Origin of the sequence: Rhodanobacter panaciterrae (assembly GCF_014651895.1) — a bacterium.
In the GTDB taxonomy this organism is placed as follows: domain Bacteria; phylum Pseudomonadota; class Gammaproteobacteria; order Xanthomonadales; family Rhodanobacteraceae; genus Rhodanobacter; species Rhodanobacter panaciterrae.
In genome coordinates, this window is the sequence record NZ_BMXT01000001.1 from 230687 (window position 1) to 345096 (window position 114410).

The following is a 114410-nucleotide window of genomic DNA, read 5'->3' on the forward strand; positions in this document are numbered from 1 at the left end:
GCTGCCGGCGATGCCGGTGACGATGATGGCATCGAGGTTGCTCGCCGAATCCTCGGATTTCTTCTTGTTCTTGTCGGCGGTCTTGTCGCTCTTCTTGGCAGGTGCCGTCTTGCTGTCTGTCGGCGTGGGCGTCTGCGGTTGTGCTTCCTGGGCTGCAGCTGCACCGGCCAACATCAAGCCGAGCAAGGCGGCGGCCAGCGGTCGACGATGGATACGAACAGACCGCGCAAGGAACGCCTGTGGCATGCGGCAAGAATTCATGGCACCTCCCGGTTGAATGGCGAGCGCCCCCCGGCACCCTGAGGCAGGCAGCGTCAACGCTGCGAGCGTGCCCATGCTACTGCCTGCGAAAGCAATTGCGAATCCGCATGTTTCTTCTGGCTACGCGGCGAGGCGTTTGCCGCGTTTGCTGTGCGTTGCAGCATGCAAAATCTAGTGGCTCTCCTCGCCAGGCGTCGCGCACATCGTCATGGGCCCGAACGGCTTTCAGCTGCTACCGGTGTCGCGTGCGGTGTCGAGGGGAATCTGCGGGCTGGATGGCTGCGTTTTGTGCAGGTCGAGATACGCCTTGATCGCCGCGATCGACAGCGGCACCGCGCCGAAGATGATGAAGACCAGGTCGCCCGGAAGGCGCAGCCATTCGATCAGGCGAGCACTGTCGGTGCCGGTATAGGCGAGGCTGCGGGCGTGCCAGTAGCCATGCTGCACCACGTCCCACACCTGCAGCACGCCGCCGGGGAACAGGCTGAAGGCCACCATCATCAGCAGGCCGAGGTTGGTGCCCCAGAAACTGACCTTGATGTACTTCTCGATCCCCGGCCAGTGTGCATCGTCGGTGGTCTGGCGCAGCACGAACACCATCAGCGCGATCGCCAACATGCCGAACACGCCCATCATCGCGGCGTGGCCGTGGTTGGGCGTGAGGATGGTTCCGACTTCGTAGTAGCTGATGATCGGCAGGTTGATCAGGAAGCCGAACACGCCAGCACCGAGGAAATTCCAGAAACCCACCGCGATCAGGTAGTAGAACGTCCACTTGTGCGGCACCGCGATCGACTTCTCGCAGATATCGCAGTTGCCGCGGGTGGTGCGCACAAAATCCCAGGCGTCCAGCGTCAGCAGGGTCAGCGGCACCACTTCCAGTACCGAGACCAGCGCCGACATCGCCATGTTGATCTGGCTCTGCCCGGTGAAGTACCAGTGATGACCGGTGCCGATCAGGCCGCCGCCGAAGTACAGGATGGCATCGAGGTAAATCACCCGCAGCGCAGTGTTGCGCCGGGTCAGGCCGAGCTGGAAGAACGTCAGCGCGACCACCGTGGTGGCGAAGAATTCGAAGAAGCCTTCCACCCACAGATGGATGATCCAGAAGCGCCAGGTGTCGACCACGGTGAAGTTTGTCTTGGCGCCGAAGAACAGCGCCGGGATATAGAACACCGGTATCGCCAGCGCCGCGTACAGGAACATCCGCGCCAGCGGGCGCGCTTCCGGATTGGCCACCGTGCGCGGTCGCGCCAGCCACCACAGCATGGCGAACCAGCCGAGCAGGCCGATGACCAGCAGGTATTGCCAGAAGCGGCCGATCTCCAGATATTCCCAGCCCTGGTTGCCGAACCAGTACCACCAGTCGCCGAGCAGACCGGACAGGCCGGCCCATTCACCGAGCAGGCTGGCAACGATCACCAGCGCGAACGCGGCAAACAGCAGATGGATCGCCGGCGCCAGCCAGCGTGGTTCATCGGCGCGCAACGAGCGACCGAGGAACAATGCGGCCGCGACATAAGCCGTGGCGATCCAGAAAATCGCCGTCTGCAAATGCCAGATACGCAGCAGATTGCTGGGGAAGATTTTTTCCAGCTGGAAGCCGTAAAAGCTACCGGGGTCGGCGCGGAAATGAGCGACCGCGCCACCGACCAGGGTCTGCAGCAAAAACAGCAGAGCCACCACCACGAAGAACTTCACCAGCGCGCGTTGGCCGGGGCTGGCCTGTCCCGGGATCACCTGCGGATGCACATGGTGACCACGCGTGACCCAGCCCAGGTAGTCGAATTTGCCGAACGCCAGCAACACCGCGCCGATGCCGCCCAGCAGCACCACCAGACTCAGCGCGCTCCACAGCAGAGCGCCCGGTGGCGCCAGATTGCCGACCTCGGGATCGTACGGAAAGTTGTTGGTATAGGAATAATTGCTGCCCGGACGATCGGCGACCGAAGCCCACGCTGCCCAAGTGATGAAGGCGGTGAGCTGATGCAGCTCGGTCGGGTCGGTGATCAGGTCGGGCTTGAGTCCGCCGTTTTTGGCTGGGTCATGGAAATAGCTGGTCCAGCGAACTACCTGTTGACGATACGCTGCTGCTTCCGGTGCAGTCAGATGCAGGGTGTTGCTGGCGGCATCGAAGCGATTGGTCTTCAGCGTCACGGCGACTTGTGCGCGTACGGCGGCCAGTTGACCCGGATCCAGTTCGGCCACCGGCTTGCCGTATTGCTGCTGCGCCAGTGCGGCGGCGGTGTCGTCACCGATATCGTGCAGTGCGTTGGCGGAATAGTCAGGTCCCAGATAGGCGCCGTGTCCCCAGATGGTGCCGTTGTCCATCAATCCATAGCGCAGGAACAGCGCCTGGCCGTTGCCGATGTCATCGGCGGTGAAGACGGTGACACCGCTGGCGTCGGCGACCCGGCCCGGGATCGGTGGCGCATTGCGATAAGCCAGTGCGGTAATTGCCAGCAGGCCGGCAAAGCCGAGCACCATCACGATCAGCACCGAGCGCACCCACCAGGGTGACAACGGGGATTCTTCAGGTTCGTTCTTCGGTTGTGCGGCTTCGGCCATGATCATTCCCCTGAGTCGGGTTGGAAGTATCGTGGCGTGCAGGGTTACCCGCTTGGCGATGCTGCAACCCGTCGAAGCTGCACTTCGCGACGTGACGGCTGAGTGCAGGGCTACGCCTGGTGCATCAGGATCGGACTCACCCACCCGCAAGCATCGGGAGTGCTTGAGGGTGGGAGCTCACGGCCCGTGTGGATTCCCGGGCGTGCGAGAACAAGAGCCGCGCATGCCAGAACGACGACATGGCATCAGCGAAGCACTACAGAACCGCCGCCGAAAATCCGGCAAGAAACATCATGGTTGGTCGCCAGATGGCGACGGCCCTGCCGGGTGAAAATGATCGAGGCCGCTCACCACTCCCGTTTGTCGCGGGATGCGTGTGTCGCTATCGATACGGTCACGCCGTGCCAGGGGCCATGTTTCCCATCGTGTCCGGACGTGTCGCCGTGTCGGCGCGGCTGGCGCTTTGGCCTGCATGGAGCTTTCCATCGCATCTGTTGTTCGCACGGCCTGATGCGGAATCCGGCTTGCACGTACCTGACCCACTTTATGGAAAAAATGGAGCTGCTATGCGAATTGAATCGGTAAAACGGACTTTGTTGGTACTTGGCCTGAGCTCCGTGCTGGTGCTGAGCGGTTGTGCGGAGATGGCCGTGGGCGGCGGCAAGAATCCGGTTGGCGGATCGGCGGGCGGTGCCAACAGCGCCAACGCCAACAAGACACTGGAGCACTGCGACCATTCGCTCGGTACGCTGGCGGTCGAAGAGCATACGAGCGAACCCTGGTACGGCATCCTCACCAATCAATATCACTTGCCAGCGACTACGCCGCTCATTCGACTGATGATCCAGCAGAGCAATTGCTTCGTGGTGGTCGATCGCGGCAGTGCAATGGGTTCGATGATGCAGGAGCGCGATCTTGCCGCTTCCGGCGAGATGCGCAGCAACAGTCATCTTGGCAAGGGCCAGATGGTTGCGGCCGATTATGTGGTCACTCCCAACATCCAGTTCTCGCAGGACACTGGTGGCGGCGGTGCTGCGGCACTTGGCGGCCTTGGCGGGGGGTACGGTGCCTTGATCGGAGCCGTGGTGGGCTCGATGAAGACCAGCGAGGCATCCACCACGCTGATGCTTACCGATACCCGCTCGGGTGTGCAGGTAGCCATTTCGCAGGGCAGTGCGAAGAACGTCGATCTCGGTTTTGGCGCCGTCCTCGGCGGCGGCGGTGCTGCCGGCGCGGCGGGAGCCTACAGCAAGACACCACAAGGCAAGGTCATCGCCGCGGCGTTCCTGGATTCCTACAACCAGATGGTGCAGGCCGTGCGCGCCTACGCGCCGCAGCACGTGGCTGGCGGCCTGGGTACGGGTGGCACGCTTGCGGTGGATGGTGCCTCTGCATCTACCGGGAATTTCTCGGTGGCGGATGCGCAACGCAAGCTGGCTACGCTGGGGCTGTACAACAGCAAGGTTGACGGCGTTTCCGGGCCAGGCACTTCGGCGGCCATCAGCAAATTCCAGAAGATCCGCGGGCTGGACACGACGGGTCAGCTGGATGCCAGGACGGTCGATGCCTTGCGCGAGTAGCCCGGTGTAACCGGAACAGGTCAGCGGATACAGAAACGGCGCCGTAGCGATACGGCGCCGTTCTGTTTGACGAGTGCTGCAGAAGATTCTGATGCGGATGGAGTCTTATTTCGACTCCTTCTCCATCAACTTCTCGACCATGCTGGCCGGCACTTCTTCGTAATGATCGAAGATCATGGTGAAGTTGCCGCGACCGCTGGTGGCCGAACGCAGGAAGTTGATGTAGCCGAACATTTCGGCCAGCGGCACGAAGCCCTGCACGAAGGCATTCGCGCCCTTCTGGCCCTGCTCGGTGATCGAGCCGCGACGACGGTTCATGTCGCCGATCACGTCGCCGAGGTAGGTCGCTTCGGTGACCACTTCCAGCTTCATCACCGGCTCGAGCAGCTTCGGCTTGGACATCCTCTGCGCCTCGCGGAAGCAGCCGCGGGTGGCGATTTCGAAAGCCAATGCGGAAGAGTCGACGTCGTGGTACTTGCCGTCGATCAGGCGTGCCTTGAAGTCCAGCACCTGGTAGCCGGCAACCTGGCCCTCGCGGGACTCCTTCGTGATGGCCTGCTCCACCGCCGGGATGAACTCGCGCGGCACGCGACCACCGACCACTTCGTCGGAGAACACCACGCCGGTGCCCGGCTCGCCCGGCTCGAAGATGATCTTCACTTCGGCAAACTGACCCGTGCCGCCGGTCTGCTTCTTGTGCGTGTAGGTGTGCTCGACGGTCTGGCCGAACGCCTCGCGGAAGCTGACCTTGGGCTTGCCCATGTTGGCTTCCACACCGAGCTCGGTGCGCATGCGGTCGATGGTGATCTCCAGGTGCAGCTCGCCCATGCCCTTGAGCACGGTCTGGCCGGTTTCCTGGTCCACTTCCATGCGCAGCGACGGATCGGCCTTGACCATCTTGTAGAGCGCGGTCGACATCTTGTCGACGTCGCCGCGGGTCTTCGGCTCGACCGAGACGCTGATCACCGGATCGGGGAAACGCATGCGCTCGAGCAGGGCCGGGTGCGCCGGATCGGACAGCGAATCGCCTGTCTCGGTGTCCTTCATCGAGACGAAGGCGCAGATGTCACCGGCGCGAACCTCGTCGATTTCCTTGGTGGCGTTGGCCTGCACTTCCACGATGCGGCCCACGCGCTCCTTCTTGCCGCGGGTGACGTTCTGCAGCGTGTCGCCCTTCTTGATCACGCCCGAGTAGATGCGGCAGAAGGTCAGCGTGCCGAACTGGTCGTTGATGACCTTGAACGCCAGCGCGCGCGCCGGTGCGTCGTCGCGCACTTCCTGCTCGCCGATGACGTTGCCGTCCTCGTCGACGATCGAGATGCCGCCGTTCTCGCCCGGGTAGGGCATGTAGTCGACCACGGCGTCGAGCAGCTGCTGCACGCCCTTGTTCTTGTACGACGAGCCGCAGAACACCGGTACCAGCTTGCCGGTGACGCAGCCCTTGCGGATGCATTCCTTCAGCTTCGCCGGATCGTGCTCACCGGTCTCGATGAGGTGGCTGAACGCGTCGTCGTCCATCGCCAATGCGTGCTCGATCATTTCCTCGCGCAGCTTCGGCAACTGGTCGATCCAGTCGTTGTCGACGGTGGAGCCGAACTTCAGGCGCGCCCTCGCTTCCTCGAACGACACGGTTTCCCAGGTGCTGTCCTTGTCGTCCGAAGCCCAGATGTAGGCGACGTTGGCGACCAGGTCGGCCATGCCGATGAATTCGTCGCTGCTGCCCAGCGGAACCTGGCACAGCAGGGCCGGTGCGTTGAGGCGTTCGCGGATACCCTTCACGCAATGCGCGAAGCTGGCGCCGATGCGGTCCATCTTGTTGATGTAGCACACGCGCGGCACGTTGTACTGGTCGGCCAGGCGCCAGTTGGTCTCGGTCTGCGGTTCCACGCCGGCGACGCCGTCGAACACCACGACGGCGCCATCGAGCACGCGCAGCGAACGGTTCACCTCGATGGTGAAGTCCACGTGCCCCGGGGTGTCGATCACGTTGATCTGGTGACCTTTCCATTCGGCTGTCACGGCCGCCGACTGGATGGTGATGCCGCGCTTGCGCTCCTGCTCCATGTAGTCGGTGGTGGTCGAGCCCTTGCCGTCTTTCGTGTCATGCACGTCGACGATCTGGTGCTTCTTGCCGGTGTAGTACAGCACGCGCTCGGTGGTGGTGGTCTTGCCCGCATCGATGTGCGCAATGATGCCGATGTTGCGGTAGAGCGAGATGGGTTTCTGTCGGGCCACGGTCTGGATTCCGGAAAGGGTTGCGTCAGGACAAACGTGAGGCGGACAGCAGATGCCGTCCACCGGGAAGGTTTTCAAGATGCCTGCGAGCCTGGGGCCGGGTTTGCGCTGGCCTGGCAGGTCGTTTGCGGGTGCATGAGACCGCCCATCGTAACCGGCCGGCGGCCGGTCTGCCGAGATCGGTTCAATCGGCGGGCTGCGGCAGTCCTTGGACGGGTGTCGTTTCGGCCCTCTCAGGCGGCGCGCAGGGCATTCAGCGCCGCGGTCAGCTGCCGGGTGTCATACGGTTTCTGCAGGATTTTCTCGTTGCGCCAGACTTCGGGCACATCCTGGTCGTCGTAGCCGGAGGAAAACACAAACGGGATGCCGCGACGACGCAACACCAGGGCCGCGGGAAAGCTCTGTTCCCCGGCCAGATTGATATCGAGGATCGCCAGATCGATCGATGCAGACTCGGCCAGTTCCAGGCAACGGTTCAGGCGCGCGGCCTTGATCACGTTGTAGCCCGAGGCGTTGAGGCGATCTTCCAGCATCATCGCCAGCATCATCTCGTCTTCGGCGAGCAGGATGCAGGGCAGCTGGCTTTCAGTGGTCATCAGGAAACTACCTCAAGTGGTACATCGATGGTGCAGGTCACGCCGCTGGGAGGGAATTCGAGCGTCACCTCACCATCCAGTTCATACGGCACACCTTCATTGATCAGGCGTGTGCCGAAGCCGCGGCGGGTAGGCGGAACCACGGCGGGGCCACCGGTTTCCGTCCACTGCAATTGCAGTCTTGGACGTTGATCCTGCATGCGTGTCGTCCAGGTGACGGAGACCCGACCTTCGGGTACCGACAGTGAGCCGTACTTGCCGGCATTGGTGGCCAGTTCGTGCAAGGCCATGCTCAGCGCCAGCGCATGTTTCGGCGGCAGAATGAGTTCGTCGCCCTGCAGGCGTACCCGCGCGTCATTCGTGCGTACATCGTCAGGCCGATAAGGTGCCAATTCGTTGTTGACGAGGCCGCTCAGCGGCGCGCCGAGCCACGCATCCCGCGCCAGCAGGTTGTGCGTATGCGACAGCGCCAGCAGCCGCGACAGGAAGCTTTCCCTGAAGCTCGGCAGATCCTGCGCGTTGACAATGGTCTGCTGGGCAATCGCCTGCACCGTGGCCAGGGTGTTCTTCACCCGATGGTTGAGCTCGGCCATCATCATTTCCGTATGCCGTTCCGCGCGCACACGCTCGGTCACGTCGCGTGCGATCAGCTTGCCGGCGAACATCGTGCCGTCCTGGTCGCATACCGGCGAGTAGCTGATCGCCAGCGGCACCGAGGTACCGTCCGGCCGCACCCAGATCATGTCGAACTCGGCCAGCCGCGTCGGCCGCTCGTGGCTGACGAAAAACTTCCGGGTCTCCTCGGACGGCTCGGGCGGTAGCAGTATGTTCAACGGCTGGCCGACCACCTGCTCGGCCGACAACCCGAAGATACGTTCGGCGCTGGCGTTCCAGCTGCTGATCCGTTCGTCCAGCGAAAAACCGAAGATCGCGTCGCGCGAGGAGTTCACGATCGCCGCAAGGCGGGCGTGCTCGCTGTTCAGCTGCTGGCTCTCGGTGATGTCGACGAAGGTCAGCACCACCCCGTCGACGATATTGTCGAACGTCAGATAGGGACGCATGCGCAGAAGGAAGGTCGGCGCATCACCTTCGCCGCGCAGCATGCGTTCGGTCACCGCCATGTCGTGCAGCACCTGCGCCACGTCGCCCTTCAGTTCCGGATAGTTGATGCGCGGCGAGATCTCGGTGATTGGCCGGCCCTTGTCGCCGTCGCGCAGATGGAACAGCTCGGTCATCTTCGGCGTGTAGCTGCGGATGCGCAGCTCGCGGTCGAGGAAGATCGTCGCGATCTGCGTACTGTCGAGCAGGTTGCGAATGTCGTTGTTGAGCCGGTTCAGCGCCTCGTTCTTGCTGTTGAGCTCGACGTTGACGGTCTGCAGTTCCTCGTTGATCGACTGCATCTCCTCGGTCGAGGTTTCCAGCTCCTCGTTGGCGGACTGCAGTTCCTCGTTGACCGACTGGTATTCCTCGTTCGCCGACTTCAGTTCCTCGCTGGCCGTTTCGTGCAGCTCGACCGCGGCATGCAATTGCATGCGGGTGCCGCGCAATTCGTCCTCCAGTGCCTGGATGCGCGTGAGCTCGCCGCCGGGCTTGCCGTCCGTGGTTGGATCGGTCGAGTGCGGCGCGGGTTCGAGCTCGTGGAAGGCGATCACGCACATCTCGACCTTGCCGTCGTCGCGTAGCTCATCCGGGCCCAGCGGCTCCACGATCAGCCGCAACGATCGTTCCTGCCCATTGAGCGAGACGGTCAGCCCATCACGGATCACCTGCTTGCCACTGGCAAAGGCCTGCAGCGCGGCTGCGCGTACGGCGCCGCGCAACGGCTTGTCGAGCAGCTGGAACAGGTTGAGGCTGGCCGCGCCGGTCGAGGGCGCCAGGTAACGCCCGGTGTCGCCGCCGAAGCGCAGCACGTCGTGACTGGCGTTGATCACCACGTAGGCCGGCGACCACGGTTCCAGTGCCTGGCGCGCCTGTTGATCGATCGGATCTTCCACATGTCGCGGCGTGGGCTGCTCGGTGCCGCTGAAGGGGCGCGGATGCATGCTGACAAAATCCCGTGGGCGTGTATGTGCGTCGTCGCGACGCACATACAGCCGCTGCTTCTTGTCCAGTTCGGTGAACAGGCGCGCGTTCCGCGCCAGCCGCTCCGACGGACCCAGCAGCAGGAAACCGCCAGGCCGCAAGGCATAGTGGAACGACTGCACCAGCCGTTCCTGCAGATCGTTGTTGAGATAGATCAGCAGATTGCGGCAGGAGACCAGGTCCATCCGCGAAAACGGCGGATCCTTGATCACGCTGTGCGGCGAGAAGATGCACATCTCACGGATCTGCTTGGCTACGCAGTAGTCGTCACGATCCTTGCTGAACCAGCGTTCCAGACGCTCGGGCGAGATGCCGTTCAACGGTGCCCGGTATCGACCGGCGCGGGCGCGGCCGATCGCCTGGTCGTCGATGTCGGTGGCGAAGATCTTGACCTTCAGGCCGCGCTGCGAACCCATCGCCTCGCGCAGCAGGATCGCGATGGAATAGGCCTCTTCGCCGGTGGCGCAGCCGGGCACCCAGATCCGCAGCACATCCTCGCTGGTCTTGTCGGCCAGCAGCGACGGGATCGCGATGGTGCGCAGTGCTTCGAACGCGATCGGATCGCGGAAGAACTCGGTCACCCCGATCAGGAACTCGCGGAACAGCAGCTCATGCTCGTTCGGATGTTCGCGCAGGTATTCGATGTAATCCGTCACCGTCTCGGCCTGCACCACCAGCATGCGCCGTTGGATGCGCCGCATCAGGGTCTTTTCCTTGTACTGGCCGAAGTCGTGGCCGATCTCGGCATGCAGCAGTTCGCAGATGGTTTTCAGGTGCGCGGCCACGTCGCCGCGCACGCCATCGGAACCCTTTTTCTGCTGCGCGGCATGCATCTGCTTCTGATAGGCGAGCAGTCGCGCCGGCATCTCGGACACCGGCATGACAGCATCGACCAGCCCGGTGGCCACCGCATTGGCCGGCATGCCGGTCATCGCTTCGTGGTCGAAACCCGATTGCGCCAGCGCCAGTCCGCCGTGATCCTTCACCGCGCGCAGTCCCTGCGCACCATCGCTGCCGGTACCGGCCAGCACCACACAGACTGCGCAATCGCCCTGATCCTCGGCCAGCGAGGTGAAGAACGTATTGATCGGCCAGCGATGCTCGCGCGGCGGCGCCGGCTTGCACACCTGCAACACGCCGCTGGCAATCGTCAGCGTGGCATTCGGCGGAATCACATAGACATGCCGTGCTTCCACCCGCATGCCATGCGTCGCTTCCAGCACCGGCATCGTGGTGCTGCGGCCGATCAGTTCCGCCAGCAGGCTGTTGTGGTCCGGTGCCAGATGCTGCACCAGCACGAAGGCCAGCTCGCCATCGGCCGGCATGTGCGTGAAGAATGCCTTGAACGCTTCCAGTCCGCCGGCCGAAGCGCCGATGCCGACGATCATGGTACTGGTCGGTGGCAGCTTGCGGGTTTTCGTCGTCAGGCTGCCCTTGCCGGCGGTCGCGGCGGGAGTGGGTACGGGCTTCAGATACGACGGCATGCGGTGCAGCCTGAAATCCAGGCAACGCCTGGATGAGGCTGCAGCATAGCGCGCATGGCGTTTACCTCGGGTGATTGCAGCAACTTGCGTGTTGAAGCCATCCGCGAGGAGCTAGCGGCTCCCGGTGGGCGATTTGAGCCAGTAAAAACAGTTTTCGCAGAAGTCGATGTCGAGCAGGGAGCCGCGTCCTCCGGGAGGTAACGGAGAAGCGCCGCAGTGAGGACAGGTCATGTCTGACATGAGACCAGGCATGTAGGAGAGAGGCACTGAAACAAGAATCGTCGCGAGCAGCGCGAATGGCGTAGCGACGGGCTTCAGTACACACACCAGCAGTACAACAGTGAGCCAGCCAAGGATCCATGGCTGCAGGCGCCGCTTCGCTCGGCGATAGGACGTCATGCGAACCTTCCAGTCAGCGATCACCTGGGGATCCAACGTTGCACGGAGGGGTTTCATGGATGCCCGCGATCAGCTGCTGGAAGTCGTAAGAAGATCCTCGTAGAACGCGCCGAACGGTTCGCTCGGATGCGCGATCTGGATCTCCAGAATCCACAACCCGCTGGATGGTGCGGCCTCCAGGTCACCAAGGTCGCCGCCCTTGTGCACCGAGTGCGGAAAGTCGCTGACCCGATGCCCCTTGATCGCATGATTGAACCGCCAGCCCATCGCCTCGGCACGTTCGCCGGCAAATGCATACAGCGCCTGGCCACTCAGTCCCTGCGTGCGCCACGCGTCGGCCACTTCGCCGTACAGCGCCCGCGCTGCATCCGCAGCGGCCTGCCGCTCCGGCGCATGACCGACCACGAAAGTGTCGCCCACATCGCCCTCATGCCCGTCGAACACCAGTCCGAGGTCGATGAAGTAGCTGTCGTTCTCGCCCAGCCGAACGTTCGGATCGGAGCGTTGCCGATAGGTTTTGGTGGTGTTCGATCCGATGCGGATGATCACCGGATGCCATAGTCGCTCGAAACCGAGTTCGCGGAATACCTCGGTCGCTTCGACTTTCGCCTCGTCCTCGCTGATGCCAGGACGCATGCGCTCACGGATGCCACGCAACGCGGCCCAAGTGCGTTCGCGGGCGTGCTGCATCAACGCATGATCGAAGCGTTGCCCGACAGCTTCACGGGAGGGCGTCGTCATGAGTATCGGTTTAGGCTAAATGGATGAGTACCAGCCCAATCAGTGCCGGCAACGCCTGTATCCACAGAATCTTCCGGCTCGCGGTCAGGCCGCCGAAGATGCCGGCAACCAGCACACAGCCGAGGAAAAACACTTTCACGCTGAGGCCAGCGCCGCCGCCCAAACACAGGCCCCAGATCAATCCGGCGGCGAGGAAGCCGTTGTAGAGCCCCTGGTTGGCGGCGAGTGCTTTCGACTGCTCGGCGAACTCTGCGGTGGTGCCGAACGCGCGTCGACCGGAGGGCCTGGTCCACAGGAACATCTCCAGGATCAGGAACCACAGGTGCAGCAGCGCGATGACGGCGATCACGACGTTGGCGGCGATGGACATGGCATTTCCCCTTGGATGGCTGACCGTGGTGCTCCCTGGTCGGAGCGACGTGCAGGGAGTGTCGCAGTCGGGTCAGCTCATCGCAAATACGACGTACAAGGTGCTGAGGGAAGGTCGGTTATGTGTGGATTGAGCGCCGCCATGAAAAACGGACCCATGGAAACCATGGGTCCGTTTAGTAAGAGGGCGCGATGAGAGCTCGCACCCCTGATTGCTCAGTCGGTATGGTGAATGATGCGGGTGATCGCACCGGTGTTTGAATCGACCAGCAGGTAGTCACCATCATCGCCACGCACCCAATGAGATCCCTGGCTGGGTTCGTTCAGGTGCTCGGTCTGCCAGTGCTGAACCACATAACGATTGTCGCGATACTCGGTCGGCACAATGCCGCCTTCCTTGTACCAGGTGGTGTTGGCGCCGTTGACGTGCTGCACGGTGGTGGTCGTTGTTTTGGTGGTTTGAACGGTGCCGCTTTGATCGTCGGACTGCGCAGCCATCGCTGCGCTGGATACCAGAAGGGCGGCGCACATGGCCAAGACAAGTTTCGTTTTCATGATGTGTGTCCTTTGTGGAATGCCAAGCCTGTGGCGGAGCCACAGGTCAAGGACAGCGGCAAATGTCAGCGCACGCGATTGCCCGGAGGTGAAACCGTACCGAAGGCATGGCTACTGCGAATACAGCATCGCAAGGGGCAAGGTCGCTGCGCGTGAATTCCGCGGTAGTGCGGTATTCACGTCCGGGCGACGGTTACGCGTCAGTTATGCAGCAGCTCGGGCATCAGCTACGGCGGGTGCGTTGCTGATCGCGGCGACCGGCTTGCCCAACCGCCGCAGCAGGCGATAGTGCGAGGCGATGCCGGCACTGAACGTGCGGTGCTCGCGATAGGTCACGCCGTACTCGCGGCAGGCGTCTTCCACCACGCGCGCGACCAGCGGGTAGTGCACGTGCGAGATGCGTGGAAACAGGTGGTGCTCGACCTGGAAATTCAGACCGCCGACCAGCCAGCTCAACACACGGTTGCCGCGAGCGAAATCCACCGTGGTTTCCAGCTGATGGATTGCCCACGGCGTGTCGATCTGCTGAGTCGTTTCGTCAGGCACCGGAAACGCCGCTTCCTCGACCACGTGCGCCATCTGGAACACCAGCGCCAGCAGGATGCCGGCGATCCCCGAAACCAGCGCATAGAACAACAATACGGTGCCGATCGGATGGAAGATCAGCGGCAGCCCGAACGCCAGGGTGAAGAACACCAGCTTGCCGATCACGAGGCCGGCCAAGTCCCAGCCTTTCGGCCGGTTGAACGGGCGCTCGCCGACGGTGCCGGTGATCATGTCGCGGAAGTCGCCGAACAGATGCCAGCGGATCGCGGTGACGCCGTACAGCGGCCACAGATAAATGTGCTGCCAGCGATGCCACGGCCGGCGCGGCTGTTGCGGCGACAGCCGGCCCAGCACGCCGAGGTCGATGTCGCTGTCGTGCCCGGCCACGTTGACCCAGGTGTGGTGGAAGCGCGCATGTTTCCACTGCCAGATGTAAGAACTGCCGCCGACCAGGTCCAGCGCCAGCGCCATCAGCCGGTTGACCCAGCGTCGCTCCGAATACGCCTGATGCCCGCCGTCGTGCATGATGTTGAAACCGATCCCTGCCATCGCCGTACCCAGCACGAGCGCCAGCGGCAATGCTTGCCACCAGGTGACGGCGAAGAACACCAGCGCGACATAGGCCAGTGCGAAGGTGGCAAGGATCACCGCTGTCTTCAGATACATCTGCGCGCTATCGCGCTGGCGGGTACCGCTGCGCTTGAATTCGGCATCGACGCGACGCCGCAGTTCGCGATGGAACGAGTTGTCACCGCTGAACTTCAGTCGTTCACCGTGAGCATCGGCTGGCAGCGAATCGGCAGAGGAGTCCCCGCGATGTGATGAATCGAGGGACATGAGATGGCCTGGCGAATGATCAAGGGTGCATCTTACGCGAGTGGGCGTAATGCCGTTGTTTTCGTCATGTCAACGCTTTGAACGTCACTACCAGCACGTCACGGTGTGCGGGCTTGGTGGGGTCGAGCGGCGTCACTGCAGTGACGCCGTGGCAGACGCGGGCATCGTCGACCAGGGCCGCATCCAGCGCGTGGGTGAGCGTGAAGCTGCCCAGCAGGCTGCCGTCATGGGCGTGGATGGTAGTGGTGCCACTTTCGATATTGGTGCGGTCGACCAGCAGCACCAGCACGTAATCGACGCCGTCGCGATGCACGCCTTCCGGCGTCGGCTCGCCCGCTTCGTCGGCGCGTGCCTCGATGCGGAACTGGTGCACTTCGATAAGCCAGCGGCGGGTGGCGGGTGCCAGCGCGCCGAAACAGTCGCGGCAGAAGCCGAGGATGGTGCGCAGGCTGGCGCCGTCGGCAATCGCCGGCAGCACGGGTTCGAACCAGCGCTGGATATCGCCTTGCAGATGGTTGTACTGCAGGCTCTGGTAATGCGGCTGGTGCGGCTGGCGCTGTACCTCGCCGTCCGCATCGGCGGCGAACGTGGCATGACGCCGGCGCCGGTGGCGTCCGCTGGCGGCCAGATAACTGTCGGGGGCCAGATCGTTCCAGCTGGCGGCGAACGCGGGCCAGTCGGTCAACATCGGCGCCTGCAGCAGATTGCGCATGATGTCGGCAGTGACGAAGGCAAAGCCGTCGCGTTGCAGGCGGGTGTGCAACGCGGTCGTGTCGGGGTGGGGAGTCATGCGAATACGTTAGCAGGAGGCGCATGAAGCGGCGATGGCTGGTGTGTATTGCTCTCGGCTTGGAGGCCTGCACCAGTCAATTCAATCAGGTCACGGAGGTCCTGGTTGCGCGGCGGCGCCGGCTTGAACGGCCAGGCCTGGTGACGTGTGCCTGAGTTGCGCGACCGGCCGCCGGCTCATGGGGTATTCGGGCGATGCCGGGATACGTCTGGCATGTTCGCATCATGCCGTGATCGTTATGACATAAACGCATATACGTTTAGATGTTTAGACGTCTATTGACAGACTATGACGATAGCCTGCACTATCCGCTTCACTCATCGAGACCGGCGGAGGGATAGGCCCTTTGATGCCGGGGCAACCAGCGGGAAGCGTTCCCGTCACGGTGCCAAATCCTGCGGCGGCGCCACGGCGCCCCGAGAGATGGGTGTCATTCCTGCTGCAGTTTCGTTGCTGTGCATGCATGACACCCGACTCCGGCGCCCCGCAGGCGATGCGACCGGAGAACCGCATGACCTTTCAGCCGCTGCCACTCACCGACCTCGATCCGGGCCTTTCGGCGACACGTTTCCATGGGGAGTCGCGCCGCGAGGACCTGACCGCCCAGCGCAGTACGCGGCGGCTGGTCATCACTCCCAAGTACGGCAGCGGCCCGCGCGAAGTCGAGGTTCGCTACCTGTGGTGCGGCGCGCCGGATGCGCCGACGCTGATCGTGCAGGGCGGCATCTCGGCCGACCGTGATGTCACTGCACTGGACGGCGATACCGCACCGGGCTGGTGGCAGGCGCTGGTCGGCGCGGGCGCGGCGGTCGATCTGCAGCGCTGGCGCGTACTGGCGATCGATTGGCTGACTTCGGACCAGTTGGGCGCCTCCAACGTATCCAGCGAGGATCAGGCCGATGCGCTGGCCGCGCTGCTGCACGAGCTGAACATCCCGCAGGCGCATGCCTTCATCGGTTCCTCGTACGGCGCGATGGTGGCGCTGGCATTTGCCGCGCGCCATCCACGCAGCGTGGATCGGCTGGTGCTGCTGGCTGGCGCGCATCGGCCTCACCCGCTCAGCACGGCGCAGCGCAGCGTGCAGCGTGGCATCGTGCGGCTCGGTCAGGCCAGTGGTCAGGTTGACGAGGCGCTGGCGCTGGCGCGTCAGCTGGCGATCACCACCTACCGCGGCAGCGGCGAGTTCGGCCGGCGTTTTGCCGGCGGCCCGGAGTGGCGCAACGAACGCTTCCATTTCCCGGTCGAGGATTACCTTGAGCATCAGGGCAAGCGCTTCGTCGAGCGCTTCGATGCCGACCGCTTCCTCGCGTTGTCCGAGTCGATCGACCTGCATGACGTCAAGCCCGAGCAGATCCCCACGCCGGCGACGCTGATCGGGTTTCCCTCCGACCGGCTGGTGCCGCTGGCCGATCTGTGCGAGCTGCAGCGTCGCCTGCATGGCCCGGCCACGCTCGAGGTGATCGAGTCGCCGTACGGCCACGACGCCTTCCTGAAAGAACCCGAGCAGCTCGCGCCGTTGTTGCGCGAAGCGCTGGCCTGATTTTCCGTCCCCAAACATAACGAGAACTGGAGATCCCCCCATGAGCGAGTCCGCCCCCTGTACCCGCGCCGTGCGCGCCGGCATCGAATCGGATACCCAGCACGGCGCGGTGGTGCCGCCGCTGCACCTGTCGACCAACTACGCGTTTGACGGACTCGGTGGCAAGCGTCCGTACGACTACTCGCGCAGCGGCAATCCGACCCGTGACCTGCTCGGCAATGCACTGGCGGAACTGGAGCAGGGCGCCGGTGCGGTGGTGACATCGAGCGGGATGTCGGCGGTGGCGCTGGCGCTGGAACTGGTGCCGGCCGGAGCCACGGTGTTGGCCGCGCACGATTGCTACGGTGGCACCTGGCGCTTGCTGGATGCATGGGCGAAGAAGGGCCGCTTCAGCGTGGCGTTTGCCGATCTCACCGACAGTGTGGCGCTGGCTGCCGGCCTGGCGCAGAAGCCCGCGCTGGTGTGGGTGGAGACGCCGTCCAATCCGCTGCTGCGGATCACCGACATCCGTCACGTGGCGCAGGCCGCGCACGCGGTCGGCGCGCTGCTGGTGGTCGACAACACCTTCTTGTCGCCGGCATTGCAGCAGCCGCTGCTGCTGGGTGCGGACGTGGTCGTGCACTCCACTACCAAGTACATCAACGGCCACAGCGACGTGGTAGGCGGTGCCGTGGTGGCGCGCGACGCGGCAGTATTCGAACAGCTGAAGTGGTGGGCCAACTGCAACGGCCTCACCGGTGCGCCGTTCGACAGCTTTCTCACCCTGCGCGGCCTGCGTACCTTGAGCGTGCGCCTGCGCCAACATCAGGAAAACGCCACGCGCATCGCCGAGCAACTGGATGCCCATGCGGCCGTGCGCAAGGTGTATTACCCGGGCCTGGTCAGCCACGCTGGCCACGCGCTGGCCGCGCGTCAGCAGCAGGGTTTCGGCGCCATGCTCAGCTTCGAGCTGGAAGGCGACGTGACCCAGATCGAGGCCTTCGTCGATGGCCTGCAGTACTTCTCGCTGGCCGAGTCGTTGGGCGGTGTGGAGAGCCTGATCGCACATCCGGCCTCGATGACGCATGCGTCGATGGCACCGGAGGCGCGCAGCACCGCCGGCATCGCCGACAGCCTGCTGCGTCTGTCGGTGGGCATCGAGGATGGCGACGACCTGCTGCGTGATCTCGATGCGGCGCTGCTGCGCGCGGCCACCGTGGAAAAATCCAAACGCCGGGTGATCGCATGAGCGCGGTGCTGGATACTGTGCCTGTAGGAGCGGCTTCAGCCGCGACTGTCTCGCGCACCTTCGCGGCTGAAGCCGCTCCCACCATCGCAGTCGTGCTACTCGGCACCGGCGTGGTCGGTGGCGCGCTGCTGAAGCTGTTCAACACGCCGGCCGCCGCATCGTTGCGGCTGGTCGGTGCCGCCAACTCGCGCCGGCAGCAGACCGATCCCACCAACCTCGCCAGTCGCAGCCTGCGCGAGCAGCTGAACCACCAGGGCGACGCACGCGACAACGCCGGCCTGCTCGCCGCACTGGATGCCAGCGGTGCGGCGATCCGGGTGATCGTCGATGCCACCGCCAGCGCGCCGCTGGCATCGCGCCACGCCGAATGGCTGGCACGCGGCTATCACGTGGTCACCGCGAACAAGGCGCTGGCGGGTGGCGAACTGCCGGGCTGGCGTGCGTTGCAGGCGGCGCTGGCGAGCGGTGGCCGCTATGGTGATTCGGCCACCGTCGGCGCCGGTCTGCCGGTGTTGTCCACACTGCGTCGCCTGCGTACCTGCGGCGACAGCCTGCTCACGCTTGAAGGCGTGTTCTCCGGTTCGCTGTCGTGGTTGTTCAACCAGTACGACGGTAGTCGGCCGTTCTCCGTCTTGCTGCGCGAGGCACGCCAGCTCGGTTACACCGAGCCCGACCCGCGCTCCGACCTGTCCGGCGAGGATGTGGCGCGCAAGCTGCTGATCATCGCCCGCAACGCAGGCTTCTCGCTCGGCACCGACGAGGTGGATGTGCAGGGCCTGGTGCCTGAGCCGTTGCGCGCGCTGGATGCGGAGTCTTTCCTCGCGCGGCTGGAGGAACTGGACGCCCCGCTGGCAAAGCTGCATGCCGAGGCGAAATCGCGTGGCTGCGTGTTGCGCTTCCTCGCCCGGCTCAACCAGCGCGGCCGCGCGCGCGTCGGCCTGGTCGAAGTGCCGCTGACTCATCCGGCTGCGCGTCTATACGGCACCGACAACCAGTTCGCGCTCACCACCACCCGCTACAACACCCAGCCGCTGGTGATCCAGGGGCCGGGAGCGGGACCGGAAGTGACCGCACAAGCGTTGTTGGGAGACGTGCTGGCGCTGGGGTGAGAGCTCCTGCCTCCTCCTCCCCTTTGGGGAGAGGATTGTGACCGAAGGAAATCCCCTTGTGGGAAGGTGAGGGGCAGCTACTCATTCGCTGTCGCTGAATCCCATCGACGCATGCGTGCCATCGCAGAACGGCTTGTTCTGCGATTCGCCGCAGCGGCACAGGGTCACGCGATTGCGCACTTCGTACTCGAAGCCGTCGGCGCCGATCAACTGCACGCCGCCGCGCAGCCAGATCGGCCCGGAACAATTCTGGGCAGGATCTTCGATCAGAGCGATCGAGGGCTCAAACGCGGGCTCGATCGCTTTGCCGGTCTCGTTGTCCCAAGCCACCAGTCGTCCCGACGGGCAGTCGCAGGTCTGGCTGACGAAATGCTTGCTGGCGGTGGGGTTGTCCGTTTCGCTGACGAGGTTCCACACCTTGCCGCGCGGATCGCAGAAGCGCGCGAATGCACACAGGCCTTCGACATCGGTCAACGACATCGTCGGGCCGCGGATGACCTGGGCCTGCTCAAGATACGGCTGGCGACTCGCGGTTTCGCTGCCGTCGAATCCCACCTTCGCATGCGTGCCATCGCAGTACGGTTTGTTCGCGCTGTGGCCGCAGCGACAGAGTGCGTATTCCTCCTGCGCGGGATATTGCTGACCCTTCCGCCACTTCACCGATTCATCGGCTTCGTTCGTGCCGATGGTCTCCTTTTGCAGCGGGAGTCCGCCAGAGACGAGATAAGGCCCGTTCTTCGAAATCTTGACTCTTGCACCGACCGGCTTCTGCGGATTCATCTGACATCCCTCGGTTGATCAACGTGAAGACCACGAAGCAGGGAATCACTGTACATCTTGCGCCGTTGTGGGGCAGCCGGAGGGTGGCATCCAAAATGAAAAAGCGCGCGGTGATCAGCCGCGCGCTCTTGGTTTGACTGGAGGAGCGAAGCTCAGTGCCCGGTGATGCGTTCCGCTGTCGCTTCATCCGGCGGTACCAGCGGCGAGGCTGGGTTGCCCTGCGCTTCCAGCTGCGCCGCTTCCACCGACGGCGTGCGCCAGCCGGATTTCACGCCCCACACGTAGAACACCAATCCGATCACGGCGACCACGGCCAGATCCATGCCGTAGGACAGATAGCCCTGGCCGCCGAATGTGGTGCTGCCAGCCCACGAGACGAACGCCAGCGTCGGCAGGTAGAACACCAGCCACCAGGCACCCTTCATCTGCCGCGCAAAGTCGTGCCAACCGGCCTTGGCCTGGTAGTACAGGTACACCGGCAGCGCGACGACCATCAGCAGGATGATCTCGCCGGTCAGCGGCCACTTGGCCCAGTACAGCAGCTCGGTCGACATGATGAAGGCGATCGCGGCGAGTATCGGCAGGCCACGCAGGCGGAACGGGCGATGTAGTTCCGGCGCGGTGCGGCGCAAGGTCATCACGCTGACCGGGCCGGTGAGGTAGGAGATGATCGTGGCCACTGAAATCACCGCTGCCAGCGTGCCCCAGCCGCGGAATTTGAACAGGAACAGAAACGACACGGCCAGGTTCAGCCACATCGCCGGACGCGGCACGCCCCACTTTGAATTCACGCGGCCGAGGATCTTCGGCAAGGTGCCGTTGCGCTCCATGCCGTAGATCATCCGCGCGGTGGTGGCGGTATAGGTCATGCCGGTGCCGCTGGGGCTGACGAACGCGTCGATGTACAACAGCATCGCCAGCCAGTGCAGGTTGACGATGATGGCCAGTTCGGCGAACGGCGAACGGAAGTCGATGCCGTGCCAGCCGGCCTTGGCCAGCAGGTCCGGCGGCACCGCGCCGATATAGGCGACCTGCAGGATCACGTATACGACAGTGGCCAGCGCGATCGAGCCGAGCACCGCGAACGGAATGCTCCTGCCGGGGTTGCGCGCTTCGCCGGCAAGATTCACCGGGCTCTGGAAGCCGTTGAAGCTGAACACGATGCCGGCGGTGGCGACCGCCGTGAGGATCGCGGCAAAGTCGGTGGCGTGCTTGTCGCCGTGGATGCCGACCGAGAAGTTTTCGCTATGGAAGCCGCTGGCGATCAGGGCGATGCCGGTGGCGGCCGGTACTACCAGCTTGAACACGGTGATCGCGGTGTTGGAGCGGGCGAACAGCTTCACGCTCCAGAAGTTGAACAGGAAGTACACGATCACCAGCACCGCGGAGATCATCAGGCCGATCTCGCTCAGCTCGCCGTGGCCGTCGGGCATGTGCACGTACAGATCGTGCGCCCACTGCCATGGCCACGAGGCCATGTACTGCACCGAAGCCTCGGCCTCGACCGGGATCACCGAGACGATCGCGATCCAGTTCGCCCAGGCGCCGATGAAGCCGACCAGCGAGCCGTGCGAATAATGGCTGTAGCGCACCATGCCGCCGGATTCGGGAAACATCGCGCCCAGTTCGGCGTAGGTCAGTGCGATCGTCATGATGATCGCCGCGCCCAGCACCCACGCCCATACCGCGCCGGGACCGGCCAGGCCGGCCGCCTTCCATGCGCCGAACAACCAGCCGGAGCCGATGATCGAGCCCAGGCCGGTAAGCATCAGGGCGAATGGGCCGACGTCGCGGCGTAGCGGGCTGGATGAGGACATGCGAACTCCTGCGCGGGCGCCGGCAGCGCCCAAAGAAACCGATGGTTGCAGACTGGGCCGGGCGTGTCACCCGGCAAAGGTCAGGGGCGCTTTGAACTGGCTCTTAGCACTCGATCACGTTGACCGCGAGGCCGCCGCGCGACGTTTCCTTGTATTTGTCCTTCATGTCGCGGCCGGTGTCGCGCATGGTCTTGATCACCTTGTCCAGCGAGACGCGGTGTTTGCCGTCGCTCTTCAGCGCCATGCGGCTGGCGTTGATCGCCTTGACCGAACCCATCGCATTGCGCTCGATGCAGGGGATCTGCACTAGGCCGCCGATCGGATCGCAGGTGAGGCCGAGGTTGTGTTCCATGCCGATCTCGGCGGCGTTCTCGACCTGCAGCACGTTGCCGCCGAGCGCGGCGGTGAGGCCGCCGGCGGCCATCGAGCAGGCCACGCCGACTTCACCCTGACAGCCGACTTCGGCTCCAGAGATCGAGGCGTTTTCCTTGTACAGGATGCCGATTGCGGCGGCGGTGAGCAGGTACTCGACGATGCCGTCGTCGTCCGCCTTCGGGCAGAAACGCAGGTAGTAGTGGCCGACCGCCGGCACGATGCCGGCCGCGCCGTTGGTCGGCGCGGTGACCACGCGGCCGCCGGCGGCGTTCTCTTCGTTGACGGCGAGTGCGTACAGGTTCACCCAGTCGAGGATGGTCAGCGGATCGCGCAGGGCGGCTTCTGGCGCGTTGCGCAATTCTTCGGCCATCGCGGGTGCCCGACGATGCACCTTCAAGCCGCCGGGCAGCACGCCGGGCGAGCGCAGGCCACGATTGACGCAATCCTGCATCGCCTTCCAGATCGTCAGCAGGCCGGCGCGGGTTTCCGCCTCGGGGCGCCACACGGTTTCGTTCGCCATCATCAGCTGCGCGATGGTCAGGCCGTGCTGCTTGCACAGCGCCAGCATCTCGTCGCCACTGGAAAACGGGTAGGGCTGCTCGGTGGTGTCGGCGACGATGCGGTCTTCCGCCGCCTCGTCGGTATTGACCACGAAGCCGCCGCCGACCGAATAGTAGTCACGCGTGGCCAGTTCGTTGCCATCGACGTCGTACGCACTGAAACGCATGCCGTTGGTATGGAACGGCAGTTTCTGGCGCTTGTTGAAAACGAGGTCGCGTTTTTCCTCGAACTCGATCTCGTGCTTGCCCAGCACACGCAGGCGCTGGGTCTTGCGAATGCGTTCGAGCGTGGCGGGGATCTGGTCGGGATCGACGGTGTCCGGGTGCTGGCCTTCCAGTCCCAGCAGCACGGCCTTGTCGGTACCGTGGCCGCGGCCGGTCATCGCCAGCGAGCCGTACAGTTCGGCGCGCACGCGGGTCACCCGATCGAGCACGCCTTTCTCTTCCAGCCAGCGTTCGGCGAAACGTGCCGCCGCGCGCATCGGTCCGACCGTGTGCGAGGAGGATGGGCCAATGCCGATCTTGAACAGGTCGAATACGCTGACGGCCATAAGGTGCTGCTGGGTGGGGAAGAGAACCGGTTATTCTACGCGGCGTCCCCGTATTTGGCAGTCCATTCGCAAGCGCATGTCCGACCTGATCCTGTACCAGCGCGATTATTGTCACCTGTGCGACCTGGCGCTCGCCGTGATGGCCGAGGCACGTGCACCGGATTTCGATAGCGTGTGGGTCGACGACAGCGATGCGCTGGAACAGCTTTACGGCACGCGTCTTCCGGTGTTGCGCGATGGGCGGGACGGACGTGAGCTGGACTGGCCGTTCGATGCGACAGCGGTGCGCGCGTTTCTGTCGAAGTGAGCTCCCTCCCCTGCTTGCAGGGGAGGGCTGGGGAGGGGTTCGCTTTTGATCTAAAGTCAAAAGCCTTACCCCCTCCTAACCTCCCCCTGCAAAGCAGGGGGAGGAACATGGAGTTACGCGCGCTGCGACTTCAACCGCTTGAGGATTTCCTCGCGCGCCTCGCGCAGGATCGAATCGCGGTCGAGGCTGGCGACGATCTCGGCGACCGCGCGCTTGGCGCCGGCTTCGCCCCAGGACTTGCCGGCGACCAGATAGCGCTCGGCAGCGCGGCCGATCAGCACGGTGGCGTACCAGCCAAGCGCGCCTTGCGCGGCGGCGGTGACCACCACCGACAGGCCGGCACTCACACCTTTCAGCGCGGAGGCGACCAGTTGCATGCCCCAGATCGCGCCCATCAAGGCGGCGAGTTGTGCGGAGATCACCGCGACTAGCCGGCCGGATTCGGCGCGGGTCAGCGGCAAGCCGTAGACGCGCGACAGCTGCACCACCATCGCCGCATCCAGCCCGGCTGCAGCGAGCAGATCGGCGACGGGAATCGGATTCAGCGCGACGGCCACGCCCTTGGCGATGCAGTAGTTGTGGATCAGCTTCGCCGCGACCGCCTGCCGTGTCTGCGCGATGCGTGCACTGACCTGATCGGTGAGCCGACCGGCGTACAGCCCAGCGTTGATCGCCGACAGCGTCTTGCCTTCGCGCGCGGCAATTGCCAGCAATCGCTCGCGCAGCGCGGCGACATCCGGCGGGCGCGTCTGCTCGTGCGACTGTTCGTGCCCGCGCGCATCGATTTCGACCACGCGCAGCGCAGCCGGGTGCGCGGCCACGGCGAGCACGTCTTCCGCGCGTACCAGTCCAGTCACGCGCAGGCGCAGATGCGTCAGCAGATCGGCCAGTTCATCGGCGCCGTAGCGATCGGCCTTGTTCAACGCCAGCAGCAGCGGGCGCTGGGTGGCGGCGAGCGTCTTCAGCGCATCGAGTTCCTCGCGGGTGAGGTCGCCGTCGCCGACGAAGATCACCAGGTCGCTGACTTCGGCCACTTCGAACGCGAGCCGCTCGCGTGCCTCGCCATCCAATTCGTTGATGCCGGGTGTGTCGATCAGCACCAGGCCGCCGTGCTTCGCTTCATCGAGCATCGCGTGTTCGGCATCGATGGTGGTGCCGTGCAGGACGCCGACGCTGAAGGCCTCGCGCCCGAGCAGCGCATTGCCCAGTGCCGACTTGCCGGTGGAGACGCGGCCGAACACGGCGACGTGCAGCTCGCCGCGTTCGAGCTTGTGCAGCATGCTCTCGATGCGGCCGAAATCGGTGGCCAGTTCGCTGCGCACCGAGGCCGGGATGGTCGGGTCATCGAGCAGGTTGCGCAGGCTGTCGGCTACCCGCGTCGAGTCGCTGGCCTGGCGTCGCGGCGCCGGTGAGGCAACGGTGCGGGCTGGCGTGATCCAGTCGTACAGGCGTCGCCACAGCTGATCGCTCGCCATCGTGATGCAGGATTACTTCGGCGCGAGCTGCAGGTGGGCGATGACTTTGACATCCGCACCGATCACGGAGGTGTCGGCGTAATCGCCGGTGCCCACACCGAAATCGAGCCGCTTCAGTACGCCGGCCACATCCAGTGTGGCCGCGCCGCCTTGCGACTTGAACAACACGGTGAGGCTCAGCGGCCGGGTGACGCCATGCAGGGTCAGCTGGCCGTCGGCGATCACCTGCGCGCCATCCTGGTGGAAGCCGGTGGTCACGAAGTGGGCCGTGGGGAATTTCGCCACGTTGAAGAAATCCACGCCGGGCAGCGCGCTGTCCTGGTCGTGGTCGCCGGTTTTGGCACTGGCCAGCGTCACGTTCACGTCGAACTTCGAGTTGGCGAGGCTGGCCGGGTCGTAGCTTATCGCCGCCGTCCACTGGCCGAAGCTGCCATTGAACGCAGCGCCCTGGTAAGTACCGGTGAAACCGAGTCGGCTCAGTTCGGGACGCACCGTGTAATCAGCGGCCGCGGCAGCGCACGGCAGCGCGAGTGAAAACAGCAGGATGGCGAGTCGTTTCATGGGGAGTCTCCTGTGGAGGTCGAGCCGTTGCGCAAGCGGCCAAAGGGAAGCATCCGTCGCAACACGTTGTCGTTGTCGAACACGTGGTGCTTCAGCGCGGCACCCACGTGCGCCACCAGCACCAGGATCAGTAACCAGAACAGATACTCGTGCACGGCATGCGAGAAACCGCGCATGTCGTCATTTTTCGCCACCAACGCCGGCAGGTTGAACAGTTTGAACCACTGCAGTGGTTTTCCGGTGACGGAATTGAACCACCAGCCGCTGAGCGGCAGCGCCACGATCAGCACATACATTACGCCGTGTACGGCGCGCGCGCCCAGCTGTTGCCAGCGCGGCGCCGGTTCCTCGCGCGGATGGCCGTCACCCCAGCGCCACAGTACGCGCAGCAGCACTAGCGCGAGCACGGTCAGGCCGATCGACTTGTGCAGGGCCAGCCAGTTGATCTTCTGCATCGGCGAATGCGCCAGGTCCATCAGCAGGCCGAATATGCCGTTGCCCAGGATGGCCAGCGCGATGGTCCAGTGGAAGAATTTGGCGACCGATCCCCATTGGCGATCGTTGCTGCGCAGACTCATGGTTGCTCCTTCGATGTGGGAATGGCGTGCTCGTCGCGGATCGCCTCCAGCTCCAGCCAGACGCTGACCTGCTGACCGATCGAACCGGCGTTGGCGGTGATGCCGAACCCCTCGCGATCCAGCATGGCGGTAGCCGAGAATCCGGCGATGGTATGCAGCCCGTAGATGGTATTGGCGACACGGTTGAACGTGAACGGAATGCTCAGCGGCTGACTGATTCCGTGCAGGGTCAGCTGGCCATGCAGCACGCCGTGATGGTCGTCCTTGCGTTCGACACGGCTGCTGACGAAATGCGCATAGCGGTGGCCCGTGCAATCGAGTAGGGCCGGCTTGCACACGGCCTTGTTCCAGTCGGCGTCGCCCATGTCCACCCCGGCCAGATCGATATCCAGCTCGGTGGCCGCCGTGCTCCAGTCATCCGGATCGAAACGCAGCCAGCCTTGGGTGATGTGCAGCCGTCCGAACGGCCGCGAATAACCATCGTGACTGATGCTGAAGACGATCTGGCTATGCACGGTGTCATAGCGATAGCTGGCGCTGGCGGCATGCGCCGGTGCCAGCGGCAGCAGGAATGCCGCGAGGCAGCACAGCCAGACGCTTGAGCGGAAAGAAAGCATGCGCGAAGTCTGGCCGATCGGCGGCGACGGTGCCAGCGACCGTCGGGGAACGGAGGGTTTCCGTGGCCGAGCCAATCGGGGCGCGGCCGAAGCCGCTTCCCCAGCGCAGATCGGCAACAGGCTCGTCGAGCCTGCTGTCGGCGTTTACTTTCCGGCGTGATCGAACTTGCGGATGAAGTCGCGCACCTGCGGGTAGACCGTTTCGCGCCAACGGCGGCCGCTGAAGATGCCATAGTGGCCGGCGCCTGCAATCACCTTGTGCTCGCGTCGCTTGGCCGGGATGCTGCTGCACAGATCGTGTGCGGCTTGGGTCTGGCCGAGGCCGGAGATGTCGTCCAGTTCGCCTTCGACGGTGAGCAGGGCACTGCGCTTGATCGCGGCCGGATTGACCCGCTCGCCGGCGACGTCCCACAGCCCGCGCGGCAGCACGAATTGCTGGAACACTTTTTCGATCGTGTCGAGATAGAACTCGGCCGGCATGTCCAGCACGGCGTTGTACTCGTCGTAGAACTTGCGATGCGAATCGGCGTCGTCGAGGTCGCCGCGCACCAGATCCTGATAGAAATCCCAGTGCGAATTCAGGTGGCGGCCGGGATTCATCGCGATGAAGCCGGCGTGCTGCAGAAAGCCCGGATAGACCTCGCGGCCATGGCCGGGATAGTTCGGCGGCACGGTGTGGATCACATTGCCCTTGAACCAGGACAGCGGCTGCGTGGTGGCCAGGTTGTTGACGCTGGTGGGGCTGCAGCGCGGATCGATCGGGCCACCCATCATGGTCAGGCTGCGCGGCGTATCTTCCCCGCGCGCGGCCATCAGCGAGACCGCGGCCAGCACCGGTACGGTCGGCTGGCACACCGAAATCACATGCAGTGAACTGGCGCCGATATGCCGGATGAATTCCTTGACATAGGCGATGTAGTCGTCAAGGCTGAAGGTGCCGGCCGTCGTCGGCACCATGCGTGCGTCGACCCAGTCGGTGATGTACACCTTGTGGTCGCGCAACAGGGTGCGCACGGTATCGCGCAGCAGGGTGGCGTGATGGCCGGACAGCGGCGCGACCACCAGCACCACCGGGTCGCTCTTCATCTTCTCGATGGTGCCCGGGTCGTCGCTGAAGCGCTTGAAGCGCTTCAGCTGGCAGAACGGCTTGGCCAGCGCGATGCGTTCGATCACCGCGATCTCGTGATCGTGTGCGGTGGCGGTGTGCAGGTCAAATTCGGGTTTCTCGTAATCCTTGCCGAGCCGATGGATCAATTCGTAGCCGGCGGCCATCCGTTGCGCGCTGGGCAGCTGCGCAAACGGGCTGCTGTTGTCGTTGAGCATGCGCGCGCTGGCCTGCGCGAAGTAGCTCAAGGGGCCGAGCAACGAGCGTTGCCATTCGTGGATTTGGTAAAGCATCGTAAGGGGATGGCCGGAGACGAAATCGTTTCCATCTTAGCGCCGTTTCCCTTTCGCGTGTTGCGATGCCGCAAACACCAGTGTCCAGCTCAATCAGTGACTTGGCGGCGGGGTCGGACGAGGATTGGGACGATAACGGCAGCGCAGCAGCACCTCGTCGACGCCTTGCGTGTCGCCCAGGCCTTCGCGCCACTGCAACGGTTTCTGGAAGTGCAGGCCGAGCGGCATGAACACCCGGTTGTACCACCACATCGCGCGCTCGCGCCGATGAGTCAGAAACCACTGGCCGAGGTCGAGCAGACGCGAGGATTTCGGCTGCATGCCATAGACCGCGCTGTGCTCGATGGTGAAACCATGCCGGGCGAGTTTGGCGATGATCTGTGCCGGTTCGTAACGCCGGCAGTGACCGACGAAGTCGTCGAACGCGGTCCATGCTTCCGGATGCAGCGGCACCGACAGCAGCACGCTGGCACCGGGTGTCGCCACCCGCGCCAGTTCGGCCAGCGCACTGTCGTCGTCGGCGACGTGTTCGAGAATGTCGAGCGCGCAGATCAGCTCGAAACTGGCGTCGGCGCACGGCAGCGCGCCGATCATGCCGTGCACGGCTTTGGCGCCGCTTGCATGCAGCTGGGACAGGGCAGCGTGGCTGAGGTCGACGAAGCAGGTGCCGTCCAGCGGCAGTCGTGGGCGCAGCCCGGGCGCCACTTCCAGCCGACGCGGCGCGGCCGCCGCCAGTTCGCGCAGCAACGGCCAGGTGTTGAAGCGCTCCGGTCCGATCAGCTTGGCCGCGGCCCACAGCAATTCGTAGAAGCCGCGGTTGGCGCGGATCAGTTCGGCGTCGTTGCGACTTTCGGCGGGGCGCGGTGGCGGCATCGTCGGATTGAACCCGGTATGCGTTGAGAGAAGTGTGAAGTCGTCGAGCTGTTGCACACACTTCGCGACGAATCAGTCATTCCAGCAGGCGAATCTCGGTATGCGCGGCGAAATCATGCACGGCGCGACGGCGTGGATCGAACAAGGCCACCGCAAACCAGCCAGCCCAGACGATCAGCAGCGTCCACAATGTCGCGTGCAGCCCGATCATCGGCTCCAGCATCAGCAGCACCAGCGGAGCTGCCGCTACCAGCACGCGGATCAGCGCCTGTTGCAGCGACGGCGTGCCGCCATCATCGCGGGTGACCCGGATGCGCCAGGGCCGCATGCCGACGGTTTGTCCGCCGCGGCGCCACGAACTGATGAAGTACGCCATCACCACCAGCGCCTGCAGCAGCTGATACCAGATGGGGACATCGGTCTTGCCGGCGGTGTGGATCAACTGGCCGCCGGTGGCCAGCTGACACAACAAGCCCACCACCATCACGATCGCCACCACGATCAGCAGGTCATAGACCAGTGCGAACAGGCGGCGCCATAGCGGGCAGGGCAGATCGGTGGTGGCGAGGTTCGCGGGCATCGGTCGTCGGTCGCTTGCGTAGTGCGCGCGCAATGGCCAGCATCGTGCGCATGGAGAAGGAAGAAAACCGCGCCAGTATCGCCGAAGCCGACCGGCTGAGCATAAGCATGTTCGTGGAACGAGTGTGGTCAGAGGACGGTCTGGCCGATCGCACGCTGGAGGCGTACCGGCGCGATCTGGAAGCACTGGCCGGCTGGCTGGCGGGACGCGGTCGCAACCTGCATACAGCACGGCGCGAGGATATTTCCGCGTACCACGGCGCGCAGTCCGTCGCGGTACGCTCGATCGCGCGACGGCAGTCGGCGTTCCGTCGTTACTACGCCTTCCTCGCCCGCAACGAGTCGGGCTTTGCCGATCCGACCCTGCTGATCGAGCGCCCGAAGATGCCGCGCAGCCTGCCCAAGGCGCTGGCCGAACGCGAGATCGAAGGCCTGCTCGACGCGCCCGATACGACTACCACGCTGGGCCTGCGCGATCGCGCGATGCTGGAGCTGATGTACGCCTCCGGCCTGCGCGTGTCCGAGCTTGTCGAACTGCCGCTGACCGCGCTGAATACGCGCCAGGGCGTGCTGCGGGTCACCGGCAAGGGCGGCAAAGATCGCTTGGTACCGGTCGGTGAATTGGCGCTTGAGCGCATCGGTGCGTATCTGGCCGACGTGCGGCCGGAGCTGGCCAAAGGCCGCCAGCCGGCGGCGCTGTTCCTCAGCAAGCGCGGCGAAGGCATGACCCGGCAGATGTTCTGGACCCTGGTGAAACGCTACGCGCTGAAAGTCGGCATCAACCCGAAACGCATCTCGCCGCACGTGCTGCGCCATTCGTTCGCCACCCACCTGCTGAACCACGGTGCCGACCTGCGCGCGCTGCAGATGCTGCTCGGTCACAGCTCGCTCAGTACCACGCAGATCTATACGTTGGTGGCGAAGGAGGGGTTGAAGCGACTGCATGCGCAGCATCATCCGCGGGGGTGAGGGCGGTTCAGCTGCCTGTGCGAGAATGCTTGCTTGACCGCCGCCAGCCTGCGCGCGGAATGATCGAATGAGGTTGATGGTGATGTTGAAGAAACTTTTGCTGGCGCTGTGTATCGGTAGCTTTTCCCTGAGTGCCTGTGCGGCCGAAAGCGGTGCAGCGCCGGTCGTCGCCCCGACGATCACTCCGGCTGCCGTGCAGATGGTGCAGCAGGCGATCAAGGGCTTGTCGGCGAATATCCAGGTCGACTCGATCGACCCGGCGCCGATGCCGGGTTTCTATCAGGTGATCGCTGGCGGCCAGATGGTCTACGTCAGCACCGATGGCAAGTACCTGATGCATGGTGATCTGATCGACCTGGGCAAACACCAGAACCTCGGCGACGCTGCCTGGTCGCGCTTCCGCAAGGACGAACTGGCCAAGGTGCCGGCTTCCCAGCGCATCGTGTTTGCGCCGGCGCATCCGAAATACACGGTGACCGTATTCACTGACGTCAACTGCGGCTTCTGCCGTGCACTGCACGAACATGTCGCCGAGTTCAACAAGGCCGGTATCGCGGTGGAGTATCTGGCGTGGCCGCGCGAAGGCGTGACCAGCACGTCGGGACGGCCCACGCCGACCTATACCGAGATGGTTTCGGTGTGGTGTGCCAGCGATCGCAAGGCAGCGTTCACGGCGGCGAAGGAAGGGCACGCGCCGAAAGCGGCGACCTGCACCAATCCGGTCGAGGACCAGTTCAACCTCGGTCTGAAACTTGGCGTCAATGGCACCCCGACGATCATCGGCCCGGATGGCAGCACCCTGGGCGGCTTTGTCACCCCGGATCAGCTGCTGCAGGCGCTGCAAAAGGGCAGCTGAGGCTGCGACGGCTCGTTCCCTCCCCTGCAAAGCAGGGGAGGGCTGGGGTGGGGTGCTCTTTATCGGCAGGATCAAGAGCCACCCCCTCACCTGAAGGACTCCCTTCGGTCGCCAACCTCCCCCTGCGACCGAAGGAAGTCCCTTGGGGCAGGCAGGGGGAGGGAGCCAGAACGATGCCGTATTGCAGCATCGGTTAGAATAGGCGTTTCCTCCGCATAGCAGCCGTTCCCCGCATGATCGCACTCGACGGGCAGAGCGCCCTCTCGCCGTTTCGTCTCGAACGTCTGAATGCCCGCCTGGATGCCCTGCATCGTGGCGTACGCGTGCAGGCGTCGTGGTTCGTCTATTTCATCGACGTCGCTACCGCGCCGGAAGGTGCGCTACGTCAGCGATTGCTGAGCGTGCTGGAAGCGAAGGACGCGAAGCCCGAACCGGCCACGTTGTGGGTGGTGCCGCGACTGGGCACGATCTCGCCGTGGTCGAGCAAGGCCACCGACATCCTGCATGGCGCCGGTTTCGACGTGCGTCGGGTCGAGCGCGGACTGGCCTGGCAGGTCGCCGGCCTGCCGCCGGCCGAGGCGCCGGACCACGCCGCGATCATGGCGGTGCTGCACGACGCGATGACGCAGTCGGTGCTGACTCGCATCGAAGACGCGCAAGGTCTGTTCCTGGCCGGCGCGCCCGGCGATCTGGTGCATGTCGTGCTCGGTACCGATCCGCAGGCGGCACTGGCGGAGGCGAACGCACGGCTCGGCCTCGCGCTGGCCGACGACGAGATCGAATACCTGGTCGCACGCTATGCCGAACTCGGTCGCGACCCGACCGACGCCGAACTCTTCATGTTCGCTCAGGCGAACTCCGAGCATTGCCGGCACAAGGTGTTCAACGCCAGCTGGACGGTCGACGGCGCAGAGCAGGACAAGAGCCTGTTCGGCATGATCAAGCACACCCACCAGCATTCGCCGGCGCATACGCTGTCGGCGTATTCGGACAATGCGGCGGTGATCGAGGGCAGCACCGGCAAGCGCTTCTTTGCCGATCCGGCCGATGGCGTGTGGCGCGGCCACGAGGAGCGCATCGACTACGCGATCAAGGTGGAGACGCACAACCATCCCACCGCGATCGCCCCGTGGCCGGGTGCCGCCACCGGTGCCGGCGGCGAGATCCGCGACGAGGGTGCGACCGGTCGTGGCGGCAAGCCGAAGGCCGGCCTCACCGGTTTCTCGGTGTCCGACCTGCGCATTCCCGGCCATCCGCAGCCGTGGGAAGTGAATCGCCCGCTGCCACCGCGCATGGCCAGCGCGTTCGAGATCATGCGCGACGGCCCGCTCGGCGCCGCCGCGTTCAACAACGAATTCGGCCGGCCGTGTCTGGGCGGCTATTTCCGCAGCTACGAGCACGAGACCGGCGAAGCCGGCCTGCGTCGCGGCTACGACAAGCCGATCATGCTCGCCGGCGGCCTGGCCAACCTGCGTGCCGGCGATGTGCTGAAGCGTGCGGTGCAGCCGGGCAACAAGGTGATCGTGCTCGGTGGCCCTGCGATGCTGATCGGGCTTGGCGGCGGCGCGGCCTCGTCGGTCGCCGGCGGAGCATCGAGTGCCGAGCTCGACTTCGCCTCGGTGCAGCGCGACAACGCCGAGATGGAGCGGCGTTGCCAGGAAGTGATCGACGCCTGCTGCGCGCGCGGCGAAAATAATCCGATCGTCAGCGTGCATGACGTCGGTGCCGGTGGCCTGTCCAACGCGATCCCCGAGCTGCTCAACGACGCCGGTGTCGGCGGCGTGATCGACCTGTCGAAGATTCCCTGCGACGACCCGTCGCTGTCGCCGATGCAGGTGTGGAGCAACGAGTCGCAGGAACGCTACGTGCTGGCGATCGGTCCGGAAAACCTGGCCGAGTTCGAGGCGATGTGCGTGCGCGAGCGCTGCCCGTATGCGGTGGTCGGCGACGCCACGGTCGAGCGCCAGCTGGTGCTGACCGATCCGCGTCGCGACCTGACCGTGATCGACCTGCCGATGGACGTGCTGTTCGGCAAGCCGCCGCGGATGCATCGCGATGCGAAGCGAATCAAGCCGCGCGTCGACCTGCTGCCGGATCTGTCCGGCATCGGCATGGACGAGGCCTTGCTGCGCGTGCTTCGCCTGCCCACCGTGGGCAGCAAGAGTTTCTTGATCACCATCGGCGACCGCACCGTCGGCGGCCTGAATCATCGCGATCCGATGGTCGGCCCGTGGCAGGTGCCGGTGGCCGACTGCGCGGTGACCATCGCCGACTTCAACGGCTACGCCGGTGAGGCGATGGCGATGGCCGAGCGCGCGCCGGTGGCCCTGCTCAACAGTGCCGATGCGGCACGGCTGGCCGTCGGCGAGGCGATCACCAATCTGGCCGCCGCGGCGATCGACGGTCTCGGCGAGATCCGTCTGTCGGCGAACTGGATGGCGGCGGTGAACCATCCGGGCGAGGACGCTGCGTTGTTTGATGCCGTGCAGGCGATCGGCATGGAGCTGTGCCCGCAGTTGGACATCTCGATTCCGGTCGGCAAGGACTCGCTGTCGATGCAGACCGTGTGGCAGGACGGCGACACGCCACAGCGCACGGTGTCGCCGGTGTCGCTGGTGATCACCGGCTTTGCCCGCGTCAGCGACGTGCGCCGCACGCTCACCCCGCAACTCAAGCTCGATCGCGGCAATTCCGAGTTGTGGCTGATCGATCTGGGCGCCGGGCGCGATCGTCTGGGCGGCTCCGCGCTGACCCAGGTATTCAACCGCAGCGGCGGCGTGCCGCCGGATCTGGATGACGCCAAGCGCTTGAAGGCGCTGTTCGAGCTGGTGCAGGAGGCTAACATGGGCGGCCTGCTGCTGGCCTATCACGACCGCTCCGACGGCGGCGTCATCACCACCTTGCTGGAGATGGCCTTCGCCGGTCACTGCGGTCTGGAAATCCAGCTGGATGGTTGGGCCGAGGCGACGCTGCGCGCCCTGTTCAACGAGGAGCTCGGCGCGGTGATGCAGGTGGCCGAGGCGAACCGCGAAGCGTTCGAGGCGCTGCTGGTCAAGTACAACCTGGCGGGCATCAGCTATCGCATCGGTCGGCCGAAAGAGAAGCTCGGCATCAAGCTGTTTCTCGGTGACGACACCTTGTTCAAGTGGAACTGGAGCACGCTGTTCAAGGCGTGGAACGAGACCAGTTACGCGATGCAGCGCCTGCGCGACAACCCGCAGAGTGCGGATGCCGAGCACGAATGGCGACTCGACGATGCCGATCCGGGCATCACGCCGAAGCTCAGCTTCAATCCGGCCGAGAACGTGGCGGCGGCGCTGATCGACAGCGGCGCGCGCCCGCGCATCGCGATCCTGCGCGAGCAGGGCGTCAATGGTCAGGTCGAGATGGCGGCCGCGTTCACCCGCGCCGGTTTCGACGCGGTCGACGTACACATGTCCGATCTGGCCAGCGGCCGCGTTGAACTGGCCGATTTCCGCGGCTTTGCCGCCTGCGGTGGGTTCTCCTACGGTGACGTGCTCGGCGCCGGTCGCGGCTGGGCCACCTCGATCCTCTACAACGACATGTTGCGCGAACAGTTCGCCGCGTTCTTCGCCGACCAGACCAGGTTCGCGCTCGGCGTGTGCAACGGCTGCCAGATGCTGGCGCAACTGAAGGAAATCATCCCCGGCGCGCAGCACTGGCCGAAGTTCCTGCGCAATGCGTCGGAGCAGTACGAATCGCGCCTGGTTACGCTGGAAGTGCTCGATTCGCCGAGCATCTTCTTCAAGGGCATGGCTGGCTCGCGGATTCCGGTGGCGGTCGCGCACGGCGAAGGCCGGGTCAGTTTTCCGCAGGCGTGCAGTCCGTCCAAGTCGAGCGGTGCGGTGCGCTTCGTCGACAACCGCGGCAAGCCGACCGAGAACTTTCCGCTCAATACCAACGGCTCGCCCGGCGGCCTGGCCGGCTTCACCACCGCCGATGGCCGCGTGACGATCATGATGCCGCATCCCGAGCGCGTGTTCCGCAGCGTGCAACTGAGCTGGCATCCGGAACAGTGGGGCGAGGATTCGCCGTGGATGCGCATGTTCCGCAACGCGCGCGTGTGGTGCGGCTGATTGCGCATCGCGTGATACACGACTGAGCCATGGCCGCCTCGCGCTGGCCTGGTTGGAACATCGTGCTGCCCGCACTGGCATGGATGGTGGCGTTGGCACTGCTGCCGTGGTGGCTCGGTCTGCCGTTGCTGTTCGCGCTGGTGGCCGTGGTGCTCTTGCTGCAGCATCGACTGGCCGGCGAGCATGTCGCGTTGATCCGACGCGGACTGCGCTGGGGTTTGCCCGGCGTGCTGTTCGCGCTGCAACGGGTGCTCGGTGGCGATGCGTTTGCCTGGGGCGCGGCCCTGCTCGGTGCGCTGGCCGGGTACACCTTGCTGGCCGGACTGGAGGCATGGCTGGATCGGGCGCAGCGTCGCGACCCGATCGCAATGGCATCCGCCGAATGGCCCGAGCTGGCGCTGGCACCGATCGGTCCGCCTGCGGAAATCATCGAGCTGCAATTGCCGGCCTGGCAGTCGGCTGACGAGGGCTTGATCGATCCGCTCGCCCATCACGTGGAATACCGCAGCGGCAACTTCCTGTTTGCCGACGGCAGCGGAATCGACGGCGTCGGTCCGCGCGCAGCGTTCAGTCCGGCGGGACGCTGGTTCGTGGCGCGCATGCCCAACGACCGCGGCATCGTGCTGTGGGATCGCGAAGGCCAGCATCGACATCGCCTGCGCGGCTGGCAATTGTGCGGCTGGTATCGCGAGCAGCCGTGGCTGATCCGACGCGAGGGCGACATGCCGCTGGCGTTGCCGGCCGTGCTGGGGCAGGACGACGAGGATTGAATCGTCGCAGCGGTGCGGCCGTTCTGATTGTTTCGCTCTGATTATTTCGTCGCAAACGGTTCTCCCGCCGCGCATCTCCGCGCATAATTGCGCGGTGGATACTTCGACCAGACATCGCTCGCCGTTTTCGCTGGCGCTCAGCGTGATCGTGGTGTCCGCCGACAGCGGCCCGGCATTGCGCGAATGCGTGCGAAGCGTGCTGGCCAGCCCGTTGTCGCTGGAGCTGATCCTGATCGACAACGCTTCGCGCGATGGCATGCCGTCGGCGATCGAGCGCGCGCATGCGCACGATCCGCGGCTCAAGGTGATCTACAACCACAAGAACCTCGGGTTTGGTCCGGCGGTGAACCTTGCGGCGAAGCAGGCCAATGGCCACGCGCTGCTGATACTCAACCCCGATTGCCTGTTGCGCGATGACGACTTGCGCCGCTTGCTGGCGCTGCAGGCCGGCAAGCCGAAGGCAGGCCTGATCGGCGCGGTGGTGTGCGATGCCGATGGCCGCCCCGATCCCGCATCATGGCGACGTGACCCGTTGCTGCAGCGTTCGCTCAACAGCCTGCTCGGCCGTCCTGGCGAGAAGGTCAATGTGGAACAGGCGATCCCCGCCGAGGTGATCGAGGCGGAGGCGGTGTCGGGCGCGGTGATGTTGATGACGCGCGCGATGTTCCAGCGCCTCGGCGGTTTCGACGAAGATTATTTCCTGCATTGCGAAGATCTGGACCTGTGCCGTCGCGTGCGCGACATCGGCTATAAGGTGCTGCTGGCCGGCGATGTCCGCGTGCAGCACGGCAAGGGCAGTTCCAGCCGGCATCGGCCGGTGTTCGTCAGCCGCTACAAGCATCGCGGCATGTGGCGCTGGTTCCGCAAGCACGATCCGGCTTCACGCAATCCGCTGGTGGCGGCGGCGGTGTGGCTCGGTATCTGGGCGCACTTCCTGCTGCAGATTCCCGGGCAGCTGTGGCGGCGGTTGCTGCGTCGATGACGGCGTCGCGACGGATCACCGTGCTGGCGACGATCGGTCTGCTGGCGATGACCGCGGTGTGGGGCTCGACCTTCGTGCTGATCAAGGACGTGGTCGCGCGCATGCCGGTGGCGGATTTTCTGGCCGTGCGTTTTGCGATCGCCGCGCTGGTGATGCTGGCGCTGTTCGCGCGGCCGGTGTGGCAGCTTGGCCGCAAGCAGGTCATGCGTGGCCTGCTGCTCGGTGTGGTCTACGGTGCGGGTCAGCTGCTGCAGACCTGGGGGCTGTCGCTGATCGCGCCCAGCGTCAGCGGCTTCGCCACCGGCATGTATGTGGTATTCACGCCGATCCTGGCGATGCTGTTGCTGCGCCAGCGCATGGCTGGCGTGGTCTGGCTGGCGGTGCTGCTGTCCACCGCCGGGCTGGCGCTGTTGTCGCTCAATGGCGTCTCGGTCGATTTCGGTGTGTGGCTGACGCTGGCCTCGGCTGCGCTGTACGGCCTGCACATCGTCGGGCTTGGCCAGTGGTCGCGCCAAGGCGAGGCATTCGGCATGTCGGCAGTGCAGATGGTGGCGATCGCCGTGGTCTGCCTGCTCGCCACTGCGCCGCACGGACCGATGTTGCCGCCCGATCGCAACGCGTGGTTCGGCGTGCTGTACATGGCGCTGGTCGCCGGTGCCGGTGCGATGCTGATGCAGACCTGGGCACAGTCCCATCTACCGGCCGCCCGTGCCGCGATCGTGATGACCACCGAGCCGGTGTTCGCCGCCGCGTTCGCGGTGGCGCTGGGAAGCGACGTGCTGAGTTGGCGCATGCTGCTCGGTGGCGGGCTGATCCTGGCCGCGATGTACCTGGTCGAACTGATGCCGCGGCGCGGCGACCGCACCGACGCGTTGCCGGCCGAAGCGGTACATCACGAGGTATAGGCGGTTCAGTCGTTATTGCGTGGCTGCAGCGCGATGCGCACCAGGTAGATGATGATGACCACGTTGCCGATCAGGGTGGCCAACTTCAGCCAGCCGAAGTAATAGAGGGTTTCGTACAGCTCCAGCGGAATCAGCGAGCCGGTGGCGACCACCGTGAACCATTCCGCCCAATGCTTGCCCAGCCACAGGCCGATGCCTTCGATGCCGAAGATCACCGCATAACCCAGCGCCACGATGCCGATCGCGACGAACTTGCTCGGTCCCATCTCCTGCAGCAGGTTGACCAGCTTCCAGCGCAGGCCATCGGTATCGGCCAGCGAGAGGTGCTCCAGCCAGTGCACCAGGTGATCGAAGTTCTGCGTGCGGTTCAGATGGAACGCCGCGAGCGCGACCAGGATCAGGCCAAGCGTCTTGACCGCCTCGTATATCGCGATGACCCGCAGGCCGACATGCCGTGGTTCGCGCTGGGGCATGGACGTCATGGGAGGATCGCCGGGGTGGTGGACAACGCGGATGATCGAAAGCTCATGGCCTATTGTCGCTGCCGGGAAGGCATTGGTCGAGGTGGCATCCGACATGGCTTGACGCCACCTCGGGCGATCGTCACGCTGCGTCGATGAATCTTTTGCTGCTTCGAAATGCGCAGGTCCACGCGCCCGAACCGCTCGGGGTGCAGCATTTGCTGCTGGGTGGCGGCCGCATCCTCTGGATGGGTGCGAAGCTCGACGAGCTGCCCGCCACGCTGGCGGTGCAGACCATCGACCTGCAGGGGCGCCGGCTGATCCCCGGCCTGATCGATGCACATGTGCACGTAACCGGCGGTGGTGGCGAGGCGGGCTTCCGCACGCGGGTGCCGCCGCTGGGTGTGTCGCGCTTCACCCGCGCCGGCATCACCACGGTGGTCGGCCTGCTGGGTACCGACGACGTGGCGCGCGGTCCGCGCGACCTGCTGGCGACGGTGTATGCACTGCGCGAGGAGGGGCTGAGCGCGCTGGCCTTCACCGGTGGCTACCATGTGCCGCCACGCACGCTCACCGGCACGGTGCGTGGCGATCTGGTCTTCATCGAGGCGTTGATCGGCATTGGCGAAGTGGCGATCAGCGATCACCGCTCCAGCCAGCCCACCCTCGACGAACTGCTGCGGCTCGCTTCCGATGCGCACGTCGCGGGTTTGATGACGGGCAAGGCTGGCGTGTTGCACCTGCATCTGGGCGACGGCGCGCGTGGGCTGGATCTGGTGCGCCGTGCGCTGGACGAAAGCGAGTTGCCGCCGCGCGTGTTCCATCCCACCCATGTGAACCGGCGCAAGGCGCTGTTTGACGAAGCGCTGGAACTGGCCGGGCGCGGCTGCACGATCGATCTCACCGCGTTTCCGGTCGAGGAGGGCGAAGATGCCTGGAGCGCGGCGGACGGCTTGATCCGTTTCCTGGACAGCGCCGCCCCAATCGAGCGCATCACGGTCAGCTCCGACGCTGGCGGCTGTCTGCCGGTCTTCGACAACGACGGCCATGTCTGTCACATGGGTGTCGGCGAATCTGGTGCGCTGCTGGAAACCTTGAACGAGGTGCTGGCGCGGGGTGTACCGATGGAGCGCGCACTACCGGCGTTCACCAGCAATCCGGCACGGCTGCTGCGGCTGCCCGGCAAGGGCCGGATCCATGTTGGCGCCGACGCCGACCTGGTAGCGCTGGACGAAGCCGGCGCGGCGCATGATGTAATGGCAGGTGGCGTCGTGCACGTGCGCGACGGCCACATCGAACATCGCGGCACGTTCGAGAACACCATCTAGACGTTCGATGCGTCAGCATGGATCGAATGATCCGCCGGACTCAGAGAACCGCATGAAATCGAATGAAGTTGAGAACCAGATGAGTCCCAGCAGGGTGATGGAAGGGGAGCAGCGCGGCTGGATCGTACCGATCGGCGGCGCCGAGGAAAAAGAGAACGATCCACGCATTCTCGAGCGGTTCGTCCAACTGTGCGGCGGCGGCGACGCGAATATCGTGGTGATTCCGACGGCGAGCCAGCTGGCCGACACGGGTCCCCGTTACGAAAAACTGTTCACCGGCCTCGGCGCCGGCGAAGTGGGCGTGCTCGATTTCGACATGCGTCGCGACGCGGTAGAGAAGAACCGGTTGGAACGACTCGACCAGGCCACCGGCATCTTCTTCACCGGCGGCAACCAGCTGCGGTTGTCGACCATGCTTGGCGGCACGCCGGTGGCGCAACGCATCCGCGCCTTGAATGCGCGTGGCGTGCACGTCGGCGGCACCAGCGCAGGCGCCAGCATCCTCAGCGAACACATGATCGCGTTCGGCAAGGAAGGCCTCTCGCCCACGGCCGGAAGCGTGCGGCTGGCACCGGGGCTGGGCCTGACCAACCGTTTCATCATCGACCAGCATTTCAGCCAGCGCGACCGGCTCGGCCGGCTGATGGCGGCGCTTGCATACAACCCCTATGCGGTGGGGATCGGTCTGGACGAGGACACGGCGGCGTTCATCCGTCCGGACAACACGCTCGAAGTCGAGGGCAGCGGCGCGGTGACCGTGCTGGATGCCGGCAATCTGCAGTTCTCCTCGATGGCCGAGGCCGGCGAACACGACACGGTGTGCATGCTGGGCATGACCATCCATGTGCTGATCGCCGGAGCTACCTTCAACATGCAGACGCGCCACGCCTCGGCGGGTACGCTGGCGATACCGAAACAAACTGTCTGAAACGGGCCCTCGGCTCCAAACTCACTGAAGCGAGCCCTCAGCTCAAAATTTTGTAGCAGCAAGCCTCCGGCTCAAGGAAAAAGCTCATGCGCATTCTGGAACGTTCCGTTTTCGTCGGCCCGTCGTTGTATGCGCATTTCCCGGTGATCCGGCTGGAGCTAGATCTGGGTGAGCTGGAGCAGTGGCCGACGGGAAAACTCGGTGCGAAGTTCGTCGACGGCCTGGTCGCTGCCTTGCCGGGACTGGCCGAGCACGGTTGCTCGTACCGCGAACCCGGCGGTTTCATCCGCCGCATGCGCGAAGGCGAGGGCACCTGGCTCGGTCATGTGCTGGAGCACGTGGCGATCGAGCTGCAGAACGTCGCGGGTGAAGACGTCACCTTCGGCAAGACGCGCAGCGCCGACAAGCCGGGCGTGTATTCGGTGGTCTACGAATACGTGCAGAAAGAAGAAGGCATCGCTGCTGGCGAGCTCGCCCTGCGTTTGTTGTCGTCACTGCTGCCGGCGGAACTGCAGGTGCGCGGCAGCGTGCCGGAAGGCTGGGAGTGGACGAGCGAGCGCGACGAGTTCATCCGCTACGCGCAGCGTCGCGCGCTCGGGCCTTCCACCGCGTCGCTGGTGCGTGCGGCGGAGGAACGTGATATCCCGTGGCTGCGTCTCAACGAGCAGTCGCTGGTGCAGCTCGGCCACGGCAAGTACCAGCAGCGCATCCAGGCCACGGTGACCGGCCGCACGCCGCACATCGCGGTGGAGCTGGCCAGTGACAAGGAAGAAACCAACAAGATCCTCGCCTCGCTCGGTTTGCCGGTGCCGAAACAGGAGCTGGTGCAGAGCGAGGACGGTGCACTGCGCGCCGCGCGCCGGCTCGGCATGCCAGTGGTGACCAAGCCGTTCAATGGCAACCACGGCCGCGGCATCTCGATTCACCTGATGACCGATGAGGAAGTCATCGAAGGCTTCAAGGCCGCGCGCGAGCATTCGCGCTCGGTGATCGTGGAGAATTTCTTGAGCGGTGACGATCACCGGTTGCTGGTGGTCAACAACGAACTCGTCGCCGCGACACGTCGTACGCCGGGTCACGTGGTCGGCGATGGCAACCGCACGATCGCGCAGTTGGTGGACATCGTGAACCAGGACCCGCGCCGCGGCATCGGTCACGAGAAAGTACTGACCCGCCTCGTACTCGACGCGCAGGCCGAAATGATGATGGAGCGTGTCGGCTACACCGCCGCTTCGATTCCGCAGGCCGGCGAAACCGTGTTCCTGCGTTCCACCGCGAACCTGTCCACCGGTGGCACCGCCACCGACGTCACCGACATCATCCATCCGGACAACCGCGACATGGCGGTGCGCGCGATCCGCGCGATCGGGCTGGACGTGGGTGGCGTGGATTTCCTCACGACCAATATCGCCGAGAGTTACAAGAGCATCGGCGGCGGCATCTGCGAGGTCAATGCCGCGCCGGGCTTCCGCATGCACGTGAGCCCCAGCGAAGGTACGCCGCGCGATGCGGCCGGCCCGGTGATCGACATGCTGTTTCCGCCTGGCTCGCCGGCGCGGGTGCCGATCGCGGCGCTCACCGGTACCAATGGCAAGACCACCACCGCGCGCATGCTGGCGCACATCACCAAGATGGCCGGCTATACGCCAGGACTCACCACCACCGACGGCGTCTACATCGACGGCCAGCGCACGGTCGAGGGCGACATGACCGGGCCGGTGTCGGCGCGCATGGTGCTGTCCGATCCGCACATCGACATCGCCGTGCTGGAGACTGCGCGCGGCGGCCTGCTGCGCGCCGGCATGGGCGTGACCAAGGTCAACGTCGGTGCGGTGCTCAACGTGCAGTCCGATCATCTGGGACTCAAGGGCATCGACACGCTGGAGCAGCTCGCCGAGGTCAAGCGCATCGTGGTCGAGGTCGCCACCGATTGCGCGGTATTGAACGCCGACGATCCGCTGGTGCTGAAGATGTCCGGCTACACCGATGCCAAGGTGATCTGCTACGTCACCATGAATCCGTCGCATGCACTGGTGCGCGAGCACGTGCGCGCCGGCGGCCGTGCCTGCGCGCTCGAGGCTGGCGTCAACGGCGCGATGATCACGCTGTACGACAAGGGCAGTCATATCCCGCTGCTGTGGACGCACCTGATCCCGGCCACGCTGGAAGGACGTGCCCTGCACAACGTGCAGAACGCGATGGTTGCCGCCTCGATGGCGTTCTCGCTCGGCATCAAGCTTGACGCGATCCGGCAGGGCCTGCGCACGTTCGACACCACGTTCTTCCAGGCGCCGGGGCGCATGAACGTGTACAGCGAGCATCCGTTCAAGGTGCTGTTCGACTACGGCCACAATGCGCACGCGGTGGCAGTGATGGCCGATCTGGCCGGACGTCTCGATGTAACCGGCCGGCGCATCGTGGTGCTGGCTGGTCCCGGCGATCGTCGCGACGAGGATCTGGTGGCGATCGCCGATGCGGTGGCCGGTCGCTTCGATCACTACATCTGCCGCCGCGACGATGCGCTGCGTGGCCGCGATGGCGACGAGGTGCCAGGCATCCTGGCGCGCGCGCTGCGTGCGGCTGGTGTGCAGGATGCAGCGATCTCGATCATCCCGGACGAGCAGAAGGCGATCGATGCCGCCTTGGGCATGGGCCGCTCCGGCGACCTGCTGCTGGTGTTCGCCGACGCGCTGGTGCGCTCGTGGAAGCAGATCATCAAGTTCCGCCCTGAAGGCACCGCCGAGCTGCGGGCGGAATCCGCTGCGGCGCCGATCACGCCGCCGGTGACCGAGGCCTCCTTCGACGAGACCAGCTTTGCCGATCTGGGCGACGTGGTGCGCGACGAACGCGGCGTGCGTTTCTCCCGCGAGAGTGACGATTGAGCATTCTGCCTGCCGCGTTGCCGTTCGACGATTCGCGCCGCCTCACCGGTTCCAACCTGTACTTCGACGGTGCCGGCGCCGTGCTGGAGACCGTCGGTGTCGCCATCGACGACGCGCTGCTGGCTGGCTGGCACGCGCGCACGCAGCTTGCGTGTCGCGCACTCGGCTGGGTTGATTCGCTGCGCGTGGTGCGTCGGCATCCCGATGGTGCGGCGCTAGCCTTCGAAGCGCCGATCGACCAGTTGTTCAGCGCGACCGAAGTGAACGAATGGGCGTGGCTGGCGACCCTGGCCTCCACGCATGCCGTGGCGGCGGACCTGCATGCGCCGGGGCACCCCGCCGCATGGGACGAGGCTTCCGCGCTGCACACGCTGCGCGCGTTCGCCGCCGCCGAACGACAACCCGCACTGCCGGTGCTGGTGCAGGCCGCCGAGGCGCGCAGGCTTACCGTATTGATCGACGATGACGTGTTTTCGATCGGCGAAGGAACGGGTGTCCGCAGCTGGCCGCTGAAAGAACTTCCTGCCATCGACGCCGTGCCGTGGACCGCGCTGCACGATGTTCCGGTGGCGCTGGTGACCGGTTCCAACGGCAAGACCACTACCGTACGGCTGCTCGCCGCGATGGCGCAGGCGCATGGCTGGCATGCCGGGCACAGCTGCACCGATGGCGTGTTCGTCGACGGTAGCGCGATCGACTCTGGCGACTTCTCCGGCCCCGCCGGCGCGCGCGAGGTGCTGCGCCAGCCGCAGGTCGAGGCTGCGGTGCTGGAGACCGCGCGCGGCGGCATCCTGCGTCGCGGCCTCGCCGTGCAGCGCGCAAACGTGGCGGTGGTGACCAACGTCAGCGACGATCATTTCGGCGAATACGGCATCCACGACCTGGATGGACTGGCGGCGGTGAAACTCACCGTCGCGCGTGTGCTTGGTGCCGATGGCCTGCTGGTATTGAATGCGGACGATGCCGTGCTGGTCAGGCAGGCCGCTGCGTTGTCGGCGCCGCTCGGCTGGTTCGCGCTCGACGATGCGCATCCGTTGCTGCGCGCCAGCCGCGAACAGGCCGGCAGCACTTGCGCCGTGCGCGACGGCCATCTCCACCTGTTCCACCAAGGTATCGATCACGACTTGGGTGTGGTCGCGCAAATGCCATTGAGCTTCGCCGGCAGCGCCGGCTACAACATCGCGAATATCGCGGCCGCCGCGCTGGCGGCCGCGGCGCTCGGCATTCCCGCCGGAACCATCGCCGACGTGCTGGCGCGTTTCGGCAGCGCTCATGCGGACAATCCCGGCCGCCTGCAGCACTGGCGCTTCGGCACGCTGCAGGTGTTCGTCGACTACGCGCACAATCCGGAAGGTCTGCGCGGCCTGCTGGGCGTCGCGACGACATCGCTGGGCCGCGGACGTCTTGGCCTGGTGCTGGGTCAGGCCGGTAATCGCGAAGACGCGGATATCCGTGAACTCGCCGCGGTCGCGGCCAGCTTTCATCCGCAGCGCGTAGTGCTGAAGGACATCGAGGGTTTCATGCGCGGCCGCGTGGCAGGCGAGGTCGCGGGTATTTTGCGCGACGCGCTGGTGCAGAACGCGGTGCCGGTGGAGGCGGTTGTTGAATGCCTCGATGAGCTCGATGCTGTGTGCGGGTTGCTTGCGTGGGCGCGGGATGGAGATGTACTGGTGTTGCCTGTGCATGGGGTGCAGGCGCGGCAGGCGGTGGTGGAATTGCTGGATGGGTTGCAGGCGACGGGGTGGTCGGCGAGCTCTTCGCTGCCATCGAATTGATCGAACTGTGGTGGCTCGATGACGTGCGGGAGCGCACCTTGTGCGCGATGCTCTACTCACCCTGATGAGGGCTTTCAGGTCCTTCCAACGCCCCCAGTCGTCATTCCTGCGAAGGCAGGAATCGCTTTTGCAATTCTGCACTCTGGCATCAGAGCTGAAGAGCTTTCACCCTCCTGCGGAGGGCGAGGTACTTCTCTTTTTCTTGTCAAAAAGAGAAGTGCCCAGAGAAAACGACACCCCCCTTGGCGCTTGCCGAGCATCCATGCCCGGCAAGTCCGTGAGGCGGGGTCGGGCTTTTCGACAGGGCATCCTGCCCTGACGAAAAGGAGCCGACATCCCTGTCGACTCCCGCTACGCGGCCTGTCGTCCCCACCTCACCGCCGCACAGGGGCCCCGGGTAGAGCACGGGCCATCCTGGCCCGCACTCGGTGTGCTACCGCTGCACGGTAGCGAAAGCCGAGAAACGGCGAGTCGAGGCCTGAGACAACTGGCGCGACTTAATTTCCTCCGTTCCGTTATCCGGTCCCGTTATCCCGTGATTGACTCCGACCGCGAGCTCGCCCAGAACTGGGCGCCGTCGAAGTTCGCGAACTGGCCTGCCACAGCATTCGGCACGAAACTCAGAACGACTTGTTGTTTGCCCTGAGCGGTACCGCTGAGTCGTCTTACAGGTAGCCGGGCTATCAAGGATCGGCCCGCCACTGATCGGTCGTTCTTCAGCGGGCCGTCAAGGTCCGGGTCGGAACACACCAGACCTATCACGCGCATTGCGCCGGAGGTGCCATAGTGGAAGACGGGGCCGCCGCTCATTCCGGATGTCATCGGAATAGTTGTCTCGAAACAGGGGCCACGGCAGAGTCGTTGTCCCGTGGGGAACACCTCCAGCACCTTGCCCACTCGCAAAACGGCCTGACGTTCGACCTTGAACGCACCAGTGTCATCATTCCTGCACGCAAGATTGAGGTAACTCGCAACGCATACGAGTTGCCCAGTCTTCGGCATCTCATCTTCGAGAATGAACTCCCGCAGGGGAAATTCGGACTCTTGCCCATTCTGCGGTCTGAGCTGTACGACACCCACGTCACCAGCCTCGTCGAACGCTAACGCGTCAACTGCGCTGACGACCACCCTTGAGTTTGAGCGCGTCAGCATCGCAAGTCCTGCAAGTGAGACGTTGATCGGGGGTGGAAGCGGCGCAAACTCAGGAAGAGTGGTGACATGACTCAGCAGATTACCTTTCCGCTGAAGTCGCTGGACCTCTGCAAACACGTGCGCTGCCGAGACAGCGAAAGCAACGTCGCTCAAAGCCTTTATTACGAATCCCGTCCCAACGGAGTGATAGACATCAGTCGAGTCTTTGGCAACAACCGTGAATAGCCCCTCCTCAATCTCCGCCGGGGCATCCATTTGATTCCACTCGAATCCGAACAGTGGCTCCTGCATCGCATGTCTCCAAGCTTTGACCAGGGCACAGTCTGCCACGGCGTGAGTGCGTAACCCCTCGTTCAACCGGACCCGCTACAGCGCTTACCTCCGCGATCCGGTCAGCTCGAATGTTGAAGATGCGCATTCTCGAAAACGGCCCTTCGTTACCGGCCACTGCGGGTCGATCTCTATCGGTCGCAGCCTGCGTGGCAATCATTGGACCGCGGCGGTAGCCGTGGTCAGCGCATTCATCGTTTGAGCCCGATAGCCTCCCAAGAACGGGCTGAATGCAGCCCGTAGTCGCCCATCAACAACACCTTCCACCACCGCCTTTGTAACGCGCCACCTGCCGTTCGCGAAAAAACTCCTTGTAACTGGGCACTTCGCGTTCGGGATGATGCTCGCGCAGATGCTTCACGTAGGCATCGTAATCGGGCACGCCGCAGCAGAGGCGGGCGGTTTGTACCGCCCACTTCCAGCCCGATTCAAGCGCCTGTATCGACCTGTTCATCGCGATTTCCTCAGCTGGCGACGCTGCTCAGTGCCACGTACGGTTCTTCGTGTGCGGTCGGGTGGTTGGTCTGCCATGCGCGGATCAGGGCGCGCAGCGAGAAGCCGAGCATGGCCACGATCAGCAGCATGAACAGTCCGGTGAGTGCCATGTCGACGTAGTTGTTGGTGACGATCTGCTGCATCGCGGCTGGCGTCTTGGCTGGCGCCAACAGCTTGCCGTCCTGCATCGCCTGCGCGTATTTCTGCGCAGCGGCGGTGAAGCTTATCGGGCCGCTGAGCTTCTCCCAGCCAGCGGTGAGCGTGCATACGATCAGCCAGATCGCCGGGATACCCGGCACCAGCACGTAGCGCTCGCGCTTGAGCTTCACTACCACCACGGTGGCCAGCATCAAGGCGATCGCGGCGAGCATCTGGTTGGCGATACCGAACAGTGGCCACAAGGTATTGATGCCGCCCAGCGGATCGACCGCGCCCTGGTACAGGAAGTAACCCCACAGGCCCACGCAGATCGCGGTGGCGAGCAGGTTGCCGGTCCACGATTCGGTGGCCTGCAGTGGCTTGTGAATCAGCCCGGCGATTTCCTGGATCATGAAGCGGCCGACGCGGGTGCCGGCATCGACCGTGGTAAGGATGAACAGCGCCTCGAACAGGATCGCGTAGTGGTACCAGAACGCCATCATGCTGCCGCCGGGGATGATGTTGTGCAGCAACTGCGCCATGCCCACCGCCAGGGTCGGCGCGCCGCCGGCGCGGCCGAGGATGCTGGATTCGCCGATGTTCTTCGCGGTCTGCAGCAACTCGTCCGGCGTCACCACGAAGCCCCACTGGCTGATCGTGGTGGCGGCGTCCTGCACCGTGCTGCCGACGAGCGCGGCCGGCGAATTCATCGCGAAGTACACGCCCGGGTGCAGCGAAGAGGCGGCGATCAGCGCCATGATCGCCACGAACGCTTCCATCAGCATGCCGCCGTAGCCGACCAGTCGAGCCTGCCCCTCATTGGCGAGCAGCTTGGGCGTGGTGCCGGAGGCGATGATCGAATGCCAGCCCGATACCGCGCCGCAGGCGATGGTGATGAACAGGAACGGGAACAGGTTGCCCTGGAATACCGGGCCGGTGCCGTCGATGAACTTGGTCACCGCCGGCATCTGCAGGGTCGGCGCGGCGAGAAAGATCGCCAGCGCCAGCAGCGCGATGGTGCCGATCTTGAGGAAGGTGGACAGGTAGTCGCGCGGCGCCAGCAGCAGCCATACCGGCAACACCGAGGCGCAGAAACCATAGGCGATCAGCAGCCACGCCAGTGCCTTCGCATCGAAGTCGAACAGCGGCGCCAGCGCGGCCGAATCGGCCACGTTCTTGCCGAACGCGATCGAGGCCAGCAGCAGCACCAGGCCGATGATCGACACTTCCAGAATCTTGCCCGGACGGAACCAGCGCAGGTACACGCCCATCAGCAGCGCGATCGGAATCGTGGCAGCCACGGTGAAGGTGCCCCACGGGCTGTGCGTGAGTGCCTTGACCACCACCAGCGCCAGCACCGCCAGCACGATCATCATCAGCACCAGCACGCCGAACATCGCCACCACGCCGGCGACCGGCCCCAGTTCCTCGCGCAGCATGTGGCCGAGCGAACGGCCATCGCGGCGCAGCGAAAGGCCAAGAATCATGAAGTCCTGCACCGCGCCGGCGAACACCACGCCGAACAGGATCCACAGCGTACCGGGCAGGTAGCCCATCTGCGCGGCCAGCACCGGGCCGACCAGCGGACCGGCACCGGCGATTGCGGCGAAGTGGTGGCCGAACACCACCCATTTGTCGGTGGGCACGTAGTCGAGACCATCGTTGCGCAGCACCGAGGGCGGCGCGCGAGTCGGGTCCAGCTTCAGCACCGAGTGCTCGATGAACTTGCCGTAGAAGCGATAGCCGATCACGAAGATCGAAATCGAGGCGGCGACCAGCCAGATCGCATTGATCGGCTCGCCGCGGCGCAGCGCGACCACGCCCAGACAGAACGCGCCGACGATGGCGATGGCGACCCACAGGATCTTGCTGGCGGGACTCGGCTTGGGTATGGCTGCATGCATGAGTGGCTCTCCTCGGCAATGCAGCAAGAGTCGCCCCGTCGGCGGCGACGGTCAATGCCAAACCGGACCCGCCGGCATTAGCCATTGGTCGAATGCCACGGCCCAGGCGAGCGCCCCGACAGTTTGCGGCAGGGGTACACTGGCCGCTCCATCGCCTACAAGGAGTTTGTCATGCGTATTACCGTTCGCCATGGCCTGCTGGGCCTTGCTCTTGCGGTTGCCACGTTGCCGGTGATTGCCGCCGGTGCCGGTCAGTTCAAGGATCTGTTGAACAAGGTCAAGTCGTCGACGCATGGTTCGAATTCCTCGCTCGGCAGCGGCCTGCCGGACAGCGACATTGCCTCCGGCCTCAAGGAGGCGCTGGCCAAGGGCACCACCAATGCGATCAACAGTCTGGGTCGCGATGGTGGTTTCTGGAACAACAGCAAGGTACGCATTCCGCTACCCGGCAAACTCGAGCAGGCCGCCAGCCTGGCGAAAAAGCTGGGGCAGGGCGCCAAGGTCGACGCGTTCGAGCTGAGCATGAATCGCGCAGCGGAGAAGGCGGTGCCGCAGGTGGCGGAGATCTTTGGCGACGCGATCCGCAAGATGACGCTCAGCGATGCACGCGGCATTCTCACCGGTGGCGATCATGCCGCCACCGATTTCTTCCGCCGCGTTGCCGGTGATGCACTTACCGCACGCATCCATCCGATCGTGGCCAAGGCTACCGACAGCGTCGGTGTGACCGAAAAGTACAAGGCCTTCACTTCCGGCAGTGGCGGCGGTGCGCTCGGTGGTGCGTTGGGTTCGCTGGGTTCACTTAGTGGTCACAAGTCGAGCAACGGTGGCAGCCCGATGGATCTGGACAACTATGTGACGTCGAAGACGCTGGACGGCCTGTTCACCGAGATTGGCGACCAGGAGCAGTCGATCCGCCACAACCCTGGCGCGCGCACCACTGATCTGCTGAAGAAAGTGTTCGGCGGTTGAACCCGCTTGCGGGTTCAACAAATAAGGAGAGGGTTTTGCTCTGCGCAATTAAGGCGCCGAGCAAAGCCGCTTGCATCGGAACGCATTAACCACCATTTATCCGGTAACTGCGTTCGATCGCGAGGCATCCCATGATCCGCGACATCCTCAAAATGGGCGATCCGCGCCTGCTGCGCATCGCCCCGCTGGTACCCGACGCGATGCTGGGCAGTGCGGAATTGGACGCGCTGATCGCCGACATGTTCGACACCATGCACGCCGCCGATGGCGTCGGCCTCGCCGCGCCGCAGATCGGCGTCGACCTGCAACTGGTGATCTTCGGCTTCGACAGCAACGAGCGTTATCCCGATGCGCCGGCGGTGCCGCGCACGATCCTGCTCAACCCTGTGATCACACCGCTGTCGCAGGATATGGAAGAAGGCTGGGAGGGTTGCCTGTCCGTGCCCGGCCTGCGTGGTGCAGTGAGTCGTTACTCGCTGATCCGCTACGAAGGTGTCGATCCGCAAGGCCAGCGTATCGAGCGCACCGCCGAGGGTTTCCATGCCCGCGTGGTACAGCACGAATGCGATCACCTGATCGGCCGGCTGTATCCTTCGCGCATCACCGACTTCAGCAAGTTCGGCTACACCGACGTGCTGTTTCCGGGGCAGGACATCGGAGACGACTGATGCGCGCGATATGGCATGACGCTGTGCTGGCGGAAAGCGACGACACCGTCGTGGTCGAAGGCAATCATTATTTTCCCGCCGGGTCGATGCGGCGCGAGTACTTCCGGGCCAGCGATCACCAGAGCGTCTGTCCGTGGAAAGGCACGGCCAGCTATTACGACGTGGTCGTGGATGGTGACGTGAATGCCAACGGCGCGTGGTATTACCCGACACCGAAAGAGGCCGCCAGCGAGATCAAGGGTCGCGTGGCCTTCTGGCATGGAGTGGTGGTCACCGCATGAGTTCCGTACGCCGGTATTGATGCGTCGAGGCCTGTGCATGGATGATGCTGCTCTTTGACGACAGGGCGGCTGATGTCACCGATGGAATCCATGCAGCCATCGATGACTGACGGAACAGATGCGCGGCCCGTGCAGACACGCCGCAATCTTGGCATCGACCTGTTGCGCGGTCTGTCCATCCTGTTCGTCATCCTCAATCACCTCGGCCTGCGCATTCCGCTGAAGAAGACCGCGCTGGCCGATGTGCTGCCGCCGTGGTTTCTGAGCCGGCTGAACTACAACGGCTACGAGGCCGTGTTCGTGTTCTTCGTGATTTCCGGTTTCCTGATTGCCGGCAACGCGCTGCAGCGCTGGGGCGGTCTGGAGCGGATCGACTTGCGTGCGTTCTACGCACGTCGCTTCGCCCGCATCGTGCCCTGCCTGCTGGTGCTGGTTGCCGTGCTCGCCGTGTTGCATCTGATGGCGGTGCCGGATTACACGATCAGTCGCCCGGGTCAGTCGCTGCCGGGTGCGATCTGGGCCGTCATCGGCCTGCATCTGAACTGGTACGAGGGGCGCACCGGCTATCTGCCGGGCAACTGGGACGTGCTGTGGTCGCTGTCGATCGAGGAAGTGTTCTATATCGGCTTTCCGCTGATCTGTCTGCTGACGCGTAGGCGCTGGTTGCTGGTGCCGCTGCTGGTCATCCTCGCGCTGTCGATGCCGTGGACGCACGCCGCCTTGCGCGGCAACGAGATTTGGCAGGAGAAGGCCTACCTGCCGGGCATGTCGGCGATTGCGCTCGGCGTGCTCGGTGCCTTGCTGGCAGCGCGTTCCCGCACGCTTCCAGCACGCACGACCGCCTTGCTGGGATGGCTGGGTACGATCGGTCTGATGGCGACCACGATCGACGGGGCGGTGATGTGGCATCTGTTGCGCGACGGCTACATGCTGTTGCTGGCGCTCTCTGCGCTGTGTCTGTTGCTGGCCTGCGAGCAACGCCAGCGCCGTGGCGACTGGCATGCCTGGCGCGGCCTGGATTGGCTGCGTTCGTGGGGGCGGCTCAGTTACGAGATCTATCTCACCCACATGTTCGTGGTCTTCGCGATGGTGCGTCTGTTCAAACTCGCTGGTGGCGACCTGCGGCTCGGCTTCCTGTGGTATCTGCTGGCGTTGCCGTTGTGCTGGCTGCTCGGTGCAGCGGTGGAGCGCTGGCTCTCGACGCCATGCGAGCGTTGGCTGCGTGCCGCACTATTGCGTGCGCCGGCTGCCGCTGACCCACGCCAGCCGGCGAGCGTCGCGGCCGATTGAGTCGCCTGTGCAGTCGATGCCTACACAGGCGACTCGCTGTCGTCAGTGCTTCTGGTCCTGCGCGGCCTTCGCCGCTGATTCCCTGTCGTCGAACTGCCATGCCGGCCTGTTCGTCCCATCGACGTTCAACTTTGCGCGCGGGAGACCATCCTTGCCTTTGAGCTGGAGGTGGACGCTGTTGGCATCGGTGCCCAACTCAATGGCAGAGTCCTTCGCCTTGGGATCGCCGTAGTTGATGTACATCCCGGCGAAATTCTCCATGTCATCGATCATCAGGCCAATGGCCTCATACGGCGGCGTGGCGCGATCGAGCGCAAGCCCGACGCGTCCCGTGCCCATGTAAGCCATGCCGCCGCGCTCACTGCCCTTCGTGTCGTAGAGCGTCATGCCGTAGTTGTCGTCATCACCTCTTCTCTTATAGGTCTTGCCATCGATATGCAATGTGGGGAGTTGTCCGAGCGCGAGGCGGTCCGCGCCGGTCTTGCCGAGGAAGATGATGCCGTCCGAGGCATCGTCCTTGCGCGTACGGTCCTTGCTGGCCGGTACCGGTGCGCCGAGCAGGATGCGGTCGTGTCCCTGTGCATCGGTGATCACCAGGCCCCGTGCCCGGAGAATCGTGTCAGGTCTGGTCGATGTGTCTGGCTTGCGCAGCAACGACACGGCAGCCAGTGCAATCACCGCCAACAGAGCGATGATCACCAGGAGGCGCAAACGCGCTACTTCCCGTTGCAAGCGATTCCAGTCTTCCACGCGGACGTCAGTCTGTTCGGACATGCGTTGTCTTCCTTTCGGGGTTGGGGATGCGGCGCCGAGCAATCGCGATGTGACATGTCGCGGACAGGTGCCGCTCTCGAAGGTTACAACTGCCGTGCAAGTACCGACAAACACGGAAACACCGCCTGAACTCCCGGTAGCGTAAGCTGCACGAGGGCGGCTATCCGTCCGGGAGAAGTTCGGTGAAGAAAGAAGATGAAACGCACATGCAGATTGTCTCTGCGGATATCAGTTCGGAATCACTCACCGGCATGGTGATTTTCCGGCCGCATTGCGTATCGCGTGCGGGTCGCAACGTGGCTGAGAGCAAGACCGGAAACTGGTATGCGTTGCGCCCGGCCGAAGTGCGCAGCTTTGCACGCGCACTGCTGGATGCGGCCGATGCGCTGGATCTGAAGGCGAAGATGTTGCAGGCAGCGAAGATGGCTGCGGGCTGACCGGCAAGGTCAGCCGCTGGCCATGCTGAAGTTCCATACCGCCTGCAGGCCGACCATCACCATGCCCATCGCCACCAATCCCGCACGAGCGGGGCGGCGCAGATCGGGCGAGCGCGCATAGAGCGCAAGGCCGACGCCGATGGTGGTGGTTTCCAACATGAAATCAGCCCAGGGAATGGCGTACAGGTGCAGTCCGGCATGTGGGCCGCCATGCCATAGCGGCAGCCAACTGGTGAGATAGTCCACAATGACGTGCGACAACACCAGCAGGCTGGCACCGAGCGCCAATCCGATCCGGCGAAAGAGCAGCGCAGTTAGCAGCGCAACGGCAGCTGCGGCGTAGAGGATGCCCGGAAAACTGTGGGTCGCCTCGCCGATACCGAGGGCCGGCAGCCAGCTGCCGAGTGCATCGTGCAGATCCGGTTCGATGCTGGCGAACAATAACCAGGCCAGCGGCAACGATCGCAGCCAGCGGCGGGCACCCAGCGCGATCGCGAAATGCCCCATGTACATCAGCGCGGCTTCCGCGTGAGATAGCGGTCGATCAGGCAGAGCACGGTACCCGGCAGCAGGAAACCGACCAGCATCAGCACGTCGAATGGCAGTTTCATGGAACCTCCGAAGTAGCCGGATTGCCGTTGCAGAAAACTATCTGCAAATAGCCGGAGACACGACTTGTTGGCCGAGGTGGATGGGATCAGCGGTGGCGGTTGATTGTCTCACGCAACTCCAGGGTGGCAGCTCGTGCAGCCTGAGCAAAATCCTCGCCGTTGCCGGCATAGAGGATCGCACGTGAGGAGCTGATCAGCAGGCCGCTGCCGTTGCTGCTGCGGCCATGGCGCACGACCGCTTCCACATCGCCGCCCTGCGCGCCGATGCCGGGCACCAGCAACGGCACGTCGCCGACCAGTGCGCGTACTTCGGCCAGTTGTTCCGGCCACGTGGCGCCGGTGACCAGAGCGCAGTTGCCGTTCGCGTTCCAGTCGCGCGCGACGATCTGCGCCACGTGCTGGTACAGCGGCTTGCCACCCCCGTTCTTATCAGACACGAGGAGATCCTGCAGATCGGCGGCGCCGGGGTTGGAGGTATGACAGAGCAGGATCACGCCCTTGTCGGCGCGATCGAGGAATGGCTGCACCGAGTCGCGACCGAGATACGGGTTCAGCGTGACCGCGTCGGCCTGATAGCGATCGAACGCTTCGCTGACGTAATGCTGCGCCGTGCTGCCGATGTCGCCGCGCTTGGCGTCGAGGATCACCGGCACGCCCGGATGTTTGTCGTGGATATGCGCGATCAGTCGCTCGAGTGCATCTTCCGCACGCAGCGCGGCGAAGTGTGCGATCTGCGGTTTGTAGGTGCAGACCAGATCGGCGGTGGCGTCGACGATGGCGCGGCAGAATTCGAAGACCGCATCCGGGTTGCCGCGCAGATGTTCGGGAAATTTCGACGGCTCCGGATCAAGGCCGACGCAGACCAGAGAGTTGTTGCGCTGCCAGGCAGCTTGCAGTGACTGCATGAAGCTCATCGTGGTCTCCGGTTACCTGTCTAGCTCCTCCCCCTGCTCGCAGGGGGAGGTTGGGAGGGGGTGCCCAAGGTGGCGTGGAGATCAAGAGCTTTACCCCACCCCAACCCTCCCCTGCATCGCAGGGGAGGGGAAAAGACCTTAGGCCAGCTTCTTGTACTTCACCCGATGCGGCCGCGCGCCTTCGTCGCCAAGACGACGCTTCTTGTCGGCCTCGTACTCGTTGTAGTTGCCGGGGAAGAACTCGACATGCGAGTCGCCTTCGAACGCGAGGATGTGAGTGGCGATGCGGTCGAGGAACCAGCGGTCATGCGAGATCACCATCGCGCAGCCGGGGAATTCCAGCATCGCGTCTTCCAGCGCGCGCAGCGTCTCGACGTCCAGATCGTTGGACGGCTCATCGAGCAGCAGCACGTTGCCGCCCTGCATCAGGGTCTTGGCCAGGTGCAGGCGACCGCGCTCGCCACCGGACAGCGTGCCAACCATCTTCTGCTGGTCGACGCCCTTGAAGTTGAAGCGGCCGATATACGCGCGCGACTGCAGCTCGTACTTGCCGATGGTGATGATGTCGGCGCCGTCGGACACTTCCTGCCACACGTTCTTGTTCGGGTCGAGCGCATCGCGCGACTGGTCCACATAGGCCAGCTGCACGGTATGGCCGAGCTTCACCTCGCCGCTGTCCGGCACTTCCTTGCCGGTGATCAGCTTGAACAGGGTGGATTTGCCGGCGCCGTTCGCGCCCATCACGCCGACGATCGCACCTGGTGGCACCTTGAACGAGAGGTCGTCGATCAGCAGGCGATCACCGAACGACTTGCTGACGTTCTTGAACTCGATCACTTCCTGGCCCAGGCGTTCGCCCGGTGGGATATACAGCTCGTTCGTCTCGTTGCGCTTCTGGTACTCGACCGAGTTCAGTTCCTCGAAGCGGTTGATACGCGCCTTGCCCTTGGACTGACGGCCCTTGGCAGCCGAACGCACCCACTCCAGTTCGCGTGCCAGTGCCTTCTGGCGGCCCTTCTCGGCGGCTTCTTCGCGAGCGAGGCGTTCGCTCTTCTGCTCCAGCCAGTCGGTGTAGTTGCCCTTCCACGGAATGCCGCGACCGCGATCGAGTTCGAGAATCCACTCGGCGGCGTGCTCGAGGAAGTAGCGATCATGCGTGACCGCGACCACGGTGCCGGGGTAGTTCTGCAGGAACTGCTCCAGCCAGTCCACCGACTCGGCGTCCAGATGGTTGGTCGGCTCGTCGAGCAGCAGCATGTCCGGCTTGGACAGCAACAGGCGGCACAGCGCCACACGGCGCTTCTCACCGCCCGACAACGGACCGATCTTCGCTTCCCACGGCGGCAGGCGCAGCGCGTCGGCGGCCACTTCCAGCTGGCGCTCCAGCGCATGCGCGTCGTTGGCGGCAAGCAGGTTTTCCAGTTCCTGCTGCTCTTTGGCCAGCTTGTCGAAATCGGCGCCTTCCTCGGCATAGGCGGCATAGACCTCGTCGAGACGCTTCTGTGCGTCGAGGATGACGGAGACGCCTTCCTCGACCGCTTCGCGCACGGTCTTTTCCGGATCCAGCTGTGGCTCCTGCGCCAGGTAGCCGACCTTGATACCCGGGGCCGCACGCGCCTCACCCTGGAAGTCGGTATCCACGCCGGCCATGATCTTCAGCACCGTGGACTTGCCCGCGCCGTTCAGGCCGAGCAGGCCGATCTTCGCGCCGGGGAAGAAGGACAGCGAGATGTCCTTGATGATCTGGCGCTTCGGCGGGACGATCTTGCTGACCCCGTTCATGGTGTAGATGTACTGCATGGAGCCTCCGGAGGCGTACGCCGCGCCGTCCGTGAGGCCGGCGCTGGTAAAGGGCAATCGTCAAACCGCGCATTATAGCGGCTTGTGGCGCTGTGCCGATGACGCTGCCCGGATCAGCTGGGCGGTGGCCGCAAACGCCCGGCAGCGCTACACTTTCCGGCTAAACCCGCTCCCCACCTGTCGAGGCCAGAATGTTTCCGAAGAACTGCACGATCGCCGGTTATGACGATGAACTGGCCAAGGCCATCGCCGATGAAGGTCAGCGCCAGGAAGACCACGTCGAGCTGATCGCTTCGGAAAATTATGCCAGCCCGCGTGTGATGGAAGCCCAGGGTTCCAAGCTCACCAACAAGTACGCCGAAGGCTATCCGGGCAAGCGCTACTACGGCGGTTGCGAGTACGTCGACATCGCCGAGACGCTGGCGATCGAACGCCTGAAGCAGCTGTTCGGCGCCACTTACGCCAACGTGCAGCCGCATTCCGGCTCGCAGGCGAATCAGGCGGTGTATCTGGCGCTGCTGCAGCCAGGCGACACGATCCTCGGCATGAGCCTGGCGCATGGCGGCCATCTCACCCACGGCGCCAAGGTCAATATTTCCGGCAAGCTGTTCAACGCGGTGCAGTACGGCGTCGATGCCAACGGCATGATCGACTACGACGAAGTGCAGCGCCTTGCCACCGAGCACCAGCCGAAGATGCTGGTCGGCGGCTTCAGCGCGTATTCGCAGGTGGTCGACTGGGCGCGCATGCGCCAGATCGCCGACTCGGTCGGCGCGCTGTTTTTCGTCGACATGGCGCACGTCGCTGGCCTGATCGCCGCCGATGTATACCCGAGCCCGCTGCCGCATGCGCACGTGGTGACCTCGACCACCCACAAGACCCTGCGCGGCCCGCGCGGCGGCATCATCGTGGCGAAGGACGCCGGCGAAGAGATCGAGAAGAAGCTGCAGTCGATCGTGTTCCCCGGCATCCAGGGCGGTCCGCTGATGCATGTGATTGCCGCCAAGGCGGTGGCGTTCAAGGAAGCGCTGGAGCCCGCGTTCAAGGCCTACCAGACCCAGGTGGTGAAGAACGCCAAGGCGATGGCCAAGACCTTCATGGCGCGTGGCTACAAGATCGTCTCCGGCGGTACCGAGAACCATCTGATGCTGGTCGACATGATCGGCAAGGAAGTCACCGGCAAGGCCGCGGAAGAGGCGCTGGGCAACGCGCACATCACGGTCAACAAGAACGCCGTGCCGAACGACCCGCGCAAGCCCTTCGTCACCTCCGGCCTGCGCGTGGGTACGCCGGCGGTCACCACCCGCGGTTATCTGGAAGCGGACTGCATCGAGCTGACGAACTGGATCTGCGACGTGCTGGATGCGCCGGGCGACGAGGCGGTGATCGCGAAAGTGCGCGATGCGGTGACGGCGCAGTGCAAGAAATTCCCGGTCTACGGTTGATTCGCTAAGGATGCATTGCCCCTTCTGCCAGCACGAAGACACTCGCGTGATCGACTCGCGATTGACCGAGGACGGCAGCACCGTGCGTCGTCGGCGCGAGTGTCCGCAATGCAGTGAGCGCTTCAATACGTTCGAGACGGCCGAGCTGAAGCTGCCGACGATCGTGAAGAGCGGCGAGCGGCGCGAGGTGTTCGACGAGCGCAAGTTGCGGGTGAGTTTCGAGCGTGCGCTGCAGAAGCGGCCAGTCGCCAGTCATGACGTGGACGCTTCCGTGCGCGCCATCATCAACGACCTGCGCCGCAGCGGCGAGCGTGAAGTGCCGTCGCGCCAGCTCGGCGAGCTGGTGATGCGCGAGCTGAAGAACCTCGATCAGGTCGCCTACGTGCGTTTCGCCTCGGTCTACCGCAAGTTCGAGGACGTGCAGGCATTCCGCGAAGAGATCGAGAAACTGGAACGCGACCTTCCGGGGCTGGAGAGCCTGCAGCTTTCGCTGCTCGGCGAAGGCGACGTCAAGCGCGGCAAGAAGAGCTGATCGCCGGGCGCATCTGCCAGAATGTCCGGCATGTCAGCGACCCCGTCATTTTTCAGCGCATCCGATCACGAACACATGGCGTACGCCCTGCGCCTGGCCGAGCGTGGCCTTTATACGACCCAGCCGAATCCGCGCGTGGGTTGCGTGATCGCCCATGGCGACGAGGTTGTCGGTACGGGTTTCCATCAGCGTGCCGGTGAGCCGCATGCCGAGGTGTACGCGTTGCGCGAAGCCGGCGCGCGTGCACGTGGCGCCACCGCCTACGTCACGCTGGAGCCGTGCGCGCATCACGGCCGCACGCCACCGTGCGCGGAGGCGCTGATTGCCGCCGGCGTGGCGCGTGTGGTGGTCGCGGCAGAGGATCCGTTTCCGCAAGTCGACGGCCGCGGCATGGCTAGGTTGCGTGCCGCCGGCATCACGGTCGACGTCGGCCTGCTGTGCGAGGCCGCGCGCGAGTTGAACATCGGTTTTTTCAGCCGGATCGAGCGTAGCCGTCCGTTCGTGCGGGTGAAACTCGCAATGAGTCTGGACGGCCGTACCGCGCTGGGCAATGGCGAGTCGAAATGGATCACCGGCGAAGCCGCGCGTGCCGACGTGCAGCGCTGGCGCGCGCGCAGCTCGGCGATCCTCAGCGGCAGCGGCACCGTGCTGGCGGACAATCCCAGGCTCACCGTGCGCCTGCCGCAGGATGAGGAATTCACGCCGCCGCTGAGAGTGATCCTCGATCGCCAGCTGCGCATACCGGCGGGCAGTCATGTGTTGGACGGTTCGACACCGACGCTGCTGCTTCATGGCGCCGCGGAATCCGGTGCCGATAACCGTTTCGAGCGAGTCGAGCGAATGGCGGTGGCCACCCAGAACGACAAGCTCGACCTGCGCGCCGTGCTTGCCCTGCTGGCCGGGCGCGGCTGCAACGAAGTGCATGTCGAAGCCGGCCCGACCCTGTGTGGTGCGCTGTTTGCGGCAGGCCTGGTCGATGAACTGCTGCTCTATGTCGCGCCGTTGCTGCTGGGCGACAGCGCGCGCCCGCTGCTGCACTTGCCCTCGCTCAGCGACATGACAAGTCGCTGGCAGCTGCGGGTGATCGACCAGCGCCAGCTCGGTGCGGATTGGCGACTGCAACTGCGCCCTGCCTGAGTTCGGCGTTGTGCGCGTTGGCGAACGCTGCATTCCCGTGATCGCGGCGAGCTGTCTCGCATGTCGGGTGCTAGACTGCGCCAGCCGGCCAAACCGGCGAACATCACATAGCGTCTTCAGGGCGGGGTGAGATTCCCCACCGGCGGTAGGTTGCAGGGTTCAACGCCCGACAACGAGCCCGCGAGCGCCCCGGTCGATTCCGCGAGGAGAAGCCGGGGGTCAGCAGATCCGGTCAGATGCCGGAGCCGACGGTTGGAAGCGGGAAACCGCGTTCCTCACAGTCCGGATAAAGAGAAGACGGCAGGGCGGGCGCTTCACGGCGCGCGCCTGGCCTCATGCCTTGGGGCGTTTTTCGCAGTTTCTGACGCGGGAAACGTTTCATGAAATTGATCTTGAGCATTGCGAACATCCCCCTCCTGCCGGAGGTGCGCTGATGTTTACCGGCATCATCCAGTCCGTTGGGCGCATCGCGCGGCTTGAGCCACGTGGCGGCGACGTGCGCCTGGCTGTCGATACGGCCGACCTCGATCTTGCCGATGTGCAGCTGGGCGATTCGATCGCCGTGTCCGGCGTGTGCCTTACTGCGGTCACGCTGGAGTCGCGTGGCTTCAGTGCGGACGTCTCCAACGAGACGCTGTCGCTGACCTCGCTGGGCAAGTTGAAGGCCGGCGATCCGGTGAACCTGGAGAAAGCGCTGCGTCTGGCCGACCGGCTGGGCGGCCATCTGGTTTCCGGGCATGTCGACGGGCTCGGCAAAGTAGTGTCGATCACGCCCGATGGTCGATCGCAGCGCTGGACGTTCGAGGTGCCCGCGGCGATCTCGCGCTATATCGCGGCGAAGGGTTCGGTCTGCATCGACGGCACCAGCCTCACCGTCAACGAAGTTGCCGGGCATCGTTTTGGCGTCAACCTGATTCCGCATACGGTCGAGCACACCGCGTTCCATGCGCGGCGTGTCGGCGACGCGGTGAACATCGAGGTGGACGTGGTGGCGCGCTATATCGAGCGACTGTTGTCCAGTGGCGAGACACCGCGACTGGACGAGGCGTTCCTCAAGCAGCACGGCTTCGCCTGACCTTTAGCTCCTCCCCCTGCATGCAGGGGGAGGTCGGGAGGGGGTGAAGCTTTTGACTTTGAATCAAGAGCACCCCTCCCCAACCCTCCCCTACAAGCAGGGGAGGGAGAACATCTCAACGAGACCCACGCCATGCCTTTCAACACCATTCCCGAAATCCTCGAAGACATCCGCGCCGGCCGCATGGTGGTGATCCTCGACGACGAGGACCGCGAGAACGAGGGCGACCTGATCATGGCCGCCGAGAAAGTGCGCGCGGAGGACATCAACTTCATGGTGCGCGAGGCGCGCGGGCTGGTCTGCGTCACGCTGACCGAGCAGCGCACGCGCCAGCTCGGTCTGCGTCCAATGGTCAGCGACAATACCTCGTCATACCACACCAACTTCACCGTCTCGATCGAGGCGGCCGAAGGCGTGACCACCGGCATCTCGGCGCACGATCGCGCACGCACGATCCAGGTCGCGGTGAAGGCTGATGCGAAGCCGCAGGATCTGGCCCAACCCGGCCACATCTTTCCGCTGACTGCGCAGCCGGGCGGCGTGCTGACCCGCGCCGGGCATACCGAGGCCGGTTGCGATCTGGCCGCGCTGGCCGGGCTGGAGCCGTCGGCGGTGCTGATCGAGGTGCTGCACGAGGACGGCTCGATGGCGCGCCGTCCCGAGCTGGAAATTTTTGCCGCCAAACATGGCCTGAAGATCGGTTCGATCGCTGACTTGATTCGCTACCGTTTGGAAACCGAAAAGACCGTGCAGCGCGTGCACGAGGAACAGGTTCAAACCGAGTTCGGCACGTTCCAGCTGGTGGCGTATCGCGACGTGATCCGGCGTGGCCTGCATTTCGCGCTGGTGCGCGGCGCGGTCGACGACGGCAAGCCGGTGCTCACCCGCGTGCATGTGCGCAACACCTTGTCCGACGTGTTGCATCTGCAGCGCGATGATCTCGGCCTTACCGTGACCTCGGCGTTGCGCCGCATTGCCGACGAGGATCGCGGCGTGCTGCTGGTGCTGTCCGGTGAAGACACGCCCGAAGCGCTGCTGGCCCGGCTCAACCGCCAACCCAGCACGCAGGCACCTGAAGAGGCGCAGCAGCAGGAGTGGCGCCAGCTCGGCCTCGGCGCCCAGATGCTGGCCGATCTCGGTGTGCATCAGCTGCGTGTGCTCGGTACGCCGCGCAAGCTGGTCGGTCTGGGTGGCTTCGGGCTGGAGGTGGTCGAGTACGTGTAGCCTCATGCCGGGCATCGCGTTGCCATGGCGACGCCATGTCCGGCAAACCATACTCAAGCTTTCCAGACGACGACGCGCCATGTCCGATATCACCATCCGCCTGATCGCTCCATCCGGTTACCCGTACGACCCCGCTGCGATGACGCGCGGCGTGGCGCGATTGCGCGAAGCAGGCTGTGTCGTGGATGGCCTGGACGTACTGCAGCGAACCGAACAACGTTTTTCCGGCACCGACGCCGAGCGCGTCGCCGATATCAATGCGCTGGCGACAATGGGGACCTTGCCGGATATCGCGCTGGTGACGCGCGGCGGTTATGGCGCCTCGCGCCTGCTGCCTCATCTGGATTACGACGCCTTGCGCGAACGCTTGGCCGATGCGTCCACGCTGCTGGTGGGGCATAGCGACTTCACCGCGCTGCAGTTGGCGCTGTATGCAAAGACTGGCTTGTACACGTTCAGCGGGCCGCTGCTGGCGGATCTGGGCGCGGAGTCCTGCAGCGAGTTCACTTGGCAGCATTTCTGGGACACCTTGACCTCACCGGCCTCCACCGCGGCATGGCCAGCCACGACGACCAACGAGATCGATGTGCAAGGCCCGCTGTGGGGCGGCAATCTCGCCGTACTGTGCAGCCTGCTCGGCACGCCGTATTTCCCGCAGATCGAGGGTGGCATCCTGTTTGTCGAGGATGTCGGCGAGCCGCCGTTCCGGATCGAACGGTGGCTGTACCAGCTGCACCTTTCCGGTGTGCTTGGCCGGCAGCGGGCGCTGGTGCTGGGCGACTTCAGCCATTGCCAGCCCAGTGCGCGCGACAATGGCTACGATCTGGCCGCGGCGTTTGCGCAGATTCGCGCGGTGGCCGGCATTCCCGTCGTGGGCGGCATGCCGCACGGTCATGGCGAGCAGCAACTCACCTTACCGTTCAGCGCGCCGGCGCGGCTGCGTGTGGCGGGCGGCCGCGCACAGCTGGATTTTTCCGGTTATCCGCACCTCAACCGACCCGCGCCGGCCAGTGCCGTCGAAAACCCGTAAAATAGCCGACCAGCATGGGCTTATCGCCCACAGGAACAGCAACTCATGAAGATCATCGAAGGCGATTTCGCCACGCCGAAAGGCCGCTTTGCCATCGTCGCCGGCCGTTTCAACGGCTTCGTCGTCGAGCCGCTGGTGGCTGGCGCGCGGGACGCACTGGTACGCCATGGCGTGAAGGATGACGCGATCGATCTGATCCGCGTGCCCGGCGCGTGGGAAATCGCGCTGGCCGCGCACAAGCTGGCGAACTCCGGCAAGTACGCGGCGGTGATCGCACTGGGTGCAGTGATCCGCGGCTCCACCCCGCATTTCGACTACGTCGCCGGCGAGTGCGCGAAGGGCCTGGCCCAAGCCGCCTACAGCTCCGGCGTGCCGGTCGCGTTCGGTGTGCTGACCACCGACAGCATCGAGCAGGCGATCGAACGCTCGGGCACCAAGGCCGGCAACAAGGGTGCCGACGCCGCGATCGCCGCGCTGGAAATGGTCAACCTGTACGGGAAGCTGTGATGAGCCAGCACCCGCAGGGTCTCGACATGCAGGCGCGTTCGCGTGCCCGCCGCCGCGCATTGCAGGCGCTGTACGCGTGGCAGATGAGCGGCAGTCACATGAACGCGGTGATCGACCAGTTCCGGCATGAGCAGGACATGGAAGTGGCCGATCTCGAGTACTTCGAGGATCTGCTGCATGGCGTGGAAACGAATGTCGCTGCGCTCGACGAAGCCTTGCGTCCGCATATCGACCGCGAAGTCGCGCAGATCGATCCGATCGAACGCGCCGCGTTGCGCCTCGCCGCGTACGAGCTGAAGTTTCGCCCGGACGTGCCGTACCGTGTGGTGATCAACGAGGCGATCGAAGTCACCAAGCGCTTCGGTGCCGATCACGGCCACAGCTACGTCAATGGTGTGCTGGACAAGCTGGCCGGCGAGTTGCGCGCCATCGAAAAGCGCGGCTGATGGAGCGCGCCAGGGAAGCGCGGTACGAAGGCGCGGTGCCGGTGCTGGAAACGCCGCGGCTGCGGCTACGTGCGCACCGGATCGAGGATCACGCCGCCCGCACGGCCATGTTGTCCGATCCGGAGGTCACCCGTTATCTCGGCGGCCGCCCGCTCACCGGCGAGGAAGTGTGGCGCCGTCTGCTGCAGTTCATCGGCCTGTGGAACCTGCTGGGCTACGGCTATTGGGCGGTCGAGGAAAAGGACACGGGCCGTTACGTCGGTGACATCGGTTTTGCCGACTTCCATCGCGACATGCAACCCTCGCTGGCGGGCATGCTGGAGTTCGGCTGGGTGCTTGCGGCTCACTCGCACGGCAAGGGTTATGCGAGCGAAGCGGTTGCCGCCGCCACGGCCTGGGGTGAACAGTATTTCGGCACGCTGCGTGCGGTGTGCATTATCTCCCCGGAAAACCTAGCTTCGATTCGCGTGGCGGAGAAAGCCGGCTTCAAGCTGTGGCAGGAAACCACCTATCACGATGCTCCCACCCTGGTCTTCAGCCGTTAGTTTCACCGGCAGGGCCTACTCATCCACGCAGGTCGTACGCCATGGAATTCCGACTGATCGAGCGTATCCGCGAACTCACCGCCCAGCCGCGTGACGATGTACGCATCGGTATCGGCGATGACGCCGCAGTGCTGGCGGTGCCGGCCGGACAGGAATTGGCGGTCGCGATCGACACGCTGGTCGAAGGAGTGCATTTTCCGCGCGGCACCGCCGCAGCCGATATCGGCTGGAAGGCGCTGGCGGTAAACCTGTCGGACTTGGCGGCGATGGGCGCGAGCCCGGCCTGGGCGCTGTTGGCGCTGACCTTGCCCGACGCCGATGCCGCCTTCGTCGAAGGTTTTGCCGAAGGTTTTGCGAAGCTGGCACAATCGCACCGGCTCGCCCTGGTCGGCGGCGACACCACCCGCGGACCCTTGAGCATCAGTGTGGCCGTGCACGGCTTCGTGCCGCCGGGCAAGGCGCTCATCCGCGCCGGTGCGCGGGTCGGCGATGCGGTGCTGGTCACCGGTACGCTCGGTGATGCCGCCGCCGGTCTGCATGCGTTGCAGCATCCGCTGGACGATGGTGATGGTCGCTCCGGTCTGCGCGACTACCTGATCGAGCGGCTCAATCTGCCGACGCCGCGTCTGTCTGCCGGTGCCGCCTTGCGTGGTCAGGCGAGTGCCTGCATCGATATTTCCGATGGCCTGCTCGCCGATCTGAACCATATCTGCGTTGCCAGCGGTGTCGGCGCCGAGATCGATGCTGCGCTGCTGCCGCGCTCGTCGGCGCTGATGGCGTTGTACGACGAGGTCAGCGCGCTGCAGTTCGCGCTGAGTGGCGGCGACGATTACGAGCTGTGCTTCAGCGTGCCCGCACAACGCGTGGCCGACGTGCAGGCGGATCTGTCGCGACTCGGCTGCGGCGTGAGCAAGATCGGTCGCATCGTGGAAGGCACCGGTGTGCGCGTGCGCGGCACCGATGGCGAGTGGCTGGCAACCGATCGACCGGGCTGGGAGCATTTCGCGTGAGCGCGAAGAAAACACTGAGTAGGGAACAACGCCGCGCCTTGCTGGCGACGCCAGCCGGCTGGCTGGCCTGCGGCTTCGGCTCCGGCCTGACGCCGGTAGCGCAGGGCACGTTCGGCTCGCTGGCCGCACTGCTGCCATGGCTGCTGCTGCGCGAGCTGTCGCTGCCGCTGTATCTGCTCGTGTTGCTGATCGGCTTCGGCGTGGGCGTGTGGGCGTGCAATGTGGCCGGTCGCACGCTGGGCGTGGACGACCATCGCAGTCTGGTGTGGGACGAATTCATCGGCCAGTGGATCGCGCTGCTGCCGCTGCTGATTCCCGCGCTGCTGCCGGCCAGCGGATTCGCGTGGTGGATGCTGCTGGCCGGCTTCGTGCTGTTCCGCCTGTTCGACGTGTGGAAGCCATGGCCGATCAGTTGGCTCGACCGGCGCGTGAAAGGCGGCATGGGCGTGATGATCGACGACGTGGTCGCCGGCGTGTTCGCCGCACTCGTGCTGGCGTTGGGATTGCACTTCCTGTCGTAGCAGCGACTCAGCTACCCGCCTCCAGCACGATCCGGTAGCGCGCCTTGCCCGCTTCCAAGTGGGCAAGTGCCTCGTTGACCTTGCTCATCGGAAACATCTCCACCTGCGGGCGGATATCGTGGCGGGCGGCGAAATCCAGCATGCGGGCGATGTCGACCGGTGAGCCGGTGGGTGAGCCGGAGACTTCGCGCTGGCGCCCGATCAGGGAAAATGCCGGTACCGGAATCGGTTCGAGCACCGCGCCGACCACATGCATGCGCCCTTTGGGTGCGAGCGTGTTGAGCAAGGCGCTCCAGTCCATCGGCACGTTGACGGTCACCAGCAGCAGGTCGAGCGAGCCGGCGATCGCCTTGATCGCTGCAGCATCGCGGCTGGCGACAACGTGATGCGCGCCGAAGCTGCGCGCTTCATCGGCCTTCGCGGCAGTGGAAGTGAACGCGGTGACTTCGCAGCCCCAACCGGCAGCGAACTTCACCGCCATGTGGCCAAGCCCGCCAATGCCGACCACGCCCACCCGTGCGGTGGGTTTGATGTCGTAGGCGAGGAACGGCTTGAGAACGGTGATGCCACCGCACAACAGCGGGCCGGCACTGGTGAGGTCGATGTCTTCGGGCAGCGGGACTGCCCACGCCCAATGCGCGCGCACCTTGTCGGCGAAGCCGCCGTGGTGGCCACCGATGGTTGCGACTGATGACGCGCACAGGTTCTGATCGCCGGACAGGCATTGGCAGCAGTGCATGCAGCTTTCGGCGGTCCAGCCGATGCCGACGCGCTGGCCGATGCTCAGCCCCTTCGCCTGCGCGCCCAGTGCGGTGACACGACCGATCACTTCGTGACCGGGGATGAACGGGTAGCGCGCGTTGCCCCATTCGTTGTGGATCATCGACAGATCCGAGTGGCAGATGCCGCAGTAGTCCACCGCGACTTCGACTTCCTCGGCGCCGAGTGCGCCCACGTCGAACGTGGTCAGTGCGAGCGGTTGACCGGCGGCATTGGCGGCCCAGCCTTTGATCGTGGACATGACGGACTCCGCTGCGAGGGGAAAGCCCAAGACTACGCCGTTGTGCCCATGACGACAGCTGCCTTCAACGCAAGGATTGGACGTGGCAACGCGACTGTTGTCATGCTGACGGTCTTTCCCGTCATCGGAGCATCCCCATGCTTTACCGTCGCCTTGGCAAATCCGGTCTGCAACTGTCCGCGCTGTCGTTTGGTGCCTGGGTCACCTTCGGCAAGCAGGTCGGTCGCACGCAGGCGCGCGAGCTGCTGGCGCTGGCGCACGATCGCGGCGTCAACTTCTTCGACAACGCCGAGACCTACAACAACGGCGTGGCCGAACAGGTGATGGGCGACGTGCTGGCCGATCTGCGCTTTCCGCGCGACAGCTATTGCGTCTCCAGCAAGGTGTTCTTCGGCGCCTACGACAAGCCGCTGCCGACCCAGCGCGGTCTGTCGCGCAAGCACGTGATGGAGGCCTGCACGCAGGCATTGCAGCGCCTGCGCGTCGACTATCTGGATCTGTATTTCTGTCATCGTCCCGATCCGGATACGCCGATCGAGGAAACCGTGGCGGCGATAGATACGCTGATCCGCCAGGGCAAGGTGCTGTACTGGGGCACCAGCGAATGGCCGGCCGAGGCGATCCACGAGGCGCACCGGATCGCGCGCGAAAACCATTTCTATGCACCGGTGATGGAACAGCCGCAATACAACCTGCTGCATCGCGAACGGGTGGAAGTGGAGTACGCGCCGCTGTACGAGGCCTATGGCATGGGCACCACGATCTGGTCGCCGTTATCTTCAGGCTTGTTGAGCGGCAAGTACAACGACGGCGTGCCGGCCGATTCGCGGCTGACCCAACCCGGTTACGAGTGGCTGCGTGAGGGTGTGCTGGGTCATGGCAACGAACGCATCAACAAGGTGCGTGCGCTGCAGCCGATCGCGGACGAACTGGGCGTGCACTTGGCGCAGCTGGCAATCGCCTGGTGCCTGCTCAATCCGCACGTTTCCACCGTGATGCTGGGCGCCAGCCGGCGCGAGCAACTGGAGCAGAATCTGGACGCGCTGGAAGTCCTGCCGCGGCTGGACGCGGCGGTCGCGCAGCGCATCCGGCAAGTCATCGAAACGGCTTGAGTGCGGCAGCGATTTCGCGCAGGGCAACTTGACAGTCAAATAAGAATCATTATCATTTGATTCGTCACTGACTCCCTGTGGGAATTCCGATGTCGCTGCCTGTCCTTTCCCTGTGCAAGCCGTCGTTGTCGCGATCGGTACAACTGGCGTCGTCAACGTCCGCTGTCGCAGCGACACGGCATATCTCCAGTCAATCGTTGCTGGATGGCGCCCGTGAGTTGGTGATCCAGCATCAGGGCAGCGAATACCACCTGCGCCTGACCCGCAACGACAAGTTGATCCTGACCAAATAAGCACCGTCGCCCGGCGCGTTCGCCGGGCCGACTCGCGTTTTCCCTGCCTTCGCCAGTGCGTTCCGCGAGAACGCCAGCCCGGCTGTTCTGTCGGAGGTCAGTGATGTTCGCTCCATGGGTCCAGCGTTTGCGGGAACTCCGTCTGAATGCCGCCGTCAGCGCGATGAGCAGACGATATCTGCGCATGACACCAGTATCGCTGGCCGAAGGTTTGCCGTCGCTGGGCAATGTGCTCTACATGCCGATGCGATTCGACATATCGACAAGCTGGGAGATGCCGCGCGGCCTGCTGGTTGAGTCGATACGGCTGGCGCCGCTGATGCAGGTCCGTTCGTTGCGGGTCGCCAGCACGATCACGGTCGAAGGGCCGCGCGAGTGGATCGAATGTGTGGATCGCGATGGCCGCGCATGCGCACGGCTGCATCTGCTGCCGGATACCGATTATCTGGCCTGGGATGCATTGCTGGCCGGTGGCGAACCGATGCCTATTGCAAAACTGCCAAGCGGGTCGCCGGATGCCCGCCCGGCCAGTGCGCAACTGCTGCGTTTCCATACACATCGGTTGGCTGGGCTGGACGTTCTCGGCGGCGAGATCGCTACGCAGGTATCGTCGATGAGCAGGCATCTGGCGGCCTGTATCGCACGGACCGAGGCCGTTCCATGGCGGTTCCCGGCCGGCGGCTGAGTCGTTGTGACCGCTGTTCGTCCGGCTGTCCGTAGATTGTCCGCGGACACCTGGTTCCTTCGTTTGGGGAATTTCAAGTCGTTGAAATAGAAGGATTCATCTGATCATTTCCGCGTGGCACGCGGATTGCAAAGATCGTCGTGCAACCGCGCTGTCCGCGGTCAGGAACGACATGATGATTCGCGACACTTCCGCGCAAGACCGCATGGTCGAAGTCAAACCCAACCGCAAGCGCCGGCTGATCCTGATCGGCGGCGGCGTACTCGTGCTCGGCCTGCTGGTGTGGCTGGCGCCGGGCATCGGTCGGCTGTTCTCGGCATCCGCATCGGTCAGCAGTTCGCGGCTGGCCTTTGCCACCGTCGAGCGCGGTCTGTTCGTGCGCGACATCGCCGCCGAGGGCAAGGTGGTCGCTGCGGTCAGTCCGACGATGTACGCCACCTACGGCGGCGCGGTGACGCTGCAGGTGCATGCCGGCGACACGGTGAAGAAGGGCCAGGTGCTGGCCATCGTCGACAGCCCGGAACTGCGCAACAAGCTGGCGCAGGAGCAGTCCAAGGCCGATGCGATGCAGGTCGACTATCTGCAGGCGCAAGTGGATGCACGCAGCAAGCGCAGCGAACTGCAGAAGGCGCTGGACAACGCGCAGATCGACGAGAAGAGCGCCGAGACCAACCTCGATCGCGAGCAGAAGGCCAGCGCCGCCGGCGCCGCCACCGGGGTGGAAGTCGACCAGGCCAAGGACGTGCTGGAAAAGGCGCGCATCACGCTGGCGCATGCCAAAGCTGACCTCGGCATCAGTGGGGACAGTCTGAAATTCAATATCCAGGCCAAGAAGCTCGCACACGAGAACCAGATGCTGGTGGTGCAGGACCTGCAGCGCCAGGTCGACGACCTCAACGTGAAGTCGCCAGTCGATGGCCAGGTCGGCCAGTTGTTCATCGCCGAGCGCGCCACCGTGGCGAAGGATGCGCAGCTGCTCAGCGTGATCGACCTGTCCGCGCTGCAGGTGGAGATGCAGGTGCCGGAAAGCTTCGCGCGTGATCTGGGCATCGGCATGTCCGGCGAGATCAGCGGCAACGGGCATGTATGGAAGGGCCTGGTCAGCGCGATTTCGCCGGAAGTGGTGAATGGCCAGGTGGCCGCGCGTCTGCGCTTCGATGGTGAGACGCCGAAGCAGCTGCGCCAGAACCAGCGTCTTTCGGTACGCGTGCTGCTGGACAAGCGCGACAACGTGCTGACCGTGCAGCGCGGCTCGTTCGTCGACGAGTCCGGCGGCAGCTATGCCTACCTGGTGCGCGACGGCATCGCCAGCAAGACCCCGATCCGCGTCGGTGCCTCGAGCATCGACAAGGTGGAGATCCTCGATGGCCTGAAGGAAGGCGACCGCATCGTGATTTCCGGCACCGACAGCTTCAAGGGCGCGGCCCGCGTCGCGATCAGCAACTGACCACATTTACTCCCTCCCCTGCGAGCAGGGGAGGGTTGGGCGACCGAAGGGAGTCCTTTAGGTGAGGGGTGAGGCTCTTGCTCTCAGAGTCAAAACCTCACCCCCTCCCGACCTCCCCCTACGAGTAGGGGGAGGAGCAAAAACCACTACCACCACCGAGGAACAACCATGCTGAAGATGACCCACCTGTCCAAGGTCTACCGCACCGAAGTGGTGGAGACCTATGCGTTGCGCGATTTCAACATCGACGTGAAAGAAGGCGAGTTCGTTGCCGTCACCGGTCCGTCCGGCTCCGGCAAGACTACCTTCCTGACCATTGCCGGCTTGCTGGAAACCTTCAGCGGTGGCGAGTACCACCTCGACGGCATCGAGGTGAGCAACCTCAACGACAACGCGCGCTCGAAGATCCGCAACGAGAAGATCGGTTTCATCTTCCAGGCGTTCAACCTGATCCCCGACCTCAACGTGTTCGACAACATCGAAGTGCCGCTGCGCTACCGCGGCATGAAGGCGGCCGAGCGCAAGCAGCGCATCATGGATTCGCTCGAGCGTGTCGGCCTGGCCTCGCGCGCCAAGCACTACCCGGCCGAACTCTCCGGTGGTCAGCAGCAGCGTGTGGCGATCGCTCGTGCACTGGCCGGCTCGCCGCGCCTGCTGCTGGCGGATGAACCGACCGGCAACCTGGACACGCAGATGGCGCGCAGCGTCCTCGAACTGCTCGAGGACATCCATCGCGAAGGCGCCACCATCGTGATGGTCACGCATGACCCGGAACTGGCGGCACGCGCGCAGCGCAACGTGCACATCATCGATGGCCAGGTGGTGGATCTGTCCGAGGATCCGCGCTTCCACGCCGCCGAGAAGGCGCGTCACGAAGCAAATCAGGGTTGATGTCCTCCATGCGCGTGAAACTGCTACCGCTGATGCTCTGCCTGGGACTGGTGTCGATGCCGGGCCACGGCGAGGACCTGATGGAGGCCTACCATCAGGCGCTCGCCAACGACCCCGTGTTGAGCACGGCCGATGCCGCACGTCTGGTGGTGGCCGAGAACGTGCCGCAGGCACGCTCGGCCCTGCTGCCGCAGCTGTCGGTCGGGCTGAGTCTGGAACAGATCCATGGCGCCAATGGCTCCGTCACCAACTCGAACGGCAATATCGTCGACACGGGTACGGGTGGTCATACGCGCGAGCGCGATCTCAGCGGCACGCTCAGCCAGCCGATCATCAACCTGTCGGCCATCGCCAGCCTCAAGGCTGCGCAGGCCAGCCGGGATTCGGGTGACCAGACCTATCAGGCGGCGTTGCAGAATCTTTATGTGCGCGTATCGGCGGCCTACTTCAACGTGCTGATCGCGCAGGACAACCTCGACGTCTACAACGCCTACGAGGATGCCTACAAGCAGGAGTTCGAGCAGTCCAGCACGCGCTTCAAGAACGGTCTGGCCACCGCATCCGACATGACCCAGTCGCAGGCTTATTACCTGTACATCAAGTCGCAGCGGATCACCGCCCAGGACAATCTGAAAGATGCACGGCACGCGCTGGAACAGATCACCGGCCAGCCCACCGGCACGCTGAAGAAACTGCGCGAGGACCTGCCGATGCAGGCGCCCGTGCCGGCCGATGCGAAGGCATGGGTGGATGCGGCGATGCAGAGCAATCCGGTCATCCTGGCGGGACGTTACGCGGTGAAGGCCGACGAGCACCGCATTTCCGCGGCGCGCGCGGGGCACCTGCCCACGCTCAACGCCAGCGTGCAGTACGGCAAGTTCGGCAGCTGGTCCAGTGCGGTGCCGGGTGCGGCCGCCTATGGCCCTGGCGTCACCACGATCGGATTGACCTTGAGTGTGCCGATCTTCAGCGGTGGCCTGACCCAGTCGCAGGTGCGCCAGGCGATCGCCCAGCGAGACGAGGACGAGGGCCTGCTGGAAACCCAGCGTCGCCAGGCCGCGCGCGACGCCAACAACTACTACAACCTGGTGGTCGACGGCATTGATCAGGTGGACACCACGCGGACCTCGGTGGATGCGGCGCGCAAGTCGCTGACCTCGATGCGCGCCGGCTACGCGATCGGCACGCAGAGCCTCACCAACGTGGTGTTCGCGATCCAGACGCTGGCCAACGTGCAGAGCGAATACACCGTGGTGCGCCACCAGTTCATCCTCAACAAGCTGCTGCTCAAACGGGCTGCAGGTTCGGTAGACGTGCACGACCTGGAGGACATCAACAAGCTGCTCGATTGAGTGGCGCCGAAGTATCTGGCGCGGGGCGCCGGCGAGAAGAAGCTATTTCCGTGGAGATGTGAATGATGTTCGCCTATTACTTTCAACTCGGTCTTCGCAGCCTGCGCCGCAATCCGGCGCTGACGGCGTTGATGGTGATGGCGATCGGTTTTGGCGTGGCGGCGTCGATGATCACGTATTCCGTGTTCCGCGCGGTATCGGGCAATCCGATCCCGGACAAGTCGGCGCAACTGTTCACGCCGCAGATCGACAGCTGGGGACCGCAGCAGAACGTGAAGGGCGAGCCGCCGGACGGGCTGGACTACACGGATGCGATGGCGCTGATGCGGACACACGAGGCGAAGCGTCAGACGCTGCTGTATCCCGTGCAGATGTCGGTGATGCCCGGCGGTAGCAGCGATCTTCCCATTGCCGCCAACGGTTACGCCGTCGGCAGTGATTTCTTCCCGATGTTCGAGGTCACGTTCCTCTACGGCTCGGGGTGGAGCGCGCAGGACGACGAGTCGCGTGGCTCGGACGTGGTCATCACCGATCAGCTCAATCAGCGGCTGTTCGGTGGCGCCGACAGTGTGGGTCGCACGGTCACGCTCAACGGACACGACTACCGCGTGGTGGGCGTGACCAGCCATTGGGATCCCCGGCCGCGTTTCTTCGACCTGTTCAGCACCGACGGCTTCGACGACGCCTCGGATTTCTACATGCCGTTCACCCGCGCGCTCGATTTGCAGATGCGCACGGGTGGCCGCAACAGCTGCCGCGGCAAGCTCACCTTCACCACCTGGGATGGCTGGCTGCAGAGCAATTGCGTGTGGATCACGTCGTGGGTAGAGCTGGGCAGCGCTGCCGAGGTTGCACGCTACCGCCGTTTCCTCGACGGCTACGCCGCCGATCAGCAGCGCGCCGGCCGTTTCAACTGGGCACCCAACGTGCGCCTGCGCGACGTGGTGCAGATGCTCGATCACGAGCATGTGGTGCCGCCGGAGAGCCGTATCTCGCTGATCGTGGCGTTGGCCTTCTTCGTGATCTGCCTGGTCAACACCATCGGCCTGCTGCTGGCGAAATTCCTGCGCCGCGCGGGCGAGATCGGCGTGCGTCGCGCGCTGGGCGCCACGCGGCGGGAGATCTATGCGCAGTACCTGATCGAGGCGGGCACGGTAGGACTGGCCGGCGGCGTGCTGGGCCTGCTGCTCACCGCGGTGGGCGTGTCGGGCGTGGGCATCCTGTTCCAGCCACAGATCGCCCGTTTGGCGCATCTCGATCTTTCGCTGATCGGATTGACCATGCTGGTGGCGATCGTTGCGACCATGATCGCGGCGTTCTATCCCGCCTGGCGCGCTGCGAACGTGCAGCCGGCATGGCAGTTGAAGTCGAACTAGGGGTGCGCCGATGAGCCTGCAGATCAAACCCATCCTCATCGCGCTGCGTCGGCACAAGGCGGGCACCGTGCTGATCGCGTTGCAGATCGCGCTGACCCTGGCGATCGTGTGCAACGCGCTGTTCATCATCCATCAGCGGCTGGCCAACATGTCCGATGTCAGCGGGGTGGACGAGGCCAACGTGTTCGTGATCAAGAACCAGTGGGCCGTCGACCAGTCGACGCAACAGGTCGACGCGCAGGTGCGGGCCGACCTGCTCGCGTTGCGGCAACTGCCCGGCGTGCGTGACGCTGCTCCGGCCAGCGGCTATCCGCTGCAAGGCGGCGGTTGGGACAACTTCGTCACGATGACGCCCGATCAGGTCGAGCCGACCACCGACTCCGCGGTGTACACCGGCGACGAGCATCTGCTCGACACGTTGGGCGTGCACCTGATCGCGGGGCGCAACTTCCATCCCGACGAAGTCGTCGAGCTGGGTACCCAGCAGGCGATCATTCCGCCGGTAGCCATCGTGAGCAAGACGCTCGCCGACCGGCTGTTCCCCGATGGTTCGGCACTGGGCAAGAGCTTCTATGCGATGGGCGCAACGCCCAGCACGATCATCGGCATCGTCGACCCCTTGCACCGGCAGGGTACGGGTCAGTGGAACCAGCCTTATGCCGGGCAGTCGCTGATCTGGCCGCTGCGCGCGGACGACGCGCGCGGGATCTTCTACATCGTGCGCGCCAAGCCCGGCCAGCTCGCCGCCGCGATGCGCGAGGCGCCGAAGGCGTTGTACGCGCAGAGCCGCATGCGCATGATCGACCCCAAGGACGGCATCCAGGATTACGCCGAGATTCGTCACAAGGCGTACGACAGCGACCGCGGCATGGCGATCCTCATGGGCATCATCAGCGTAGTGCTGCTGGCGATCACCGCCGCCGGCATCGTCGGTCTGACCAGTTTCTGGGTCGGCGAGCGGCGCAAGCAGATCGGCGTGCGCCGCGCGCTCGGTGCCACCCGCGGCGACATCCTCAATTACTTCCTCACCGAAAACCTGCTGATCGGCATTGGTGGCGTGCTGGTCGGTGCGGTGCTGGCGATCGGCATCAACCTGTGGATGGTGACCCAATTCGAAACGGCGCGACTGTCGTTGACCTATGTGGCGACCGGTGTCGTCGCGTTGCTGCTGCTCGGTCAGGCTGCGGTGCTGGCGCCGGCACTGCGTGCCTCGCACGTGTCGCCGGTGGAGGCGACGCGTTCGGTGTGATGTTTTTTTTCTCCCTCCCCTGCGAGCAGGGGAGGGCTGGGGAGGGGTGCTTTTGATCTTGACGTCAAAAGCTTTACCCCCTCCCGACCTCCCCCTGCTTTGCAGGGGGAGGAGACAAAACCTGGAGCATTTGGAATGTTCAACTACTACCTCGAATTGGCATTGCGCAGCCTCAAGCGCAGTCCCGGCCTGACCTTGCTGATGGTGCTGGCGATCGGCTTCGGCGTGGCCGCGTCGATGACTACGTGGTCGGTATTCCGCGCGGTGTCGGGTGATCCGATTCCGTGGAAATCGTCAAAATTGTTCGTGCCGCAGATCGACATGTGGGGACCGAAAGGCCGCGGCCCCAACAGCACCGACAACGAGCCGCCGGATGCGATGGATTACACCGACGCGATGGCACTGATGCGCGCGCATCGCGGCAAGCTGCAGTCGGCGATGTACCAGATCTCGCCGTCGGTGGTGCCGGCCGATGCCAGCAAGCATCCGATCAATGTGAGCGGACACGCGGTCTACAGCGAGTTCTTCCCGATGCTCGACGTGCCGTTTCTCTACGGCAACGGCTGGAGCGCGGACGACGATAGCCAGCGCGCTGCCGTGGCCGTGATCAGCGGCAAGCTCAACGACAAGTTGTTCGGCGGCGTCAACAGCGTGGGCCGCACGGTCAGCATTGAAGGCAAGGACTATCGAGTGGTCGGTGTGCTCGGTAGCTGGAACCCGCAGCCGCGCTTCTACGACGTGGTCAACACCGGTGGCTTCTCCACCGGCGTCGAGGATGTGTTCGTGCCGTTCGAACGCGCGATTGCGATGGGCATGCCCAACGACGGCAATACCAACTGCAGCGAGATCCCAGCCCAGTCGGGCTTCGTCGGCCTGCAGCAGTCCAGCTGCATCTGGATCGCCTACATGGTGCAGCTGGATGACGCCGCCGCGGTCAGCGCCTATCGTTCCTGGCTGGATGGCTATGCGAAGGATCAGCAGACGGCGGGTCGCTTCGGCTGGGCACCGAACAACCGCTTGCGCGACGTGCCGGCTTTCCTCGACCACGAGCAGGTGGTACCGAGCGACACCAAGGTATCGCTGCTGGTGGCACTGGGCCTGCTGATCGTCTGCCTGGTCAACACCGCCGGACTGTTGCTGGCGAAGTTCCTGCGTCGCAGCAGCGAGATCGGCGTGCGCCGCGCGCTGGGTGCACCACGTGGGGCGATCTATGCACAGTTCCTCACCGAGGCCGGCATGATCGGACTGGCCGGCGGCGTGTTGGGTCTGTTGCTGACTGGCGTTGGCGTGGCCAGCGTGAGCTGGGTCCTGCCCAAGGACATCGCCTCGCTGGCCCGACTGGACTTCTCGCTGCTCGCGCTCACCCTGTTGGTCGCCGTCGTGGCGACCACGCTGGCCGGGTTGTATCCCACCTTCCGTGCTTCACGCGTGCAACCCGCGTGGCAGCTCAAGAGCAATTGAGGATCACACCATGACTCTGCATCCCATGATCTCGGCCCTGCGCCGGCACAAGGCGGGCGTGGTGCTGATCGCACTGCAGATCGCGCTGACCCTGGCGATCGTCTGCAACGCGGTATTCATCATCGGCCAGCGTATCGAGCGGGTGAACCGCCCGACCGGCCTCGACGAAAACAATCTGTTCCTGATCAGCCAGCAATGGGTGGGCGCACCCAGCGGCGACGACCCGGCCAGCGTGGACAAGCTCGACAGCCTGCAGCAGGCCGATCTCGCCGCGCTGCGCGCGCTGCCGGACGTGGCCTCGGTGACGCCGATCAATTCGCTGCCCTTGCTCAACTCGTCGTGGAACGGTTCGGTGTCGCTGCAGCCGGGCAAGGATCTGCGCGCCGGCAACGCACGCACCACGTTTTACTTCAGCGACGAACAGGTGCTGAGCACGCTCGGCCTGCACCTGGTGGCCGGTCGGGCATTCACCGCCGCCGATGTGCAGCATCAGGCCATGCGTGACCAGCGTGAGCCGTCCATCGTGATCCTGACCAAGGCACTCGCCGACAAGCTGTTTCCGAAGGGCGATGCACTGGGCAAGGTGGTCTATTTCAACGGCGATCCTGCGCCGACCACCATCATCGGCCTGGTCGAGCGCATGCAGGTGCCGGCGGTGGGCAGTTGGACCAGCAGCTTCACCTGGTATGCGACGCTGGCGCCGACCCGCCTGAACGCGAACTTCTCGCGCTACGCGATCCGTGCCAAGCCGGGCCGGCTGGACGCGGCGATGCATGCGGTGACGCCGACGCTGTACGCGACGAACCGGATGCGCGTACTCGATGACGACAGCATCAAGTCGTTCGCGCAGATTCGCGCGGATGCGTATCGCGCCGATGTCGGCATGGCGATCCTGATGGGCGTGGTGTGCCTGATCCTGCTGGCGGTCACTGCCGCCGGCATCGTCGGCCTCACCAGCTTCTGGGTCGGCCAGCGCCATCGGCAGATCGGCGTACGGCGTGCGCTGGGCGCACGCAAGATCGACATCCTGCATTACTTCCAGATCGAGAACCTGGTGATCGCCAGCGTCGGCGCGGTGATCGGGTTGCTGCTGGCGATCGGCCTCAACCTGTTGCTGATGCACCGATTCGAAATGGATCGCCTGCCGGTGGCCTATGTGCTGGCTGGCATCGTCGCGGTGCTGGCGCTTGGGCAGGGCGCGGTGTTCGTGCCGGCACGGCGCGCGTCCAACGTGCCGCCGGTGGTGGCGACGCGCGCGGCTTGAGGTTCTTTCAACTCCTCTCCCTGCGCGGCAGGGGGAGGAGATAACCGACGGGGAATGGAATGTTCAGCTACTACCTTGACCTGGCACTGCGCAGCCTGCGTCGCAACAAGGCGCTCACCGCGCTGATGGTGGTGGCGATCGCGCTCGGCATCGGCGCGAGCATGACCACGTTGACGGTGCTGCATGTGCTGTCGGGCGATCCGCTGCCCGGCAAGAGCGCACAGCTGTACTACGCGCAGGTCGATCCGCAGGACATCAAGGGTATGCAGCCGAACAAGGAGCCACCGGATCAGGTCACCCTGATCGATGGTCTGAACCTGCTGCATGCCGGGCGCGCGGACCACCAGGCCTTGATGAGCGGCGGCTCGGTGCCGGTCCAGCCCGAGCAGTCCTCGCTCGATCCGTTTTATGTGGAGGCGCGTTACACCACGGCGGATTTCTTCGCGATGTTCGACGCGCCGTTCCTGTACGGCCACGGCTGGACTGCGGCGGACGGCGAGGCCAAGGCCCGCGCAGTGGTGATCGCGAGGTCGCTCAACGACAAGCTGTTCGGCGGAGCCAACAGCGTGGGCCGCACGCTGCGCATGGCGGGAACCTCGTTCCGCGTCGTCGGCGTGCTGGACAGCTGGCAGCCGAACCCGCACTTCTACGATCTGAATACGGGCTCCTACGCGTATGGCGAGCAGGTGTTCCTGCCGTTGCAGACCATGCTGGAACTGCGGCTGGATCGCAACGGATCGACCGATTGCTGGGGCAATGGCGGTGGCGGCGTCGGCAGCATCCTGCCTTCGGATAGCTGCGTATGGCTGCAGTTCTGGGCGCAGTTGGACAGTCCCGCGAAAGCAGCCGCATACAAGGAATTTCTGGTGCACTACTCACAGGACCAGAAGGCGCTGGGCCGATTCGAGCGCGCGCCCAACGTACGCCTGCGCAACGTGATGCAGTGGCTGGACTACCAGATGGTGGTACCCGACGACGTGCGCCTGCAGAACGGGCTGGCGTTCGGCTTCCTGCTGGTGTGCCTGGTCAACACGGTGGGGTTGATGCTGGCCAAGTTCATGCGCCGCGCGGGCGAGCTCGGTGTGCGCCGCGCGCTGGGTGCGTCGCGGCGCGCGCTGTTCGCGCAGTTGCTGATCGAATCCGGCGTGGTCGGTCTGGTCGGTGGTTTCGGTGGCTTGCTGCTGGCGCTGTTCGGGCTGTGGCTGGTGCGGCAGCGGCCTTCGGCCTATGCCGCGCTGGCCCATCTGGACTTGAGCATGCTGTTCACCACCTTCGTGCTGGCGGTGTGCGCCACCCTGCTGGCCGGCCTGCTGCCCGCCTGGCGCGCTTGCCAGATCGCGCCGACGCTGCAACTGAAGAGCAACTGAGGTGAGCATGGACATTCTTCCGATCCTTTCCACGCTGCGCCGGCACAAGCTCACGTCATGGCTGCTGATCCTGGAAATCGCGCTGACCTGCGCCATCGTCTGCAATGCGGTGTTCCTGATCGGCCAGCGTCTGCAGCGCATGGACATGCCCAGTGGCGTAGCCGAACACGAGCTGCTGCAGATTCAGGTCGCCGACGTGACGGCACCATCCAATCCGTATGCCCGCCTCGCGGAGGATGTGGCGCTGCTCAGGCAAGTGCCGCGAGTGATCTCGGTGGCTTCCTCCAACCAGGTGCCGTTCGGCAGCTCGTCCTCGAACGGCAACATCCGGCTCGACCCGGCGCAGCCCGAGCGCACGCTCTTCGCCACCACCTACTTCGGCGAAAACCTGGTGCCGACACTGGGCACGCGGCTGGTCTCCGGGCGCGACCTGCAGCCCGATGACTTTGTCGACGTGGAGACGGCGCTGAAAGCGCTCGGCACTGGCGAAAGCAAGAGCCTGCCGCATGTGACCCTGATCACCCAGACCCTTGCCGAACGCCTGTGGCCGGGACAGAACCCACTGGGCCGCATCATCTACCTCACGCCCGTCGTGGGCCTGCGCGTGGTCGGTGTGCTCGACAGCCTGGCGCGGCCGAATGCCTACGACACGGCCAAGGCGCAATACACCATGGTGGTGCCGATACGCATGGGAGCGAACAAGGATCAGAGCTATCTGATCCGCACCCGGCCAGAAGATCGTGCGAGCGTGCTGACCGCCGCACTCGCCGCATTGAAGAAGGCCGACCCGCAGCGAGTGGTGACCACCAAACGCAGCTTCGACGAAGTGCGCCGGAAGTTTTTCCAGGATGATCGTGCGATGGCGGGCATGCTGGTTGGCGTGATTGTGGCATTGCTGATCGTCACCGCGCTGGGCATCGTCGGCCTGGCCAGCTTCTGGGTGGCGCAGCGCCGCCGTACGATCGGTGTGCGCCGTGCACTCGGTGCTACGCGCGGCAACATCCTGCATTACTTCCAGACCGAGAACTTCCTGCTCGCCACGATCGGCATCGCGCTTGGCATGGTGCTGGCCTACGGCATCAACCTGTTCCTGATGCTGCACTACGAATTGCCAAGACTTCCAGCCGTCTATTTCCCGATCGGCGCGGTCGTGCTGTGGCTGATCGGGCAAGTGGCCGTGCTGGGTCCTGCACTGCGCGCAGCGGCGGTGCCGCCGGTAGTAGCCACGAGGAGCGTGTGATGCAGCCGGCAAGGGACGCGTGAGCATGTTCGCCTATTACCTCGACCTTGCCCTGCGCAGTCTGAAGCAGAACCGTGTGCTTACCGCCCTGATGGTGCTGGCGATGGGGCTCGGTATCGGCGCCAGCATGACGACGTTGACGGTGTTTCATCTGCTGTCCGGTGATCCATTGCCGGGCCGCAGCGGGCAGCTGTTCTACCCGCAGGTCGATCCGACGCCGACGGCGGCTCCGGCTTTGCCCGGAAACATGAACTACATCGATGCGGTGAACCTGTGGCAGGCCAGGCGCGCCGACCGGCAGGCGATCATGGTCGGCGGCAACGTCAAGACGAAGGCGGCGCAGGCCGGTTCGAGGCCGATGAGCCTGCACACACTGGCGACCACGGCGGACTTCTTCCCGATGTTCGGCGTCCGCTTCACCCAGGGCAATGCGTGGACAGCGGCCGACGACTTGGCCAAGGCCAGGGTCGCGGTGATTTCGCGCAGCGCCAGCGACCGGCTCTTTCACGGCGAAGGCGGCCTTGGCCAGAGCATCCGGTTGGGACAGTGGAATTTCCGCGTGATCGGCGTGATCGACGATTGGCGACCCACGCCGCATTTCTACGAACTCGATCGCGAGAGCTATGGCGATGGCGACGAGGTGTTCATCCCGTTCCTGACTTCGCGTGATCTGGCCGAGCTCGGGATCACCGGCTACAGCCTCAACTGCTACGGCAACACCATGGATGATCTGCATCTCGAAAACCAGCCGTGCCTGTGGCTGAATTTTTGGGTCGAGCTGGACAGTCCCGCCAAGGCGCAGGCATACCGCCAGTTTCTCGACAACTATGCGCGCGAGCAGCAGGCGCTTGGACGCTATGTCCAGGCCGGATCGCCGCGCACTGCGTTGCCCAGCGTGATGCAGTGGCTCGACCAGAACGGTGTGGTACCCAGCGATGTCAGCCTGAAGAGCTGGATCGCACTCGGGTTCCTGCTGGTGTGCCTGATGAACACGACCGGTCTGCTGCTGGTCAAATTCCTGCGCCGCACCACCGAGATCAGCGTGCGCCGTGCCCTGGGCGCCTCGCGCCAACAGATCTTCCTGCAGTGCCTGGTGGAGGCAGTCATCGTGGGCATGGCTGGCGGCGTGCTGGGGCTCTTGCTGGCACTGGCCGGGTTATGGGGCATCCGTCATACGCCAGCGGATTACGCCGACCTCGCGCATCTCGATCTGCCGATGTTTGCGGCGACGTTTGCGATTTCGCTTGTCGTGAGTCTTGTCGCCGGACTGTTGCCGGCATGGCGCGCCTGCCACATCGCCCCAGCGCTTCAACTCAAGGTGATCTGAGGCCTACGCATGCAGATACGACACGTCCTCGCCGCGTTGCCTCGCCACAAGCTGGTCTGCCTGCTGGTGGTGTTCGAGATTGCGGTGGCCTTCGCGATCCTGTGCAACGCTGTGTTCATCATCAACCAGCGCGTGCAGCAGATGCGCATCGACACCGGCATCACCGAAGATCGGCTGATCTTCGTTCGCACCGATGGTGTCGGCGCCGACGCCAACGCGCCGCTGATCACGCGGAACCTGCTCGCGCTGCGGGGTCTGGCAGGGGTGAAATCGGCGGTGGCGATGTTCGGTCTGCCGCTGGAAAACATGTCGATCAACTTCAAGCCGTGGCTGACCGCGGACATGAAAATCCGCGCGCCGAGCGTCGGCATGGTCGCGGGTACGCCCGGCTATCTGGATACGCTGGGTCTGACGGTCGTGCAGGGGCGTGGTTTCACCGACGCGGATTACGACGGCGTGGATCAGACGTCCAAACCGCTGTCGCCGGTGGTGATCGTGCCGCGCGAACTCGCCGAACGATTGTGGCCGGGGCAGAACCCGATCGGGCAGAAGATCTGGCGTAGCCCTACCCGAAGCTACACCGTGATCGGTGTGGTACAGCGAATGGTGCGCGGCTACCTGCGCGAGGATTTCGTGCCCGGCTATACGGCGTTGTTCGCGATAAAGCCGGTGGCAGCGTACTCGGGGTTGTATGTGATGCGGGTCGATCCGCAGGATCGCGAACGGTTGGTGCGCGAATCCGCCGAGCTGCTGATGCGCCTCGATCCCGACATGTTGATCAATGCCAAGGGTAGCTACGCCGACGCGCGCGCCGATTATTTTCGACAGGACGCCTCGCTGGCGTGGCTGCTGCTGGCGGTGTGCGTGGCGATGCTGCTGGTGACGGCGATGGGCATCGCCGGGCTGGCCAATTTCTGGGTGCAGCAGCGACGTCGTCAGATCGGTATCAGGCGTGCGCTAGGCGCCACCCGTCGCGACATCCTGCATTACTTCCAGACCGAGAATTTCCTGATCGTCAGCGGCGGCATTGTGCTGGGCGTGTTGCTGACGTTCGCGTTGAACCTGTTGCTGACGATGCACTACGAACTGCCACGGCTGCCGATCGTCTATCTGCCGGTCGGTGCACTCGCACTGTGGCTGATCGGGCAGGCGGCGGTGTTGGGGCCGGCACTGCGTGCGTCCGCGGTGCCACCGGTGGTGGCGACGCGCAGCGTGTGAGCTTTTACTCCCTCCCCTGCTTTGCAGGGGAGGGCTGGGGAGGGGTGCTTTTGGTTCGCCGGAGAGCACCCCCTCCCAACCTCCCCCTGCGATCGCAGGGGGAGGAGACAACCATGGAGCACGTGGAATGTTTGCCTACTACATCGAACTGGCGTTGCGCAGCCTGAAGCGCAACCGGGTGCTCACAGCGTTGATGGTGATGGCGCTGGCGCTCGGCATCGGCGCGACGATCACCACGCTGACCGTGCTGCGGCTGCTGTCCGGCGATCCGCTGCCGCAGAAAAGCACGCAGCTGTTCTACCCGCAGATCGATCCGAATGCGAAGGAGGGCTACATCGAGGGGCAGACCAAGCCCGACTCGATCATGACCTATGTCGACGCGATGAATCTGCTGCAGGCCCATCGCGGCACGCACCAGGCGGCAATGGCGTTGACCCAGGCCAAGGTGATCCCGAAACAGGCCAACGCGCGCCCGTTCTTCAGCGATGCGGTGATGACCACGGCGGATTTTTTCGCGATGTTCGATGCGCCGTTCCAGTACGGTGGCGGCTGGACCGCGGCGGATGACGACGGCCGCGCGCAGCTGGTGGTGATCGCCGGCTTTCTCAACGACAAGCTGTTCGCCGGCGCCAACAGTGTGGGCCGGGTGATCCGCGTCAACGATCACGACATGCGCATCGTCGGCGTGCTGAAACCGTGGGCGCCGCAGCCGCGCTTTTACGCACAGGATCTCGGTGGGCGCAGCTACGGCGACGGCGAAGCGGTGTTCCTGCCGCTGCAGACGGCGCGTGCGATGGAGATGGGGCCACAGGACATCGAGTGCTATGCCGCGGTTCCCGACGTCAAGCACATCGAGACGGCGCCGTGCGAGTGGCTGGGCGTCTGGGTCGAGCTCAACAGCGACGAGGCGGTGGCGGGCTACAAGACCTTCCTCGACGGCTATGTGAAGCAGCAGGTGGCGCTGGGTCGGTTCCAGCGCACCGAGACTTCGCTGCTGGATCTGATGGGCTGGCTGCGCCAGGAGCAGGTGGTACCTGACGACGTGCGGCTGCAGGCCGGCCTCGCGTTCGGCTTCCTGCTGATCTGCGTGGTCAATACGGTCGGCTTGTTGCTGGCCAAGTGTCTGCGCCGCTCGGGGGAGATCGGTGTGCGACGTGCGCTAGGTGCGACCCGGCGCGAGATCTTTACCCAGTTCATGGTCGAGGCCGGCATCGTCGGTCTGGCCGGCGGCGTGCTGGGTTTGCTGTTTGCCGAACTGGGGCTGCTCGGCATCCGCCATCAGCCGGCGCAGTACGCCAGCCTCGCGCATCTCGATCTCGAGATGTTCCTGTTCACCTTTGTCGTGGCCCTGGTTGCCAGCCTGATCGCCGGCATCTTGCCAGCCTGGCGCGCCTGCGTGCTGGCACCGGCCCCTCAACTCAAAGCTGCCTGAGGTCATCATGGAAATCCGTCCGATTTTTGCCAGCCTGCGCAAGCACCGCATTCCGGCCCTGCTGATCGTGCTGGAGATCGCACTGGCCTGCGCGGTGCTGTGCAATGCCGTGTTCATGATCAGTCAGCGGGTGAACGACATCCGCTTGCCCAGCGCGATCGACGAGCAGGGTCTGGTCACGGTCACCCTGCGCGGCACTGACGACAAACTGGTCGGCAGCGAGATTCCACGCAATCTGGCCGCGCTGCGTGGCATCGCCGGGGTGCAGCAGGTAGCCATCACCAGCAGCCTGCCGCTCAGTACCAACAATTGGGGCTGGAGCTTCGGCGTGAACGCCGATTCGGTCATCGCCAACCAGAAGAACATCAACGTGTCGTTGTATTTCATCGGCGAGAGCGGTGACAAGGCGCTCGGTCTGCACATGCTGCAGGGACGCTTCTTCAACGCGGACGAACTGGCCGACAGCAAGTTCGATACCGCGCCGCTGCCGGAGACGCATGCGGTCGTGATGACTCACGCCGCGGCAGAAAATTTCTGGCCCGGGCAGTCGGCACTGGGCAAGACGATCTATTCCAAGCCGTATTACTACACGGTGGTCGGCGTGGTCGAAGATGTGCTGCGACCCAACATCTCTACGACGAACACGCGCAAGTCGTACGACGCCGTGTACTTCCCGATGAGCGCTGCCGGCAGCAAGGGTGCGTTGAGCTACTACATCCTGCGCGGTGCGCCGCAGGACCGCGACCGCATCATGCGCGAAGCCGAGCAGAAGCTGGCCGAGCTCAATCCCGGCGCGGTCGCCAAGGGTCAGATCTACGTGGACATCCGCGAGAAATATTTCGCGAACATGAGCAGCATGGCGTGGATGCTGGTGCTGGTATGCGTGGTGATGCTGGCGGTGACCGCGTTCGGCATCGTCGGCCTGACCAGTTTCTGGGTCGGTCAGCGGCGTCGGCAGATCGGCATCCGCCGCGCGGTGGGTGCCACGCGCCGCCACATCATGCAGTACTTCCAGACCGAGAACCTGTTGCTGACCACGGCCGGCGTAGTCGTCGGCATGGGGCTGGCTTTCGGCATCAACGTCTATCTGATGCAGCACTACGAAATGTCGCGCATGCCCTGGTACTACCTGCCGGGCGGCGCGCTGGCGCTGTGGCTGCTGGGTCAGGCGTCGGTATTCGGGCCGGCGCAGAAAGCGGCCTCCGTGCCACCGGTGGTGGCGACGAGGTCGGTGTGATGTTTTTGCTCCCTCCCCTGCGTTGCAGGGGAGGGCCGGGGTGGGGTGCTCTTGCCGTGACGGAAGAGCTACCCCCTCCCGACCTCCCCCTGCGTTGCAGGGGGAGGGAACAGCCATGGAGTAGGACGAATGTTCGGTTATTACCTTGATCTGGCTTTCCGCAGCCTCAAGCGCAACAAGGTGCTCACCGCGCTGATGGTGATCGCGATCGCCGTCGGTATCGGTGCAAGCATGACCACGCTGACGGTGATGCGGCTGTTGTCGGGCGATCCGATCCCGGCTCGTAGCGCCCACCTGTTCTATGCGCAGATCGATCCGGATCCGACCCCGGGAGATCGGAAGGAGCCGTATGACGTGATCGATTACCAGTCGGCGGTTGACCTGTGGAGCGCGCATCGCGCCGATCGCCAGACCCTGATCATCGAAAGCCCGGTGCGCATGCGCGCACCCGACGTCAACCTGCCGGCGATGATGCCGGCGATGGCGTCGATCACGGCGGATTTCTTTTCGATGTTCGACGTGCCGTTCCAGTACGGCAACGGCTGGACCGCGGAGGACGACACCAAGCGCGCCCAGGTCGCGGTGATTTCGGCGGATCTCAACCAGAAACTGTTTGGCGGCGCCAACAGCGTTGGCCGCACCCTGCGCCTGCGCGATACCGATGTACGCATCATCGGCGTGCTCAAACCGTGGCGACCATCGCCGTTGTTCTACATGGTGGCCGGTGCCCACTACGCCAACGGCGACACCGCCGATCTCTACAGCAAGACGGAGGACATATTCACGCCGTTCTTCACCGGGCTCGAACTCAACGACGGCAATTTCAGCCAGTACACCTGCTGGCATCTGCCCGACCATCCCGGCCACCTGCGGAATTCGCCCTGCGTGTGGGTGCGTCTCTGGGTGCAGCTGGGCGACAGCAGCAAGGTGGTCGCATACAAACAGTTCTTGGACGGCTACGCGGCCCAGCAGAAAGTGCTCGGCCGTATCGTACGCCCGCAGAACACGCGCCTGCGCAGCCTGATGCAATGGCTCGACTATGAAGGCGTGGTGCCCAGCGATGTACGCCTGCAGACCTGGCTGGCATTTGCGTTCCTGGCGATCTGCCTGTTCAACACCATCGGTCTGCTGCTGGCGAAATTCCTGCGGCGCGGCGGCGAAATCGGCGTGCGGCGGGCTTTGGGTGCGACGCGGGGCGCGGTGTTCGCGCAATGCCTGGTGGAAGCAGGCATGGTCGGGTTGATCGGCGGCATCGTCGGCTGGCTGCTGACCCTGGCGGGACTGTGGTTGGTGCGCCAGCAGTCGGTGCCGTACGCCGACCTCGCGCACCTGGATGCGTCGATGTTCCTGCTCACATTCGCGCTCGCCATCGCCGCCAGCTTGCTGGCCGGCGTGCTGCCGGCGCTGCGCGCCAGCCGGTTGCCGCTCGGCCTGCAGTTGAAGACCTTGTAAGGAGCCTGTCGATGCAAATTCAACCCATACTCGCAGCGTTGCGTCGTCATCGGCTGGCCACCTTGCTGATCGCGCTGGAGATCGCGCTGGCCTGCGCCGTGCTGTGCAATGCCTGCTTCCTGATCGCCAACCGCATTGCCCTGATCCATCTCGACAGCGGCGTGGATCAATCCTCGTTGGCGACGGTGCAGTTGACTGGCTACGAGGACAATCAGGCGAACGATCTCAATGCACGCGTGCTGGCCGGCTTCCGCGGCATCGCGGGCATGCAGTCGGTCAGCGTGCTCAATTCCATTCCCTTCGGCGCACGGCGCGGCACGGCGGGGATGACGCTGGATCAGGCCGGGCAGAAGTTCGGTGGCGTGGTGGAGTTCTATGTCGGCGGTCCGGGCAGCTTGGAGGCGCTGGGCGTGAAACTGGTCGCGGGTCGCGGCCCGCAAATGGACGACTTCCAGGCTTTCACCGGACTGATGCCCAACAATGCATCGGTGCAGATCACCCGCACGCTGGCCAATCATCTGTGGCCAGGCGCCGATCCTCTGGGCAAGACATTCTGGCTCGGCGACCTGCAGTACCGGGTGGTCGGCGTGATCGATCATCTGGTCAGGCCGGACCCCGGCCGCTGGCCCGGTGACAGCAAGGACTGGTCGATCTTCGTGCCGGCGCAGACGGGTGTTTTCCTTTCCGGCAGCTACCTGCTGCGCGCCGATCCGAAAGATCTGCCGCGCGTGCTGCGCGAAGCGCGCGACTTGGTACGCAAGGTCGCTCCGGACGCCGTGCTCGATCAGGACGGCAGCAAGACCCTTGACGACCTTCGCACCGAGGGTTTTCAGAAGGACCGCGCGATGATCGGCATGCTGGTCGGCGTGATCGTCTCGCTCCTGCTGGCGACCGCGCTGGGTATCGTCGGACTGGCCAGTTTCTGGGTGCAGCAGCGGCGCCGGCAGATCGGCATCCGTCGCGCCATCGGCGCCACACGTCGAGACATCTTGCACTACTTCCAGATCGAAAACTTCCTGATCGTCAGTGGCGGCATTGCGCTGGGCATGCTGCTGGCCTACGCGTTGAACCTGCTGTTGATGCAGCACTACGAATTGCCGCGCCTGCCGTTGTATTACCTGCCGATCGCAGCGCTGGTGCTGTGGGGGCTAGGCCAGCTTGCCGTGCTCGGCCCCGCGCTGCGCGCGGCGGCGGTGCCGCCGGTGGTGGCGACGAGGTCGGTATGAATAGTGAGTTCTCAGGTATACGCGTGACGATAGTCATGGCAACCTTTGTGGTCCGAGCGGCATCCATGTCCGCATGTGCAGAAGAAAGATGCGAACCGTACTGATCATCGATGACAACCCGGCCGTGGGCGAGGCGCTCTCGCTGGCGCTGTCGTTGCACGAGATTCGCCCGCTCACCGCGCTGACACCTGATGAAGGCCTGGCGCTGCTGGAGCGCGAGGCGGTCGACGTGGTGATCCAGGACATGAACTTCACCGCCGACACCACCTCGGGCGAGGAGGGTGTGGCCTTGTTCCGGGCGATCCGCGAACGTCATGCGGACTTGCCGGTTGTGCTGCTCACCGCGTGGACGCATCTGGAAACCGCGGTGGAGCTGGTCAAGGCCGGCGCGTCGGATTATCTGGCCAAGCCGTGGGACGACCACAAGCTGCTGGCCACGGTGGAGAACCTGCTGGAGCTGTCCGAGTCCACCCGCGAGATGACGCGCAGCCGGCGCGAGCGGCGCCAACGGCGTGAGCTGTTGCAGAGCAAATACAATCTGGACGGGCTGGTGTTCGCTTCCGAGGCGATGGGGCGCACGCTCAATCTGGCCTGCCAGATCGCCCGCTCGGATGTGCCGGTGCTGATCACCGGGCCAAACGGCACCGGCAAGGAACGTATCGCGACGATCGTGCATGCGAACTCGGCGGTGAAGCGTGGCCCGTTCGTCGCGGTGAACTGCGGTGCGTTGCCGGGCGAGTTGATCGAGGCCGAACTCTTCGGCGCCGACGCCGGCGCGTATACCGGCGCGAACAAGGCGCGTGAAGGCCGCTTCGAGCTGGCCGATGGCGGCACGCTGTTCCTCGACGAGATCGGCAACCTGCCGCTGCCTGGCCAGATGAAGCTGCTGCGGGTGCTGGAAACTGGCCAGTTCGAGCGGCTCGGCTCCGGCCGCACGCGCCAGGTCAAGGTGCGCGTATTGAGCGCGACCAATGCCGACCTCAAGGCGATGATCCAGGCCGGTACGTTCCGCGAGGATCTGTACTACCGGCTCAATGTGATTGAAGTGAACCTGCCGTCGCTGGCTGAACGCGTCGACGACATCCTGCCGCTGGCCGAATTCTTCCTGGATGGCCGCGCCGAACTCGGCGACGCTGCGCGCGAGGCCTTGCTGGGCTATCCGTGGCCCGGCAACGTGCGTGAACTGAAGAATGCGATCGAGCGCGCCGCCTTGCTTACCGGCAGCGACCCGATCACGCCCGAGTTGCTCAATCTGCCGCAGCATGTGGTGGCCGCCGCGCGCAATCTCGACGAGCCCAGCCGTGAAGCGGTGGAAACCGCCCTGCACAAGGCCGATGGTGTGGTCAGTCGCGCTGCACAGAATCTCGGTCTGTCGCGCCAGGCGCTATACCGGCGGATGGAGCGTTACGGCTTGGCCACGCCTGCTTGAGGCATAGGCATTGATCGATTTTTCGGGGATGCTGTGGCCATGCGACCGCTGATGACCCTCAAGCTGCGCCTGACCCTGCTGCTTGGCGTGGCGGCGCTGGCCGGTGCGCTGATCTATGCCGGTGTCACGCAGTGGCCACTGCCACAGCTGTTGTTGTGGCTGCAAACCGCGCTGACGGCAAAGCCGGCGACGGCGGCAGTGATCAAGGCGCAGCCCGAGCTTCATCTGGGCATCTACGGGGGCCTCGGCATCTGCGCCGTGCTGCTGTTGCTGCTGGCATTCTGGCTGGCCGGCCTCGGGATGGCGCCGGTGAGCCGCCTGCTGCGGGCGCTGGAAGGTGCGGTGGCGAGCTACCGCGACGGCGATTTCAGTTTCTCGATCGCGATCAACCGGAGTGACGAGCTGGGCGAACTGATCCGCATGCACAATGCGCTGGGGCAGACCCTGCGCGAACAACGCCAGCATCTGGTGCAACGCGAACTGCTGCTCGACACCGTGGTGCAGAACACGCCGGTGGCGCTGGTGCTGACCGATTCGATCGGCCGCGTCGCCTACGCCAACATCGCTTCGCGGCATCTGTTCAACGAAGGCCGCAACCTGATCGGACTGGATTTTGCCGCGCTGCTGGCCGATGCGCCGGAAGCGTTGCGCAAGGCAGTGGAAAGTGGCGAGGATGCGCTGCTCAGCGTGGAGATGGACGGCAGCGAGGAAACCTTCCATCTGTCGCAGCGCGCGTTCCGCCTGCAGGGCCGGCCGCATCGGTTGCAGCTGTTCCGGCGCATGACGCGTGAATTGTCGCGGCAGGAAGTGGCGACCTGGAAGCGGGTGATCCGGGTGATCAGCCACGAACTCAACAATTCGCTTGCGCCGATTTCCTCGCTGGCGCATTCCGGCGCCGAGCTGGCGCGGCGCGGCCAACTCGACCGCCTGCCCAATGTGTTTGCCACCATCAGCGAACGCGCAATGCACCTGCACGGCTTCATTGCCGGATATGCGAGCTTCGCCAAGTTGCCCACGCCGCAGCCGGTGGCGGTCGAATGGACGCGATTCCTCGAAGGCTTGGCACTGCATTGCCGTTACCGGCTGGCTGCACCGCCACCGGAACGCCCGGGCGTATTCGATGCCGTGCAGATCGAGCAGGTGTTGATCAACCTGATCAAGAACGCGCACGAATCGGGTAGCGTCGAAGATGAAGTCACGCTGACGATCCTGGAAGTCGGCAGCGAGCTGCGCATCGAGGTGGCCGATCGCGGCCCCGGCATGAGCGAGACCGTGCTGGCGCAGGCGTTGCTGCCGTTCTATTCGACCAAGCGCTCCGGCACCGGCCTCGGCCTGGCGCTGGCGCGGGAGATCACCGAAGCCCACGGTGGCCGCGTATTGCTGGCCAATCGCGAAGGCGGCGGTTTGCGCGTGAGCCTGCGGCTGCCGCAGTCAGCACCGAGATAAGCATCGACTCGCCTATACTCAAGGCTTCTTCAGGAGTAGGGGGTGGATGATGGGACAGCTTCTCGCGTTGGTGATCGTGTTCGTCGTCGTGGTTGGCGTGGCCAAGCTGGTGCGCATCGTGCCGCAGGGTTTCGAATGGACGGTGGAGACGTTCGGCAAGTACACCCGCACGCTCAGCCCCGGTCTGCATTTCCTGATCCCGATCTACCAAGCGGTCGGGCGCAAGATCAACATGATGGAGCAGGTGCTGGACGTGCCGTCGCAGGACGTGATCACCAAGGACAACGCGGTGGTGCGTGTCGATGGCGTGGTGTTCTACCAGGTGCTCGACGCTTCCAAGGCCGCTTACGAGGTGTCCAATCTTGAGCAAGCCTCACTGGCGCTGATCATGACCAATATCCGTACCGTGCTCGGCTCGATGGATCTGGATGAATCGCTGAGCCAGCGTGACGCGATCAACGCCAAGCTGCTGCGCGTGGTGGACGAGGCGACCCATCCATGGGGCGTCAAGGTCAACCGCATCGAGATCAAGGACATTGCGCCGCCGCGCGACCTGATCGACGCAATGGCCCGACAGATGAAGGCCGAGCGCGAGAAGCGCGCAAACATCCTCGATGCCGAGGGCTTCCGTCAGGCGGCGATCCTCAAGGCCGAAGGCGAGAAGCAGTCGGTGATCCTCGCTGCCGAGGGTGAGAAGGAAGCCGCGTTCCGCGCCGCCGAAGCGCGCGAGCGTTCGGCCGAGGCCGAGGCGAAGGCGACCACGATGGTCTCCGACGCGATCTCCGGCGGCAACGTCAACGCGCTGAACTACTTCGTCGCCAACAACTACGTCGAGGCGCTGAAGGAAATGGCGAAGTCGCCGAACCAGAAGATGCTGCTGCTGCCGATCGAGGCCACCGGCATCTTGGGTTCGCTGGCGGGTATCGCCGAGCTGGCCAAGGAGTCGCTGGGTCAGCAGCAGAAGGCGGCGGCGATCCAGCCGCCGTTGCGCTGAGGCCGCGGCCATGTGGGATCTTTCCGTGCATTACCTGTGGTGGATTCTCGCGTTGTTGCTGATCGCCGGCGAGGTATTGCTGCCGGGTTATTTCATGCTGTGGATCGGTCTGGCCGCCGCCGCGATGGGTGTGGTGTTGTGGGCTGTGCCGACGCTGGGTCTGCTGACGCAGGCGGTGTTGTTCGCGCTGCTGGCGTTCGCATTCTGCGTCGGTTACGCGCGCTGGCTGCGACCGCGGCTGGAGCGCAGTGCGCCTGGTGACGAGCGCCTGAACCGGCGTGGCGAACAGATGATCGGCCAGCGTTACGTGCTGGTCGAGCCGATCGTCAACGGTCGCGGCAAGGCCCGCGTCGGTGACGGCCAGTGGCTGGTCAGCGGGCCGGATCTGCCGCTGGGCAGCACGGTGGAAGTGGTGGCCGTCGAAGGCACCACCTTGCAGGTGCGCGCGGCGGCATGAGCGCGGGCGACACCATCAGCCGGCAGCAGTTCGCCACCACGGCGCTGACGACGCGGATCGCGTTTTTGCTGGAGCTGGCGCGGCGACTGCACCAGTACGGCACCTCGGCGCCGCGACTGGAGACGGCGGTGGCTGGCGCGGCACAACGGTTGGGGCTGGCCGCCGATGTGTGGTCCAGCCCGACTGCGATCATCATTTCCTTTGCCGATCTGGCGCAAGGCGAAGACGGCGTGGCGCAGACCACCCAGGTGATGCGGCTGGCACCGGGCGAGGTGAATCTGCAGCGTTTGTGTGAGGCCGACGACATCGCCGATCGCGCGATTGCCGGCGAGCTGGATCTGCGCGAGGGCTTCCGTCTGTTGCGTGCGCTGGGCCGACCGGACACGCGTCGCGAGAAGGTCGGCCTGATCGCCAGCTATGGCCTGTCCGCGGCCAGCATTGCGGCGTTGTTCCTGCACAGCTCGTGGGTGGATCTGCTGGTGGCCGGCGTGATCGGCGTGATCATCGGCGGCATCAGCATGCTGGCGGCCAACCGGCCGCGGCTGGCGGTGGCCAGCGATGCGATCTGTGCGCTGGTGGCCACCGCGGTGACGATCGTGGTGAGCGCGTTCGTGGTGCCGCTGGCGATCAAGTCGGTGGTACTGGCCAGCCTGATCATTCTGATCCCAGGCATGTCGCTGACCACCGCAGTTCGCGAGATATCCAGCCAGCATCTGGTCTCTGGCATGGCGCGCATGGGGGGCGCGATGTCGACGTTGCTCAAGCTCACCTTCGGCACCATCGCAGCCACCCAGCTGTGCGGTGCGCTGGGCATCACGGCGCGCGATTTCGCCTTGCCGGCGCTGCCGACGTGGACCGATTACCCCGCACTGCTGGTCGCGGCGATCGCGTTCGCCATCCTGTTCCGTGCGGCCAAGCGCGACTGGCCGGTGGTGATCCTGGCGGTGATCGTGGGTTATCTGGCCACGCGCTGGGGCGGCGCGATTTCCGGTTCACTGCCGGGCGCGCCGTTTGGCGTATTCCTCGGTGGATTGCTGCTGGGTGCCATGGCGAATATCTACGCGCGATTCGCGCGTCGGCCGGGTGCGGTGATTCGCGAGCCCGGCATTCTGTTGCTGGTACCGGGCAGTGTCGGTTTTCGCAGCATGTCGTTTCTGCTCGAACGCGATACGTCGCTGGGCATGGATACCGGCCTGTTGCTGTTGACCCTGCTGGTATCGTTGGTGGCTGGATTGATGTTTGGCGACCTGCTGGTCTCGCCGCGTCGATCGCTGTGAAGCGAAAATAAAAACGCCGGCTTTCAGGCCGGCGTTTTTATTTGGATCACATGCAGATTTACTGATGCGTGATCTCAATTTGGAGCGGGCGATCAGATCGCCAGATCCTTTTCCTTCTTGCCGGCCTTCAGCGCGTCGTTGTACCAGTGCGGACGCTTGCCGCGGCCGGACCAGGTCTGCGCCGGGTTGGCCGGATTGCGGTATTTCGGGGCGACCGTGCCGGTCGTGCGCTTGGCCTTGCCACGGGTGCTGCCGAAGATGTCCTCGAAGGTATATCCCTCGGCCTTGATCAGCGCGTGCACTTTCTCGCGCAGCTTGACGACTTTTTCCTTGCGCAATTCGTTCTGGCGAACCTGCGCCTTGCTGATCAGGTCATTCAGCTGGGTGTGATTGAGATTCTTGATATCGACGGCCATGATGGACTCCCAGGGTGAGTGTCGAGAATTAAGCGGTCTGGCCAGGGTCTGATTATTATCGGGGACGGAGCCAGACGCATGGAGAGTTGTTGCAGTCTGGATTCTCGCTGATTCACGGAATAGTTGTAAAGCGTAATGCGTCCCGAAAAGTACTCATTCACATTAAACGCAATTAATGGTGTTTCCGCCGATTTTGAATAATCGATTCGGAGATTTCACGACATCGAATGCAGAAACGGCCGCACAAAGCGGCCGTTTCGGTTAATTCGGGGTTATCTCCCGATGCTCAACCAAGCAAGGCAAACAGTTCGTCTTCGCTGAGTGCGCGACTTTCGCTCTCGCCGCGGGCGCGATATTCCAGTGTGCCGGCAGTCAATCCGCGATCGCTGACCACGACGCGATGTGGAATGCCGATCAGCTCCATGTCGGCAAACATGCCGCCCGGACGCAGGCCGCGGTCATCCAGCACGGCTTCGATGCCGTGCTGGCCCAGCGACTGGTACAGCGCCTCGGCGGCTGCGCTCACTTCGGGCAGGTTCTTCGGGTTGATCACGCACACCGCGACTCGCCATGGCGCCATCGCTTCCGGCCACAGGATGCCGGCGTCATCGTGGCGCTGCTCGATCGCGGCGGCGACGATGCGGCTGACGCCGATGCCGTAGCAGCCCATGGTCATCAACTGGGCCTTGCCGGTCTCGTCGATCACGCTCGCCTTGAGTGCCTCGGCATATTTCTGGCCGAGCTGGAACACATGGCCGACCTCGATGCCGCGGGCGATATGCAGCACGCCGTTGCCGTCCGGTGACAAATCGCCCTCGACCACATTGCGCAGATCGGCGATACGGGTGATGCGTGCATCGCGATCCCAGTTCGCACCGGTGTAATGGCTGCCGTCTGCCTGGCCGCCGCAGACGAAATCGGCGAGCACGGCGGCATCGCGGTCGACGATGACGGGAATCGAATCCGGCAGGCCGACCGGGCCGATGAAGCCTGGGCGAGTACCGGTGGCAGCAAGGATTTCCTCTTCGCTGGCGAGTACCGACTGATCCGGCAGTTCGGCCAGCTTGCCGGCCTTCACTTCGTTGATCTCGTGATCGCCGCGCAGGCACAGCGCGACCAGGCCATCGCGACCGCGCACCAGCAAGGTCTTCACGCACTGCTGTGGCGAGACCTTGAGGAAGCCGCTGACGTCGGCGATGGTTTTCTGGGTCGGTGTATCGATCCGCTGCAACGCAGCGGCAGGAGCCGGACGCGCGATCGTCGGTGCCAGCGCCTCGGCTTTCTCCAGATTCGCGGCGTAATCGGAGCCGTCGGAAAATGCGATCGCGTCTTCGCCGGAATCGGCGAGTACCTGGAATTCATGGCTGGCGTTGCCGCCGATCGCACCGGTATCGGCCTGCACCGCGCGGAAGGTCAAGCCGAGCCGGGTGAAAATGCGCACATAAGCCTGGTACATCGCGGCATACGTCTCGGCCAGCGATTCCTGTGTCAGGTGAAACGAATAGGCATCCTTCATCAGGAATTCGCGCGCGCGCATTACGCCGAAACGTGGGCGGATTTCATCGCGGAACTTGGTCTGGATCTGATAGAAGTTGACCGGCAGCTGCTTGTAGCTTTTCAGCTCGTTGCGGGCGTAATCGGTGACAACTTCCTCGGCGGTGGGGGCGTAGCAGAACTCCTGTTCCTTGCGATCCTTGATCTTCAGCAGCTGGGGGCCGAACTTCGCCCAGCGGCCGCTTTCCTCCCACAGCTCCCTGGGCTGGATGGTCGGCATCAGCATTTCGATCGCGCCGGCGCGGTCCATTTCCTCGCGCACGATGGTTTCCACCTTGCGCAGCACACGCAGGCCCAGCGGACTCCAGGTGTACAGGCCCGAAGCGAGCCGGCGGATCATGCCGGCGCGCAGCATCAGCCGGTGGCTGGCGATTTCGGCGTCGGCGGGGACTTCCTTGACGGTGGCCAGATGAAATTGGCTGAGGCGCATGCGGGCAATTCCGGCGTGATGAAAGACGCCCATTGTAGCGGCCTGCTGGCACCCTCGCTGATCACGCGCGGCGCCGGCAGGGAAGCCGCGCCGGCGCCGGGCAACGGGTGATTATTGGGCCTGGCAATACTGGTTGTACTGGCCCTGCGCTGCATCGATCTGCTGCTTGCGTTGGGCGGCGTCGAGCGCGGTGGCTTTGCCGTCCTGCTGCATGACGACAGGACCGCTGCCCTGCAGCGCAGCCAGATTGGCTTTCAGCGATGTGCACAGCTTGCTGCGGTTTTCCGGGGTATCCGCCACCGGCTGGGCCGGTGCGGCGGTGGGCTCGCGGCTGCCGCCCGAACCCTCGGCTGGCGTCGGTGCGGCCAGCGGCTGCACCGTACCGGTGGTGGTCACCTTGGAGAACTTCGTGCCCTGCGCTGGCGGCGCCTCCGAGTAATGCACGGTGCCGCTGGCGTCTGTCCATTTGTAGACCTGGGCGGTGGCGGCCAGTGGGGTCAGCAACAGCAACGCCACGACGATCAGCGAACGGTGCATGGTGTTCTCCATTTCATGGGAATTCGGCAGGCTACTTGTTATCACTGTGACGGCCCGGACTCAAGCAGCCGATGGTTTACACTGCGCGCATCCTGTCACGGAATGATTCATGAGCGAGCCCATGCCCGTCCGCCCGCCCCGCCACCGGGGTATTTACCTGTTGCCGAACCTGTTCACTACCGGGGCGATGTTCGCGGGTTTCTACGCGATTATCGCCAGCATCGGCGGGCGTTACAGCGAGGCGGCAGTGGCCGTGTTCATCGCTGCAGTGCTGGACGGCATGGATGGCCGGGTGGCGCGGATGACCGGTACCCAGACCGAATTCGGCGTGCAGTACGACTCGCTGTCCGACCTGGTCAGCTTCGGGCTGGCGCCGGCGCTGGTGATGTATACATGGTCGCTGTCCACCTTGCGCGATTTCGGTCCGCTGTGGGGCAAGTTGGGCTGGGCTTCCGCCTTCGTCTACGCCGCCTGCGCCGCGTTGCGGCTGGCACGTTTCAACACCCAGGTCGGCGTGGCCGACAAGCGCTATTTCCAGGGGTTGGCCAGCCCGGCGGCGGCGGCGGTGTGCATGTCGTTCGTGTGGAGCGTGGACAAGTTCGGCCTGTCCGGCAGTGAGTTCTGCTTCATCACGCCGGTGATCGCGGTGGTCGTCGGCCTGCTGATGGTCAGCCGATTCCGTTATTTCAGCTTCAAGTCGCTGCCGATGGGAGATCGACAGCGCGTACCGTTCGGCTGGATGGTCGGCGCAGTGCTGCTGATCGCGCTACTGATCCTGGATACGCCTCGGGTGCTGTTTGCCGGTTTCACGGTCTATCTGCTGTCCGGGCCGGTATGGACAATCTGGGGTCTGGCCACGCATCGGCGCCGGACACGGCGCAACCCGGCATGAATGCGAGCCCGCGTCAACATGTGACGGCCAGCCATCGCGACCGTGTGTTGCGCGCGCTGGGTGTGACGCCGTGGGTGCGACGAGCGGCAACGGAGCTGTCGGTGGACATCGTCGAGCCGGATCCGTCGGTAACGGATACCGCCAACGGAGTGGCTTGCGTAGTGGTGCTGCCGGAAGGCTGCAGCACGCGCGAACTCGACCTGTTGGGTCGTGCGCTCAATGCCTGCGGGGCGATGCTGGCCCGTGCTGCGCGCGTCACGGTCAGTGGAGGCCAACTCGCGGCGGGTCTGCCTGAGGCGCGCGCCTATCTGGTGTTCGGCGAAGCACAAGCGCATGCATTGGGACGCGCCTTGCCGGCAGCGGCGATGCACCAGGCGCAGATCGTGCTGGCCGATGAACCGGCGCTGGTACTGACCAGCGCCGGCGCCAAACGGCGGCTGTGGAGTGCGCTGCGCAGCCTGCGCCGCGCGCTGGCCACAGCGGGCAGCTAGCCGTGATGGTCGCGGTCATCAAGCCGGTGATCCAGGTGCGCGGCATGCGCGCCGAGGACTTGGCCACGGTCAGCGCGATGGAAAACCTCTCCTACGACTTCCCGTGGTCGGCCGGCATCTTCAGCGACTGCGTGAAAGCCGGGCATCCGTGCTGGGTGCTGTGCGTGGACGCGGACATCGCCGGCTACGGCATCCTGTCAATGGGGGCCGGCGAAGCACATCTGCTGAACCTCTGCATCGGGCCGGAATATCGTGGTCGCGGGCTGGGCCGACATCTGCTCGGGCGACTGCTGGATATCGCGCGCTGGAACGGCGCGGAGCGGTTATTTCTCGAAGTGCGCCCGTCCAATCCGCTGGCGAAGGCGCTGTACGAGTCGGTGGGGTTCAGCGAGATCGGGCGGCGGCCGCGCTATTACCCGGCGCACGAGGGACGCGAGGATGCGATCGTGATGGCGCTCACTATGGTCGAAGACCATAGTGAGAAATAGGCAACGGCGCTTTTGATCGTCCGCTCATGGCAGTAGAGCGGAACATGCACCAAGCAAACCCGCGAGATACCGAACGTCACCCCAGCTTCTGCGCCTGCTCGCGCAGTGCGGTCAGCGTGGTGTTCCAGTCGGTGATGCGCTGACGCTCTTGGACAACAACCTCGGCGGGCGCGTTGGCGACGAAGTTGGCGTTGCCGAGTTTGCCTTCGCACTTCTTGATCTCGACTTCGATGCGGCTGATCTCCTTGGCCAGACGTGCCTTCTCGGCGCCGAGGTCGATCAGGCCGGCGAGCGGGATCATCACGCGCAGCGTGCCGACCACAGCCGCGGCGGCGGCTGGTTCGTCGGCACCACTTTCGATCCACTGCGGTGTTTCGGTGCGGGCAAGGAAGGCAATTTGCGCGGCGAACTTCGTGATGCGCACACGATCGCTGGCATCACCGTCAGCGAGTAACAGCGGGATGGTCTTGGCAGGCGAGATGTTCATCTCGGAGCGGATCTTGCGGATGCCGCTGAGTACGTTCTTGAACCACTCGATCTCGGCCGTCGCTGCATCATCCGCAACAATCTCCTCGGCGCGCGGCCACGACCGCTGCATCAGGCTGTTTTCGGTAAGGGCGAGTTTCGGCGCCACCGATTGCCAGATCTCTTCGGTGATGAATGGAATGATCGGGTGCAGGGCGCGCAGCACGCTTTCCAGCACCACCAGCAAGGTGTGGCGAGTCGAGGCGGCTGCGACGACGTCGTCGCCATTCAGTGCCGGCTTGGACAGTTCAAGGAACCAGTCGCACAGCTCGTTCCAGGTGAACTCGTATAGTGCCTGCGCGAGATGGTCGAAGCGATAGCTGATGAAATGCTGTTCGACTTCGCCGAGCGTCTGCTTCAACCGCGTGAGAATCCAGCGTTCAGCTTCGGTCACTGGCGTGCCGGCTGGTGCCGCAATCTCGCCTTCCGGCAGGTTCATCAGCACAAATCGCGCAGCATTCCACAGCTTGTTGCAGAACGCCTTGTAACCTTCGGCGCGCTTGATGTCGAAATTGATCGTGCGGCTGTAGCTGGCCAGCGCGGCGAAGGTGAAGCGCAGCGCGTCGGTGCCGATCGCCGGGATGCCGTCGGGGTAATCCTTGCGGACACGTTTCTCGACCTTCTCGCGCACCTGCGGAATCAGCAGCGACTTGGTGGACTTCGCCACCAGCGGCTCCAGTTCGATGCCGTCGATCAGGTCCAGCGGGTCCAGCGTGTTGCCCTTGGACTTGGACATCTTCTGGCCTTCGGCATCGCGCACGATGGCGTTGATGTACACCTCGCGGAACGGCACCTGGCCGGTGAAGTACTTGGTCGCCATCACCATGCGCGCGACCCAGAAGAAGATGATGTCGAAGCCGGTGACCAGCACGGCGCTGGGCAGGAAGATCTTGTCCTGCTCCCAGTTCGCCACGACTTCGCCGCGCTCGTTCTTTACCGGGCCATTGGCCGGCCAGCCAAGCGTGGAGAACGGCCACAGCGCCGAGCTGAACCAGGTGTCCAACACGTCGTCGTCCTGGCGCAGCGCGCCGACCGGCGTGGTGGTTGCTGACTTGCGCGCGTCAGCCTCGTCCTCGCCCACGAAGATATTGCCGGCCTCGTCGTACCACGCCGGGATGCGATGGCCCCACCACAGCTGACGGCTGATGCACCAGTCCTGGATGTTGTCCAGCCATTGCGTATACGTGGTCGCCCAGTTCTCCGGCACGAACTTGATCTCGCCCGAGCGCACGGCGTCCAGCGCCGGTTCGGTGATCGTCTTGCGACCGCCTGGACGTCCATCGGCCAGCGTGTCGGAGGTGAGATCGACGAACCACTGGTCGGTCAGCATCGGTTCGATCACCGCGTCCGAGCGATCGCTCACCGGCACCTGCAACTTGTGCGGCTTGGTCTCGACCAGCAGGCCGGCGGCTTCGAGATCGGCAACGATGGCTTTACGAGCCGCAAAGCGATCCATACCCCAATATTTTTCTGGAATGTATTTGGTCGGTTCGTGTGTGACTGCCAAGCCGCGAGAACCAATCTGAGCGGGGCCGCCTGTAGCAGGCGTTACAGAGGTGGCTGGGCTAATGATCTTGGCATCGAGTGTCAGCACGGTCATCAACGGCAACCCGTGCCGTTGACCTATTTGATAATCGTTGAAATCGTGTGCAGGCGTGATTTTTACCGCGCCGGTACCGAACTCTCGATCAACGTAGGCATCAGCAATGATCGGAATCTGACGGCCAGTCAACGGTAAGGCCAAGGTCTTGCCAATCAGATGCGTGTAGCGCTCATCCTCGGGATGCACGGCGACCGCAACGTCACCGAGCATGGTTTCCGGACGAGTGGTGGCGATTACCACACTGTCTTTACCGTCACTGGTTTGATAGCGGATCGACCACATGTGGCCGTCGCGCTCGATGTTGTTCACTTCCAGATCGGACACTGCGGTGCCCAGCACCGGATCCCAGTTCACCAGCCGGTTGCCGCGGTAAATAAGCCCCGCGCGATACCAGTCGATGAACACCTTGCGCACCGCGGCCGAGAGTCCCTCGTCCATGGTGAAACGCTCGCGCGACCAGTCCGCGGCGGCACCGATGCGGCGCATCTGGTTGGTGATGGTGGAGCCGGATTCCTCCTTCCACTTCCACACCCGTTCGACGAACGCATCGCGGCCCAGGTCATGCCGTGTCTTCTCCTCGACCGCCAGCTGGTTCTCCACGATCTTCTGGGTGGCGATGCCTGCGTGGTCGGTACCGACCTGCCACAGCGTGTTCATGCCGCGCATGCGCTGGTAGCGCACCAGCATGTCCATCACCGTCTGCTGGAACGCATGCCCCATGTGCAGCGTGCCGGTGACATTCGGCGGCGGCAGCAGGATGCAATACGGCTCGCCCTGGCCCGACGGCTGGAACGCGCCGCTGGCTTCCCAGCGCTCGTACCACTTCGACTCGATCTGGGCGGGCTCGAAACTCTTTTCCATCGGGATTGGGCTCGGTGGCGCGCGCAAGGCGCGCGCTTTGTCATGGGGATAGCGGGCCATTGTACGGGGAGGGGGCTGGGCTGCCAAAAATGGGCGGTGGCAGCCTGGACCAGTTTTTCCCCCTATCCCTTTGGAAGAGGGGTGGCGTGTGGGAAAGGGCTACAGCAATTCGATCCCAAACCGCCGCACCAGCAGCGCAAACAGCCAGAAGCACACCACCGTGATCAGCACACAGGCGAGCAAGGTCGGCCAGAAGCCGAGGCGTGGCAGCAGCATCGGAAAGGCCAGGAACATCGGCAACGTCGGCACGACGTACCAGAACGTGTACCAGGCGTGGTTGGCGATCTTCACCTGCGGCTGGCGCTCGACGTAGAGCCAGATCAGCGCCAGCACGGTGACCAGCGGCAGTGCCGCGAGCAGGCCGCCGAGGCGGTCGCTGCGCTTGGCCGCTTCGGACACGATTACCACCACCGCGGCGGTGATCAGGTATTTGCTGATGAGCCAGGCCATCGGGCGCTCCGCGGGAGGGGAAGTTTGTTGGCGGGCGTGGGTCAGTGGGCCGGCGCGGGCAGGTCGCGCAGGAAGGCGGTGAAGCTTGCCAGGTTGGCCTGCCAGCCGCCGGGATCGCGCGCCGCGACCAGGGTCGAGGCGCCGTGCACGCCGACCTTGGGCTGGTAGTGCACGATGTTGGCGCCATGCGCGTCGCGCAATACCTCGGCCACGTCGCTGGCCTCTTTCGGATCGGTGGTGATGTAGAACGGCAGGGTCACCTTGGCGGCCGCCTGTTTGATCAGGTTCTTGTCGTCGAAGTACTCGCCCGGCGAGTAGCTGGCGATGGCGCTCAGGCCTTGCGGATGTTTCGCGGCCAGCACGATCACCAGCGATGAGCTGTAGGAACTGCCCACCGCCACGATGCGCGCGTAATGCTGCTCGCGGGCCCAGCCCAACGCGGCCTCGAGATCGGGCAGCGTCGTCAGGTAATCCGCCGACGCGCCGAGCTTCGCCACGGTTTCATTGTGGCCGCCGAACAGATTGCCGCCGGAGCGCTGGTCGATCGCCAGTGTGTCGAAGCCCAGCTTCTGCAGCGCCGGTACCACGCTGTCGTATTCGTGTCGGTTCGCCTCGGCCTGATGGAACAGCAGGACGATGCTCCGCCCATGCGGTTGCGCCTGGCTTAGCGTGCCGTAGACGGCCACGCCATCGGTGGCATGCAGGGTCAGCGGTTCGCCGGCCAACGCCAAGGCGGGCAGGCACAACAGGATCAGGCAGGCCCAGCGGGTGAGGCGAGCGCGGGTTGCGATGGTCAGGGTCATCACACAGCTCCTCGGGGATACCCGACGCAGGCTACGTGAGGCGTCGGGCAAAAAGCCAGCGACGGCGCGCAGCGACTCAGCGCGCGCGCAGCTCGCGGCCGTAGCTGTGCACTTCGTCGACCAGCACCTTCACATGCTCCGGATCAACTTCCGGCGTGATGCCGTGACCGAGGTTGAACACGTGGCCGGGGTGATTGCCGTAGCTGTCGAGCACGGCGCGGGCCTCGCGGCGGATCACCTCGGGGCTGGCGCGCAGGATCGCGGGGTCGAGGTTGCCTTGCAGGGCGACCTTGCCGGCGACGGCGCGACGGGCGTCGGCAAGGTCCATCGTCCAGTCGACGCCGAGTGCGGTGCAGCCGGTGTCGGCCATTTCGGCGAGATGCTGGCCGGCGCCCTTGGAGAACAGGATCACCGGCAGCGCGCGCGCGTGCGGGTCAGCCTTCAGCGCATCGACCACACGCGTCATGTAGTGCAACGAGAATTCACGGAACGGCGCAGGGCCAAGCAGGCCGCCCCAGGTGTCGAAGATCATCAGCGCCTGCGCGCCGGCGGCGGCCTGGGCGATCAGGTAGTGCGCGACGGACTGTGCCAGCGTGTCGAGCAATTGATGGGCGAGCTTCGGTTCGTTCCAGCACATCGCCTTGAGTGTGGCGAAATCCTTCGAACCCTGGCCTTCGACCATGTAGCAGGCCAGCGTCCACGGGCTGCCGGAGAAGCCGATTAGCGGCACGCGGCCATGCAGTTCCCGGCGAATCAATTGCACCGCGTCCATCACGTAACGCAGTTCGCCATCCATGTCGGGCACGGCGAGCTTGGCGATGTCGGCAGCCGTACGTACCGGATGCGCGAACTGCGGCCCTTCGCCCTGCGCGAACGACAGGCCCAGGCCCATCGCATCGGGGATGGTGAGGATGTCGGAGAACAGGATCGCCGCATCGAGCTCGAAGCGTTCCAGCGGCTGCAGGGTGACTTCGCAGGCGAACTCGGGGTTCTGCGCCAGGCCCATGAAGCTGCCGGCGCGGCTGCGGGTGGCGCGGTATTCCGGCAGGTAGCGGCCGGCTTGGCGCATCACCCAGATCGGTGTGGTGTCGGTGGGTTCCCGGCGCAGTGCGCGCAGGAAGCGGTCGTTCTTCAGCGGGGTATTCATTAAATCAACGTCCGTACGGGCCTTCGAGGCCCTGGGCAAACATCAGGCGGAAGCCACGCTTGAGCTGGGCATCGCGCGCTTTCTCGAACGCACTGACCGCCTCGTCGCGCTCCAGATACTGCTCGCGTTTCATCGTGGCGCGGCCACCCTGGGTGCCGGATTCGCGATACAACGTCCAGCCGCCGAGCAGATCCTGCTCCAGCGTGATCTGGACGTAGCGGGGTGCCTCGGTGCTGCCGGGCACGGTTTGCAGATAGAGGCGCATGGGTTCCGGGTGGACTGTGCGGCACGCCGCAAACATGAGCATTCTAGAAGGCTGGCGGCCGCGTAGCGAGGGCGCCGATGACGCAGGTGATCGGTCAGGGTTCCGTAGCAGCCTGCAACACGGCCAATACGTCGGCTTCGGCAACACCCGCGACGATCTCGGCGCGACCGATGCCGCGCCACAGGATCAGCCGCAATACGCCGGCAGTGTTCTTCTTGTCCAGCCGCATCAGCGCGAGCAGTTGCTGCGCCTCCATGCCTGACGGGATCGTGGTGGGCAGGCCAAGCTTTTCCAGCAACTGCCGTAGCCGCAAGGTATCGGCGCCGCCGCTCATGCCCTGTCGCTCCGACAGCTGCGCCGCCAGCAGCATGCCGATCGCCACGCCTTCGCCGTGCAGCAGGGTGGTGTAGTGGCCGGCGGTTTCCAGCGCATGGCCGAAGGTGTGGCCGAGGTTGAGCAGGGCACGCTCGCCCTGTTCGGTTTCGTCGCGGGCGACCACGCCGGCCTTGTAACGCACCTTGCGCGCGATCGCTTCCAGCACGGTGGCGGGATCGCGTGCGGCCAGCGCATCGGCATGCTGTTCCAGCCAGGCGAAGAATGGCTCGTCACCAATCGCCGCGCCCTTGATCACTTCGGCGAGGCCAGCGCGGTATTCGCGTTCGGGCAGGGTGGCGAGCGTGTCGATATCGGCGATCACCGCGCGTGGCTGATGAAACGCGCCCGCGAGGTTCTTGCCGACGGGCAGGTTGACGCCGGTCTTGCCGCCGACCGAGGAGTCGACCATCGCCAGCAAGGTGGTCGGCATCTGGATGAAGTCGATGCCGCGCATCCAGCAGGCCGCGCTGAAGCCGGCGAGGTCGCCGACCACCCCGCCGCCCAGCGCGATCACGCAGGCATCGCGGGTGGCACCGAGCTGGCCCAGCGCTTCCAACGCGCGGCCGACATTGGCGAAGCTCTTGTGCGCCTCGCCGTCGTCGAGCAGGAACGATGACCACTTCAGACCGTCCAATCCCGCCTCGATGCGCGGCAAGTACAACGGCGCCACCGTGGTGTTGCTGATCACCAGCGCATGCCGGCCGCGCAGCATCGCGCGCCAGCGTGCGTGGTCGGCGAGCAGCCCGCTGCCGATCCATACCGGATAGCTGCGCTGGCCGAGCGCGACGGTGACGGTCTGGAGTGCGGGGTTGTTCATGCGTTCTGCCGGGGCCATGCGGTGGGTTGGCGCTGCCAGTGATGATCGATTAATGCGATGCAGCGTTCGCTGGCGGCAGCGACGCTGCCATGCTCGCCAGGCACGGCGAGGTCGGCGAGTTCGCGGTAGATCGGTTCGCGGATCTGCGCCATCGCCTGCAGCCGCTCGTGCCGATTCGGCACGGCCAGCAGCGGGCGGCGATGGTCGCGTTCCAGCCGTTCCAGCTGCTGCTCGATCGTGGTCTGCAGCCACACCACGTAGCCGCGCTCGCGCAGATGAGCGCGATTGTGTTCGGCCAGCACCACGCCGGCACCGGTGGCGAGCAATACGCCGGGGCGCTGGCTGCACTCGTCCAGCAGCGCGCTTTCGCGCTGGCGAAAACCGGCCTCGCCCTCGATCTCGAACACCGTGCTCACGTCGACGCCGCAATGCTGCTCGATCTCCTGGTCAAGATCGACGAACGGCAGTCCATAATGCGCGGCAAGCCGGCGTCCGATCGACGTCTTGCCGGCGCCGGTCGGACCGATGATGAAAAGGTTGCACGACGGATTCATGGGCAAATGCTAACAGGGCAGGTGCGAGGACAGTGGTGAGCGAACGGGTGCTGCTGGCTGGTTGTGGCGACCTGGGCCTGCGCGTGGCACAGCGATTGCGGGCGCGTGGCGATGAAGTGTGGGCACTGCGGCGCCAGCCGCCGGCGTCGGACGACAGCGGCATGCATTGGTTGCGTGGTGACCTGACCCAGCCGATGAGCCTGCGCGGATTGCCAGCCGGGATCACCCAGCTGGTCTATCTGCCGACGCCGGATCGACGCGATGCGGCCGCTTATCGCGCCACCTTTGTGGACGGCCTGCGCCATCTGCTCGATGCGCTCGGGCATGACAGCTTGCAACGCGTATTGCTGGTGTCTTCCAGCGCGGTCTATGGCGAGCACGGCGGCGACTGGGTGGATGAAGACACGCCACCGGCGCCGCCGGGATTCAACGGCGCGCTGTTGCTGGAGGCGGAACAGTGGCTGGCCACGCAAGCATCGACTTCGATCGTATTGCGACTGGCCGGGCTGTATGGCCCCGGCCGCATGCAATTGCTCGAACGTCTGCGCGCCGGTCAGGTTGCAGTGCCGCGCACGCATCCGCATTGGGCCAATCGCATCCATGTCGACGATGCCGCCGCGGCGGTTGCGCAACTGCTGCAATTGGCCGATCCGTTGCCGCTGTATCTTGGCGTGGATAGCACGCCGCTGCTGCTCGATGTGCTGTACGACCATCTGGCTGGCCTGATCGGTGTACCGCTGGCCGCCGACGGCCCGGCACCGGCCGGCATCGGCAGCAAGCGACTCAGCAATGCGCGCTTGCGCGCCAGTGGTTTCGTGCCGCAATGGCCGGATGCGCGTGAAGGCTATGCGGCGTTGCTCGATATCTGAATCAATCAACGTGGAGAATCGATATGGCCAACATCGTTCCGCATCATCAGGTCAGCACCGGCAACGAGATTCCCGGCTGCCGCATCGTCCGTTCGTTCGGCATCGTGCGCGGCATCACGGTGCGCTCGCGCAGCGTGGTCGGTAATCTCGGCGCGGCGCTGCAGACGATCGTCGGCGGCAATATCTCGATCTATACCGAACTGTGCGAGAAGGCGCGCGAGGAAGCGTTCGAACTGATGCTGCAGCACGCCGCCGCGATAGGTGCGAATGGCGTGGTGGCGATGCGCTACGACGCCAACGACGTGGCCCAGGGTGTCACCGAGGTACTGGCCTATGGCACGGCGGTGCAGGTGGAATCGTCAACATGATGAGATGACTTGCTGTGCCGCAGACGGTGTTTGTTGCGGGCTTCAGTCGTGCACGACTCAGCCGTGACTGAGTCCGGTCACGTGACGGTCGTTGTCGTATTCCACGCAGGTGTCGGCCAGCGGCGGCAAGCTCGCCAGCGCGTGGCGGCTGAGCCGTTCGAAGTGCGCCAGGAACCGTTCCAGAGCTGCTGCATCCATCGCCAGCGGCGCATGCCGCGCCAGCAGATCCTGTTCCTGCTCGCCGCGCCAGCGCCGCACGATATCCCAGCCAGGTGCCTGCAACACGATCAATGCGTCGAACTTGCGCCATAGCGGCTGGTAGCCGCGCAGCTGCTTGTTGACCCAGTGCCGCCAGCTGCCGTCCTGGTCTTCCTTGCGTTCCAGCTCGTTGACCGGTTTGCTCAGTGCAGCCTGCAGTTGCGGCCGGATGCCCAGCGCCCAGCCTTCCACGATTACCAGCTTCGGCGGCCGCGTGATTCGTGGCCAGCGCGATGGCGAAAAACGGGTGTCGCGACCCTTGTCGAAGCGCGGGTGCGTCACCGGCAGCTTGTCCGAGGCATGTGGCAAGGCGGCCAGTACCGACAGCAGCAGTTCGATCTCGTGGGTGCCTGGCACGCCGCGGCTGCGCAGCAGAGGGTGCACGTCGCGCGCCAGCGCTTCGCGGTCGCTGCGTGCGTAATAAAAATCGTCCAGCGAGAGTACTTCGGTGGCCCAGCCACGGGCTTCGGCCTGAATTTTCATCACCCGCGCCAAGGTGCTCTTGCCGCTGCCCTGCAGGCCGGACAAGCCGAGGATGTACGGCCGTCGCGAGCGGGCGATACGCCCGGCGTACTGGTCGAGCAGATGGCCGGCGAGGGCCTCGTTCTGCATGTCGGCGTGGGACATCATCCGCAAGATACCGTGGTTCCGGGAGGTATTTCCGCCATCGGCAGGTGGCAATCGCGCAGTATCCCGCAAACCGATGTGCCGCGATCGTCTTCACGCTTCAGAGCAGGAAATGATGTCGCCATTCGTGCTGAAGTGGTACTGGATGAGTGGGGCATTGCACTATCATCGGTCAGGTTCATTTGCGCCATGATGGCGCGTGTCGGCCACGATGCAAAAGGAAAGTTTCACACCATGCTCAAACCCGAGATCCTGGACACCTTCCTGCGGCTGCTGGACGAAGCCAAGGCCAGCGGCGATCGCGAACCGACGGCGATGAACGTGGCCACCGTCGATGGCTCCGGCCGGGTCGCGTCGCGCATAGTGCTGCTCAAGGGCGCCGACGAACGCGGCTTTCGTTTCTACACCAACTACCAGAGCGACAAGGGCAGTCAGCTCGAAGCGCATCCACAGGTCGCCCTGTGCTTTCACTGGAAGCAACTGCGTGATGGTGTGCAGGTGCGTGTGGAAGGTGCCGCACGCAAATTGCAGGAGGAGGAATCGGATGCCTACTTCGCCAGTCGTCCGCGTGCAAGCCAGATCGGTGCGTGGGCTTCACTGCAGTCGCAGACGCTGCCGGATCGCGACACGTTCGAGCAGCGGGTGGCACGTTTCGAGCATCAGTTCGAAGGTCATGAGGTGACCCGGCCGCCGCACTGGGGCGGCTACGTGGTGGAACCGGACATGCTGGAGTTCTGGTACGGCGCCGAGTTCCGCCTGCACGAGCGGGTGCGTTGGGACCGTCACGGCCAGACCTGGACGAGCCGGCTGTTGTATCCGTGACCCGGTCGTTGCCCGCGGAACATGTCGCGCAGGGCGGATTCGCCGTGCATACGCGAGGCCGCGGTTTCAGCGACATCACGGTGCAGGTGGCCGACGCGGTGGCCAGCAGTCACGTGCAGGTCGGCATCGCCAACGTGTTCACCGCGCATACCAGCTGTTCGCTGCTGCTCGGCGAGAACGCCGACCCCGCCGTGCGCGACGACTTGGAGCGCTGGTTCGCCCGCGCGGTGCCGGATGGCGATGCGATCTTCGAACACGATGCGGAAGGCCCGGACGACATGCCGGCGCACATTCGTTCGATCCTCACCGGAGTCAGCCTCACGCTACCGGTGCATGGCGGCAAGCTGCTGCTGGGCACATGGCAAGGCATCTATCTGTGGGAACACCGCATCGATCCGCACCAGCGCAAGGTGACTGTGACCGTGCTGGGGCATTGAGCGCATGAGCGACTCCATCGTCGCGGCTCCCGGCGTGCCGGATCACTTCCCGCAACGCATCGTCTGCCTCACCGAGGAACCGACCGAGGTGTTGTACGCGCTCGGCGAAGACCATCGCATCGTCGGCATCTCCGGCTTCACCGTGCGGCCGCCGCGGGCGCGCAAGGAAAAGCCCAAGGTTTCCGCTTTCATCAACGCGAAAATCGGCGAGATACTGAAACTCGAACCCGATCTGGCGATCGGCTTTTCCGATATCCAGGCCGACATCGCGCGCGAGCTGATCAAGGCCGGCGTCGAAGTGTGGATCAGCAACCACCGCAGCGTGGATGGCATCCTGGCGTATATCCGCCGGCTCGGCGCGATGGTCGGTGCGCACGGAAAAGCCGAGGCCTATGCACAACGCGCCGAGCAGCACATCGCGGAGATCCGCGCGGCCGTCGCAAAGCTGCCGCGGCGACCGAAGGTGTATTTCGAGGAGTGGGACGAGCCGATCATCACTGGCATCCGCTGGGTTGCGGAGATCATCGGTATCGCTGGCGGCGACGACTGCTTCCCCGAACTGGCGCGCGAGTCGCTGGCGAAGCAGCGCATCCTGCCGAATGGCGACGAAGTGGTGCGGCGTGCGCCGGACATCATTCTCGGTTCTTGGTGTGGCAAGCGCTTCCGGCCGGAACGTGTGGCCGCGCGGCCGGGTTGGGACACCATCCCGGCAGTGCGCAACGGCGATCTGTACGAGGTCAAGTCGCCGATCATCCTGCAGCCGGGACCGGCGGCGTTGTTCGATGGACTCGATGCGATCCATCGCATCATTGTCGAGTGGGCGCTGCGCTGATTTTTGACTTCGGTGCAGGCGACTCAGGCACCCATGGCCAGTCGCGCACCCAAGTCGAGCAGCGGCGCGGCAATCAGCAGGCGCGCCAGCAACAACACGATCATCACCGCCATCGGACCGAAGTCGATATTGCCGGCGATCAGTTTGCCATTCAGCGGGCGTAGCAGCGGCGCGACGATGCTGCCCACCAGTCGTAACAACGGTTGCCGACGATCGACTGCAAACATGCTCAGCAGCGACCAGCCGAAGATCAGCACCAGATAGAACAGCAGGGCGAAGTCGAGCAGTTCGGCCAAGGCCAGCACCACCAAGCCGAGCGGATGCGGCATCACGCCGATCAGCGCACACAGCAGCAGGCGTTTCAGCAGCATCGCCAGCCACGCCAGCAGCAGGCCGGCGAGGTTGATCCGGCGCCAATTCGGCAGCACGCGGCGGATCGGCGCCAGCACCGGGTTGGTATAGCGGTAGACGAACTGGCTCAGCGGGTTGTTGAAATCTGCGCGGCAGGCTTCCGCAGCCACCCGCAGCAGCAACAGTGTGACAGCCGCCTCGAACGCCAGCTCGATCAGCATGGACAGCGCGTTCAGCAGGTAACTCATGACAGCTGATCCAGTTGGGCGGCCAGCTCCACGCCGCGGCGGGTGGCGGCGGCGACGGCGCGGGCGGCGATGCGCGGCAGGCCATCGGCGCTGAAGCTTTCCAGGGCGGCCTGGGTGGTGCCGTTCGGCGAGGTGACGCGTTGGCGCAGGACGGCGGGATCTTCGCCACCCTCGACCAGCATGCGGCCGGCACCGAGACAGGTCTGCGCGGCGAGCGCGCGGGCGGTGTCGCGCGGCAGGCCTTGCGCCACGGCGGCGGCTTCCAGTGCCTCGACCAGGGCGAAGAAATACGCCGGACCGGAACCGGACAGCGCGGTGACGGTATCCATCAGCGCCTCGTCATTGATCCAGCGGGTGATCCCGGCGGCGTCGAGGATGTGCTGCGCCTGTGCTTTCTGCGACGGGCTGACCCGGTTGTTCGCACACAGGCCGGTGGCGCCGGCGCCGATCAACGCGGGCGTGTTCGGCATGCAGCGCACGATCGGCAGGCCATTGCCGAACCAGCGTTCCAGCTGATCCAGCCGCACGCCGGCAGCGATCGAGATCAGCAGCGGCCGGTTGCGCTGCAGGGTGTCGCGCAGTTCGGTGTGGATCGCGGGCATGATCTGTGGCTTGACTGCCAGCAGGATGACTTCGGCCTCGGCCGCGGCGAGCCGGTTTTCGGCATAGCAGGCGACGCCGAATTCGCGGCCCAGTGCATGGCGGGCCTCGGCCAGCGGCTCGGCCACGCTGATGGTGGCCGGGGCGACGCCGGTTTTCAGCAGGCCGCCGATCAGGCTGCGCGCCATATTGCCGCCGCCGATGAAGGCAAGTCGTGTCATGCAGGGTTCCTCACTGTCCAGACCGCGTACCTTACCGGAGCGGTGTCGCCGCGGGCAGTTTTGCGGGCACGCGTGGGGACGAACGGAGCTTGTTCGAGGGTTCGGGCGAGGGTCGGACGATGATTTTTCGACCGAGTGCGCAAACCGGGTCGACAGTTTGCATGTCGGGGTCGGGAAAGACTGGCCGCACAGCCGGTTGCGCGAGTAGTATCGACGCGGCTACAGGGGGATTCGGGTAGTTCGTCTAGGTGGTTCCATGGCGCGCCATGCGCTGCGGTGCACCACGCCTGCGAATATCAGCCCTCCCCTGATGTGGCACACGAATTCATGCCATCCAGACGATCGGTTTGAGGGGAACGACAGATGGACATTGCCGAACTGCTTGCCTTCTCGGTGAAGAACAAGGCCTCGGACTTGCACTTGTCCGCCGGGCTGCCGCCGATGATCCGCGTTGACGGCGACGTGCGCCGCATCAACATTCCCGCGCTCGAGCACAAGCAGGTGCATTCGCTGATCTACGACATCATGTCTGACAAGCAGCGGCGCGATTACGAGGAGTTCTACGAAACCGACTTCTCGTTCGAGATTCCCGGACTGGCGCGCTTCCGCGTCAACGCGTTCAACCAGAACCGCGGTGCCGGTGCGGTGTTCCGTACCATTCCGTCCGAGGTATTGACGCTTGAAGACCTCGGTTGCCCGCGCATCTTCAAGGAGCTGATCGAGCAGCCGCAGGGCCTGATCCTGGTGACCGGCCCGACCGGCTCGGGCAAGTCGACCACGCTGGCGGCGATGGTCGACCACATCAACAAGAACGAATACGGCCACATGCTCACGATCGAGGATCCGATCGAGTTCGTGCATACCTCGCAGAAGTGCCTGGTCAACCAGCGCGAGATCCACCGCGACACGCTGGGCTTCAACGAGGCGCTGCGTTCGGCACTGCGCGAGGATCCGGACTACATCCTGGTCGGCGAGTTGCGCGATCTGGAGACCATCCGCCTCGCGCTGACTGCGGCGGAAACCGGCCATCTGGTGTTCGCCACCGTGCATACCAGCTCGGCGGCGAAAACGATCGACCGCATCATCGACGTGTTCCCCGCCGGCGAGAAGCCGATGGTGCGTTCGATGCTGTCCGAGTCGCTGCGCGCGGTGATCTCGCAGTCGCTGCTGAAGAAGGTCGGCGGTGGCCGTATCGCAGCGCACGAGATCATGGTCGGCATCCCGGCGATCCGCAACCTGATCCGCGAGGACAAGGTGGCGCAGATGTATTCGTCGATCCAGACCGGTACGCAGTTCGGCATGCAGACGCTGGATCAGTGCCTGCAGGATCTGGTCAAGCGTGGTCTGGTGACGCGCCAGCAGGCGTCCACCTATGCCAAGAACAAGGACAGCTTCAAGTAAGGCCGGGAGCAGAGAGCGGAATCGCCAGCAACAGCGACGTCCAGGCTCGGTTTCCGTCCCCTGATTTCACGTTTTTCGTCTCCGGAGGAGGCCCGCCATGAGCGATTTTGATTTCACCTCGTTCCTGAAATTGATGGTGCACAAGAAGGCCTCGGATCTGTTCATCACGGCCGGCGTGGCGCCGTCGATGAAGGTGCAGGGCCGTATCGTGCCGATCACCCAGAGCCCGCTCAGCGTGCAGCAGTCGCGCGATATGGTGCTCAACGTGATGAC

107 protein-coding genes and 2 riboswitches (2 of these 109 running past the window's edge) are annotated in these 114410 nt (G+C 64.6%); of the genes, 65 read left to right on the forward strand and 42 right to left on the reverse strand.

The features are described from left to right. Positions 1-261, reverse strand: partial view of a TonB-dependent receptor gene (locus tag IE071_RS01030; RefSeq protein ID WP_189439332.1) — the 5' end (the start) only. 2655 nt of this gene lie to the left of the window's left edge; only the first 261 of its 2916 coding nucleotides appear in the window; the start codon lies at positions 259-261; its stop codon lies off the left edge, out of view. A gap of 225 nt (positions 262-486) precedes the next feature. Then, positions 487-2829, reverse strand: coding sequence for a nitric-oxide reductase large subunit (locus IE071_RS01035; RefSeq protein ID WP_189439333.1), 2343 nt, complete (start codon positions 2827-2829; stop codon positions 487-489). Between the two features lie 239 nt (positions 2830-3068). Between IE071_RS01035 and IE071_RS01040 the strand changes: the two genes are divergently transcribed. Further along, on the forward strand, positions 3069-4409 hold the full coding sequence (locus IE071_RS01040) for a peptidoglycan-binding protein (RefSeq protein ID WP_229792690.1): 1341 nt from the start codon (positions 3069-3071) through the stop codon (positions 4407-4409). Between the two features lie 105 nt (positions 4410-4514). Here the strand turns inward: IE071_RS01040 and fusA are convergent, their stop codons facing one another. From fusA to IE071_RS01080, 8 genes are all read right to left on the reverse strand, one after another. Continuing rightward, on the reverse strand, positions 4515-6644 hold the full coding sequence (gene fusA / locus IE071_RS01045; protein ID WP_189439334.1) for an elongation factor G: 2130 nt from the start codon (positions 6642-6644) through the stop codon (positions 4515-4517). A 233-nt stretch (positions 6645-6877) separates the two neighbouring features. Next, entirely contained in the window at positions 6878-7240 is a 363-nt protein-coding gene (locus tag IE071_RS01050) for a response regulator (protein ID WP_189439335.1), read from the reverse strand. After that, positions 7240-10806: a chemotaxis protein CheB gene (locus IE071_RS01055; RefSeq protein WP_189439336.1), complete on the reverse strand. Its 3567-nt coding sequence runs from the start codon at positions 10804-10806 to the stop codon at positions 7240-7242. Before IE071_RS01055 ends, IE071_RS01050 begins: the two co-directional genes overlap by 1 nt. 468 nt (positions 10807-11274) lie before the next feature. Beyond that, positions 11275-11946, reverse strand: coding sequence for a M24 family metallopeptidase (locus tag IE071_RS01060; protein ID WP_189439337.1), 672 nt, complete (start codon positions 11944-11946; stop codon positions 11275-11277). 10 nt (positions 11947-11956) lie between these two features. After that, the gene (locus IE071_RS01065) at positions 11957-12316 is read right to left on the reverse strand and encodes a DUF1304 domain-containing protein (RefSeq protein WP_189439338.1); all 360 of its coding nucleotides are present in this window, start codon (positions 12314-12316) and stop codon (positions 11957-11959) included. A 215-nt stretch (positions 12317-12531) separates the two neighbouring features. Then, positions 12532-12870 carry an RcnB family protein gene (locus tag IE071_RS01070; protein WP_189439339.1) on the reverse strand — a complete coding sequence of 113 codons (339 nt, stop codon included), beginning with the start codon at positions 12868-12870 and terminating at the stop codon, positions 12532-12534. 204 nt (positions 12871-13074) lie between these two features. After that, positions 13075-14253: a fatty acid desaturase family protein gene (locus IE071_RS01075; RefSeq protein ID WP_189439340.1), complete on the reverse strand. Its 1179-nt coding sequence runs from the start codon at positions 14251-14253 to the stop codon at positions 13075-13077. A gap of 64 nt (positions 14254-14317) precedes the next feature. Then, on the reverse strand, positions 14318-15043 hold the full coding sequence (locus IE071_RS01080) for a 2OG-Fe dioxygenase family protein (protein WP_189439341.1): 726 nt from the start codon (positions 15041-15043) through the stop codon (positions 14318-14320). A gap of 314 nt (positions 15044-15357) precedes the next feature. Then, a riboswitch (SAM riboswitch) is annotated at positions 15358-15473 on the forward strand. A gap of 81 nt (positions 15474-15554) precedes the next feature. Here IE071_RS01080 and metX point away from each other — a divergent pair. Genes metX through IE071_RS01095 form a run of 3 tightly spaced genes read left to right on the forward strand, consistent with a single transcriptional unit; the run spans position 15555 to position 18920 of the window. Next, entirely contained in the window at positions 15555-16583 is a 1029-nt protein-coding gene (metX, locus tag IE071_RS01085; protein ID WP_189439342.1) for a homoserine O-succinyltransferase MetX, read from the forward strand. Positions 16584-16623: 40 nt separating this feature from the next. Further along, entirely contained in the window at positions 16624-17811 is a 1188-nt protein-coding gene (gene metB / locus IE071_RS01090) for a cystathionine gamma-synthase (RefSeq protein ID WP_189439343.1), read from the forward strand. Then, positions 17808-18920, forward strand: coding sequence for a homoserine dehydrogenase family protein (locus IE071_RS01095; protein ID WP_189439344.1), 1113 nt, complete (start codon positions 17808-17810; stop codon positions 18918-18920). Before metB ends, IE071_RS01095 begins: the two co-directional genes overlap by 4 nt. An 81-nt stretch (positions 18921-19001) precedes the next feature. On the opposite strand, the gene IE071_RS01100 is transcribed toward IE071_RS01095, so the two are convergent. The 3 genes from IE071_RS01100 to IE071_RS01110 form a co-directional block, all read right to left on the reverse strand. Then, on the reverse strand, positions 19002-19700 hold the full coding sequence (locus IE071_RS01100; protein ID WP_189439345.1) for a CDGSH iron-sulfur domain-containing protein: 699 nt from the start codon (positions 19698-19700) through the stop codon (positions 19002-19004). A gap of 152 nt (positions 19701-19852) precedes the next feature. Next, on the reverse strand, positions 19853-21517 hold the full coding sequence (locus IE071_RS01105; protein ID WP_189439346.1) for an APC family permease: 1665 nt from the start codon (positions 21515-21517) through the stop codon (positions 19853-19855). A gap of 103 nt (positions 21518-21620) precedes the next feature. Further along, positions 21621-23003 carry an L-serine ammonia-lyase gene (locus IE071_RS01110; protein ID WP_189439347.1) on the reverse strand — a complete coding sequence of 461 codons (1383 nt, stop codon included), beginning with the start codon at positions 23001-23003 and terminating at the stop codon, positions 21621-21623. 76 nt (positions 23004-23079) lie between these two features. Between IE071_RS01110 and IE071_RS01115 the strand changes: the two genes are divergently transcribed. Then, positions 23080-23310 (forward strand): glutaredoxin family protein, encoded by a 231-nt coding sequence (locus IE071_RS01115; RefSeq protein ID WP_189439348.1) that lies wholly within the window; start codon positions 23080-23082, stop codon positions 23308-23310. Positions 23311-23423: 113 nt separating this feature from the next. Here the strand turns inward: IE071_RS01115 and IE071_RS01120 are convergent, their stop codons facing one another. Genes IE071_RS01120 through IE071_RS01135 form a run of 4 tightly spaced genes read right to left on the reverse strand, consistent with a single transcriptional unit; the run spans position 23424 to position 26541 of the window. Beyond that, positions 23424-24785: a GTP-binding protein gene (locus IE071_RS01120; RefSeq protein ID WP_189439349.1), complete on the reverse strand. Its 1362-nt coding sequence runs from the start codon at positions 24783-24785 to the stop codon at positions 23424-23426. Positions 24786-24797: 12 nt separating this feature from the next. Next, complete coding sequence (locus IE071_RS01125) at positions 24798-25346, reverse strand: YceI family protein (RefSeq protein ID WP_189439350.1); 549 nt, start codon at positions 25344-25346, stop codon at positions 24798-24800. Further along, the gene (locus IE071_RS01130; protein WP_189439351.1) at positions 25343-25924 is read right to left on the reverse strand and encodes a cytochrome b; all 582 of its coding nucleotides are present in this window, start codon (positions 25922-25924) and stop codon (positions 25343-25345) included. The genes IE071_RS01125 and IE071_RS01130 overlap by 4 nt, the downstream gene beginning before the upstream one ends. Beyond that, entirely contained in the window at positions 25921-26541 is a 621-nt protein-coding gene (locus IE071_RS01135) for a YceI family protein (RefSeq protein WP_189439352.1), read from the reverse strand. The genes IE071_RS01130 and IE071_RS01135 overlap by 4 nt, the downstream gene beginning before the upstream one ends. Between IE071_RS01135 and IE071_RS01140 the strand changes: the two genes are divergently transcribed. After that, on the forward strand, positions 26540-26701 hold the full coding sequence (locus IE071_RS01140; RefSeq protein WP_189439353.1) for a hypothetical protein: 162 nt from the start codon (positions 26540-26542) through the stop codon (positions 26699-26701). The genes IE071_RS01135 and IE071_RS01140 overlap by 2 nt on opposite strands. On the opposite strand, the gene IE071_RS01145 is transcribed toward IE071_RS01140, so the two are convergent. The 3 genes from IE071_RS01145 to IE071_RS01155 form a co-directional block, all read right to left on the reverse strand. Further along, a complete protein-coding gene (locus tag IE071_RS01145) occupies positions 26686-27939 on the reverse strand; it encodes a polyhydroxyalkanoate depolymerase (RefSeq protein ID WP_189439354.1) in 1254 nt (417 codons plus the stop codon). The genes IE071_RS01140 and IE071_RS01145 overlap by 16 nt on opposite strands. Positions 27940-28032: 93 nt before the next feature. Then, positions 28033-28812, reverse strand: coding sequence for a class I SAM-dependent methyltransferase (locus tag IE071_RS01150; RefSeq protein ID WP_189439355.1), 780 nt, complete (start codon positions 28810-28812; stop codon positions 28033-28035). Between the two features lie 76 nt (positions 28813-28888). Further along, positions 28889-29392 carry an RDD family protein gene (locus IE071_RS01155; protein ID WP_189439356.1) on the reverse strand — a complete coding sequence of 168 codons (504 nt, stop codon included), beginning with the start codon at positions 29390-29392 and terminating at the stop codon, positions 28889-28891. 32 nt (positions 29393-29424) lie between these two features. Between IE071_RS01155 and xerD the strand changes: the two genes are divergently transcribed. From xerD to IE071_RS01185, 6 genes are all read left to right on the forward strand, one after another. Then, on the forward strand, positions 29425-30360 hold the full coding sequence (gene xerD / locus IE071_RS01160) for a site-specific tyrosine recombinase XerD (RefSeq protein WP_425503414.1): 936 nt from the start codon (positions 29425-29427) through the stop codon (positions 30358-30360). Positions 30361-30445: 85 nt separating this feature from the next. Next, positions 30446-31216, forward strand: a complete 771-nt coding sequence (locus IE071_RS01165) for a DsbC family protein (protein ID WP_189440833.1) — start codon at positions 30446-30448, stop codon at positions 31214-31216. A 233-nt stretch (positions 31217-31449) separates the two neighbouring features. After that, complete coding sequence (gene purL / locus IE071_RS01170) at positions 31450-35313, forward strand: phosphoribosylformylglycinamidine synthase (protein ID WP_189439357.1); 3864 nt, start codon at positions 31450-31452, stop codon at positions 35311-35313. 29 nt (positions 35314-35342) lie between these two features. Beyond that, positions 35343-36083, forward strand: a complete 741-nt coding sequence (locus IE071_RS01175) for a hypothetical protein (RefSeq protein ID WP_189439358.1) — start codon at positions 35343-35345, stop codon at positions 36081-36083. Between the two features lie 94 nt (positions 36084-36177). Next, positions 36178-37065, forward strand: coding sequence for a glycosyltransferase family 2 protein (locus IE071_RS01180; RefSeq protein WP_189439359.1), 888 nt, complete (start codon positions 36178-36180; stop codon positions 37063-37065). Continuing rightward, complete coding sequence (locus IE071_RS01185; RefSeq protein ID WP_189439360.1) at positions 37062-37970, forward strand: DMT family transporter; 909 nt, start codon at positions 37062-37064, stop codon at positions 37968-37970. The genes IE071_RS01180 and IE071_RS01185 overlap by 4 nt, the downstream gene beginning before the upstream one ends. 5 nt (positions 37971-37975) lie before the next feature. Here IE071_RS01185 and IE071_RS01190 read toward each other — a convergent pair whose 3' ends face one another. Next, entirely contained in the window at positions 37976-38452 is a 477-nt protein-coding gene (locus tag IE071_RS01190) for a DUF2127 domain-containing protein (RefSeq protein WP_189439361.1), read from the reverse strand. A gap of 134 nt (positions 38453-38586) precedes the next feature. On the opposite strand from IE071_RS01190, the gene iadA reads away from it, so the two are divergent. The 4 genes from iadA (at position 38587) to IE071_RS01210 (ending at position 45344) form a co-directional block, all read left to right on the forward strand. After that, positions 38587-39759: a beta-aspartyl-peptidase gene (iadA, locus tag IE071_RS01195; protein ID WP_189439362.1), complete on the forward strand. Its 1173-nt coding sequence runs from the start codon at positions 38587-38589 to the stop codon at positions 39757-39759. A gap of 79 nt (positions 39760-39838) precedes the next feature. Further along, a complete protein-coding gene (locus tag IE071_RS01200) occupies positions 39839-40687 on the forward strand; it encodes a cyanophycinase (protein WP_189439363.1) in 849 nt (282 codons plus the stop codon). 86 nt (positions 40688-40773) lie between these two features. Next, positions 40774-43569, forward strand: coding sequence for a cyanophycin synthetase (gene cphA / locus IE071_RS01205; protein WP_189439364.1), 2796 nt, complete (start codon positions 40774-40776; stop codon positions 43567-43569). Next, positions 43566-45344 (forward strand): Mur ligase family protein, encoded by a 1779-nt coding sequence (locus IE071_RS01210; protein ID WP_229792691.1) that lies wholly within the window; start codon positions 43566-43568, stop codon positions 45342-45344. The genes cphA and IE071_RS01210 overlap by 4 nt, the downstream gene beginning before the upstream one ends. Positions 45345-45872: 528 nt before the next feature. Here IE071_RS01210 and IE071_RS01215 read toward each other — a convergent pair. The 3 genes from IE071_RS01215 to IE071_RS01225 form a co-directional block, all read right to left on the reverse strand. Then, on the reverse strand, positions 45873-46787 hold the full coding sequence (locus IE071_RS01215; protein ID WP_189439365.1) for a trypsin-like peptidase domain-containing protein: 915 nt from the start codon (positions 46785-46787) through the stop codon (positions 45873-45875). A gap of 289 nt (positions 46788-47076) precedes the next feature. Continuing rightward, entirely contained in the window at positions 47077-47280 is a 204-nt protein-coding gene (locus IE071_RS01220; RefSeq protein WP_189439366.1) for a YbdD/YjiX family protein, read from the reverse strand. A 10-nt stretch (positions 47281-47290) separates the two neighbouring features. Then, positions 47291-49363 carry a carbon starvation CstA family protein gene (locus IE071_RS01225; protein ID WP_189439367.1) on the reverse strand — a complete coding sequence of 691 codons (2073 nt, stop codon included), beginning with the start codon at positions 49361-49363 and terminating at the stop codon, positions 47291-47293. A gap of 171 nt (positions 49364-49534) precedes the next feature. Between IE071_RS01225 and IE071_RS01230 the strand changes: the two genes are divergently transcribed. From IE071_RS01230 to IE071_RS01245, 4 genes are all read left to right on the forward strand, one after another. Next, positions 49535-50335 carry a DUF4197 domain-containing protein gene (locus IE071_RS01230; RefSeq protein ID WP_189439368.1) on the forward strand — a complete coding sequence of 267 codons (801 nt, stop codon included), beginning with the start codon at positions 49535-49537 and terminating at the stop codon, positions 50333-50335. A gap of 131 nt (positions 50336-50466) precedes the next feature. Further along, entirely contained in the window at positions 50467-51003 is a 537-nt protein-coding gene (def, locus tag IE071_RS01235) for a peptide deformylase (RefSeq protein WP_189439369.1), read from the forward strand. Continuing rightward, positions 51003-51284 carry a DUF427 domain-containing protein gene (locus IE071_RS01240; RefSeq protein WP_189439370.1) on the forward strand — a complete coding sequence of 94 codons (282 nt, stop codon included), beginning with the start codon at positions 51003-51005 and terminating at the stop codon, positions 51282-51284. The genes def and IE071_RS01240 overlap by 1 nt, the downstream gene beginning before the upstream one ends. A 102-nt stretch (positions 51285-51386) precedes the next feature. Next, positions 51387-52574, forward strand: a complete 1188-nt coding sequence (locus IE071_RS01245; protein ID WP_229792692.1) for an acyltransferase family protein — start codon at positions 51387-51389, stop codon at positions 52572-52574. 42 nt (positions 52575-52616) lie between these two features. On the opposite strand, the gene IE071_RS01250 is transcribed toward IE071_RS01245, so the two are convergent. Further along, positions 52617-53348, reverse strand: a complete 732-nt coding sequence (locus IE071_RS01250) for a hypothetical protein (protein ID WP_189439372.1) — start codon at positions 53346-53348, stop codon at positions 52617-52619. A 206-nt stretch (positions 53349-53554) separates the two neighbouring features. On the opposite strand from IE071_RS01250, the gene IE071_RS01255 reads away from it, so the two are divergent. After that, on the forward strand, positions 53555-53785 hold the full coding sequence (locus IE071_RS01255) for a hypothetical protein (RefSeq protein ID WP_189439373.1): 231 nt from the start codon (positions 53555-53557) through the stop codon (positions 53783-53785). A gap of 9 nt (positions 53786-53794) precedes the next feature. Here IE071_RS01255 and IE071_RS01260 read toward each other — a convergent pair whose 3' ends face one another. From IE071_RS01260 to ettA, 3 genes are all read right to left on the reverse strand, one after another. Then, positions 53795-54298 carry a hypothetical protein gene (locus tag IE071_RS01260; protein ID WP_189439374.1) on the reverse strand — a complete coding sequence of 168 codons (504 nt, stop codon included), beginning with the start codon at positions 54296-54298 and terminating at the stop codon, positions 53795-53797. A 184-nt stretch (positions 54299-54482) separates the two neighbouring features. After that, on the reverse strand, positions 54483-55310 hold the full coding sequence (gene pyrF, locus IE071_RS01265; RefSeq protein ID WP_189439375.1) for an orotidine-5'-phosphate decarboxylase: 828 nt from the start codon (positions 55308-55310) through the stop codon (positions 54483-54485). A gap of 138 nt (positions 55311-55448) precedes the next feature. Beyond that, positions 55449-57110: an energy-dependent translational throttle protein EttA gene (gene ettA / locus IE071_RS01270; protein ID WP_189439376.1), complete on the reverse strand. Its 1662-nt coding sequence runs from the start codon at positions 57108-57110 to the stop codon at positions 55449-55451. 191 nt (positions 57111-57301) lie between these two features. Here ettA and glyA point away from each other — a divergent pair, with 191 nt between their 5' ends. The 11 genes from glyA to IE071_RS01325 all read left to right on the forward strand — a co-directional run bounded on the left by glyA (position 57302) and on the right by IE071_RS01325 (position 66582). Beyond that, positions 57302-58555, forward strand: a complete 1254-nt coding sequence (gene glyA / locus IE071_RS01275; protein WP_189439377.1) for a serine hydroxymethyltransferase — start codon at positions 57302-57304, stop codon at positions 58553-58555. 10 nt (positions 58556-58565) lie between these two features. After that, positions 58566-59087: a transcriptional regulator NrdR gene (gene nrdR / locus IE071_RS01280; RefSeq protein WP_189439378.1), complete on the forward strand. Its 522-nt coding sequence runs from the start codon at positions 58566-58568 to the stop codon at positions 59085-59087. 75 nt (positions 59088-59162) lie between these two features. Beyond that, entirely contained in the window at positions 59163-60224 is a 1062-nt protein-coding gene (ribD, locus tag IE071_RS01285; RefSeq protein WP_189439379.1) for a bifunctional diaminohydroxyphosphoribosylaminopyrimidine deaminase/5-amino-6-(5-phosphoribosylamino)uracil reductase RibD, read from the forward strand. 108 nt (positions 60225-60332) lie between these two features. After that, a riboswitch (FMN riboswitch) is annotated at positions 60333-60527 on the forward strand. Between the two features lie 130 nt (positions 60528-60657). Further along, positions 60658-61299, forward strand: a complete 642-nt coding sequence (locus IE071_RS01290; RefSeq protein WP_189439380.1) for a riboflavin synthase — start codon at positions 60658-60660, stop codon at positions 61297-61299. 132 nt (positions 61300-61431) lie between these two features. Then, positions 61432-62523 carry a bifunctional 3,4-dihydroxy-2-butanone-4-phosphate synthase/GTP cyclohydrolase II gene (gene ribBA / locus IE071_RS01295; RefSeq protein ID WP_189439381.1) on the forward strand — a complete coding sequence of 364 codons (1092 nt, stop codon included), beginning with the start codon at positions 61432-61434 and terminating at the stop codon, positions 62521-62523. Positions 62524-62602: 79 nt separating this feature from the next. After that, positions 62603-63553 carry a muramoyltetrapeptide carboxypeptidase gene (ldcA, locus tag IE071_RS01300; RefSeq protein ID WP_189439382.1) on the forward strand — a complete coding sequence of 317 codons (951 nt, stop codon included), beginning with the start codon at positions 62603-62605 and terminating at the stop codon, positions 63551-63553. Between the two features lie 45 nt (positions 63554-63598). After that, entirely contained in the window at positions 63599-64060 is a 462-nt protein-coding gene (ribH, locus tag IE071_RS01305) for a 6,7-dimethyl-8-ribityllumazine synthase (RefSeq protein ID WP_189439383.1), read from the forward strand. Then, positions 64060-64506 (forward strand): transcription antitermination factor NusB, encoded by a 447-nt coding sequence (nusB, locus tag IE071_RS01310; RefSeq protein WP_189439384.1) that lies wholly within the window; start codon positions 64060-64062, stop codon positions 64504-64506. Before ribH ends, nusB begins: the two co-directional genes overlap by 1 nt. Next, complete coding sequence (locus IE071_RS01315) at positions 64506-65051, forward strand: GNAT family N-acetyltransferase (RefSeq protein WP_189439385.1); 546 nt, start codon at positions 64506-64508, stop codon at positions 65049-65051. The genes nusB and IE071_RS01315 overlap by 1 nt, the downstream gene beginning before the upstream one ends. Positions 65052-65092: 41 nt before the next feature. Continuing rightward, positions 65093-66061, forward strand: coding sequence for a thiamine-phosphate kinase (thiL, locus tag IE071_RS01320; protein WP_189439386.1), 969 nt, complete (start codon positions 65093-65095; stop codon positions 66059-66061). Continuing rightward, on the forward strand, positions 66058-66582 hold the full coding sequence (locus tag IE071_RS01325) for a phosphatidylglycerophosphatase A family protein (RefSeq protein WP_189439387.1): 525 nt from the start codon (positions 66058-66060) through the stop codon (positions 66580-66582). Before thiL ends, IE071_RS01325 begins: the two co-directional genes overlap by 4 nt. Before the next feature lie 7 nt (positions 66583-66589). Here IE071_RS01325 and ahr read toward each other — a convergent pair whose 3' ends face one another. After that, the gene (gene ahr, locus IE071_RS01330) at positions 66590-67603 is read right to left on the reverse strand and encodes an NADPH-dependent aldehyde reductase Ahr (protein WP_189439388.1); all 1014 of its coding nucleotides are present in this window, start codon (positions 67601-67603) and stop codon (positions 66590-66592) included. 137 nt (positions 67604-67740) lie between these two features. On the opposite strand from ahr, the gene IE071_RS01335 reads away from it, so the two are divergent. The 23 genes from IE071_RS01335 to IE071_RS01445 all read left to right on the forward strand — a co-directional run bounded on the left by IE071_RS01335 (position 67741) and on the right by IE071_RS01445 (position 94835). Next, positions 67741-68715 (forward strand): potassium channel beta subunit family protein, encoded by a 975-nt coding sequence (locus IE071_RS01335; protein WP_189439389.1) that lies wholly within the window; start codon positions 67741-67743, stop codon positions 68713-68715. Positions 68716-68804: 89 nt separating this feature from the next. Next, positions 68805-69008 (forward strand): hemin uptake protein HemP, encoded by a 204-nt coding sequence (hemP, locus tag IE071_RS01340; protein ID WP_189439390.1) that lies wholly within the window; start codon positions 68805-68807, stop codon positions 69006-69008. 184 nt (positions 69009-69192) lie between these two features. Continuing rightward, a complete protein-coding gene (locus tag IE071_RS01345; RefSeq protein ID WP_229792693.1) occupies positions 69193-69693 on the forward strand; it encodes a hypothetical protein in 501 nt (166 codons plus the stop codon). Between the two features lie 175 nt (positions 69694-69868). Beyond that, positions 69869-71140: an efflux RND transporter periplasmic adaptor subunit gene (locus IE071_RS01350; protein ID WP_189440835.1), complete on the forward strand. Its 1272-nt coding sequence runs from the start codon at positions 69869-69871 to the stop codon at positions 71138-71140. 168 nt (positions 71141-71308) lie between these two features. Further along, on the forward strand, positions 71309-72031 hold the full coding sequence (locus IE071_RS01355) for an ABC transporter ATP-binding protein (RefSeq protein WP_189439392.1): 723 nt from the start codon (positions 71309-71311) through the stop codon (positions 72029-72031). After that, entirely contained in the window at positions 72031-73383 is a 1353-nt protein-coding gene (locus tag IE071_RS01360; RefSeq protein ID WP_308427757.1) for a TolC family outer membrane protein, read from the forward strand. The genes IE071_RS01355 and IE071_RS01360 overlap by 1 nt, the downstream gene beginning before the upstream one ends. 65 nt (positions 73384-73448) lie before the next feature. Continuing rightward, positions 73449-74759: an ABC transporter permease gene (locus IE071_RS01365; protein ID WP_189440837.1), complete on the forward strand. Its 1311-nt coding sequence runs from the start codon at positions 73449-73451 to the stop codon at positions 74757-74759. A 10-nt stretch (positions 74760-74769) separates the two neighbouring features. Further along, a complete protein-coding gene (locus IE071_RS01370) occupies positions 74770-76008 on the forward strand; it encodes an ABC transporter permease (RefSeq protein ID WP_189439393.1) in 1239 nt (412 codons plus the stop codon). A gap of 135 nt (positions 76009-76143) precedes the next feature. Beyond that, the gene (locus tag IE071_RS01375) at positions 76144-77469 is read left to right on the forward strand and encodes an ABC transporter permease (protein ID WP_189439394.1); all 1326 of its coding nucleotides are present in this window, start codon (positions 76144-76146) and stop codon (positions 77467-77469) included. Between the two features lie 10 nt (positions 77470-77479). Beyond that, a complete protein-coding gene (locus IE071_RS01380) occupies positions 77480-78733 on the forward strand; it encodes an ABC transporter permease (protein ID WP_189439395.1) in 1254 nt (417 codons plus the stop codon). A 59-nt stretch (positions 78734-78792) separates the two neighbouring features. Further along, the gene (locus IE071_RS01385; protein ID WP_189439396.1) at positions 78793-80100 is read left to right on the forward strand and encodes an ABC transporter permease; all 1308 of its coding nucleotides are present in this window, start codon (positions 78793-78795) and stop codon (positions 80098-80100) included. Between the two features lie 7 nt (positions 80101-80107). Further along, the gene (locus IE071_RS01390) at positions 80108-81340 is read left to right on the forward strand and encodes an ABC transporter permease (RefSeq protein WP_189439397.1); all 1233 of its coding nucleotides are present in this window, start codon (positions 80108-80110) and stop codon (positions 81338-81340) included. 25 nt (positions 81341-81365) lie between these two features. Further along, positions 81366-82667 carry an ABC transporter permease gene (locus tag IE071_RS01395; RefSeq protein WP_189440838.1) on the forward strand — a complete coding sequence of 434 codons (1302 nt, stop codon included), beginning with the start codon at positions 81366-81368 and terminating at the stop codon, positions 82665-82667. Between the two features lie 9 nt (positions 82668-82676). Next, entirely contained in the window at positions 82677-83885 is a 1209-nt protein-coding gene (locus tag IE071_RS01400) for an ABC transporter permease (protein ID WP_189439398.1), read from the forward strand. A gap of 127 nt (positions 83886-84012) precedes the next feature. Further along, positions 84013-85317: an ABC transporter permease gene (locus IE071_RS01405; protein ID WP_189439399.1), complete on the forward strand. Its 1305-nt coding sequence runs from the start codon at positions 84013-84015 to the stop codon at positions 85315-85317. A 7-nt stretch (positions 85318-85324) separates the two neighbouring features. Further along, on the forward strand, positions 85325-86554 hold the full coding sequence (locus IE071_RS01410) for an ABC transporter permease (protein ID WP_189439400.1): 1230 nt from the start codon (positions 85325-85327) through the stop codon (positions 86552-86554). A 129-nt stretch (positions 86555-86683) separates the two neighbouring features. Next, positions 86684-88006, forward strand: coding sequence for an ABC transporter permease (locus tag IE071_RS01415; protein WP_189439401.1), 1323 nt, complete (start codon positions 86684-86686; stop codon positions 88004-88006). A gap of 11 nt (positions 88007-88017) precedes the next feature. Next, complete coding sequence (locus IE071_RS01420; RefSeq protein WP_189439402.1) at positions 88018-89232, forward strand: ABC transporter permease; 1215 nt, start codon at positions 88018-88020, stop codon at positions 89230-89232. Between the two features lie 88 nt (positions 89233-89320). After that, positions 89321-90661, forward strand: a complete 1341-nt coding sequence (locus tag IE071_RS01425; protein ID WP_189439403.1) for a sigma-54-dependent transcriptional regulator — start codon at positions 89321-89323, stop codon at positions 90659-90661. Positions 90662-90700: 39 nt separating this feature from the next. Further along, positions 90701-92107, forward strand: a complete 1407-nt coding sequence (locus IE071_RS01430) for a sensor histidine kinase (protein WP_189439404.1) — start codon at positions 90701-90703, stop codon at positions 92105-92107. A gap of 49 nt (positions 92108-92156) precedes the next feature. Beyond that, positions 92157-93101 (forward strand): SPFH domain-containing protein, encoded by a 945-nt coding sequence (locus IE071_RS01435; RefSeq protein WP_189440839.1) that lies wholly within the window; start codon positions 92157-92159, stop codon positions 93099-93101. Between the two features lie 10 nt (positions 93102-93111). Then, positions 93112-93558: an NfeD family protein gene (locus tag IE071_RS01440; RefSeq protein ID WP_189439405.1), complete on the forward strand. Its 447-nt coding sequence runs from the start codon at positions 93112-93114 to the stop codon at positions 93556-93558. Then, entirely contained in the window at positions 93555-94835 is a 1281-nt protein-coding gene (locus IE071_RS01445) for a threonine/serine exporter family protein (protein WP_189439406.1), read from the forward strand. The genes IE071_RS01440 and IE071_RS01445 overlap by 4 nt, the downstream gene beginning before the upstream one ends. Positions 94836-94927: 92 nt before the next feature. On the opposite strand, the gene IE071_RS01450 is transcribed toward IE071_RS01445, so the two are convergent. The 3 genes from IE071_RS01450 to IE071_RS01460 all read right to left on the reverse strand — a co-directional run bounded on the left by IE071_RS01450 (position 94928) and on the right by IE071_RS01460 (position 97772). Then, positions 94928-95251 carry an H-NS histone family protein gene (locus IE071_RS01450; RefSeq protein ID WP_189439407.1) on the reverse strand — a complete coding sequence of 108 codons (324 nt, stop codon included), beginning with the start codon at positions 95249-95251 and terminating at the stop codon, positions 94928-94930. 286 nt (positions 95252-95537) lie between these two features. Continuing rightward, positions 95538-97235, reverse strand: a complete 1698-nt coding sequence (locus tag IE071_RS01455; RefSeq protein ID WP_189439408.1) for a proline--tRNA ligase — start codon at positions 97233-97235, stop codon at positions 95538-95540. 111 nt (positions 97236-97346) lie between these two features. Continuing rightward, the gene (locus IE071_RS01460; protein WP_229792694.1) at positions 97347-97772 is read right to left on the reverse strand and encodes a DUF4124 domain-containing protein; all 426 of its coding nucleotides are present in this window, start codon (positions 97770-97772) and stop codon (positions 97347-97349) included. 109 nt (positions 97773-97881) lie between these two features. On the opposite strand from IE071_RS01460, the gene IE071_RS01465 reads away from it, so the two are divergent. The 3 genes from IE071_RS01465 to rimI are packed head-to-tail and all read left to right on the forward strand — an operon-like array spanning position 97882 to position 99643. Then, complete coding sequence (locus tag IE071_RS01465; RefSeq protein ID WP_189439410.1) at positions 97882-98664, forward strand: CDP-alcohol phosphatidyltransferase family protein; 783 nt, start codon at positions 97882-97884, stop codon at positions 98662-98664. Further along, entirely contained in the window at positions 98661-99155 is a 495-nt protein-coding gene (locus IE071_RS01470; protein ID WP_189439411.1) for a hypothetical protein, read from the forward strand. Before IE071_RS01465 ends, IE071_RS01470 begins: the two co-directional genes overlap by 4 nt. A gap of 5 nt (positions 99156-99160) precedes the next feature. Continuing rightward, entirely contained in the window at positions 99161-99643 is a 483-nt protein-coding gene (rimI, locus tag IE071_RS01475) for a ribosomal protein S18-alanine N-acetyltransferase (protein ID WP_189440840.1), read from the forward strand. 76 nt (positions 99644-99719) lie between these two features. Here rimI and IE071_RS01480 read toward each other — a convergent pair whose 3' ends face one another. The 7 genes from IE071_RS01480 to IE071_RS01510 all read right to left on the reverse strand — a co-directional run bounded on the left by IE071_RS01480 (position 99720) and on the right by IE071_RS01510 (position 107103). Further along, on the reverse strand, positions 99720-102632 hold the full coding sequence (locus IE071_RS01480) for a valine--tRNA ligase (RefSeq protein WP_189439412.1): 2913 nt from the start codon (positions 102630-102632) through the stop codon (positions 99720-99722). Positions 102633-102791: 159 nt separating this feature from the next. Then, entirely contained in the window at positions 102792-103142 is a 351-nt protein-coding gene (locus tag IE071_RS01485; RefSeq protein WP_189439413.1) for a DUF3147 family protein, read from the reverse strand. 41 nt (positions 103143-103183) lie between these two features. Then, complete coding sequence (locus tag IE071_RS01490; protein WP_189439414.1) at positions 103184-103945, reverse strand: alpha/beta hydrolase; 762 nt, start codon at positions 103943-103945, stop codon at positions 103184-103186. Positions 103946-104021: 76 nt separating this feature from the next. Further along, positions 104022-105092: a uroporphyrinogen decarboxylase gene (gene hemE, locus IE071_RS01495; RefSeq protein ID WP_189439415.1), complete on the reverse strand. Its 1071-nt coding sequence runs from the start codon at positions 105090-105092 to the stop codon at positions 104022-104024. Between the two features lie 4 nt (positions 105093-105096). Beyond that, a complete protein-coding gene (locus tag IE071_RS01500; protein WP_189439416.1) occupies positions 105097-105357 on the reverse strand; it encodes a WGR domain-containing protein in 261 nt (86 codons plus the stop codon). A gap of 94 nt (positions 105358-105451) precedes the next feature. Then, the gene (gene aroB, locus IE071_RS01505) at positions 105452-106549 is read right to left on the reverse strand and encodes a 3-dehydroquinate synthase (protein ID WP_189439417.1); all 1098 of its coding nucleotides are present in this window, start codon (positions 106547-106549) and stop codon (positions 105452-105454) included. Then, positions 106546-107103: a shikimate kinase gene (locus IE071_RS01510; protein WP_189439418.1), complete on the reverse strand. Its 558-nt coding sequence runs from the start codon at positions 107101-107103 to the stop codon at positions 106546-106548. Before IE071_RS01510 ends, aroB begins: the two co-directional genes overlap by 4 nt. 35 nt (positions 107104-107138) lie before the next feature. Between IE071_RS01510 and IE071_RS01515 the strand changes: the two genes are divergently transcribed. After that, positions 107139-107972, forward strand: coding sequence for an NAD-dependent epimerase/dehydratase family protein (locus IE071_RS01515; protein WP_189439419.1), 834 nt, complete (start codon positions 107139-107141; stop codon positions 107970-107972). A gap of 23 nt (positions 107973-107995) precedes the next feature. Then, positions 107996-108340, forward strand: a complete 345-nt coding sequence (locus IE071_RS01520) for a YbjQ family protein (protein ID WP_189439420.1) — start codon at positions 107996-107998, stop codon at positions 108338-108340. A gap of 57 nt (positions 108341-108397) precedes the next feature. Here the strand turns inward: IE071_RS01520 and IE071_RS01525 are convergent, their stop codons facing one another. Next, positions 108398-109228 carry a kinase gene (locus IE071_RS01525; protein WP_189439421.1) on the reverse strand — a complete coding sequence of 277 codons (831 nt, stop codon included), beginning with the start codon at positions 109226-109228 and terminating at the stop codon, positions 108398-108400. A 231-nt stretch (positions 109229-109459) separates the two neighbouring features. Here IE071_RS01525 and pdxH point away from each other — a divergent pair, with 231 nt between their 5' ends. From pdxH to IE071_RS01540, 3 genes are read left to right on the forward strand one after another with little or no spacing between them, the layout of a single operon-like run. Continuing rightward, positions 109460-110047: a pyridoxamine 5'-phosphate oxidase gene (pdxH, locus tag IE071_RS01530; protein ID WP_189439422.1), complete on the forward strand. Its 588-nt coding sequence runs from the start codon at positions 109460-109462 to the stop codon at positions 110045-110047. Beyond that, the gene (locus tag IE071_RS01535) at positions 110044-110484 is read left to right on the forward strand and encodes a secondary thiamine-phosphate synthase enzyme YjbQ (protein ID WP_189439423.1); all 441 of its coding nucleotides are present in this window, start codon (positions 110044-110046) and stop codon (positions 110482-110484) included. The genes pdxH and IE071_RS01535 overlap by 4 nt, the downstream gene beginning before the upstream one ends. Before the next feature lie 4 nt (positions 110485-110488). Continuing rightward, on the forward strand, positions 110489-111316 hold the full coding sequence (locus IE071_RS01540) for a cobalamin-binding protein (RefSeq protein ID WP_189439424.1): 828 nt from the start codon (positions 110489-110491) through the stop codon (positions 111314-111316). 23 nt (positions 111317-111339) lie between these two features. Here the strand turns inward: IE071_RS01540 and IE071_RS01545 are convergent, their stop codons facing one another. Further along, positions 111340-111915: a YggT family protein gene (locus tag IE071_RS01545; RefSeq protein ID WP_189439425.1), complete on the reverse strand. Its 576-nt coding sequence runs from the start codon at positions 111913-111915 to the stop codon at positions 111340-111342. Further along, a complete protein-coding gene (gene proC, locus IE071_RS01550) occupies positions 111912-112736 on the reverse strand; it encodes a pyrroline-5-carboxylate reductase (RefSeq protein ID WP_189439426.1) in 825 nt (274 codons plus the stop codon). The genes IE071_RS01545 and proC overlap by 4 nt, the downstream gene beginning before the upstream one ends. 363 nt (positions 112737-113099) lie before the next feature. On the opposite strand from proC, the gene IE071_RS01555 reads away from it, so the two are divergent. Together IE071_RS01555 and IE071_RS01560 are read left to right on the forward strand one after the other, a co-directional pair. After that, positions 113100-114137 carry a type IV pilus twitching motility protein PilT gene (locus tag IE071_RS01555; RefSeq protein ID WP_189439427.1) on the forward strand — a complete coding sequence of 346 codons (1038 nt, stop codon included), beginning with the start codon at positions 113100-113102 and terminating at the stop codon, positions 114135-114137. A gap of 97 nt (positions 114138-114234) precedes the next feature. Continuing rightward, positions 114235-114410, forward strand: partial view of a PilT/PilU family type 4a pilus ATPase gene (locus tag IE071_RS01560; protein ID WP_189439428.1) — the start only. Its footprint extends 994 nt past the window's final position; only the first 176 of its 1170 coding nucleotides appear in the window; the start codon lies at positions 114235-114237; the stop codon falls past the right edge of the window.

Bases quoted from the DNA above. Each gene is read 5' to 3' on its own strand.
- IE071_RS01035 (WP_189439333.1), bottom strand. From the start codon at position 2,829: ATGGCCGAAGCCGCACAACCGAAGAACGAACCTGAAGAATCCCCGTTG.
- IE071_RS01040 (WP_229792690.1), top strand. From the start codon at position 3,069: ATGGCATCAGCGAAGCACTACAGAACCGCCGCCGAAAATCCGGCAAGA.
- IE071_RS01050 (WP_189439335.1), bottom strand. From the start codon at position 7,240: ATGACCACTGAAAGCCAGCTGCCCTGCATCCTGCTCGCCGAAGACGAG.
- IE071_RS01055 (WP_189439336.1), bottom strand. From the start codon at position 10,806: ATGCCGTCGTATCTGAAGCCCGTACCCACTCCCGCCGCGACCGCCGGC.
- IE071_RS01060 (WP_189439337.1), bottom strand. From the start codon at position 11,946: ATGACGACGCCCTCCCGTGAAGCTGTCGGGCAACGCTTCGATCATGCG.
- IE071_RS01065 (WP_189439338.1), bottom strand. From the start codon at position 12,316: ATGTCCATCGCCGCCAACGTCGTGATCGCCGTCATCGCGCTGCTGCAC.
- IE071_RS01070 (WP_189439339.1), bottom strand. From the start codon at position 12,870: ATGAAAACGAAACTTGTCTTGGCCATGTGCGCCGCCCTTCTGGTATCC.
- IE071_RS01075 (WP_189439340.1), bottom strand. From the start codon at position 14,253: ATGTCCCTCGATTCATCACATCGCGGGGACTCCTCTGCCGATTCGCTG.
- IE071_RS01080 (WP_189439341.1), bottom strand. From the start codon at position 15,043: ATGACTCCCCACCCCGACACGACCGCGTTGCACACCCGCCTGCAACGC.
- metX (WP_189439342.1), top strand. From the start codon at position 15,555: ATGACCTTTCAGCCGCTGCCACTCACCGACCTCGATCCGGGCCTTTCG.
- metB (WP_189439343.1), top strand. From the start codon at position 16,624: ATGAGCGAGTCCGCCCCCTGTACCCGCGCCGTGCGCGCCGGCATCGAA.
- IE071_RS01095 (WP_189439344.1), top strand. From the start codon at position 17,808: ATGAGCGCGGTGCTGGATACTGTGCCTGTAGGAGCGGCTTCAGCCGCG.
- IE071_RS01100 (WP_189439345.1), bottom strand. From the start codon at position 19,700: ATGAATCCGCAGAAGCCGGTCGGTGCAAGAGTCAAGATTTCGAAGAAC.
- IE071_RS01105 (WP_189439346.1), bottom strand. From the start codon at position 21,517: ATGTCCTCATCCAGCCCGCTACGCCGCGACGTCGGCCCATTCGCCCTG.
- IE071_RS01110 (WP_189439347.1), bottom strand. From the start codon at position 23,003: ATGGCCGTCAGCGTATTCGACCTGTTCAAGATCGGCATTGGCCCATCC.
- IE071_RS01115 (WP_189439348.1), top strand. From the start codon at position 23,080: ATGTCCGACCTGATCCTGTACCAGCGCGATTATTGTCACCTGTGCGAC.
- IE071_RS01120 (WP_189439349.1), bottom strand. From the start codon at position 24,785: ATGGCGAGCGATCAGCTGTGGCGACGCCTGTACGACTGGATCACGCCA.
- IE071_RS01125 (WP_189439350.1), bottom strand. From the start codon at position 25,346: ATGAAACGACTCGCCATCCTGCTGTTTTCACTCGCGCTGCCGTGCGCT.
- IE071_RS01130 (WP_189439351.1), bottom strand. From the start codon at position 25,924: ATGAGTCTGCGCAGCAACGATCGCCAATGGGGATCGGTCGCCAAATTC.
- IE071_RS01140 (WP_189439353.1), top strand. From the start codon at position 26,540: ATGCGCGAAGTCTGGCCGATCGGCGGCGACGGTGCCAGCGACCGTCGG.
- IE071_RS01135 (WP_189439352.1), bottom strand. From the start codon at position 26,541: ATGCTTTCTTTCCGCTCAAGCGTCTGGCTGTGCTGCCTCGCGGCATTC.
- IE071_RS01145 (WP_189439354.1), bottom strand. From the start codon at position 27,939: ATGCTTTACCAAATCCACGAATGGCAACGCTCGTTGCTCGGCCCCTTG.
- IE071_RS01150 (WP_189439355.1), bottom strand. From the start codon at position 28,812: ATGCCGCCACCGCGCCCCGCCGAAAGTCGCAACGACGCCGAACTGATC.
- IE071_RS01155 (WP_189439356.1), bottom strand. From the start codon at position 29,392: ATGCCCGCGAACCTCGCCACCACCGATCTGCCCTGCCCGCTATGGCGC.
- xerD (WP_425503414.1), top strand. From the start codon at position 29,425: ATGGCCAGCATCGTGCGCATGGAGAAGGAAGAAAACCGCGCCAGTATC.
- purL (WP_189439357.1), top strand. From the start codon at position 31,450: ATGATCGCACTCGACGGGCAGAGCGCCCTCTCGCCGTTTCGTCTCGAA.
- IE071_RS01175 (WP_189439358.1), top strand. From the start codon at position 35,343: ATGGCCGCCTCGCGCTGGCCTGGTTGGAACATCGTGCTGCCCGCACTG.
- IE071_RS01185 (WP_189439360.1), top strand. From the start codon at position 37,062: ATGACGGCGTCGCGACGGATCACCGTGCTGGCGACGATCGGTCTGCTG.
- IE071_RS01190 (WP_189439361.1), bottom strand. From the start codon at position 38,452: ATGACGTCCATGCCCCAGCGCGAACCACGGCATGTCGGCCTGCGGGTC.
- iadA (WP_189439362.1), top strand. From the start codon at position 38,587: ATGAATCTTTTGCTGCTTCGAAATGCGCAGGTCCACGCGCCCGAACCG.
- IE071_RS01200 (WP_189439363.1), top strand. From the start codon at position 39,839: ATGAGTCCCAGCAGGGTGATGGAAGGGGAGCAGCGCGGCTGGATCGTA.
- cphA (WP_189439364.1), top strand. From the start codon at position 40,774: ATGCGCATTCTGGAACGTTCCGTTTTCGTCGGCCCGTCGTTGTATGCG.
- IE071_RS01215 (WP_189439365.1), bottom strand. From the start codon at position 46,787: ATGCAGGAGCCACTGTTCGGATTCGAGTGGAATCAAATGGATGCCCCG.
- IE071_RS01220 (WP_189439366.1), bottom strand. From the start codon at position 47,280: ATGAACAGGTCGATACAGGCGCTTGAATCGGGCTGGAAGTGGGCGGTA.
- IE071_RS01225 (WP_189439367.1), bottom strand. From the start codon at position 49,363: ATGCATGCAGCCATACCCAAGCCGAGTCCCGCCAGCAAGATCCTGTGG.
- IE071_RS01230 (WP_189439368.1), top strand. From the start codon at position 49,535: ATGCGTATTACCGTTCGCCATGGCCTGCTGGGCCTTGCTCTTGCGGTT.
- def (WP_189439369.1), top strand. From the start codon at position 50,467: ATGATCCGCGACATCCTCAAAATGGGCGATCCGCGCCTGCTGCGCATC.
- IE071_RS01240 (WP_189439370.1), top strand. From the start codon at position 51,003: ATGCGCGCGATATGGCATGACGCTGTGCTGGCGGAAAGCGACGACACC.
- IE071_RS01245 (WP_229792692.1), top strand. From the start codon at position 51,387: ATGACTGACGGAACAGATGCGCGGCCCGTGCAGACACGCCGCAATCTT.
- IE071_RS01250 (WP_189439372.1), bottom strand. From the start codon at position 53,348: ATGTCCGAACAGACTGACGTCCGCGTGGAAGACTGGAATCGCTTGCAA.
- IE071_RS01255 (WP_189439373.1), top strand. From the start codon at position 53,555: ATGCAGATTGTCTCTGCGGATATCAGTTCGGAATCACTCACCGGCATG.
- IE071_RS01260 (WP_189439374.1), bottom strand. From the start codon at position 54,298: ATGTACATGGGGCATTTCGCGATCGCGCTGGGTGCCCGCCGCTGGCTG.
- pyrF (WP_189439375.1), bottom strand. From the start codon at position 55,310: ATGAGCTTCATGCAGTCACTGCAAGCTGCCTGGCAGCGCAACAACTCT.
- ettA (WP_189439376.1), bottom strand. From the start codon at position 57,110: ATGCAGTACATCTACACCATGAACGGGGTCAGCAAGATCGTCCCGCCG.
- glyA (WP_189439377.1), top strand. From the start codon at position 57,302: ATGTTTCCGAAGAACTGCACGATCGCCGGTTATGACGATGAACTGGCC.
- nrdR (WP_189439378.1), top strand. From the start codon at position 58,566: ATGCATTGCCCCTTCTGCCAGCACGAAGACACTCGCGTGATCGACTCG.
- ribD (WP_189439379.1), top strand. From the start codon at position 59,163: ATGGCGTACGCCCTGCGCCTGGCCGAGCGTGGCCTTTATACGACCCAG.
- IE071_RS01290 (WP_189439380.1), top strand. From the start codon at position 60,658: ATGTTTACCGGCATCATCCAGTCCGTTGGGCGCATCGCGCGGCTTGAG.
- ribBA (WP_189439381.1), top strand. From the start codon at position 61,432: ATGCCTTTCAACACCATTCCCGAAATCCTCGAAGACATCCGCGCCGGC.
- ldcA (WP_189439382.1), top strand. From the start codon at position 62,603: ATGTCCGATATCACCATCCGCCTGATCGCTCCATCCGGTTACCCGTAC.
- ribH (WP_189439383.1), top strand. From the start codon at position 63,599: ATGAAGATCATCGAAGGCGATTTCGCCACGCCGAAAGGCCGCTTTGCC.
- nusB (WP_189439384.1), top strand. From the start codon at position 64,060: ATGAGCCAGCACCCGCAGGGTCTCGACATGCAGGCGCGTTCGCGTGCC.
- IE071_RS01315 (WP_189439385.1), top strand. From the start codon at position 64,506: ATGGAGCGCGCCAGGGAAGCGCGGTACGAAGGCGCGGTGCCGGTGCTG.
- thiL (WP_189439386.1), top strand. From the start codon at position 65,093: ATGGAATTCCGACTGATCGAGCGTATCCGCGAACTCACCGCCCAGCCG.
- ahr (WP_189439388.1), bottom strand. From the start codon at position 67,603: ATGTCCACGATCAAAGGCTGGGCCGCCAATGCCGCCGGTCAACCGCTC.
- IE071_RS01335 (WP_189439389.1), top strand. From the start codon at position 67,741: ATGCTTTACCGTCGCCTTGGCAAATCCGGTCTGCAACTGTCCGCGCTG.
- hemP (WP_189439390.1), top strand. From the start codon at position 68,805: ATGTCGCTGCCTGTCCTTTCCCTGTGCAAGCCGTCGTTGTCGCGATCG.
- IE071_RS01345 (WP_229792693.1), top strand. From the start codon at position 69,193: ATGACACCAGTATCGCTGGCCGAAGGTTTGCCGTCGCTGGGCAATGTG.
- IE071_RS01350 (WP_189440835.1), top strand. From the start codon at position 69,869: ATGATTCGCGACACTTCCGCGCAAGACCGCATGGTCGAAGTCAAACCC.
- IE071_RS01355 (WP_189439392.1), top strand. From the start codon at position 71,309: ATGCTGAAGATGACCCACCTGTCCAAGGTCTACCGCACCGAAGTGGTG.
- IE071_RS01360 (WP_308427757.1), top strand. From the start codon at position 72,031: ATGTCCTCCATGCGCGTGAAACTGCTACCGCTGATGCTCTGCCTGGGA.
- IE071_RS01365 (WP_189440837.1), top strand. From the start codon at position 73,449: ATGTTCGCCTATTACTTTCAACTCGGTCTTCGCAGCCTGCGCCGCAAT.
- IE071_RS01370 (WP_189439393.1), top strand. From the start codon at position 74,770: ATGAGCCTGCAGATCAAACCCATCCTCATCGCGCTGCGTCGGCACAAG.
- IE071_RS01375 (WP_189439394.1), top strand. From the start codon at position 76,144: ATGTTCAACTACTACCTCGAATTGGCATTGCGCAGCCTCAAGCGCAGT.
- IE071_RS01380 (WP_189439395.1), top strand. From the start codon at position 77,480: ATGACTCTGCATCCCATGATCTCGGCCCTGCGCCGGCACAAGGCGGGC.
- IE071_RS01385 (WP_189439396.1), top strand. From the start codon at position 78,793: ATGTTCAGCTACTACCTTGACCTGGCACTGCGCAGCCTGCGTCGCAAC.
- IE071_RS01390 (WP_189439397.1), top strand. From the start codon at position 80,108: ATGGACATTCTTCCGATCCTTTCCACGCTGCGCCGGCACAAGCTCACG.
- IE071_RS01395 (WP_189440838.1), top strand. From the start codon at position 81,366: ATGTTCGCCTATTACCTCGACCTTGCCCTGCGCAGTCTGAAGCAGAAC.
- IE071_RS01400 (WP_189439398.1), top strand. From the start codon at position 82,677: ATGCAGATACGACACGTCCTCGCCGCGTTGCCTCGCCACAAGCTGGTC.
- IE071_RS01405 (WP_189439399.1), top strand. From the start codon at position 84,013: ATGTTTGCCTACTACATCGAACTGGCGTTGCGCAGCCTGAAGCGCAAC.
- IE071_RS01410 (WP_189439400.1), top strand. From the start codon at position 85,325: ATGGAAATCCGTCCGATTTTTGCCAGCCTGCGCAAGCACCGCATTCCG.
- IE071_RS01415 (WP_189439401.1), top strand. From the start codon at position 86,684: ATGTTCGGTTATTACCTTGATCTGGCTTTCCGCAGCCTCAAGCGCAAC.
- IE071_RS01420 (WP_189439402.1), top strand. From the start codon at position 88,018: ATGCAAATTCAACCCATACTCGCAGCGTTGCGTCGTCATCGGCTGGCC.
- IE071_RS01425 (WP_189439403.1), top strand. From the start codon at position 89,321: ATGCGAACCGTACTGATCATCGATGACAACCCGGCCGTGGGCGAGGCG.
- IE071_RS01430 (WP_189439404.1), top strand. From the start codon at position 90,701: ATGCGACCGCTGATGACCCTCAAGCTGCGCCTGACCCTGCTGCTTGGC.
- IE071_RS01435 (WP_189440839.1), top strand. From the start codon at position 92,157: ATGGGACAGCTTCTCGCGTTGGTGATCGTGTTCGTCGTCGTGGTTGGC.
- IE071_RS01440 (WP_189439405.1), top strand. From the start codon at position 93,112: ATGTGGGATCTTTCCGTGCATTACCTGTGGTGGATTCTCGCGTTGTTG.
- IE071_RS01445 (WP_189439406.1), top strand. From the start codon at position 93,555: ATGAGCGCGGGCGACACCATCAGCCGGCAGCAGTTCGCCACCACGGCG.
- IE071_RS01450 (WP_189439407.1), bottom strand. From the start codon at position 95,251: ATGGCCGTCGATATCAAGAATCTCAATCACACCCAGCTGAATGACCTG.
- IE071_RS01455 (WP_189439408.1), bottom strand. From the start codon at position 97,235: ATGCGCCTCAGCCAATTTCATCTGGCCACCGTCAAGGAAGTCCCCGCC.
- IE071_RS01460 (WP_229792694.1), bottom strand. From the start codon at position 97,772: ATGCACCGTTCGCTGATCGTCGTGGCGTTGCTGTTGCTGACCCCACTG.
- IE071_RS01465 (WP_189439410.1), top strand. From the start codon at position 97,882: ATGAGCGAGCCCATGCCCGTCCGCCCGCCCCGCCACCGGGGTATTTAC.
- IE071_RS01470 (WP_189439411.1), top strand. From the start codon at position 98,661: ATGAATGCGAGCCCGCGTCAACATGTGACGGCCAGCCATCGCGACCGT.
- rimI (WP_189440840.1), top strand. From the start codon at position 99,161: ATGGTCGCGGTCATCAAGCCGGTGATCCAGGTGCGCGGCATGCGCGCC.
- IE071_RS01480 (WP_189439412.1), bottom strand. From the start codon at position 102,632: ATGGAAAAGAGTTTCGAGCCCGCCCAGATCGAGTCGAAGTGGTACGAG.
- IE071_RS01485 (WP_189439413.1), bottom strand. From the start codon at position 103,142: ATGGCCTGGCTCATCAGCAAATACCTGATCACCGCCGCGGTGGTGGTA.
- IE071_RS01490 (WP_189439414.1), bottom strand. From the start codon at position 103,945: ATGACCCTGACCATCGCAACCCGCGCTCGCCTCACCCGCTGGGCCTGC.
- hemE (WP_189439415.1), bottom strand. From the start codon at position 105,092: ATGAATACCCCGCTGAAGAACGACCGCTTCCTGCGCGCACTGCGCCGG.
- IE071_RS01500 (WP_189439416.1), bottom strand. From the start codon at position 105,357: ATGCGCCTCTATCTGCAAACCGTGCCCGGCAGCACCGAGGCACCCCGC.
- aroB (WP_189439417.1), bottom strand. From the start codon at position 106,549: ATGAACAACCCCGCACTCCAGACCGTCACCGTCGCGCTCGGCCAGCGC.
- IE071_RS01510 (WP_189439418.1), bottom strand. From the start codon at position 107,103: ATGAATCCGTCGTGCAACCTTTTCATCATCGGTCCGACCGGCGCCGGC.
- IE071_RS01520 (WP_189439420.1), top strand. From the start codon at position 107,996: ATGGCCAACATCGTTCCGCATCATCAGGTCAGCACCGGCAACGAGATT.
- IE071_RS01525 (WP_189439421.1), bottom strand. From the start codon at position 109,228: ATGATGTCCCACGCCGACATGCAGAACGAGGCCCTCGCCGGCCATCTG.
- pdxH (WP_189439422.1), top strand. From the start codon at position 109,460: ATGCTCAAACCCGAGATCCTGGACACCTTCCTGCGGCTGCTGGACGAA.
- IE071_RS01540 (WP_189439424.1), top strand. From the start codon at position 110,489: ATGAGCGACTCCATCGTCGCGGCTCCCGGCGTGCCGGATCACTTCCCG.
- IE071_RS01545 (WP_189439425.1), bottom strand. From the start codon at position 111,915: ATGAGTTACCTGCTGAACGCGCTGTCCATGCTGATCGAGCTGGCGTTC.
- proC (WP_189439426.1), bottom strand. From the start codon at position 112,736: ATGACACGACTTGCCTTCATCGGCGGCGGCAATATGGCGCGCAGCCTG.
- IE071_RS01555 (WP_189439427.1), top strand. From the start codon at position 113,100: ATGGACATTGCCGAACTGCTTGCCTTCTCGGTGAAGAACAAGGCCTCG.